98 protein-coding genes, 1 tRNA gene and 1 riboswitch (1 of these 100 only partly in view) are annotated in these 94,451 nt (G+C 68.6%); of the genes, 59 read left to right on the forward strand and 40 right to left on the reverse strand.

From position 1 onward, the window contains the following. From ACYSUO_RS25705 to ACYSUO_RS25720, 4 genes are all read right to left on the reverse strand, one after another. Positions 1 to 665, reverse strand: partial view of a hypothetical protein gene (locus tag ACYSUO_RS25705; RefSeq protein WP_461778605.1) — the 5' portion only. 340 nt of this gene lie to the left of the window's left edge; 665 of the gene's 1,005 nt are visible here — the first part of the coding sequence; its start codon is at positions 663 to 665; the stop codon falls past the left edge of the window. A gap of 1,790 nt (positions 666 to 2,455) precedes the next feature. Then, positions 2,456 to 2,956, reverse strand: coding sequence for a hypothetical protein (locus tag ACYSUO_RS25710; RefSeq protein WP_461778606.1), 501 nt, complete (start codon positions 2,954 to 2,956; stop codon positions 2,456 to 2,458). Positions 2,957 to 3,278: 322 nt separating this feature from the next. Beyond that, positions 3,279 to 3,470 (reverse strand): hypothetical protein, encoded by a 192-nt coding sequence (locus ACYSUO_RS25715; RefSeq protein ID WP_461778607.1) that lies wholly within the window; start codon positions 3,468 to 3,470, stop codon positions 3,279 to 3,281. Beyond that, positions 3,467 to 3,637: a hypothetical protein gene (locus ACYSUO_RS25720; RefSeq protein WP_461778608.1), complete on the reverse strand. Its 171-nt coding sequence runs from the start codon at positions 3,635 to 3,637 to the stop codon at positions 3,467 to 3,469. Before ACYSUO_RS25720 ends, ACYSUO_RS25715 begins: the two co-directional genes overlap by 4 nt. A 192-nt stretch (positions 3,638 to 3,829) precedes the next feature. Between ACYSUO_RS25720 and ACYSUO_RS25725 the strand changes: the two genes are divergently transcribed. After that, positions 3,830 to 4,333, forward strand: a complete 504-nt coding sequence (locus ACYSUO_RS25725; protein WP_461778609.1) for a hypothetical protein — start codon at positions 3,830 to 3,832, stop codon at positions 4,331 to 4,333. Positions 4,334 to 5,120: 787 nt separating this feature from the next. Here the strand turns inward: ACYSUO_RS25725 and ACYSUO_RS25730 are convergent. Next, positions 5,121 to 6,605, reverse strand: a complete 1,485-nt coding sequence (locus tag ACYSUO_RS25730) for a recombinase family protein (RefSeq protein WP_461778610.1) — start codon at positions 6,603 to 6,605, stop codon at positions 5,121 to 5,123. A 64-nt stretch (positions 6,606 to 6,669) separates the two neighbouring features. Here ACYSUO_RS25730 and ACYSUO_RS25735 point away from each other — a divergent pair, with 64 nt between their 5' ends. The 4 genes from ACYSUO_RS25735 (at position 6,670) to ACYSUO_RS25750 (ending at position 11,746) form a co-directional block, all read left to right on the forward strand. Continuing rightward, positions 6,670 to 7,923 (forward strand): MFS transporter, encoded by a 1,254-nt coding sequence (locus tag ACYSUO_RS25735; RefSeq protein WP_461778611.1) that lies wholly within the window; start codon positions 6,670 to 6,672, stop codon positions 7,921 to 7,923. Positions 7,924 to 8,119: 196 nt separating this feature from the next. Then, positions 8,120 to 9,922, forward strand: a complete 1,803-nt coding sequence (locus ACYSUO_RS25740; RefSeq protein ID WP_461778612.1) for a DEAD/DEAH box helicase — start codon at positions 8,120 to 8,122, stop codon at positions 9,920 to 9,922. Positions 9,923 to 10,204: 282 nt separating this feature from the next. Then, the gene (locus ACYSUO_RS25745) at positions 10,205 to 10,846 is read left to right on the forward strand and encodes an IclR family transcriptional regulator (protein ID WP_266710835.1); all 642 of its coding nucleotides are present in this window, start codon (positions 10,205 to 10,207) and stop codon (positions 10,844 to 10,846) included. A gap of 108 nt (positions 10,847 to 10,954) precedes the next feature. Further along, a complete protein-coding gene (locus ACYSUO_RS25750; protein ID WP_461778613.1) occupies positions 10,955 to 11,746 on the forward strand; it encodes a YlbL family protein in 792 nt (263 codons plus the stop codon). A gap of 9 nt (positions 11,747 to 11,755) precedes the next feature. On the opposite strand, the gene ACYSUO_RS25755 is transcribed toward ACYSUO_RS25750, so the two are convergent. Genes ACYSUO_RS25755 through ACYSUO_RS25775 form a run of 5 tightly spaced genes read right to left on the reverse strand, consistent with a single transcriptional unit; the run spans position 11,756 to position 16,069 of the window. Beyond that, positions 11,756 to 12,724: a glycine betaine ABC transporter substrate-binding protein gene (locus ACYSUO_RS25755; RefSeq protein WP_461778683.1), complete on the reverse strand. Its 969-nt coding sequence runs from the start codon at positions 12,722 to 12,724 to the stop codon at positions 11,756 to 11,758. Between the two features lie 23 nt (positions 12,725 to 12,747). Then, entirely contained in the window at positions 12,748 to 13,626 is an 879-nt protein-coding gene (locus ACYSUO_RS25760) for an ABC transporter permease (protein ID WP_461778614.1), read from the reverse strand. Beyond that, the gene (locus ACYSUO_RS25765) at positions 13,623 to 14,882 is read right to left on the reverse strand and encodes a betaine/proline/choline family ABC transporter ATP-binding protein (protein WP_461778684.1); all 1,260 of its coding nucleotides are present in this window, start codon (positions 14,880 to 14,882) and stop codon (positions 13,623 to 13,625) included. Before ACYSUO_RS25765 ends, ACYSUO_RS25760 begins: the two co-directional genes overlap by 4 nt. Before the next feature lie 34 nt (positions 14,883 to 14,916). Next, the gene (locus tag ACYSUO_RS25770) at positions 14,917 to 15,564 is read right to left on the reverse strand and encodes an ABC transporter permease (RefSeq protein ID WP_266710829.1); all 648 of its coding nucleotides are present in this window, start codon (positions 15,562 to 15,564) and stop codon (positions 14,917 to 14,919) included. A gap of 34 nt (positions 15,565 to 15,598) precedes the next feature. Then, positions 15,599 to 16,069, reverse strand: coding sequence for an Lrp/AsnC family transcriptional regulator (locus ACYSUO_RS25775; protein WP_266710827.1), 471 nt, complete (start codon positions 16,067 to 16,069; stop codon positions 15,599 to 15,601). A 122-nt stretch (positions 16,070 to 16,191) separates the two neighbouring features. Here ACYSUO_RS25775 and hppD point away from each other — a divergent pair, with 122 nt between their 5' ends. The 6 genes from hppD (at position 16,192) to ACYSUO_RS25805 (ending at position 20,315) form a co-directional block, all read left to right on the forward strand. Continuing rightward, positions 16,192 to 17,337 (forward strand): 4-hydroxyphenylpyruvate dioxygenase, encoded by a 1,146-nt coding sequence (gene hppD, locus ACYSUO_RS25780; protein WP_461778615.1) that lies wholly within the window; start codon positions 16,192 to 16,194, stop codon positions 17,335 to 17,337. A 22-nt stretch (positions 17,338 to 17,359) separates the two neighbouring features. Then, positions 17,360 to 17,644 carry a hypothetical protein gene (locus ACYSUO_RS25785; RefSeq protein ID WP_461778616.1) on the forward strand — a complete coding sequence of 95 codons (285 nt, stop codon included), beginning with the start codon at positions 17,360 to 17,362 and terminating at the stop codon, positions 17,642 to 17,644. Further along, positions 17,637 to 17,945 carry an SH3-like domain-containing protein gene (locus tag ACYSUO_RS25790; RefSeq protein ID WP_461778617.1) on the forward strand — a complete coding sequence of 103 codons (309 nt, stop codon included), beginning with the start codon at positions 17,637 to 17,639 and terminating at the stop codon, positions 17,943 to 17,945. The genes ACYSUO_RS25785 and ACYSUO_RS25790 overlap by 8 nt, the downstream gene beginning before the upstream one ends. Further along, complete coding sequence (nthA, locus tag ACYSUO_RS25795; protein ID WP_461778618.1) at positions 17,935 to 18,522, forward strand: nitrile hydratase subunit alpha; 588 nt, start codon at positions 17,935 to 17,937, stop codon at positions 18,520 to 18,522. Before ACYSUO_RS25790 ends, nthA begins: the two co-directional genes overlap by 11 nt. Positions 18,523 to 18,575: 53 nt before the next feature. Further along, positions 18,576 to 19,946, forward strand: a complete 1,371-nt coding sequence (locus ACYSUO_RS25800) for an FAD-binding oxidoreductase (protein WP_461778619.1) — start codon at positions 18,576 to 18,578, stop codon at positions 19,944 to 19,946. A gap of 174 nt (positions 19,947 to 20,120) precedes the next feature. Further along, on the forward strand, positions 20,121 to 20,315 hold the full coding sequence (locus ACYSUO_RS25805; RefSeq protein ID WP_461778620.1) for a hypothetical protein: 195 nt from the start codon (positions 20,121 to 20,123) through the stop codon (positions 20,313 to 20,315). Between the two features lie 22 nt (positions 20,316 to 20,337). Here the strand turns inward: ACYSUO_RS25805 and ACYSUO_RS25810 are convergent, their stop codons facing one another. Then, entirely contained in the window at positions 20,338 to 20,817 is a 480-nt protein-coding gene (locus ACYSUO_RS25810; RefSeq protein WP_461778621.1) for an SsgA family sporulation/cell division regulator, read from the reverse strand. Positions 20,818 to 21,050: 233 nt separating this feature from the next. Between ACYSUO_RS25810 and ACYSUO_RS25815 the strand changes: the two genes are divergently transcribed. Further along, on the forward strand, positions 21,051 to 22,478 hold the full coding sequence (locus ACYSUO_RS25815; RefSeq protein WP_461778622.1) for an RDD family protein: 1,428 nt from the start codon (positions 21,051 to 21,053) through the stop codon (positions 22,476 to 22,478). A gap of 88 nt (positions 22,479 to 22,566) precedes the next feature. Continuing rightward, complete coding sequence (locus tag ACYSUO_RS25820) at positions 22,567 to 23,220, forward strand: RDD family protein (RefSeq protein ID WP_461778623.1); 654 nt, start codon at positions 22,567 to 22,569, stop codon at positions 23,218 to 23,220. A gap of 36 nt (positions 23,221 to 23,256) precedes the next feature. Here the strand turns inward: ACYSUO_RS25820 and ACYSUO_RS25825 are convergent, their stop codons facing one another. Then, a complete protein-coding gene (locus ACYSUO_RS25825; protein WP_461778624.1) occupies positions 23,257 to 23,553 on the reverse strand; it encodes a hypothetical protein in 297 nt (98 codons plus the stop codon). Between the two features lie 314 nt (positions 23,554 to 23,867). Here ACYSUO_RS25825 and ACYSUO_RS25830 point away from each other — a divergent pair, with 314 nt between their 5' ends. Then, positions 23,868 to 26,279: an immune inhibitor A domain-containing protein gene (locus ACYSUO_RS25830; protein ID WP_461778625.1), complete on the forward strand. Its 2,412-nt coding sequence runs from the start codon at positions 23,868 to 23,870 to the stop codon at positions 26,277 to 26,279. A gap of 121 nt (positions 26,280 to 26,400) precedes the next feature. Then, positions 26,401 to 26,727 (forward strand): hypothetical protein, encoded by a 327-nt coding sequence (locus ACYSUO_RS25835; protein ID WP_426903363.1) that lies wholly within the window; start codon positions 26,401 to 26,403, stop codon positions 26,725 to 26,727. A 108-nt stretch (positions 26,728 to 26,835) separates the two neighbouring features. Here the strand turns inward: ACYSUO_RS25835 and ACYSUO_RS25840 are convergent, their stop codons facing one another. Both ACYSUO_RS25840 and ACYSUO_RS25845 read right to left on the reverse strand, forming a co-directional pair. Further along, the gene (locus tag ACYSUO_RS25840; RefSeq protein WP_461778626.1) at positions 26,836 to 27,426 is read right to left on the reverse strand and encodes an isochorismatase family protein; all 591 of its coding nucleotides are present in this window, start codon (positions 27,424 to 27,426) and stop codon (positions 26,836 to 26,838) included. A 128-nt stretch (positions 27,427 to 27,554) separates the two neighbouring features. After that, positions 27,555 to 28,883 (reverse strand): nicotinate phosphoribosyltransferase, encoded by a 1,329-nt coding sequence (locus ACYSUO_RS25845; protein WP_461778627.1) that lies wholly within the window; start codon positions 28,881 to 28,883, stop codon positions 27,555 to 27,557. Between the two features lie 80 nt (positions 28,884 to 28,963). On the opposite strand from ACYSUO_RS25845, the gene clpS reads away from it, so the two are divergent. The 7 genes from clpS (at position 28,964) to ACYSUO_RS25880 (ending at position 33,760) form a co-directional block, all read left to right on the forward strand. Then, complete coding sequence (gene clpS, locus ACYSUO_RS25850; protein WP_461778628.1) at positions 28,964 to 29,281, forward strand: ATP-dependent Clp protease adapter ClpS; 318 nt, start codon at positions 28,964 to 28,966, stop codon at positions 29,279 to 29,281. A gap of 10 nt (positions 29,282 to 29,291) precedes the next feature. Then, a complete protein-coding gene (locus ACYSUO_RS25855) occupies positions 29,292 to 29,897 on the forward strand; it encodes a DUF2017 domain-containing protein (protein WP_461778629.1) in 606 nt (201 codons plus the stop codon). Between the two features lie 333 nt (positions 29,898 to 30,230). Continuing rightward, positions 30,231 to 31,667 carry an amino acid permease gene (locus tag ACYSUO_RS25860; protein ID WP_461778630.1) on the forward strand — a complete coding sequence of 479 codons (1,437 nt, stop codon included), beginning with the start codon at positions 30,231 to 30,233 and terminating at the stop codon, positions 31,665 to 31,667. Between the two features lie 97 nt (positions 31,668 to 31,764). Next, positions 31,765 to 32,181 (forward strand): M67 family metallopeptidase, encoded by a 417-nt coding sequence (locus ACYSUO_RS25865; protein WP_426903368.1) that lies wholly within the window; start codon positions 31,765 to 31,767, stop codon positions 32,179 to 32,181. A gap of 122 nt (positions 32,182 to 32,303) precedes the next feature. After that, on the forward strand, positions 32,304 to 32,405 hold the full coding sequence (locus tag ACYSUO_RS25870) for a putative leader peptide (RefSeq protein ID WP_323179532.1): 102 nt from the start codon (positions 32,304 to 32,306) through the stop codon (positions 32,403 to 32,405). A gap of 117 nt (positions 32,406 to 32,522) precedes the next feature. Continuing rightward, on the forward strand, positions 32,523 to 32,801 hold the full coding sequence (locus tag ACYSUO_RS25875) for a MoaD/ThiS family protein (protein WP_426903369.1): 279 nt from the start codon (positions 32,523 to 32,525) through the stop codon (positions 32,799 to 32,801). A gap of 8 nt (positions 32,802 to 32,809) precedes the next feature. Further along, positions 32,810 to 33,760, forward strand: a complete 951-nt coding sequence (locus ACYSUO_RS25880; protein ID WP_385760289.1) for a PLP-dependent cysteine synthase family protein — start codon at positions 32,810 to 32,812, stop codon at positions 33,758 to 33,760. Between the two features lie 79 nt (positions 33,761 to 33,839). Here the strand turns inward: ACYSUO_RS25880 and ACYSUO_RS25885 are convergent, their stop codons facing one another. Further along, positions 33,840 to 34,283: a type II toxin-antitoxin system PemK/MazF family toxin gene (locus ACYSUO_RS25885; protein WP_461778631.1), complete on the reverse strand. Its 444-nt coding sequence runs from the start codon at positions 34,281 to 34,283 to the stop codon at positions 33,840 to 33,842. A 222-nt stretch (positions 34,284 to 34,505) separates the two neighbouring features. Here ACYSUO_RS25885 and ACYSUO_RS25890 point away from each other — a divergent pair, with 222 nt between their 5' ends. After that, complete coding sequence (locus ACYSUO_RS25890) at positions 34,506 to 35,258, forward strand: MBL fold metallo-hydrolase (RefSeq protein ID WP_266710785.1); 753 nt, start codon at positions 34,506 to 34,508, stop codon at positions 35,256 to 35,258. Positions 35,259 to 35,333: 75 nt separating this feature from the next. Here the strand turns inward: ACYSUO_RS25890 and ACYSUO_RS25895 are convergent, their stop codons facing one another. After that, positions 35,334 to 36,584, reverse strand: a complete 1,251-nt coding sequence (locus ACYSUO_RS25895) for a PTS transporter subunit EIIC (protein ID WP_461778632.1) — start codon at positions 36,582 to 36,584, stop codon at positions 35,334 to 35,336. A 154-nt stretch (positions 36,585 to 36,738) separates the two neighbouring features. Further along, positions 36,739 to 38,022 (reverse strand): PTS transporter subunit EIIC, encoded by a 1,284-nt coding sequence (locus ACYSUO_RS25900; protein WP_461778633.1) that lies wholly within the window; start codon positions 38,020 to 38,022, stop codon positions 36,739 to 36,741. Between the two features lie 200 nt (positions 38,023 to 38,222). Here ACYSUO_RS25900 and ACYSUO_RS25905 point away from each other — a divergent pair, with 200 nt between their 5' ends. The 4 genes from ACYSUO_RS25905 (at position 38,223) to rdgB (ending at position 40,466) form a co-directional block, all read left to right on the forward strand. Further along, positions 38,223 to 38,456, forward strand: coding sequence for a glucose PTS transporter subunit EIIB (locus ACYSUO_RS25905; protein ID WP_461778634.1), 234 nt, complete (start codon positions 38,223 to 38,225; stop codon positions 38,454 to 38,456). 85 nt (positions 38,457 to 38,541) lie between these two features. Next, a complete protein-coding gene (rph, locus tag ACYSUO_RS25910; protein WP_461778635.1) occupies positions 38,542 to 39,276 on the forward strand; it encodes a ribonuclease PH in 735 nt (244 codons plus the stop codon). Between the two features lie 144 nt (positions 39,277 to 39,420). Further along, positions 39,421 to 39,813 (forward strand): hypothetical protein, encoded by a 393-nt coding sequence (locus ACYSUO_RS25915; protein ID WP_461778636.1) that lies wholly within the window; start codon positions 39,421 to 39,423, stop codon positions 39,811 to 39,813. A gap of 47 nt (positions 39,814 to 39,860) precedes the next feature. Next, on the forward strand, positions 39,861 to 40,466 hold the full coding sequence (gene rdgB, locus ACYSUO_RS25920) for an RdgB/HAM1 family non-canonical purine NTP pyrophosphatase (RefSeq protein ID WP_461778637.1): 606 nt from the start codon (positions 39,861 to 39,863) through the stop codon (positions 40,464 to 40,466). Positions 40,467 to 40,793: 327 nt separating this feature from the next. Here the strand turns inward: rdgB and ACYSUO_RS25925 are convergent, their stop codons facing one another. The 4 genes from ACYSUO_RS25925 to ACYSUO_RS25940 are packed head-to-tail and all read right to left on the reverse strand — an operon-like array spanning position 40,794 to position 44,167. After that, positions 40,794 to 41,534, reverse strand: a complete 741-nt coding sequence (locus ACYSUO_RS25925) for a DUF1707 SHOCT-like domain-containing protein (protein ID WP_461778638.1) — start codon at positions 41,532 to 41,534, stop codon at positions 40,794 to 40,796. Between the two features lie 26 nt (positions 41,535 to 41,560). Further along, positions 41,561 to 42,538, reverse strand: coding sequence for an ABC transporter ATP-binding protein (locus ACYSUO_RS25930; protein WP_461778639.1), 978 nt, complete (start codon positions 42,536 to 42,538; stop codon positions 41,561 to 41,563). A gap of 17 nt (positions 42,539 to 42,555) precedes the next feature. Beyond that, entirely contained in the window at positions 42,556 to 43,320 is a 765-nt protein-coding gene (locus ACYSUO_RS25935) for an ABC transporter permease (RefSeq protein WP_461778685.1), read from the reverse strand. Positions 43,321 to 43,372: 52 nt separating this feature from the next. Beyond that, a complete protein-coding gene (locus ACYSUO_RS25940) occupies positions 43,373 to 44,167 on the reverse strand; it encodes an ABC transporter permease (protein WP_461778686.1) in 795 nt (264 codons plus the stop codon). Positions 44,168 to 44,330: 163 nt separating this feature from the next. Between ACYSUO_RS25940 and ACYSUO_RS25945 the strand changes: the two genes are divergently transcribed. Continuing rightward, on the forward strand, positions 44,331 to 46,601 hold the full coding sequence (locus tag ACYSUO_RS25945; RefSeq protein WP_461778640.1) for a transglycosylase domain-containing protein: 2,271 nt from the start codon (positions 44,331 to 44,333) through the stop codon (positions 46,599 to 46,601). Here ACYSUO_RS25945 and ACYSUO_RS25950 read toward each other — a convergent pair. The 3 genes from ACYSUO_RS25950 to ACYSUO_RS25960 form a co-directional block, all read right to left on the reverse strand. Then, positions 46,579 to 46,899, reverse strand: a complete 321-nt coding sequence (locus tag ACYSUO_RS25950) for a DMT family transporter (protein WP_266710764.1) — start codon at positions 46,897 to 46,899, stop codon at positions 46,579 to 46,581. The two genes, ACYSUO_RS25945 and ACYSUO_RS25950, sit on opposite strands and share 23 nt — an antisense overlap. A gap of 32 nt (positions 46,900 to 46,931) precedes the next feature. Further along, positions 46,932 to 47,011, reverse strand: a riboswitch (guanidine-III (ykkC-III) riboswitch). Positions 47,012 to 47,068: 57 nt separating this feature from the next. Next, positions 47,069 to 47,371 (reverse strand): GroES family chaperonin, encoded by a 303-nt coding sequence (locus ACYSUO_RS25955; protein ID WP_266718636.1) that lies wholly within the window; start codon positions 47,369 to 47,371, stop codon positions 47,069 to 47,071. A gap of 146 nt (positions 47,372 to 47,517) precedes the next feature. Continuing rightward, on the reverse strand, positions 47,518 to 47,865 hold the full coding sequence (locus ACYSUO_RS25960; RefSeq protein WP_461778641.1) for a DUF3618 domain-containing protein: 348 nt from the start codon (positions 47,863 to 47,865) through the stop codon (positions 47,518 to 47,520). 136 nt (positions 47,866 to 48,001) lie between these two features. Between ACYSUO_RS25960 and bcp the strand changes: the two genes are divergently transcribed. From bcp to ACYSUO_RS25985, 5 genes are all read left to right on the forward strand, one after another. Beyond that, positions 48,002 to 48,469, forward strand: a complete 468-nt coding sequence (gene bcp / locus ACYSUO_RS25965; RefSeq protein WP_266710760.1) for a thioredoxin-dependent thiol peroxidase — start codon at positions 48,002 to 48,004, stop codon at positions 48,467 to 48,469. A gap of 173 nt (positions 48,470 to 48,642) precedes the next feature. Continuing rightward, on the forward strand, positions 48,643 to 50,145 hold the full coding sequence (proP, locus tag ACYSUO_RS25970; protein ID WP_461778642.1) for a glycine betaine/L-proline transporter ProP: 1,503 nt from the start codon (positions 48,643 to 48,645) through the stop codon (positions 50,143 to 50,145). 165 nt (positions 50,146 to 50,310) lie between these two features. Beyond that, entirely contained in the window at positions 50,311 to 50,934 is a 624-nt protein-coding gene (locus ACYSUO_RS25975) for an HNH endonuclease signature motif containing protein (protein ID WP_461778643.1), read from the forward strand. After that, complete coding sequence (locus tag ACYSUO_RS25980; protein ID WP_461778644.1) at positions 50,931 to 51,767, forward strand: HNH endonuclease; 837 nt, start codon at positions 50,931 to 50,933, stop codon at positions 51,765 to 51,767. Before ACYSUO_RS25975 ends, ACYSUO_RS25980 begins: the two co-directional genes overlap by 4 nt. Before the next feature lie 12 nt (positions 51,768 to 51,779). Beyond that, a tRNA-Leu gene (locus tag ACYSUO_RS25985) sits at positions 51,780 to 51,855 on the forward strand. 67 nt (positions 51,856 to 51,922) lie between these two features. Here the strand turns inward: ACYSUO_RS25985 and ACYSUO_RS25990 are convergent. Continuing rightward, positions 51,923 to 53,242, reverse strand: coding sequence for an SGNH/GDSL hydrolase family protein (locus ACYSUO_RS25990; protein ID WP_461778645.1), 1,320 nt, complete (start codon positions 53,240 to 53,242; stop codon positions 51,923 to 51,925). Positions 53,243 to 53,603: 361 nt separating this feature from the next. Between ACYSUO_RS25990 and ACYSUO_RS25995 the strand changes: the two genes are divergently transcribed. Continuing rightward, complete coding sequence (locus tag ACYSUO_RS25995; protein WP_461778646.1) at positions 53,604 to 54,947, forward strand: DUF445 domain-containing protein; 1,344 nt, start codon at positions 53,604 to 53,606, stop codon at positions 54,945 to 54,947. 17 nt (positions 54,948 to 54,964) lie between these two features. On the opposite strand, the gene ACYSUO_RS26000 is transcribed toward ACYSUO_RS25995, so the two are convergent. Beyond that, positions 54,965 to 55,471: a GNAT family N-acetyltransferase gene (locus tag ACYSUO_RS26000; RefSeq protein ID WP_461778647.1), complete on the reverse strand. Its 507-nt coding sequence runs from the start codon at positions 55,469 to 55,471 to the stop codon at positions 54,965 to 54,967. A gap of 107 nt (positions 55,472 to 55,578) precedes the next feature. On the opposite strand from ACYSUO_RS26000, the gene ACYSUO_RS26005 reads away from it, so the two are divergent. After that, positions 55,579 to 56,613 (forward strand): GlxA family transcriptional regulator, encoded by a 1,035-nt coding sequence (locus ACYSUO_RS26005; RefSeq protein WP_461778648.1) that lies wholly within the window; start codon positions 55,579 to 55,581, stop codon positions 56,611 to 56,613. Positions 56,614 to 56,618: 5 nt separating this feature from the next. Beyond that, on the forward strand, positions 56,619 to 57,008 hold the full coding sequence (locus ACYSUO_RS26010) for a VOC family protein (protein WP_461778649.1): 390 nt from the start codon (positions 56,619 to 56,621) through the stop codon (positions 57,006 to 57,008). An 11-nt stretch (positions 57,009 to 57,019) separates the two neighbouring features. Here the strand turns inward: ACYSUO_RS26010 and ACYSUO_RS26015 are convergent, their stop codons facing one another. Further along, the gene (locus tag ACYSUO_RS26015) at positions 57,020 to 57,328 is read right to left on the reverse strand and encodes a hypothetical protein (RefSeq protein WP_461778650.1); all 309 of its coding nucleotides are present in this window, start codon (positions 57,326 to 57,328) and stop codon (positions 57,020 to 57,022) included. A gap of 139 nt (positions 57,329 to 57,467) precedes the next feature. Continuing rightward, positions 57,468 to 57,941, reverse strand: a complete 474-nt coding sequence (locus tag ACYSUO_RS26020; RefSeq protein WP_461778651.1) for a carboxymuconolactone decarboxylase family protein — start codon at positions 57,939 to 57,941, stop codon at positions 57,468 to 57,470. A 340-nt stretch (positions 57,942 to 58,281) separates the two neighbouring features. Here ACYSUO_RS26020 and ACYSUO_RS26025 point away from each other — a divergent pair, with 340 nt between their 5' ends. Further along, a complete protein-coding gene (locus ACYSUO_RS26025; protein ID WP_461778652.1) occupies positions 58,282 to 59,337 on the forward strand; it encodes a hypothetical protein in 1,056 nt (351 codons plus the stop codon). Here the strand turns inward: ACYSUO_RS26025 and ACYSUO_RS26030 are convergent. Both ACYSUO_RS26030 and ACYSUO_RS26035 read right to left on the reverse strand, forming a co-directional pair. Continuing rightward, complete coding sequence (locus ACYSUO_RS26030; RefSeq protein ID WP_461778653.1) at positions 59,252 to 59,482, reverse strand: DUF397 domain-containing protein; 231 nt, start codon at positions 59,480 to 59,482, stop codon at positions 59,252 to 59,254. The genes ACYSUO_RS26025 and ACYSUO_RS26030 overlap by 86 nt on opposite strands. Then, positions 59,482 to 60,327 carry a helix-turn-helix domain-containing protein gene (locus ACYSUO_RS26035; protein WP_461778654.1) on the reverse strand — a complete coding sequence of 282 codons (846 nt, stop codon included), beginning with the start codon at positions 60,325 to 60,327 and terminating at the stop codon, positions 59,482 to 59,484. The genes ACYSUO_RS26030 and ACYSUO_RS26035 overlap by 1 nt, the downstream gene beginning before the upstream one ends. Positions 60,328 to 60,543: 216 nt before the next feature. On the opposite strand from ACYSUO_RS26035, the gene ACYSUO_RS26040 reads away from it, so the two are divergent. Beyond that, a complete protein-coding gene (locus ACYSUO_RS26040; RefSeq protein ID WP_461778655.1) occupies positions 60,544 to 61,173 on the forward strand; it encodes an ATP-binding protein in 630 nt (209 codons plus the stop codon). Positions 61,174 to 61,547: 374 nt separating this feature from the next. Here the strand turns inward: ACYSUO_RS26040 and ACYSUO_RS26045 are convergent, their stop codons facing one another. Beyond that, complete coding sequence (locus ACYSUO_RS26045; RefSeq protein WP_461778656.1) at positions 61,548 to 62,882, reverse strand: DNA cytosine methyltransferase; 1,335 nt, start codon at positions 62,880 to 62,882, stop codon at positions 61,548 to 61,550. Positions 62,883 to 63,123: 241 nt separating this feature from the next. Next, positions 63,124 to 63,807 (reverse strand): hypothetical protein, encoded by a 684-nt coding sequence (locus ACYSUO_RS26050; protein WP_461778657.1) that lies wholly within the window; start codon positions 63,805 to 63,807, stop codon positions 63,124 to 63,126. Between the two features lie 101 nt (positions 63,808 to 63,908). Here ACYSUO_RS26050 and ACYSUO_RS26055 point away from each other — a divergent pair, with 101 nt between their 5' ends. From ACYSUO_RS26055 to ACYSUO_RS26065, 3 genes are read left to right on the forward strand one after another with little or no spacing between them, the layout of a single operon-like run. Next, positions 63,909 to 65,363 carry a ParB N-terminal domain-containing protein gene (locus ACYSUO_RS26055; RefSeq protein ID WP_461778658.1) on the forward strand — a complete coding sequence of 485 codons (1,455 nt, stop codon included), beginning with the start codon at positions 63,909 to 63,911 and terminating at the stop codon, positions 65,361 to 65,363. Positions 65,364 to 65,389: 26 nt separating this feature from the next. Beyond that, positions 65,390 to 67,195 carry a DEAD/DEAH box helicase gene (locus tag ACYSUO_RS26060; RefSeq protein WP_461778659.1) on the forward strand — a complete coding sequence of 602 codons (1,806 nt, stop codon included), beginning with the start codon at positions 65,390 to 65,392 and terminating at the stop codon, positions 67,193 to 67,195. Further along, the gene (locus tag ACYSUO_RS26065) at positions 67,179 to 68,015 is read left to right on the forward strand and encodes a protein NO VEIN domain-containing protein (protein WP_461778660.1); all 837 of its coding nucleotides are present in this window, start codon (positions 67,179 to 67,181) and stop codon (positions 68,013 to 68,015) included. Before ACYSUO_RS26060 ends, ACYSUO_RS26065 begins: the two co-directional genes overlap by 17 nt. 140 nt (positions 68,016 to 68,155) lie before the next feature. On the opposite strand, the gene ACYSUO_RS26070 is transcribed toward ACYSUO_RS26065, so the two are convergent. The 3 genes from ACYSUO_RS26070 to ACYSUO_RS26080 form a co-directional block, all read right to left on the reverse strand. Beyond that, complete coding sequence (locus ACYSUO_RS26070) at positions 68,156 to 70,165, reverse strand: GmrSD restriction endonuclease domain-containing protein (protein WP_461778661.1); 2,010 nt, start codon at positions 70,163 to 70,165, stop codon at positions 68,156 to 68,158. A gap of 156 nt (positions 70,166 to 70,321) precedes the next feature. Then, entirely contained in the window at positions 70,322 to 70,786 is a 465-nt protein-coding gene (locus ACYSUO_RS26075) for a very short patch repair endonuclease (RefSeq protein ID WP_461778662.1), read from the reverse strand. A 494-nt stretch (positions 70,787 to 71,280) separates the two neighbouring features. Further along, on the reverse strand, positions 71,281 to 72,324 hold the full coding sequence (locus ACYSUO_RS26080) for a hypothetical protein (protein ID WP_461778663.1): 1,044 nt from the start codon (positions 72,322 to 72,324) through the stop codon (positions 71,281 to 71,283). A gap of 253 nt (positions 72,325 to 72,577) precedes the next feature. Here ACYSUO_RS26080 and ACYSUO_RS26085 point away from each other — a divergent pair, with 253 nt between their 5' ends. From ACYSUO_RS26085 to ACYSUO_RS26095, 3 genes are read left to right on the forward strand one after another with little or no spacing between them, the layout of a single operon-like run. Further along, the gene (locus ACYSUO_RS26085; RefSeq protein ID WP_461778687.1) at positions 72,578 to 73,381 is read left to right on the forward strand and encodes a class E sortase; all 804 of its coding nucleotides are present in this window, start codon (positions 72,578 to 72,580) and stop codon (positions 73,379 to 73,381) included. A gap of 30 nt (positions 73,382 to 73,411) precedes the next feature. Next, on the forward strand, positions 73,412 to 73,615 hold the full coding sequence (locus ACYSUO_RS26090) for a DUF3311 domain-containing protein (RefSeq protein ID WP_426903408.1): 204 nt from the start codon (positions 73,412 to 73,414) through the stop codon (positions 73,613 to 73,615). Continuing rightward, positions 73,612 to 75,135, forward strand: coding sequence for a sodium:solute symporter family protein (locus ACYSUO_RS26095; RefSeq protein ID WP_461778664.1), 1,524 nt, complete (start codon positions 73,612 to 73,614; stop codon positions 75,133 to 75,135). The genes ACYSUO_RS26090 and ACYSUO_RS26095 overlap by 4 nt, the downstream gene beginning before the upstream one ends. Here ACYSUO_RS26095 and ACYSUO_RS26100 read toward each other — a convergent pair. Then, entirely contained in the window at positions 75,101 to 76,504 is a 1,404-nt protein-coding gene (locus ACYSUO_RS26100) for an MFS transporter (RefSeq protein ID WP_461778665.1), read from the reverse strand. The two genes, ACYSUO_RS26095 and ACYSUO_RS26100, sit on opposite strands and share 35 nt — an antisense overlap. A gap of 121 nt (positions 76,505 to 76,625) precedes the next feature. Between ACYSUO_RS26100 and ACYSUO_RS26105 the strand changes: the two genes are divergently transcribed. The 5 genes from ACYSUO_RS26105 to ACYSUO_RS26125 all read left to right on the forward strand — a co-directional run bounded on the left by ACYSUO_RS26105 (position 76,626) and on the right by ACYSUO_RS26125 (position 81,009). Beyond that, entirely contained in the window at positions 76,626 to 77,153 is a 528-nt protein-coding gene (locus ACYSUO_RS26105; protein WP_461778666.1) for a winged helix-turn-helix transcriptional regulator, read from the forward strand. A gap of 47 nt (positions 77,154 to 77,200) precedes the next feature. Then, the gene (locus ACYSUO_RS26110; RefSeq protein ID WP_461778667.1) at positions 77,201 to 77,527 is read left to right on the forward strand and encodes a DUF6412 domain-containing protein; all 327 of its coding nucleotides are present in this window, start codon (positions 77,201 to 77,203) and stop codon (positions 77,525 to 77,527) included. Between the two features lie 94 nt (positions 77,528 to 77,621). Then, entirely contained in the window at positions 77,622 to 78,392 is a 771-nt protein-coding gene (locus ACYSUO_RS26115; RefSeq protein ID WP_461778668.1) for a YidC/Oxa1 family membrane protein insertase, read from the forward strand. A 141-nt stretch (positions 78,393 to 78,533) separates the two neighbouring features. Next, entirely contained in the window at positions 78,534 to 79,391 is an 858-nt protein-coding gene (locus tag ACYSUO_RS26120) for a fumarylacetoacetate hydrolase family protein (RefSeq protein ID WP_461778669.1), read from the forward strand. Between the two features lie 178 nt (positions 79,392 to 79,569). Then, on the forward strand, positions 79,570 to 81,009 hold the full coding sequence (locus ACYSUO_RS26125) for a choice-of-anchor A family protein (RefSeq protein ID WP_461778670.1): 1,440 nt from the start codon (positions 79,570 to 79,572) through the stop codon (positions 81,007 to 81,009). A 13-nt stretch (positions 81,010 to 81,022) separates the two neighbouring features. On the opposite strand, the gene ACYSUO_RS26130 is transcribed toward ACYSUO_RS26125, so the two are convergent. Both ACYSUO_RS26130 and ACYSUO_RS26135 read right to left on the reverse strand, forming a co-directional pair. Beyond that, complete coding sequence (locus ACYSUO_RS26130) at positions 81,023 to 81,508, reverse strand: heme-degrading domain-containing protein (RefSeq protein WP_461778671.1); 486 nt, start codon at positions 81,506 to 81,508, stop codon at positions 81,023 to 81,025. After that, positions 81,508 to 82,590 (reverse strand): Gfo/Idh/MocA family protein, encoded by a 1,083-nt coding sequence (locus tag ACYSUO_RS26135; protein ID WP_461778672.1) that lies wholly within the window; start codon positions 82,588 to 82,590, stop codon positions 81,508 to 81,510. Before ACYSUO_RS26135 ends, ACYSUO_RS26130 begins: the two co-directional genes overlap by 1 nt. A gap of 111 nt (positions 82,591 to 82,701) precedes the next feature. Between ACYSUO_RS26135 and ACYSUO_RS26140 the strand changes: the two genes are divergently transcribed. From ACYSUO_RS26140 to ACYSUO_RS26170, 7 genes are all read left to right on the forward strand, one after another. Continuing rightward, positions 82,702 to 83,829, forward strand: a complete 1,128-nt coding sequence (locus tag ACYSUO_RS26140; RefSeq protein ID WP_461778673.1) for an ROK family transcriptional regulator — start codon at positions 82,702 to 82,704, stop codon at positions 83,827 to 83,829. Positions 83,830 to 84,333: 504 nt separating this feature from the next. Beyond that, positions 84,334 to 85,041, forward strand: coding sequence for a hypothetical protein (locus tag ACYSUO_RS26145; protein WP_461778674.1), 708 nt, complete (start codon positions 84,334 to 84,336; stop codon positions 85,039 to 85,041). Positions 85,042 to 85,173: 132 nt separating this feature from the next. Next, positions 85,174 to 85,956, forward strand: coding sequence for a GntR family transcriptional regulator (locus ACYSUO_RS26150; protein WP_461778675.1), 783 nt, complete (start codon positions 85,174 to 85,176; stop codon positions 85,954 to 85,956). A 141-nt stretch (positions 85,957 to 86,097) separates the two neighbouring features. Further along, complete coding sequence (locus ACYSUO_RS26155) at positions 86,098 to 87,165, forward strand: ABC transporter ATP-binding protein (RefSeq protein ID WP_461778688.1); 1,068 nt, start codon at positions 86,098 to 86,100, stop codon at positions 87,163 to 87,165. Next, positions 87,158 to 88,030 (forward strand): 2-aminoethylphosphonate ABC transporter permease subunit, encoded by an 873-nt coding sequence (locus ACYSUO_RS26160; protein WP_461778676.1) that lies wholly within the window; start codon positions 87,158 to 87,160, stop codon positions 88,028 to 88,030. Before ACYSUO_RS26155 ends, ACYSUO_RS26160 begins: the two co-directional genes overlap by 8 nt. Beyond that, entirely contained in the window at positions 88,017 to 88,814 is a 798-nt protein-coding gene (locus ACYSUO_RS26165; RefSeq protein WP_461778677.1) for an ABC transporter permease, read from the forward strand. Before ACYSUO_RS26160 ends, ACYSUO_RS26165 begins: the two co-directional genes overlap by 14 nt. A gap of 34 nt (positions 88,815 to 88,848) precedes the next feature. Beyond that, positions 88,849 to 89,910 (forward strand): 2-aminoethylphosphonate ABC transporter substrate-binding protein, encoded by a 1,062-nt coding sequence (locus ACYSUO_RS26170; protein ID WP_461778678.1) that lies wholly within the window; start codon positions 88,849 to 88,851, stop codon positions 89,908 to 89,910. A gap of 38 nt (positions 89,911 to 89,948) precedes the next feature. Here ACYSUO_RS26170 and ACYSUO_RS26175 read toward each other — a convergent pair whose 3' ends face one another. Next, positions 89,949 to 90,728: an HAD-IIA family hydrolase gene (locus tag ACYSUO_RS26175; RefSeq protein ID WP_266710698.1), complete on the reverse strand. Its 780-nt coding sequence runs from the start codon at positions 90,726 to 90,728 to the stop codon at positions 89,949 to 89,951. A 138-nt stretch (positions 90,729 to 90,866) separates the two neighbouring features. On the opposite strand from ACYSUO_RS26175, the gene ACYSUO_RS26180 reads away from it, so the two are divergent. Together ACYSUO_RS26180 and ACYSUO_RS26185 are read left to right on the forward strand one after the other, a co-directional pair. Next, positions 90,867 to 91,454 carry a hypothetical protein gene (locus ACYSUO_RS26180; protein ID WP_461778679.1) on the forward strand — a complete coding sequence of 196 codons (588 nt, stop codon included), beginning with the start codon at positions 90,867 to 90,869 and terminating at the stop codon, positions 91,452 to 91,454. Between the two features lie 7 nt (positions 91,455 to 91,461). Continuing rightward, positions 91,462 to 92,133, forward strand: a complete 672-nt coding sequence (locus tag ACYSUO_RS26185; protein WP_461778680.1) for a class F sortase — start codon at positions 91,462 to 91,464, stop codon at positions 92,131 to 92,133. 213 nt (positions 92,134 to 92,346) lie between these two features. On the opposite strand, the gene ACYSUO_RS26190 is transcribed toward ACYSUO_RS26185, so the two are convergent. Further along, positions 92,347 to 93,087: a GAF and ANTAR domain-containing protein gene (locus ACYSUO_RS26190; protein ID WP_461778681.1), complete on the reverse strand. Its 741-nt coding sequence runs from the start codon at positions 93,085 to 93,087 to the stop codon at positions 92,347 to 92,349. A gap of 160 nt (positions 93,088 to 93,247) precedes the next feature. Here ACYSUO_RS26190 and ACYSUO_RS26195 point away from each other — a divergent pair, with 160 nt between their 5' ends. Further along, positions 93,248 to 94,252: a glycoside hydrolase family 6 protein gene (locus ACYSUO_RS26195; RefSeq protein ID WP_461778682.1), complete on the forward strand. Its 1,005-nt coding sequence runs from the start codon at positions 93,248 to 93,250 to the stop codon at positions 94,250 to 94,252. The last annotated feature ends 199 nt before the right edge of the window (positions 94,253 to 94,451 follow it).

Raw genomic sequence — 94,451 nt, forward strand, 5'->3', positions numbered from 1 at the left:
AAAGCGTCAGGGAGCTTGCCCACCACTGCATCACGAGCATTCAGAGCGTCGCGGAGAAGCCCCAGTGCCTTAACGGCGTCCTTCGTGCGCTGCTCCATTTCCTTCTCCGCCCAGGTACGGTAAACGGCGCTGGAGTAGAGATCCTGGTAAGCCTGATCAAGCTTGGCGCGACTCTCGTGGGCGACGGTGGTACCGACCGTAATGGCATTCTCAAGCTTGTTCAGCTCCTTATGGAGCGGAGCCAAATCCTCATGCTCTATCGGCTCGGGAACTTCCTCCCCGGCCTCGATTGCGGCCTTAAGTCGAGACTGGTAATCGGTCTCATCCTGCTTCCGTCGAGAAATGGTCTCCTGGAATGCAACAGACTGAACCTGCCACTCAGCCTCGCTGCGACTCACGTACTCCAGTCGCTTATTCAGCTCCTGGCCAAGAGTCTTAACGTCCTTGGAATCGGTCTCGTGCTCCTGGTAGCCGTAAGGAGGGGCCGGAGTAAGGAAACCCTTTCGGTAAGTCGGGTCCTTGAGCTGCTTAATCTCATTCTCGAACTTTTCACGCTCCACCTGGATATGCCCCATGGAGGCAGGCTGCGCGTTGGGGTGCAGGTCCGGGAGGTCGTCGTATCGCTTCGGCATAACCGGCATACCCGTCTGGCTGTGGTAAGTCATAGTCAGTTCTCCTTTTGATTCAGGATCTCGGCCGCAATCACAGCGGCCTCTTCGTTCTTCTTCAGTTCTGCTCGTTCAGCCTGGGCCCGTTTACGGGCCTCTCGTTCAAGCTGGAATCGCCTAAACCAGCCTCGGGGGCCTCGCTCAACGAGACCCATGAACGAGCTATCGGGGCCGCTGTAGACCCGTGTGGCTCCATCTGGGCACGACACCAGGGAGAAGCCCACCGGCATCCCGTTAGCGGCCCCTGGAGATGCAGGGATCACGTGGTGCAGCACCGGGGCTGAGTAGGTAAGTCGGATCGGTATCCGATCCTCGCTCTTCTCCAGTCCCGGACTCACATAGAAAACGGCCCGCGCCCCTTTGGGCTCCAGGAGTCGGGGAGTTGGGTTAGCCGTCATAGTCTTCCCCGTTCTCTGCGTTCATCTGCTCAACGAGTCGGATGGTGTCGGCATAGGTGCTCATGGTCTTCACTCGCCGTCCGGTGTCCCCGGCATTCAGGCAACCATGCTCATGGTTGCGCCATGGGAAAGCTCGGTTGTAACGCTGATCCCCGGATGGGATACATCGGGGATTACACGAGATGCTCATGCGGTCTCCCTTCGGAAGACGTGTCGGGTGTTCTTTCGGGACCAGCTTTCAAACCACTCCCTCTTGCACTGGCGACACCAGGGCTGCACTCCCGCCCGGTGGCTGCTGGACTTATTGAAGGAGTCCAGGTCCTTCTCCCGCTCACAACGGGAACATGTCTTCTTTTCCTTCATCTCTCTTCTCCCTCTCTACTGATCTGCCAGATCAGTTTGACCACAAGAGAAAGGGCCGCCCGGTAATCGAGCGGCCCCTACTCCTGGGAATGAACAACGACGCTAAGAAACAGAACCTAGACCCTTTTCAACCCGAGGAAGGATCAATCCTCGCTGTGCCTGTTTCGGAGACCGGTCGACACAGTTACCAGCAACCCCTGACTGTCGGCAGGGGGAAGTTTTAGCCGCCGTTCCGCTGCTGGTGAATGCGGGCCAGACTCGGTACGGCGTGAGGGTTACCGGGTACTAGGCGGCTTGTCCCGACTGGACTGGAGCGAGGGGTTATCCAGCCGGAAGTAGAAGGAGAGGGAGGAAGGCTGACGAGACCGAAGACCCTCTCCATAAGTAATGGAAAGAACGGACACTCTTGCGGTGTCCTACTGGTGATCACTAGGCCGCTATTTGGCGGCCATATCTACTTACTCTGTATCGCCGCTCTTAAGGCGGCTCTAGATACTCAGAAGAGAAACGGATAGTAGATAAGGTCCCCCTACCCCCAAACTATTAAAGCTCAGGAGTAGGAGTACTCATCCTGGTATCTCTCAGATGGAGTATCCGGTGAGCCACCATGCGAACCGGTTGGTTCTCGACTTGTGAATAAGGCCAGCACCGTAGTGCTCGACAGAGGCACACCGCCGAGTGTGCTTGTCCCCAGAGGATCACTCCTCCATAGATCATGGAAAGAACGGACAGAGCCAGGACTCTTCCCCCATGCGATTTGCGACTATGTCCCAGCCGGCTGGAGCGTAGCCCCAGCTCAGAGCGCGTGATGCTCATTCTCTGAAGCCCTATCAAGTTGCTCTCGGGAACAGTCTTGGTTGATGTCTCCGACTCCTCAGGGCAGGAAAGCCCTGTACGGCCCTCTAGGGCCCTCTCCGCCTTCCGATGGGAGCAGGTACCAGGGTCGGGCTCTCAGGCCCGGAGAAGGGCACTTGGGCGCAAATAAAGCCCCCGGCATCCAAAGACACCGGGGGCGGGTTACTGCTGTCAGAGAATCATCGTGAAGGGTTCCATCCGGGCGAGAGGCTGCACGGAACCCATGCGGGGAAGGTTGGCGAGATACCAGGGCTTCATAGAGCCGATCACATGCTTCGACCACTGGCCCTTGGATACCTCAGCTCCACTAGGGCCGGGAATACCGGTGTACTCCTGGGACGGCATTTCGTGTGCCGACAGCCAAGCCTTGACCTCTGCCTGCTTCTCCTTGGGGAAGTACCGAAAGCGTTCCCAGTCATTGGACGTGCGGTCGGCGTAGTCGTCCATACAAGCTCGACCATCAACGCCCTGATGATTCAAGAGTTCCCGTACTGACAAGACCTCATCCTCATCGAAACCATCCGGGTCTTCCGAGTAGGCGTCATTGCCACGGGCCGACTTCCATTCGATAAGGCCTTCCGTAGCTCCCTGAAGAGCCTCCCGCTCTCTCTCGGTAATCCCGGAAGGCTTGGGCAACTTCCACCCCTCTCGCGAGCGCTCAGCCTCGCTCACACCCTCGGCCCTAGCCTGCGCTCGACGAGAAGCACGCTTGCGGTTGTCCCTCTTGGTCTTGCACTGGGGGTGCGCCGGATTGGTTCGGGGGTTCTGCCCCCGCTTCCCCTTGGGCTTCTCGTAAATCCAAGGATCTCCGCAGTCACACACCAGCGGTACCGAAACAGTCTCAATAGCAGTAGCCATAGGTCTCTCCTTCTAAGGCAATAGAAAGGGGTCCGGCTGAATGCCGAACCCCTGGGTGTGGGATAATGGATATAGAAGGACCCGCCTAAATTTGGATTAGGCGGGTCCTTCGTTTATCTGGTGAATATCTCCTCTACTAGAGGGGTACACCTTCGAGCTTGGCAGCCAGGTACGCGGCGGCATAGGTAGCGCCCGCATGGTCCACGTTGAACAGCTTCACTCCGTCGTGAATCACAGTCGGGGTCCCTTCCGGGAACTCCTCCCCCTCCACAGGAGCCCAGGTGTTTCCGTCGGCATCGGTGTACCAGCCGTCATCGTCGAGAGTCACTTGACCCCCTCCAGGGTCTCTCGGATCTTCTGGGCTACGTATTCCGGTGTTACGGGTGTCGGGTTTCCTTCAATGAGATCAGCCGCGTATTCGAGCAAAACGCTCACTCCCCCCTGCCACTTCCACATTTCCCGCAACTCCTCGTAATGAGTACTGGCGATTTCCATGCCTCCCCCTTGCTCCTGTGTGTCGTCATTCGTCGGACCGGGTGTCAGGGAGAGCTGTGCTCGGAATCCCTCTTGCCCCCTGCCGCTCAGCAGCCCTTGGGGCTGGTGCGGCGTCCTGTATCCATCATGACACGAGTGATACGTATCGATCAACTCTGAACGTATCGATACGTAGCGAGGTAGTCTGGCGGTATGGACGAGATGACCTACCGGCGGGGGCCGGTGACCGTAGCTGCCAAGTGGGATGACGGCAGGCTCGTGGACCTGCACATCACTGCTGACAAGGGGGATGGCATCGGTCACGGCGACCTACAGCGGGCCCTGATGCACATCGAGGCAGACCTACGAGCCGACCGGGGCGGGAGGCCCGTGCCTGCTCCGCCGACCCCTGAGGAGCGGGAGGCTCGGAAGGAGCGCCGCAAGGAGTGGGATGCCGTGGCAACCGTCTTGGCGGAGGCGTTCCAGAGGGGCGGCAAGTCCAGTGACATCTACCTGGCAACCCTGGCTAGGGCTTATGAGGTGCTGGCTAAGGTCAAGAATGCCGACACTGTGAAGTGGCAGGCAATCGGTACGGCTATCGATCGGTCCCCGAATACGGCAAAGATGCACCTGGTAGAAGCGAGGAGATCAGGTTTCCTTTCCGAGTTTGGGGAGATGACCAGTAAGGCGAAAGCGGTATTCGCTAAGAAGGGGTAGGGGGGGAGGGGCCCTCTCTCGATTCCAATTGAATAAGCCGGTACGGCAATGAAAAAGACCCCCGGTCGCTCGGGGGTCTTTCTGTGTCCGGGGCCTGTTGCTGGCTCCCTACCAGGCCAGCCGTGCCCCACGTTCTCCGAGACCTCTGGGTCTAGCGCTAGCTCTAGTCGGCACGGCCGACGAGACCTCCCCCGTCGTCAGGGATCTCTGTTATGGCGAACGAGCCGTGGCCGTACGCCTCAGGTCATCTGGACGGTAGGGCTGCACCCCCTGCCTCTCGGTCGCACTGTGGTTTGCGGTGTCGAGCCAAGTCACAGTGAGCGCGCAGTACGGCTTGGTTGTCTGCGTTGCTGTACGGCTTTCTGTGAGGCGAACAATCAAGCTCAAGTGTCAGTGGTTATGCGACTTGTGATCGACGCTCAGAGAAGCGTTGAGAACGTTTGTGATGCGTTGTCTTCATCGTGTTCATTGTGTCGAGATTCGTTCGCGCATTTCTTGTTGCGCTTGGATGTATGGACGCGCGTAGGGGAGGGGGGTGGACCCGCATGCGGGCGTTATTTTGATCGGGACGTCATAGCAGCCGCCATCTTGTACGGGTTCCCGTGGATTGAGTAGGGCCCAGATGGGGCCCATTTCGCGGCTGTGACCACAATCACGTGCCCTTGGTATTGCTGGACAAGGGGTTCTTTTGGGGCTGAGTGTCCAAATGGTGGATTTCTTAATCTGTGGTGTGACAACAGAAAAGCCCCGGTCTCTCGACCGGGGCCCTCTCTGAGTCGGGGTGTCGCTAGCTCCTGTCCTCGGTCAAGGCCGAGTACAGGGAATCGTCATTCCCCTGTGTGAGTCTGATAGAAAGCCGCCCCGCCTGAACGTGCATCCTCCTGAGGTTCTGTTCTTCTTCCTCGGTCTCCGGAACGGGTTCAGCGGCGACGACCACTTGTACGCCGTTGTTCCTCATTTCCTCTCCGCGCTGCCAGTCACTCCATGAAGACCAGACCTCGTCCACCGTTTCGCCGGTCGGCACAAGCTCTGTCCAGTCCTCCTGTACCGGCGTGGCTGACAGTTGGTCGAGTCGAGTCCTCAGGGCGTCCATGCGGGCCCGGTAACCCTCCCGGTCGTCATCCCAGTCCCCTTCTTCGTCCTGCCGCCTCAGGCGGGAAATGCGGGCCCTCAGTTCCTCGATCTCTGCCGAGTGGTCCACTCCGTAGTGCTGAACCTTCTTGTACCGGGGCTCTCCTTCAAACCAGGAGAAGATTTGCCGAGTCAGGTACCAGGCGATGACCGGTTCACCGACGGACTTGTTGTTGCAGTGTGGATTCCGGCAGAGGTAGAACGGGGTGGTTCCTCGGCTGGAAATCTGCCGGTACATGTTCTTGTCGCAGGGCCCACACACGACGACTCGGAGATACGGCGTTGAGTTGGACCGTGGCCTACGCTCCGGGGCTTTCCGCTCGGCTGCCACCTTCTTGATCCTCTGCCATTCGCTCAGCGAGATAAGCGGCTCGGCCCTTTCGAGGGGTAGGCCGAACTCGTCCAGGATCTCTTCCCCCTTGTGGACTGCTCGACCAACGATGTTCGGGGAAGTCAGCATTCGCTGTACGGCCATGTTGCCCCAGGTGTTCGCACCCTTGGGGGTCGGGATGCCGCACTCTTCGAGCTTCCGGGCAATGGCTACGAAAGCCAGCCCATCTTCGAGAAGGAGCTTCACCATCCACCGGACAATCCAGGAGTCCATTTCGTCGACGACGAGACGGAAGTTCCCCTTGGTCCCCTCGACCCGGTAGCCGAACGGGATTGCGTGGCCGCCGTGCCACCTACCGGCCGCCCGCGCCCTCTCGTGGCTCTGCTCGTTGCGCTCCTGGATTGCCTCCCACTCCCAGGAGCCGACCATGCCCATCAGCTCTGCGTACCGCTTGCCGGAAGCGGTGCGGGTGTCGATCGAATCGACGTGAGTCACAAGGAACTTGTCGTGTTCCTTGAGCCATTCCAGGAAGAGATACAGGTCTACGGGGCGGCGGGTGAGCCGATCCATCTTCTGTGCCGCGATGCCGTCGTACAGGTCTGGGGTCTTGAGCCACTCCCCAAGTTCCGGTCGCTGGAAGAGCCGCACCTCTCGTCCGGACACGTCCCGGTCACGAGTGAGGTGGACTAGGTCCCCCTCCTTATAGTCGGCCAGCCTCCGTACGTCGTTCTCCTGGCCCTCGAAGGAGTCGGAGTGCTCACGTAGCTTCGACTCTCTGAGCGCTCCCAGTAGCCGCAGCTTGTTACCCATGCTCGTCCGTTCCTTGCACCCTTGCGCCCCCACCGAGAGTACGGCGGCGACTGGCGGTGTTGTAGTGGGGAATGCCGCCTGCGCGTTCTCAGGCTTCTTCACGACCAGCCTGTTCGGGATGGTGTTCGCCGGGCAGTGGGCCGACCGGAGCGGGCCGCTGGGCCCCGTCACGGCCGGGATCGGGGCCTTCGCCGCGGGGCTGCTGCTCGCCGGGACCGCGGGCACCATGTGGATGTTCATCGCCGGGCGGGCCGTGCAGGGGCTCGGCGGCGGCCTGGTGATCGTCGGGCTCTACGTCGTCGTCAGCCGGGCCTACCCGGAGCGACTGCGGCCCGCGATCATGGCGGCGTTCGCGGCGAGCTGGGTCGTGCCGTCGATCGTCGGGCCGCTGGCGTCCGGGGCCGTGACCGAGCACATCGGCTGGCGGTGGGTGTTCCTCGGGATCCCCGCGCTCGTCGTGCTGCCGCTCGCGCTCGCGCTTCCCGAGGTGCGGCGGCGGGCCGGCGGGCCGCCCGAGGGGACGGCGCCCGCGCGCTTCGACCGACGGCGCATCCGCCTCGCCCTCGGGATCTCGCTCGGCGCGGGCCTCCTCCAGTACGCCGCCCAGGACCTGCGGCCGCTGTCCCTGCTGCCCGCCGCCGTCGGTGTCGCCCTCCTCGTGCCGTCCGTGCTCGGGCTGCTGCCGAAGGGCACGTACCGGGCCGCACGCGGGCTGCCGTCCGTGGTGCTGCTGCGCGGGATCTCGGCGGGGTCGTTCATCGCGGCCGAGTCGTTCGTGCCGCTGATGCTGGTGACGCAGCGGGGGCTCAGCCCCACCCTCGCCGGGTTCTCGCTCGCCGCGGGCGGCGGGACCTGGGCGTTCGGCTCGTGGCTGCAGTCCCGGCCGCGGGTCGAGCCGTACCGGGAGCGGCTCGTCGCCGGAGGCATGGTGCTGGTCGCCGCGGCCGTCGCGGTCGCGCCGAGCGTGCTGATCCCGGCCGTGCCCGTGTGGACGGTGGCGGTCGCCTGGGCCTTCGGCTGCCTGGGGATGGGGCTCGTGATCTCGTCCACGTCCGTACTGCTGCTCCAGCTGTCCGCGCCCGAGGAGGCCGGGACGAACTCCGCCGCGCTCCAGATCTCCGACGGCCTCTCCAACGCGCTGCTGCTCGCCGTGGGCGGCGCCGCCTTCGCGGCGCTCGGCGGGGGAGCGGTGGGCCACGGCGCCGTACAGGGGGCCGGGGGCTCGCATCCGGCCGCGTTCGTCGCGGTGTTCCTGCCGATGGCGGCCGTCGCGCTCGTGGGCGTATGGGTGGCCTCCCGGCTGCGTGCACACCGGTGACGTAGCCCTGACTCCGCGTAGAAGCGACGTGGAAGTGACGTGGAAGTCGACGCTCCGGGCCGCCAGTTGATCTGTGACACACGTCCCAACCACGCCGTCCCCGGCCTCGCCCAGCGCGCCCGTCAACCTCGGCACCGGTAGGGTGGCCCGGTTGTCATACGTAGCCGTGCCGTCCAGCTTTGAGTATCCGGAGACCGTGACTACTACATCCACCACTCCTTCTGCCTCGTCCGCCCACCTGTCACCCGCCTTCCCCGGCCGCGCCCCCTGGGGCACCGCCAACAAGCTGCGTGCCTGGCAGCAGGGTGCGATGGACAGGTACATCCAGGAGCAGCCGCGCGACTTCCTCGCGGTCGCCACCCCGGGCGCCGGCAAGACCACGTTCGCGCTCACCCTCGCGTCCTGGATGCTGCACCACCACGTCGTGCAGCAGGTGACCGTGGTCGCGCCGACCGAGCACCTGAAGAAGCAGTGGGCCGAGGCCGCCGCCCGCATAGGGATCAAGCTGGACCCCGAGTACAGCGCGGGCCCGCTCAGCAAGGAGTACCAGGGCGTCGCCGTCACGTACGCGGGTGTGGGCGTGCGCCCGATGCTGCACCGCAACCGCAGCGAGCAGCGCAAGACGCTCGTGATCCTCGACGAGATCCACCACGCCGGTGACTCGAAGTCGTGGGGCGAGGCCTGCCTGGAGGCCTTCGAGCCGGCCACCCGCCGCCTCGCGCTCACCGGTACGCCGTTCCGCTCCGACACCAACCCGATCCCCTTCGTCCAGTACGAGGAGGGCAGGGACGGCATCCGGCGCTCGTCCGCCGACTACACGTACGGCTACGGCCAGGCGCTCGCCGACAACGTCGTGCGGCCGGTCATCTTCCTCTCGTACAGCGGCAACATGCGCTGGCGCACGAAGGCCGGCGACGAGATCGCGGCCCGGCTCGGCGAGCCGATGACCAAGGACGCCATCAGCCAGGCCTGGCGCACCGCCCTCGACCCGCGCGGCGAGTGGATGCCGAGCGTGCTGCGCGCCGCCGACGCCCGCCTCACCGAGGTCCGTAAGGGCATCCCGGACGCGGGCGGCCTCGTCATCGCCTCCGACCAGGACTCGGCCCGCGCGTACGCGAAGCTGATCCGTGAGATCACGGGCAGCAAGGCCACCGTCGTGCTCTCCGACGACACCGGCGCCTCGAAGCGGATCGACGACTTCGCGGCGAGCGATGACCGGTGGATGGTCGCCGTCCGCATGGTGTCCGAAGGCGTCGACGTCCCGCGCCTCGCGGTCGGCGTCTACGCCACGACGATCTCGACCCCGCTCTTCTTCGCGCAGGCCGTGGGCCGCTTCGTGCGATCCCGGCGCCGCGGCGAGACGGCCTCCGTCTTCCTGCCCACCGTCCCCGACCTGCTCGGCTTCGCCAACGAGATGGAGGTCGAGCGCGACCACGTCCTCGACAAGCCGAAGAAGGACGAGGAGGAGGACCCCTACGCCGAGTCCGAGAAGGAGATGGACGAGGCGAACAAGGAGCAGGACGAGGACACCGGCGAGCAGGAGCAGTTCTCCTTCGAGGCCCTGGAGTCCGAGGCCACCTTCGACCGGGTCATGTACAACGGCGCCGAGTTCGGCATGCAGGCGCACCCCGGCAGCGAGGAGGAGCAGGACTACCTCGGCATCCCCGGCCTCCTCGAACCCGACCAGGTGCAGCTGCTCCTCCAGAAGCGCCAGGCCCGCCAGATCTCGCACAGCAAGAAGAAGCCGGACAGCGAGGCCGACCTCCTCGAACTGCCCGCGGACCGCCGCCCCGTCGTCTCCCACAAGGAGCTGATGGAGCTGCGCAAGAAGCTCAACACCATCGTCGGCGCGTACGTGCATCAGAGCGGGAAGCCGCACGGTGTCGTCCACACCGAGCTGCGCCGGGTGTGCGGCGGGCCGCCGAGCGCGGAGGCGACCGGCGGACAGCTGCGCCAGCGCATCGCCAAGGTGCAGGAATGGGCCACCCGCATGAAGTGACATGGGGATCAAGTGCGGGCAATCGCGCACATCTCCGGCCGTTGGCTGCCCGGATTCTGGACGGAGTCTTCCGCTCAGCGGGACGACCTCGCTACATTCCGGGCAACGCACACGCCCCGTGGCAGAGCCGCCGCGGAGCGCAGCCGGTGCGTCCAATGACAGCCGTAAGCAGCCCAGCGCCTGATCACCGACCGGCGGCCTCTGACGCGCGTCGCCCACGGGACAGGTGACGCGACCCCCGCGCAGGAGACCGCCGTCCCTCACCACTAAGGAGTGGGCGTCGTGACCGCGGAGACCTCCCAGACGCTCGACCGGGGACTGCGCGTCCTCAAACTGCTCGCAGACACCGACCACGGCCTGACCGTCACCGAGCTCTCCAACAAGCTCGGGGTCAACCGCACGGTCGTCTACCGCCTGCTGGCCACCCTCGAACAGCACGCCCTCGTCCGCCGCGACCTGGGCGGCCGCGCCCGCGTCGGGCTCGGCGTGCTACGCCTCGGCCGCCAGGTCCACCCCTTGGTGCGCGAGGCCGCGCTGCCGGCCCTGCGCTCCCTCGCCGAGGACATCGGGGCGACGGCCCACCTCACCCTCGTGGACGGTACGGAGGCCCTCGCCGTGGCCGTCGTCGAGCCGACCTGGACCGACTACCACGTGGCGTACCGCACGGGCTTCCGCCACCCGCTCGACCGGGGCGCCGCGGGCCGCGCCATCCTCGGCGCCCGCCAGGGCGTGCTCCCCGAGTCCGGCTACACCCTCACCCACGGCGAACTGGAGGCGGGCGCGAGCGGCGCGGCGGCACCGCTCCTCGGGGTGACCGGCCTGGAGGGCAGCGTGGGCGTGGTGATGCTCTCCGACTCCGTCCCGGAACGGGTGGGCCCCAGGGTCCTGGACGCGGCCCGCGAGGTCTCGGACGCGCTCCGGTAGGTGTTTTCAGCCCCGCCTTTCGAACGAGAGCCCGCGGGGTCCGGGGCAGCGCCCCGCGACCGCAACGCCGTCGCCGGTGATCAACGACGACCACGTTAGAGTCACCCCGTGCTCAATCGCCTCAGCCGCCCCACCGCCCTGGCCCTCTGCGCCGCCCCGGTCGTCGCCCTGCTCGCGGTCGCGGGCTTCGCGCCCCTGCCGTTCTCGGTGGCGCAGCCGGGCCCGACGACGAACGTCCTGGGCACGTCGGACGGCAAACCCGTCATCGACATCAGCGGCGCGCCCACCCGCCCCACGGAGGGCAAGCTGCGCGCGGTGACCATCGTGGCGACGGGCCCCGACGCCTCCGTGCACCTCAGCGACGTACTCGACGGCTGGTTCGCCGAGAACCGCGCGGTCATGCCGCGCGACGCGGTGTACCCGTCGGGCGACTCGACGAAGGAGGTCGAGCAGCACAACCAGCAGGAGATGAAGGGCTCGCAGGACGCCGCCACCGAGGCCGCCCTGGCCTACCTCGGCAAGTCCTCGAAGGACGTCGAGGTCGACCTCCAGCTCGGCGACGTCGGCGGCCCGAGCGCAGGGCTGCTCTTCTCCCTCGGCATCATCGACAAGCTGGACGGCGACGGCAGCGGCGGCGACCTCACCGGCGGGAAGTCCATCGCCGGCACCGGCACCATCGACGCCGAGGGCAAGGTCGGCCCGGTCGGCGGCGTCTCGCTGAAGGTGCAGGCCGCCGACCGCGACGGCGCCACGGTCTTCCTCGTACCGAAGGCGGAGTGCTCGGACGCGAAGGCCTCCGCACCGGATTCGATGAAGCTGATCTCGGTGAGCACGCTCAAGGGCACGATGACCGCGCTGACGAACATGGAGAAGGGCTCGGGCACGGTCCCCACCTGCTGAGCAGGAGGCTCACTCCTTGACGAAGCCCTCCTTCACCAGCCAGTCCTTCGCCACGGCGTGCGGGTCCTCCCCGTCGACGTCGACCTTCGAGTTGAGGTCCTGGGCGACCGTGTTGTTGAGCTTCTTCGTGATCGGCTCCAGGATGTCCGCCATCGCCGGGTACTTCTTGAGCGCCTTGGTGTTGATCGAGGGCGCCGCGTTGTAGTTCGGGAAGAACTTCTTGTCGTCCTCCATGACGTTCAGGTGCATCGCCTTGATCCGGCCGTCGGTCGTGTAGACCTCGCCGTAGGTGCAACTGCCCTTGGACGCCTGGGTGTAGATGATGCCGCTGTCCATCTGCGTGATGTTGGCGCGCGGCACGTTCATCCCGTACGCCTTCTGCATGCCGGGCAGACCGTCGGCCCGGTTGGCGAACTCGCTCTCCACGCACAGCGTGACGGCCTTCGGGTCCTTCTTGGCGAGCGCGGCGACGTCGGAGAGCGTCTTGGTGCCGTACTTCTTGAAGTTGGCGTTGTTCATGGCGAGCGCGTAGGTGTTGTTGAGCTCGGCCTGCGGCAGCCACGTGATGCCGTTCTTCTTGTCGGCCTTGGCCACGGCCTCGTACTGCTTCTGCGGATCGGTGATCGGGTCCGAGTTGCCGAGGTACGTGATCCAGGCCGTGCCCGTGTACTCGTACATGGCGTCGGCGTCACCGGACTTGATGGCCTCGCGGGCGCCGATGGAGCCCTGGATGCCGGTCCGGTCGAGGACGTCCGCGCCGGCCGCCTTGAACGCGATGCCCATGATCGCGCCGAGCACCAGCTGCTCGGTGAACTCCTTGGACGTCACGGTGATGTCGGCGCCCTCCAGGGGCTTGCCCTTGCCGATGGAGCCGGGCTGCACGTCGTCGACCAGCGGGCTGCCACTGGTCAGTCCGCAGCCGGCCAGGAGCGCGATCCCGCAGCCCGCCGCCACGGCCACACGTACGCGGTACTTCATGGGCTTCACGGGGTTGAAGGACCTCATGAGCGCACCTCCAACCCGCGCGGGCGCAGCAGCAGTTCGGCCAGCGAGGCCAGCCAGTCGACGAGCAGGGCCAGCGCGATCGTCAGGATCGAGCCGAGCATCAGGACCGGCATGCGCTGGTTGGTGATCCCGGTGGTGATGAGGACGCCGAGGCCGCCGCCACCGCCGAAGGTCGCCAGCGTCGCCGTACCGACGTTGAGGACGAGCGCCGTGCGCACGCCCGCGAGGATCAGCGGGACGGCGAGGGGGAGTTCGACCTTGCTGAGCACCCCCATCGGCGACATCCCGATGCCCTTCGCCGCTTCGAGGAGCGTCGGATCGTTGGCCTTCAGGCCCGCGATGGTGTTGGAGAGCACCGGCAGGATCGCGTAGATGATGATGCCGATGAGGGCCGACTTCTCGCCGATGCCCAGCCAGATGACGAGCAGGGCGAGCAGGCCGATGGCCGGGGTGGCCTGGCCCATGTTGGCGATGGCCAGGGCGACCGGGGTCGCTTTGCGGAACATCTTGCGGGTCAGCAGGATCCCCAGCGGGATCGCGATGATCAGCACGAAGAACGTCGAGATCACCGTCAGGCTGATGTGCTGGCGGACCGCCTTGCCCACCGCGCCGCCCGAGATCGCGTTCTCGGAGATCGTGTCGAGGTCGGCGTTGCGGAACCAGAGCCAGGTGATCAGCAGGACGAGGACCAGGAACACCGGAAGGAACGTCAGCTTCTTCCAGGTGATGCGGGACGGTTCCTTCCGGGCGGGCGTGACGGGCGGCGGTGCCTCCTGCTCGCCCTGGCCCTCGTCGCGGAACGCGAGGCCCTTGACCTCGTGCTCGCCCTCGGGGCGCGCGCCCTTCGGGGGCGATTTTCGGGACGGTGTGCTCACGCCTTCGCCTCCCCGCCGGCGCCCTGGGAGCCCTCCTGCTCGAGGTGCGTCTGCTCGGCGCGCTTCTCCTCCAGCTCGTGCTGGTGCTCGACCGCTTCGAGGCGGTCGGCCTCCAGGAGTTCGTGCACGGAGTTCATCAGCGTCTCCATGTCGACGACGCCCTCGTACGCGCCCCGCCGCCCGGTCACCGCGACGCGGCCCGCGTTGTCGGTGAGGACCGCTTCGAGGGCGTCGCGCAGGGTGGCGTCGCGGGTGACGGTGTCGTGCACGAGGGTGCCCGCGCGGGCGAGGGAGCCCTTGGCGCGCATCAGGTCGCCGCGGCGCAGCCACTTGTAGGGCCGGCCGCGCTTGTCGAGGAGCAGCAGCTCGTTCGTGCCGGCCGCCCGCAGCTTGTTGAAGATGTCCTGCAGCGGGTCGTCGACGCCCACCGTCGGATAGTCGGTGACCTCCACGTCGCGTACGCGGGTGAGGTTGAGGCGCTTCAGCGCGGCCCCGGCGCCGACGAACCCGGAGACGAAGTCGTCCGCCGGGTTGGTGAGGATCGCCTCCGGGGTGTCGAACTGCGCGATGTGCGACTTCTCGCGGAGCACCGCGATCCGGTCGCCGAGCTTGATCGCCTCGTCGAAGTCGTGGGTGACGAAGACGATCGTCTTGTGCAGCTCGTGCTGGAGCCGGATCAGCTCGTCCTGGAGGTGGTCGCGGGTGATCGGGTCGACGGCGCCGAACGGCTCGTCCATCAGCAGGACGGGCGGGTCGGCCGCCAACGCCCGGGCCACGCCGACGCGTTGCTGCTGGCCGCCGGAGAGCTGGCGCGGGTAGCGACCGTGGTACTCGGCGGCGTCGAGGCCGACCAGGTCGAGCATTTCCTCGACCCGCGCCTTGATCTTCGACTTGGACCAGCCGATCATCTTCGGCACGAGCGCGATGTTCTGGGCGACCGTCATGTGCGGGAAGAGCCCGGAGGACTGGATCGCGTACCCGACCTTGCGGCGCAGCTTCACCGGGTCCATGTCGGTGACGTCCTCGCCGCCGATGCGGATGCGCCCGGCGGTCGGCTCGATCAGCCGGTTGATCATCTTCAGCGTCGTGGACTTTCCACAGCCGGACGGGCCGACGAAGATGATCAGCTCGCCCGCCTTGATCTCCATGTTGACGCTGTCCACGGCGGGGTCGGTGGAGCCCGGGTAGCGCTTGGTGAGGTTCTCCAGCTCGATGCTGGCCCCGGAGGCCTGCGTCGTCCCGGACGCCTCCGTGATCCCGGACGGCTCGGGCGTCGCGGTCGTCGTGGTGTCAGGCACGGATCCCCCTCGGGATGGTCAGCCGTCCGATGAGGACGTACGCGGCGTCGAAGAGCAGGGCGAGGATGATGATGCCGAGCGTTCCGGCGAGCACCTGGTTGAGCGCGTTGGCGCTGCCCAGGGAGGCGATGCCGCGGAAGATCTCGTTGCCGAGCCCGGGGCCGGAGGCGAACGCCGCGATGGCGGCGATGCCCATCAGCATCTGCGTGGAGACCCGGATCCCGGTGAGGATCGGCGGCCAGGCGAGCGGCAGTTCCACCTTGAACAGGCGGGCGGTGCGGGACATCCCGATGCCCTTCGCCGCGTCGATGAGCGCCGGGTCGACGCCGCGCAGGCCCACGATCGCGTTCCGCACGATCGGCAGCAGCCCGTACAGGGTCAGCGCGATGACGGTGGGCGCGACGCCGAGGCCCACGATCGGGATCAGCAGACCGATCATGGCGAGCGAGGGGATGGTCAGAATGGTCGAGGTGGCGGTCGTCGCCAGGTTCCCCGCCCATTCGCTGCGGTACGAGACGATGCCGATGACGATGCCGATCAAGGTCGCGAGGACCATGCACTGGAAGACGGCGCTCGCGTGCTGGTAGGCGTCGGCGAGCAGCTGCTGGTGCCGGGCGCCCAGGTAGTCCCAGAAGTTCATCGCACCTCACTCCCGGGCGGTGCTCGGATAGCCGTCAGGAATCTCCTGACGCCTGCTCCACGAGCGGGATGATCCGCAGCGGAACAGGATTTTCCATGACAATCGCCGTGGAAGCCCGGACGATGCCATCAAAGCCGACAACCCGGTCGATCACACGTTGAAGATCCGCGTTCGAGCGGGCCACGAGGCGGCACAGCATGTCCCCGCTGCCGGTCGTCGTGTGCAGTTCCAGGACCTCGGGGACGCCGTCCAAATGGGTCCTGACATCGGCTCCTTGGCCCTGTCTGATCTGCAGCGTCGCGAACGCGGTGACCGGGTAGCCGAGGGCCGCCGGGTCCACCTGGGGGCCGAAGCCGCGGATGACTCCGTTCGAGGTAAGCCGGTCGAGGCGGGCCTGTACGGTGCCGCGCGCGACGCCGAGCCGGCGGGACATCTCGAGCACCCCGATCCGCGGTTCGCGCGCGAGCAGCACGATGAGCCGGCCGTCCAGATCGTCGATCGCCATGCCTGCCTCCGGGGTGGTCATCCTGTACAAGCAGCCCGCAGAAACGGACGCACCACTGGTCAGATTGCCCAGCGAAAACGCAAACTATTGCGCACCTTGCGGACCGGCGGGAGTCTCACGGTATGACGCAGACCACACAGCACACCCCCGACACCGCACGGCAGGCCGATCCCTTCCCGGTCAAGGGGATGGACGCGGTCGTCTTCGCCGTGGGCAACGCCAAGCAGGCCGCGCACTACTACTCGACCGCCTTCGGCATGAAGCTCGTCGCCTACTCCGGACCGGAGAACGGCAGCCGCGAGACGGCCTCCTACGTCCTCACCAACGGCTCGGCCCGCTTCGTCCTCACGTCCGTCATCAAGGCCTCCACCGACTGGGGCCACTTCCTCGCCGACCACGTCGCGGCGCACGGCGACGGCGTCGTCGACCTCGCCATCGAGGTCCCGGACGCGCGCGCCGCGTACAAGTACGCCACCGAGCACGGCGCCCGTGGCATCGAGGAGCCGTACGAGACGAAGGACGAGCACGGCACCGTCGTGCGCGCCGCCATCGCCACGTACGGCAAGACCCGCCACACCCTGGTCGAGCGCTCCGGCTACGACGGCCCCTACCTGCCCGGCTTCGCGGCCGCGGCCCCGATCGTCGAGCCCCCGGCCAAGCGCACCTTCCAGGCCATCGACCACTGCGTGGGCAACGTCGAGCTCGGCAGGATGAACGAGTGGGTCGCGTTCTACAACAAGGTCATGGGCTTCACGAACATGAAGGAGTTCGTGGGCGACGACATCGCGACCGAGTACAGCGCGCTGATGTCGAAGGTGGTCGCGGACGGCACCCTCAAGGTGAAGTTCCCGATCAACGAACCGGCCATCGCCAAGAAGAAGTCGCAGATCGACGAGTACCTGGAGTTCTACGGCGGCGCGGGCGTCCAGCACCTCGCGCTCGCCACGAACGACATCGTCGCGTCCGTGAAGGCCATGCGGGCGGCGGGAGTTCAGTTCCTGGACACCCCGGACTCGTACTACGACACTCTCGGCGAGTGGGCGGGCGAGACCCGCGTGCCCGTCGAGACGCTGCGCGAGTTGAAGATCCTCGTCGACCGCGACGAGGACGGCTACCTGCTGCAGATCTTCACCAAGCCGGTCCAGGACAAGCCGACCGTCTTCTTCGAGATGATCGAGCGGCACGGCTCCATGGGCTTCGGAAAGGGCAACTTCAAGGCGCTCTTCGAGGCGATCGAGCGCGAGCAGGAGAAGCGCGGAAATCTCTGACCGGCACTCGTAGGCTGGCCTCATGGCCAGGATGAACGATGTAGGCGGAACGACGGGGTTCGGCGCCATCGACACCAGCGATGACGCCGAACCCTTCCACGCGGACTGGGAGGCGCGGGTCTTCGCGCTCCAGCGCGCGCTGCTCGTCCAGAAGGTCTTCAACCTCGACGAGTTCCGGGACGCCGTCGAGACGATGCCGCCCCAGGAGTACCTCGCGGCCTCGTACTACGAGCGCTGGTTCCACGCGATCCGGACGCTCCTCGAACGCAAGGGCGTCATCGAGGAGGGGGCGCTCGACCGTGTCTGAGTCCGGGCAACCCGCTTACGTCGCCGGGGACTTGGTCCGTACGTACCGGCACGACCCGCCGCACCACACCCGGCTGCCGCGTTACGCCCGCGGCAAGCTCGGCGTCGTCGTCGAGCCGGAGGGCCGGGCGCCGCTCGCCGACGTGCGCGCGCAGGGGCGTGGGGACGCGCCCGTCGAGATGGTCTACGCGGTGCGGTTCGCGGCGCGCGAGCTGTGGGGCGAGGGCGAGCACGACGTCGTCCTCGACCTGTCCGAGAGCTATCTGAAGCCTTTCGAGGAGGTCGACGGCGATGTCCGGTAACCACGACGACGCGGTGATCTCCCGCCAAGTACGGCTCCTGGAGAGCCTGTTGGAGGAGAAAGGCATCGTTGGTGGCGAGACGGTCGACGAGGTCATCGACGGCTTCCTCGCGGGGGCCTCGCCGGTCAACGGGGCGAAGGTGGTGGCCCGCGCCTGGACCGACCCGGTGTTCAAGGAGCAGCTGCTGGCGGACGGCTCGGCGGCCGTGGCCGAACTGGGCTTCTCCAGCGGGGGAGTTCAGCCCCAGAGGCTGCGCGTCACCGAGAACACCGCCGACGTGCACAACATGATCGTGTGCACGCTCTGCTCCTGCTACCCGCTGCGGCTCCTCGGCCCGTCTCCCGGCTGGTACAAGAGCGAGGCGTACCGCTCGCGGGTGGTGCGTGAACCCCGGTCGGTACTGGGCGAGTTCGGCGTGACCCTCCCGGACGACGTCAAGATCACCGTCTGGGACTCCAGCGCGGAGACCCGCTACATGGTCCTGCCACGGCGTCCCGCCGGAACGGATGGGCTGAGCGAATCGGACCTGGCATCCCTGATCACCCGCAACGGCCTGATCGGCACGGCGCTGGTGTAACCCCGTTTCAGTAAGGGGTTCACACGATCGGCACGGAGTGCGAGGGTGTGATCATGAGCCGCACACTCATGGAAGAGCTCCGCACGGGCCTGCCCGCGGAAGCCGTCATCGTCGACGCCGACGTCACCGCCTCCTACGCCCACGACATGGCGAGCTTCTGCGACGCCGGCACCCCGGCCGTCGTCGTCCTGCCGCGCACCGTCGAAGAGGTCCAGCACGTGATGCGCACGGCGACCGCGCTGCGCGTCCCGGTCGTCCCGCAGGGCGCCCGTACGGGCCTGTCGGGCGCGGCCAACGCGAGCGAGGGCTGCATCGTCCTCTCGCTCGTCAAGATGGACCGCATCCTGGAGATCAACCCGGTCGACCGGATCGCCGTCGTCGAACCGGGCGTCATCAACGCCACGATCTCCCGCGCGGTGAACGAGCACGGGCTCTACTACCCGCCGGACCCCTCCAGCTGGGAAATGTGCACCATCGGCGGCAACATCGGCACGGCCTCCGGCGGCCTGTGCTGCGTGAAGTACGGGGTGACGGCGGAGTACGTGCTCGGGCTCGACGTCGTCCTCGCCGACGGGCGGCTGCTCCAGACGGGCAGGCGCACCGCGAAGGGCGTCGCAGGCTACGACCTGACGCGGCTCTTCGTCGGCTCCGAGGGCAGCCTCGGTATCGTCGTGAAGGCGACGCTCGCGCTGAAGCCGCAGCCGCCCCAACAGCTCGTTCTCGCGGCCGAGTTCGCCTCTGCGGAGGCCGCCTGCGACGCGGTCTGCCGGATCATGGAGGGCGGACACGTCCCGTCCCTGCTCGAACTCATGGACCGTACGACGGTGAAGGCCGTCAACGACATGGCCAACATGGGCCTGCCGGAGACCACGGAGGCGCTGCTCCTCGCCGCCTTCGACACCCCGGACCCGACCGAGGACCTCGCGGCCGTCGGCGCGCTGTGCGAGGCCGCGGGCGCCACCCAGGTCGTGCCCGCCGAGGACGCCGCGGAGTCCGAACTGCTGCTCCAGGCGCGGCGGTTGTCGCTCACCGCCCTCGAAGCGGTCAAGGGCACCACGATGATCGACGACGTGTGCGTGCCCCGCTCCAGGCTCGGCGAGCTGCTCGAAGGCGTCGAGCGGATCGCCGAGAAGTACGACCTCACCATCGGGGTGTGCGCGCACGCGGGCGACGGCAACACGCACCCCACCGTCTGCTTCGACGCGCAGGACGCCGACGAGGGGCGCCGCGCCCGCGAGTCCTTCGACGAGATCATGGCGCTCGGCCTCGAACTCGGCGGCACCATCACCGGCGAGCACGGCGTCGGCGTGCTGAAGAAGGAGTGGCTCGCCCGCGAGCTGGGCCCGGTCGGGGTCGAGATGCAGCAGGCGGTGAAGGCGGCCTTCGACCCGCTGGGCCTGCTCAACCCGGGCAAGCTGTTCTGATCCCTGCCCCGTTGACCGTCCTGATCGCGGGGAGTGCGGGCCCGGTCACGTACGGCCCGCATAAAGGACGAAAGCCTCATGTGGCGGGGTGTCGTCCGGCGGGACCCTGGAGGGGTCGCACGGCCGGCCGTCAGGGCGTCGGCCGGCATCCCGCAGCCCGATGAGGTCCCGCCCATGAGCACCAGCAACGCCGGCCGTAACCACGACAAGTCCGCCCGCCGCCGCAGGACGACCGCCGCCGTACTGGTCGGCGCCATCGCGCTCTCCTCCGTCGGCCTCGCGGTCGGCACCGCCGTCGCGGACCCGGGCCCCGCCCCGGCGGGCGTCACGCTCACCGGCACGTTGGACCCGGGCGCACCTTCCGAGTGATCCGGCCCCCGTGCCGGGCCCCTCACAGGTCGTCGGAGGACGACTCGTCCCCCGGCCACGGGTCGCACAGGTACAGGTCGTCGGCGGCCGGGGCCGTGGTGAGCAGCTCGGCCAGGGCGTCGTCGATGCCGAGCTGCTCCGTCTCCGTCCCGGGCGGCACCGCCCGCAGCGTCCGCTCCAGCCAGGCCGAGACCTGCGTGGTCGGCATCTCCAGCAACGCGTCCCCGTCCGGCGAACTCAGCGCCACCAGCACCACGCTGCGCCCGTCCACCTTCGTCGGCCACACCCGCACGTCCCCGTGCCCGCACGGCCGGAACACCCCCTCCACGAGCAGCTCGCGGGCGAACGTCCAATTGACCGGGTGGGTCGAGCCGATGTGGAACGTGATGTGGACGGCGTAGGGGTCGTCGGTTCGGTAGGACAGTCGGGCCGGGACGGGGATGCTCCGCTCCGGCGAGAGCACCAGCTTCAGTTCCAGTTCGCGTTCCACCACGGTGTGCATGTCGTGCGTTTCCTCTCCGTCGTACGGGTCCGGAGCGGGCCCGTTGGAAGGTGAGAGCGCGATCTGCCGGGAGCATTACGCGAGTTCGACGAAGATATTTCTCCGGTCTTCGACAAGGGGCGTCAGGTTCCCCGAAAAGTGGTCCGTAACGGCGGAGCGGCGCGGGCGGACGCGGCGGTCTGATAGATGTGGAACCCACAACAAGACCCCCGAGCAGATACGGGACGACGGACATGAGTGCGCCAACCCCGGCCCCCGGTGACGACAGGCCCCGCGAAGGCTACTACCCCGATCCGTCCATTCCCGGATATGTCCGGTACTGGAACGGGGCTGCGTGGGTACCGGGCACCAGCCGCCCCGCCCCCTCCGACGGAGAAACCCTTCCGGCCCCGCCCGGTGGCGGCGCCGCCCCCGCCGCCACGTCGGTGTCCGAGCCCCCTCCCGCGGAGGAGACCGGACCCGTCTTCCTCGACGAGGAGCCCTCCGTGCGTACGGAGATGGGGCCCGCGGACCACGCCGCACCCACGGCCCCCGAGCCCGCGTCCGCCTGGGGGGCCAACACCGCCCGGCAGACGGGCTTCGGCACCGAGCAGGCGAACCGGGTGTCCTGGGGCGCGGCCCCGGGCTCCGAGACCCCCGAGCAGGCCTCCCCGCAGGCGTCCCCGCCGCCGGACCGCACGGACGGCACGGTCAAGCTCCGCGCCATGCAGCAGCCGGGAGGCGGGCAGCAGGCCCCCGCCGACGGCACGATGGCGTTCCGGGCGCTGCCGAAGCAGGACGGGCAGGGCGGCGGGGCCGCCACTCCGGGCCAGTCCCAGGCGCAGGCCCGCGCGGGGCTGAACCCGCAGCCGGCTCCGCAGACCCCGGCCGCCCCGGCCCAGCCGAACGTCCCGCAACAGCAGCCGCAGCAGCACCAGCCCCAGCAGCCGCAACAGCAGCAGCCGCCCCAGGCGCAGGCGCATCTCCAGAGCCCCATGACGCAGGGGCCGGGCGGTGGCTCCCCTTCGTGGCCGCAGCAGGTGCACCAGCTGGCGGGCCAGGGGCAGGGTCAGGGCCAGGTTCAAGGACCGGCCCAGGGGCAGGCGCCCGCCCCCGCGGCGGACCCGAACGGTCCGGTGACGCCGTTCAAGCCGGTCTCCACCGACCCGTTCCTCGCCGCGGCGCAGGCCGCCGCTGCCGCCCGCCCGGCAAGCCTCGGCAAGCGGTTCGCGGCCCGGCTCATCGACTCGGTCGTCGTCGGCGCGGTCACCGCGACCGTCGCCGTGCCGCTCGGCACCAAGGCCGCCGACCACATCAACGGCAAGATCGACGAGGCGAAGGCCTCGGGGCACCAGGTCACGGTCTGGCTGCTCGACGGCACGACCGGCACGTACCTGGGCATCGTGCTCGCGGTGCTGCTCGTGGTCGGCACGCTCTACGAGGCGCTGCCGACCTCGAAGTGGGGCTACACCCTCGGCAAGAAGCTGCTCGGCCTGACGGTCCGTGACATCGAGGAGCACGAGTCCCCGACGTTCGTCTCGGCCCTCAAGCGCTGGATCGCGTACAGCGTGCCCGGCGTCCTCGTCGTGGGCGTCCTCGGCGTCCTGTGGGGCGCCTTCGACCGCCCCTGGCGCCAGTGCCTGCACGACAAGGCGGCGCGCACGTTCGTGGCGGCGGACTGACGGCAGCGTCATCCGACTGACGGCCGGATCTCATCCGGACGGCGGCCCGCCCATTGCAGGGCGGCGGGGTTAGCGGTCCACTCGGGCCATGAGCACCGAACCGCCGCCCTCCGGGTCCGGCCAGCCGCCGGACGACGACCCGTTCCGTAAGCCGCCGCCCACCGATCAGGGCGGCGGCTCGCCGTACGACAACCCCCAGAACCCCTATGGCTCGGCGCCCCCGCCTCCGCCACCGCCCCCGTACGGCGGTGATCCCTACGGTGGCGGCTACGGCGCCGCCGACCCGCTCGCGGGGATGCCGCCGCTGGCCGACAGCGGCAAGCGCGTCCTCGCGCGGATCATCGACATCATCCTCATCACGATCGTCGTGGGCCTGCTGTCCTGGATCTTCGGGGTCGGCCAGTACGACATCGACACCGACGAGATGGACGCGGGCAAGCGGCTCGCCCAGTCGCTGATCGGAGCCATCCTCTACGTCGGCTACGACACGATCATGACGGCGAGGACCGGGCAGACGCTCGGCAAGAAGTGGCTGAAGCTGCGCGTCGCCAACCTGAGCGACGGCGCGACGCCCAGCATGCAGACCAACCTGTTGCGCGCGGTCGTCCTGTGGGTGCCCGCGGTGTTCTGCTGCGCCTGCATCTGGACAGCGATCTGCGGCGGCTGGAGCTTCTTCGACAAGCCCTACAAGCAGGGCCTGCACGACAAGGCGGCGAAGACGGTGGTGGTCAGCGCCGCCTGACCGAAGTCCACACCGAAGAACCGGCGGGTCCGTGTCTCACGGGCCCGCCGGTTCGCGTGCGCGCGAGGCCTCGGACGAGGCCGAGGGGGAGGGGACCGTGGTGCTGAGGCGCTGCGCCGGCACCCGTTCCTCCGCGGTGGCCGACCCTGCGGCGGTCTCCCGCTTGCGGGTCGGAACCGACATCGCCACGAACAGGCCCAGGATGAGCGCCGAGACGGCGATCACCGGGATGCCGGGGCCCGATTCGGTCTGGGACAGCAGAACCATGGCGATGGTGGAGCAGACGACGGTGGCCGAACCGTAGGCGAGCTGTGCGACAGTCGGGCGAGGCATGGTGAGATCCGTCCTCGTGACATCGGGGGACTATTCGGACCTGTGCCCGAGCAGGGCACCCGGTAAGCATGCCCTAAGCCTTGCTGCCGGAGCATGGGGGGCGCACGGAGTCACCAGGTCCACCAAGTGGACGGTAGGGCGCGCCTGTTGCTCGTGTGGCGGCCTCGATCGATGCGTTCGCATTCCGAACCGGTCGCTCTGCATAGTGCAAAGGGAATGTCTCAGTCAAGGTCTATTATTTCTTCTCTACCTCCGGTCAAATGACGTCACTTGTGACGCGTGGCGCTCACGCCACGGAGGAGGGGACCACTCAAGTGACCACCAAGAGACGGGCGTTGAGATCGGTCGCCGTGCTCGCGACCCTCGCCGCCACCGCGGCCACGGGCTCGCTCGCGGCGACCACCGCTCAGGCCGACACCCCGGCCAGGACGAGCGCGACCGCCGACGGAAAGACGTACGGGGGCAAGGGCCACGTCTTCGACGGCCCGTTCAGCAAGCAGCAGGAGAAGCAGCGGCAGGCGGCGCTGCAGCAGGTCCTCCAGGGCGACTCGAAGGTCCAGGAGAAGCACGGCTCGAAGGTCGTGGAGCTGTCGAAGGGCAAGTACGTCGAGCTGGGCCGCGAGCGCACGGACAAGATCTTCACGATCCTGACCGAGTTCGGCGACAAGGTCGACAACACCACCCTGGTCGACCGCGCGGACGACGACACGGACGAGCTGAAGCCCAAGTACGGCGGCACGCCCGGCCCGTTGCACAACCAGATAGCCGAGCCGGACCGTGCGAAGGACAACAGCACGGCCTGGCAGAAGGACTACAACTCCCAGCACTACAAGGACCTTTACTTCGGCGACGGCAAGACCGCCTCCGGCAAGGGCTCCGAGTCCCTCAAGACCTATTACGAGAAGACCTCCTCGGGCCGCTACTCGGTCGAGGGCGAGGTCTCCGACTGGGTCAAGGTCGAGTACAACGAGGCCCGTTACGGCTCCAACTACTGCGGCGCCGACAACTGCCCGAACGTCGAGGACCTGGTCCGCGACGGCATCAACGCCTGGGTCGCGCAGCAGAAGGCGGCCGGCAAGTCGGACGCCGACATCAAGGCCGACATGGCCCAGTACGACCAGTGGGACCGCACGGACCACGACAACGACGGCAACTTCAACGAGCCCGACGGCTACATCGACCACTTCCAGATCGTCCACGCGGGCGAGGACGGCTCGGCCGGCGGCGGCGCGCAGGGCGGCGACTCCCTCTGGGCGCACCGCGGTTACGCCTTCTCCCGTGACGACGGCGACACGGGCCCGTCCGGCTTCAAGGCGGGCGGCACCCCGGTCGGCGACACCGGCATCTGGGTCGGTGACTACACGATGCAGCCGGAGAACGGCGGCCTCGGCGTCTTCGCCCACGAGTACGGCCACGACCTGGGCCTGCCGGACCTGTACGACACGACGTACACCGGCGAGAACTCGGTCGGCTTCTGGTCGCTGATGTCGGCGGGCTCCTGGCTCGGCACCGGCAAGGACTCGATCGGCGACATGCCGGGCGACATGACGGCCTGGGACAAGCTCCAGCTCGGCTGGCTGAACTACGACAAGGCCAAGGCGGCCACCAAGTCGACGCACAAGCTGGGTGTCTCGGAGTACAACACCAAGCTCAAGCAGGCGCTCGTCGTCGAACTGCCGAAGAAGAACGTCACCACGGACATCGTGAAGCCCGCCGAGGGCACGAAGCAGTGGTGGTCGGACTACGGCGACGACCTCGACAACACGCTCAGCCGCACCGTGGACCTGACCGGCAAGACGTCCGGCTCCCTCGAACTCGACGGCTGGTACGACATCGAGAAGGACTACGACTACCTCTACACGCAGGTGTCGACCGACGGCGGCGCGAGCTGGAAGACCATCGACGGCACCGCCGACGGCCAGCCCCTCCCGCGCGACGGCGGCGACAAGCCGGCCCTCACCGGCACCAACGGCAAGTTCCAGCACCTGAGTTACCCGCTGGACGCCTACGCCGGTCAGAAGATCGACGTCCGCTTCCGCTACAAGACCGACGGCGGAGTGGCCCAAATGGGCTTCGCCTTCGACAACTTCACGGTCAAGGCGGACGGCGCGACGCTCTTCTCCGACAACGCCGAGACGGAGCAGGCCGGTTGGACCACGCGCGGCTTCTCCCGCGTCGGCGCCTCGATCTCCGGCGACTACCCGCAGTTCTACCTCGCCGAGAACCGTCAGTACGTGAGTTACGACAAGACCCTCAAGTCCGGCCCGTACAACTTCGGTTGGCGTGACGGCGGCGCCAAGCAGAACTGGGTGGAGCACTACTCCTACCGCCCCGGCCTCATGGTCTGGCAGTGGGACACCTCGCAGCGCAACAACAACGTCGGCCAGCACCCCGGCAAGGGTCTGATCCTCCCGGTCGACGCGCACGCGAAGCCGCTGAAGTGGTCCGACGGCAAGCTGATCACCAACAAGATCACGCCGTACGACGCCGCCTTCGGCCGCTACCCGGTCCCCGGCATGACGCTCCACAAGCTGGGCGTCGAGACCAAGATCCCGGCGCAGGCCGGCGTCCCCGTCTTCGACGATCACAAGGGCACGTACTGGTACGAGGAGAACCCCACGGGAAGCGTGCGCACAACTGACACCAACACCAAGATCAGTATCGTGAAGCAGCCGCTCGACGGCTCCTCGATGACGATCAAGGTGGGCCCCTCGGTCAAGAAGTAAGGCAAAACCGCAGGTCAGAAACGTATCGGCCGCGACCCTCTAGCGGGGTCGCGGCCGGTCGTGTTTAGGTGCGTCCTGTGAGTTCCTTATTGACACTACGTCTCACGGGGGTGTGACAGTCATGTCCGCAGGAGGGTTCTGCAAGCTGCCGGGAGGCACGGTGGTGGTCGCTCTGACGCTGCCCGCGCCGGGCCCCGGCGAGGGCGCCGTACGGTTCCTGGTGCACGCCGCGAACCGGGCCCGCGCCCTGACCCGCCTGCGCAATCTGGGCCTGCGCGCGGTCTACCTCAGAGGCAACGCCCAGCCACCGACCCCGGACGAAATAACCGCGGTCCTCCACCACCCGGACGGCCTGATCTGGCGCACGGCTCCGGACGCGCGATCAGGCGAACTCTGGCACCCGATACGCAGCCTCTTGCCGGGCAGAGTGAGCCCGTCGGGCGTCTGAGCCCATCCAGCCCCTCCGGCGATTGAGGAGCGGGGTCCGGGGCAGAGCCCCGATCTTTTCAGCCCCTGCGGCGATTGAGCAGCGGGGCCCGGGGCGGAGCCCCGCGACCTAGGCCACGACGGGCTTACCCGTGAGCTCCACGCCGGCCGAGCGCAGCTCCTCAAGCGCCGCCTCCGTGGTGGCGGCCGCCACCCCCGCGGTCAGGTCGAGCAACACCTTCGTCCGAAACCCGGCCCGCGCCGCATCGAGCCCGGTGGCCCGCACGCAGTGATCCGTGGCGATCCCGACCACATCCACCTCGGACACCTCCCGCCGCCGCAACCACTCCTCCAGCGGCACCCCGTTCTCGTCCGCCCCCTCGAACCCGCTGTAGGCGGCCGAGTACGCCCCCTTGTCGAACACCGCATCGATCGCGCCGGAGGCCACCGCAGGGGCGAAGTTCGGATGGAACCCGACCCCCTCGGTCCCCGCGACGCAGTGCCGCGGCCAGCTGTGCACGAAGTCCGGCGCCTCCGAGAAGTGGTCACCGGGATCAACGTGATGATCACGCGTGGCGACGACGTGCTGGTAGCAACCACCGCCCGCCTGCCCGACGAGATCGGTGATCGCGGCAGCGACATCGGCACCCCCCGCCACCGCGAGGCTGCCGCCCTCGCAGAAGTCGTTCTGCACATCCACGACGATCAGGGCGCGACGCATGATTGCTGTCCTTCTGCTTGGAGACTTAAGAGCGTAGAAGCTTCAAGTGCGTTGCGGGAGAGGGCGTGGGGGACGGCCGAGGGGAGGCCGGCCCCGGACGCCCCCGACCGGCCTCCAGGCGTACTCGGTCAGACGTACTCGGTCGGGATGACCGGCTCGCCCCTGGACAGCTGCGTGGCCGACAGCGGCAGCCCGTCGCGCGCCGCGATGTGCCGCTCGCGCACCGCGTCCAGCGGCTCACGGGCCACGACCTCGCCGCCCTTGACCAGCTCGACGAGGAGCTGCCGGTCGGCCAGCTCCTCGGGGACGGCCCCCGTGCCGACGACCTCGGCCTCCGCGACCCCGTCCGCGTCCGGCCGGCGCGCGGCCCACTTGCGGCCGCCGACGGAGGTCTTCCCGCCCGCCGACTTCTTCGCCACGGGCACCAGCGGCGCCTTCGGGTCGGCGGACTCGGCGCGCGCGACCAGCTTGTAGACCATGGAGCAGGTGGGGTGCCCGGAGCCGGTCACCAGCTGCGTACCCACCCCGTACGCGTCCACGGGCGAGGCGGCGAGCGAGGCGATGGCGTACTCGTCGAGGTCGGAGGTGACGACGATCTTGGTGTTCTCCGCGCCCAGCTCGTCCAGCTGCTGGCGCACCCGGTGCGCGACGAGCAGCAGGTCGCCGGAGTCGATCCGGACGGCGCCCAGCTCGGGCCCCGCGATCTCGACGGCCATCTTGACCGCCTCCTGCACGTCGTACGTGTCCACGAGCAGCGTCGTCCCCTTGCCCAGGGAGTCGACCTGGGCCCGGAAGGCGTCCCGCTCGGTGTCGTGGATCAGCGTGAAGGCGTGCGCGCTGGTGCCGACGGTCGGGATCCCGTACCGGAATCCGGCCGCCAGGTCCGAGGTCGTCGCGAAGCCGCCCACGTACGCGGCGCGCGAGGCGGCCACGGCGGCCAGCTCGTGCGTACGGCGCGCGCCCATCTCGATCAGCGGCCGGTCACCGGCGGCCGAGGACATCCGGGACGCGGCGGCGGCGATCGCCGAGTCGTGGTTGAGGATCGAGAGGATCACCGTCTCCAGGAGCACGCACTCGGCGAAGGAGCCCTCGACGCGCAGCACGGGGGAGCCGGGGAAGTAGACCTCGCCCTCGGGGTAGCCCCAGATGTCGCCGGAGAACCGGTAGTCCGCGAGCCACTGGAGCGTCGGCTCGTCGACGACCTTGCGCTCGCGCAGGAAGTCGAGCACGCCCGCGTCGAACCGGAAGTTCTCGACGGCGTCCAGGACGCGCCCGGTGCCCGCGACGACGCCGTAGCGGCGGCCCTCGGGCAGTCGCCGGGTGAAGACCTCGAAGACCGAGTGCCGGTCGGCGGTGCCCCCGCGCAGGGCCGCCTGCAGCATCGTCAGCTCATAGTGGTCGGTGAAGAGCGCCGTCGACGGAACGTCCACCGGCAGGCCCAGGTCCGCTGTGTTCATAGGATGGATGCTACCCCCGATTAGCGTCAGGGTGACGATTTCTGCGTCCGTTTGTGCGTGGGGCGGGTGGTGGTGGCAGCATGGGCTCTGTGACGGCTCCAGCACCCATTGAGATCGAAAGGCCCGAGACGACGGAGGACGCGTCCGTCGTCCCCGAGCCGGACGTCCCTTGGATCACGCTCGTCCACAACGATCCGGTGAACCTCATGAGTTACGTGACGTATGTCTTCCAGACGTACTTCGGGTACTCCAAGGACAAGGCCACCAAACTCATGATGGACGTGCACCAGAAGGGCCGGGCCGTCGTCTCGACCGGCTCCCGCGAGGAGATGGAACGCGACGTGCAGGCGATGCACGGATACGGCCTGTGGGCCACGCTTCAACAGGATCGGAAGTAGCAGCATCCCGATGCCAGGACATTTCGAACCGATCCCCGGTGGCGGCGCGGCCGTCGCCCTCGACGACGTCGAGATCTCCATCATCCGCTCGCTGGCGGTCCAGCTCCTTGAGCTGATCGGGCCTGGTCCCGGCGGCGAGGTGAGCGACGACCCGCTCGCGGAACTCTTCGCCGAAGGGCCGAGCGAACCGCCCTCCGACGCGGTGCTGCGCCGCCTCTTCCCCGACGCGTACGGCGGCCCGGGCGGCGAGGGCGAGAACCCCGAGGAGGCCGAAGAGCTGCGCGCCCACTCCTCGGAGTTCCGCCGCTTCACCGAGAACGATCTGCGGGCCGGCAAGCGCGAGGACGCCCTCGCGGTGATCCGCACGCTGGACACGCTGAGCCCGGCGGGCGACGGGGGAGCGGTCCTCAAGCTGTCCCAGGGCGAGTCCATCCAGTGGATGCGCGCGCTCAACGATCTGCGCCTCGCGATCGGCACCCGCCTCGACATCACCGACGAGGAGGACACGGACCTCCTCTATCGGCTCCCGGACGACGACGCGCGCAAGCCGATGGTGATGGCATATCTGTGGCTCGGCGGGCTCCAGGAGACCCTCGTCGAGACCCTGACGGCCTGACCTTCGGTCAGGTTGTGCTGTTCGCTCAGCGGGTCCTCAAATCCGTATAACGATCCCGTCACCGCACCCACCCACATTGCGGCGCGGTGATTTGTTTTGTCCCCTTTTGCTGGTGGCGTACGCCACACGCGCCTCGGCCGACCCCGATGAACGCCGTGATAAATCTTCACGACCACCTGACGGACGCCACCCCTGTCCTGTCAGAGGGCGCCCCGACCGGCCGACCGCCGGTAGGCACAAGCTCCATCCATCCAGGGGCCCAGACCCCAAAGGATCGTCACAGTCGATCCGAGCCGAGTACGGCACGGATCGGCATGGAGAAAGGCGCACATCATGACCTCAGTGCAGGTCGACGAGCAGCACGACGGCAATGAGGCCGCGCAGGCCGAGACCGACGAGGGCTACAAGCGGGGTCTCGGGGCCCGGCAGATCCAGATGATCGCCATCGGCGGTGCCATCGGAACCGGCCTCTTTCTCGGCGCGGGCAAGGGCATCTCCAAGGCGGGGCCCAGCCTGATCCTGGCGTACGCGGTCGCCGGCGTGGTCATCTTCTGCATCATGCGGGCTCTCGGCGAGCTCCTCATGTACCGACCCGTGTCCGGCTCCTTCTCGGAGTACGCGCGCGAGTTCATCGGCCCCTTCGCGGGCTTCGCGACCGGCTGGACGTACTGGCTGTTCTGGGTCATCACCGGAATGACCGAGGTCACCGCGGCGGCCACCTATATGACGTACTGGTGGGCCATCCCGCAATGGGTGTCCGCACTCGTCTTCACGATCATCCTCTACGGCGCCAACCTGATCTCCGTGAAGCTCTTCGGCGAGCTGGAGTTCTGGTTCTCCACCGTCAAGGTCACCGCCATCATCGGCATGATCCTGATCTGCGCCGGCATCCTCACGATCGGCTTCTCCGACGCCGGTGACACGGCCTCCATCACGCACCTGTGGGACGTCGGCGGCTTCTTCGCCGGCGAGAACGGCATCGGCTCGACGCTGATGACCCTCCAGATGGTGATGTTCGCGTTCCTCGCGGTCGAGCTCGTCGGCGTCACCGCCGGCGAGGCCAAGGACGCCAAGAAGGTCCTGCCGAAGGCGATCAACACCGTGCCGTGGCGCATCGCCGTCTTCTACGTCGGCGCCCTGATCATGATCCTCTCGGTCGTGCCGTGGACGTCCTTCAAGGCCGGCGAGAGCCCGTTCGTCCACGCCTTCGACAAGATGGGCCTGGGCATCGGCGCCGCCATCGTCAACTTCGTCGTGCTGACCGCCGCGCTGTCCTCCTGCAACTCGGGCATGTACTCCACCGGCCGCATGCTGCGCGACCTCGCGCAGAACGGCCAGGGCCCGAACTTCTTCACCAAGCTGAGCAAGAACGGCCTGCCGGTCATCGGCACCACGTTCTCCGCCGCGATGATGCTGGTCGGCGTCTGGATCAACTACCAGTGGCCGGGCGAGGCGTTCAACTACGTCGTCTCCTTCGCCACCATCTCCGGCATGTGGGCCTGGATCGTCATCCTGATCTGCCAGATCCGCTACCGCCTCAAGTCCGACCGCGGTGAACTCCCGAAGTCCGAGTTCCGCGCTCCGTGGGGCGTCTGGGTCAGCGGCCTCGCGCTGGCGTTCATCTTCCTCGTCATCGTCCTCATGGGCGTCGACCCGGACGCGCGCGTCTCCCTGTACGCCGCTCCGGTCTGGGCCGCGATCCTGGGTGTCTCGTACTTCTTCCTGAAGAAGCGCAACCCCGAGGGTGCCGCCTTCGCGAAGCGCAACTAAGCGCTACTGACGCACTGGGCAACACCCGCGTCTCACCAGGTGGGCCCCTCTGTACCGCACTCCGGTACAGAGGGGCCCACTTGCTTATGCTGGCCGCATGTTGAAGATTTCCCAGTCCCTGGTCGACCAGATCGTCGAGCACGCCCGCAAGGACCACCCCGACGAGGCCTGCGGCGTCATCGCGGGTCCGGTCGGCGAGGGCCGCCCCGAGCGCTTCATCCCGATGCTGAACGCCGCCCGCTCGCCCACGTTCTACGAGTTCGACTCCGGTGACCTGCTGAAGCTCTACCGCGAGATGGACGACCGCGACGAGGAGCCGGTCGTCATCTACCACTCGCACACGGCCACCGAGGCGTACCCCTCGCGCACCGACGTCACGTACGCGAACGAGCCGAACGCCCACTACGTGCTGGTCTCCACCGCGGACACCGACGACGCGGGCCCCTTCCAGTTCCGCTCGTACCGCATCGTCGAGGGCGAGATCACCGAGGAAGACGTCGAGATCACCGCCTGAGTGCCGCCCGAGCACCGCCAGAGCACCGCTCCGACCATGCAGTTCTCAACTGCCGGACGCATTTCGACCGCATGGTGAGATCACATTCCGGGATCCGGACCGGGAATCGATACGATGAGCCCATGGTTTCCCACGACGTGAGCGAAAAGACGCCGGGCATGCTGCTCGTGGCGCGGCTGCACGTCGACCTGTGCCGCCTCGCCAGCGCCATCTGTCCGCGCTGAGCCGGATCGCCGTACCCGCCGAGGGCCCGCGGCTCCCGCCACCCGCGCACCTGACCGGAAACGCCCGCGCCCAGGCGCGCTCACCCACAGACTTCCGACTCCCGACAGGAGCCCAGCATGGCCATCGAGGTCCGCATCCCGACCATCCTCCGCACCTACACCGACGGCGCGAAGGCCGTCGAAGGCAGCGGTGACAACCTCGGCGCGCTCTTCGCCGACCTGGACACCCGGCACGCGGGCATCGCCGAGCGCATCGTGGACGACGGGAAGCTGCGCCGCTTCGTGAACGTCTACCTGAACGACGAGGACGTCCGCTTCCTCGACGGCATCGACACCAAGCTCAGCGACGGCGACAACGTCACGATCCTGCCGGCCGTGGCCGGCGGAATGCGCTGAGCGGGCTCATGCGCTACGACAGCCCGCTGGCCGCGGTGGGCAACACCCCCCTGGTGCGCCTGCCGCGGCTCTCGCTCTCCGACGACGTGCGGATCTGGGCGAAGCTGGAGGACCGCAACCCGACCGGCTCGATCAAGGACCGCCCCGCGCTCCACATGATCGAACAGGCCGAGAAGGAAGGCCGGATCAAGGCCGGGGACACCATCCTCGAACCCACCTCCGGCAACACCGGCATCTCGCTCGCGATGGCCGCCCGCCTCAAGGGCTACAAGATCGTCTGCGTCATGCCGGAGAACACCTCGCAGGAGCGCCGCGACCTGCTCGCCATGTGGGGTGCGGAGATCATTCCCTCCCCGGCCGCGGGCGGCTCCAACACGGCGGTCCGCATCGCCAAGGAGCTGGCCGAGCAGCACCCGGACTGGGTGATGCTCTACCAGTACGGCAACCCGGACAACGCGGGCGCGCACTACGCGACGACCGGCCCGGAGATCCTCACCGACCTCCCGTCCGTCACGCACTTCGTCGCGGGGCTCGGCACCACCGGCACGCTCATGGGCGTCGGCCGGTATCTGCGTGAGCACAAGCCCGACGTCAAGATCGTCGCCGCGGAGCCGCGCTACGACGACCTCGTCTACGGGCTGCGGAACCTCGACGAGGGGTTCGTGCCCGAGCTGTACGACGCGTCGGTGCTCACGACCCGGTTCTCCGTCGGCTCGGCCGACGCGGTGACCCGTACGCGTGACCTCCTCCAGCAGGAGGGCATCTTCGCGGGTGTCTCCACGGGGGCGGCGCTGCATGCGGCGATCGGCGTGGGCAAGAAGGCGGTGAAGGCGGGGGAGTCCGCCGACATCGTGTTCGTCGTGGCCGACGGCGGGTGGAAGTACCTGTCGACGGGCGTCTACACGGCCGCGACGACGGAAGAAGCGATCGAGGTGTTGCACGGCCAGTTGTGGGCGTAGGACGACTCTTAGGCCTCTCTGTGGTTGAGGACGCGGGGCTCTGCCCCGGACCCCGCTCCTCAATCGCCGGAGGGGCTTTTCAGTGCCCCAGGTGCCGCACCTGATCCCACAACCCCGGATCGATCACCCCGGCCGGCCGCCGGAAGTCACTCACCGGCACCGAGCGGAGCTCATCCGTCTCCAGGAAGCTCGCCCGCCCCCGCGCATCCCCCACGGTCCCCGGCGGCAACGCGATGACTCCCGGCCGCTCGTCGTGATACCGGCTGGTGATCTTGGCGACCGTGGCCACCCCCCGCCGCACCGACAGGACCAGGCACGGCCGGTCCTTCCCGCCGGGCCCGTCCTCGTACGGCACCATCGCCCACCAGATGTCACCCGGCTCGGGCCCCCGGCCGTGCCGCTCCCGCGGAACGTGCCGTTCACGGCGGCGGTGACGCGTGCCGCGCCCCCACCCGTCGACCAGCGTCGCGACGAGCGCGAGCAGTACGACGGCAGCGAGCGCGAGCCACCAGGACGTGTCCATAGGCATGACGGTACCGGTGGGACACGCGGGGTGCTCCCGCGGCCCCGAAGCCCTCCGAACCGGTGACAGCGCAGGTGAGTTCGCCCACAACAGCGGGTGACGGAGGAGCCACCCGCCCTTTTGCGCCTTACGCTCGACTGACCCCTTCGGCACAGGCCCCGGCCCTCGGCCCGTGGCTCCACCCCGCATTTCCGACCGCCAGCGCGGAGGTTGAAAGCTCTTATGAAGCTCACCGTCGTCGGCTGCTCGGGGTCGTTCCCGTCCGCGGATTCGGCCTGCTCGAGCTACCTCGTCGAGGCCGACGGCTACCGGCTGCTCCTCGACATGGGCAATGGCGCCCTGGGCGAGTTGCAGCGCCACGTCGGTCTCTACGACCTCGACGCGATCTTCCTTTCGCATCTGCACGCGGACCACTGCATCGACATGTGCGCGTACTTCGTCGTGCGCTACTACCGCCACGACGGCGGCCGTTGCGCCCCCATGCCCGTCTACGGACCCGAGGGCACCGAGCAGCGCCTGACCACCGCGCACGCCGACACGCCCTCGGCCTCCGCGTTCAGCGAGGTCTTCGACTTCCACACCGTGAAGCCGGGTTCGTACGAGATCGGGCCGTTCTCCGTCCGCATGGAGAAGGTGTGCCACCCCGTGGAGTCGTACGCGATCCGGGTCGAGCACGGCGGGCGCTCCCTGACGTACTCCGGGGACACCGGGCCGTGCGCCGCGCTGGACGAACTGGCGGAGGACAGCGACCTGTTCCTGTGCGAGGCCGCGTTCACGCACGGCAAGGAGAACATCCCGGCGCTGCACCTCAACGGCCGGGAGGCGGGGGAGGCGGCGCAGCGCTCCCGCACCCGCAAGCTCGTCCTGACGCACATCCCGCCGTGGACCGATCCGCAGGTGAACCTCGCGGACGCGCGCGCGGTGTACGACGGCCCGGTCGAGCTGGCCGCGCCCGGAGTGACGTACACGGTCTGAGAGCCGTACGAGGAAGGCCCCGGAACCACACGGTTCCGGGGCCTTCCTCGTCGTACGGTCACGCGGGGGAGGGGCTCACGCCTTCGTGAGGTCCTCGACCTCCTCCTCGGGCTCGCGGCCCGGGGTGGTGAGGTTGAACTTGATGATCGCGAACCGGAAGGTCACGTAGTAGATCGCCGCGAAGACCAGGCCGATCGGGATGATCATCCAGGGCTTGGTGGCATGGGTCCAGTTCAGCGCGTAGTCGATGAACCCGGCCGAGAAGTTGAAGCCCGCGTGCACCCCGAGGGCCCAGGTGACCGCCATGGACACGGCGGTGAGCACCGCGTGCAGCACGTACAGGACCGGCGCGATGAACATGAACGAGAACTCGATCGGCTCGGTGACACCGGTGACGAACGAGGTCAGCGCCAGCGAGACCATCATGCCCATCACGGCCTTGCGGCGCTCGGGCCGCGCGCAGTGCGCCATCGCGATCGCGGCGGCCGGCAGGCCGAACATCATGATCGGGAAGAAGCCGGACTGGAACATGCCGGCCGAGGGGTCACCGGCCAGGAAGCGCGGGATGTCGCCGTGCACGACGTCGCCCGCGGCGTTGGTGAAGTCGCCGAGCTGGAACCAGGCGACGGTGTTCACGAACTGGTGCATGCCGATCGGGATCAGCGCGCGGTTCACGGCGCCGAACAGGCCCGCGCCACCGGCGCCGAGGCCGGTCATCCACTCGCCGAAGCTGGAGATGCCGCTGCCGATGGGCTCCCAGACCAGGCCGAAGAAGACGCCGACGACGATGCCGACGAAGGCCATGATGATCGGGACGAGCCGGCGGCCGTTGAAGAAGCCGAGCCAGTCCACCAGCTTGGTGCGGTAGAAGCGCTGCCACAGGACGGCCGCGAGCAGACCCATGATGATGCCGCCGAGGACACCCGGGTCGTTGTACGTCGCCGCGACGTCCTCGCCCTTCTTGACCACCGCCTCGGTGACCGGGAAGGCCTCGAGGACCTTGCTGTAGACGAGGAAGCCGACGACGGCGGCGAGCGCCGTCGAGCCATCGGACTTCTTCGCGAAGCCGATGGCCACGCCTATGCAGAACAGGATCGGGAGGCTGCCGGTCAGGGCGCCGCCCGCGTTGTTGAAGACCGCGGCGACCTTGTCCCAGCCGAGGCCGTCCTTGCCGAAGATGTCGTCCTGGCCGAGCCGCACCATGATGCCGGCGGCAGGAAGCACCGCGATCGGCAACTGCAGGCTGCGGCCCACCTTTTGGAGGCCCTGGAAAAGGCCGGAACCCCGCTTCTTTGCGGGGGCCGCCGTAGCGCTGGCGGTGCTCATCAACTTCCTCCATGAAAAGCAGATGGTCTACACCACTCAGTGGTGTAGACCTGTTGTAGCACGGTGAAGGCGGGATAAGGAACCCTCGATTCCCACGGCGATGGGCCCCCGGACCGAGTGGTCCGGGGGCCCATCGCGAAGGAGCCGAAAAGCGTTATGCCTTGGTGATGTCCTCGACTTCTTCCTCGGGCTCACGACCCGGTGTCTTGATGTCCCACTTCGTGATCGCGAAACGGAAGATCACGTAATAGAGGACGGCGAAGGCGAGGCCGATCGGAATGATCATCCATGGCTTGGTCGCCAGGTTCCAGTTGATCAGGTAGTCGATCAGACCCGCGGAGAAACTGAAGCCGTCCTTGACGCCGAGCGCCCAGGTCACCGCCATCGAGACACCGGTCAGCACCGCGTGTACCGCGTACAGCGCCGGCGCGATGAAGACGAAGGAGTACTCGATCGGCTCGGTGATACCCGTGACGAACGAGGTCAGCGCGAGCGACAGCATCATGCCGCCGACCACCTTGCGCCGCTCCGGCCGTGCGCAGTGGACGATCGCGAGGCAGGCCGCCGGGAGGGCGAACATCATGATCGGGAAGAAGCCCGACTGGTAGATGCCCGCGGTCGGGTCGCCGCTCAGGAACATGTTGATGTCGCCGTGCACGGTCGTGCCGTCGGGCTTGGTGTACGAGCCGAACTGGAACCACAGCGGCACGTTGAGGAACTGGTGCAGGCCGATCACGAGCAGCGCGCGGTTGGCGACACCGAAGATGCCGGATCCGACGGCGCCCAGGCTCTCCAGCCAGTTCGAGAAGCTCTCCAGCGCGTCACCGATCGCGGGCCAGACCCACAGGCACAGCGCCGCGAAGACGATGCCGACGAAGGCCATGATGATCGGGACGAGCCGGCGGCCGTTGAAGAAGCCGAGCCAGGAGACCAGCTTCGTGCGGTGGTAGCGGACCCAGAAGAACGACGCCAGGAAGCCCATGATGATGCCGCCGAACACCCCGGGGTTCTGGAACGTCGCGGCGGTCACCGCCTCGTCCGCCAGGCAGCCCGTCGCCACCTGCTTCGACCCGGACGGGCAGTCGATCGGGAACTGGTGCAGCACGCCCCGGTAGACGAGGAAGCCCGCCACCGCCGCCAGAGCCGTCGAACCGTCCGCCTTCTTGGCCATGCCGATCGCGACACCGATGCAGAAGAGCAGCGGCAGACCGAGGTCGGCGTCGAGCAGCGCGCCGCCCGCGCCCGAGAAGACCTTGGCGACATTCGTCCAGCCGAGACCGTCGTCGCCGAAGACGTCGGGCTGGCCGAGCCGGTTGACGATGCCCGCCGCCGGCAGCACGGCGATGGGCAGTTGAAGGCTGCGCCCCATCTTCTGGAGCCCCTGGAAGAAGTTGCTCCAGGGGCTCGGTCGTGGTGCGGCGGCCGCGTTGGAGCTCATGGGGCATCCTCCCGGGACAAGCCACGTTGGGCGGGCGTCGGATACTCTGGCTACTGGTGTAGACCAGTTGCGGGGACGGGTCGGTCCGTGATCGTCATCTTTCGTCACGGGTGGGATTACCGCCCGCGAAGATGGGCCAACCGTGGGTTACCGTGACAAAGCGGCCCAGAGGCGGGCCCGGAGAACACAGGGAGAACGAAATGGCCACGAAGGCTGAGAAGATCGTCGCCGGCCTCGGCGGACTCGACAACATCGAAGAGGTCGAGGGCTGCATCACCCGCCTGCGTACCGAGGTCGTCAACCCGGACCTGGTCGACGAGGCCGCGCTCAAGGCCGCCGGCGCCCACGGCGTCGTCAAGATGGGCACCGCGATCCAGGTCGTCATCGGCACCGACGCGGACCCCATCGCCGCCGACATCGAAGACATGATGTGACCTCGACCCACTGAGGCCGCACGCGCGAAGGCCCCACCCCCACGCAAGGGGTGGGGCCTTCGGCGCACCCGATACGCTCCTCCCTATGTCTCGCATCGACGGCCGCACCCCCGAACAGCTCCGCCCGATCACCATCGAACGCGGCTGGAGCAAGCACGCCGAAGGCTCCGTCCTCGTCTCCTTCGGAGACACCAAGGTCTTCTGCACCGCCTCCTTCACCGAGGGCGTCCCGCGCTGGCGCAAGGGCAGCGGAGAGGGCTGGGTCACCGCCGAGTACTCGATGCTGCCGCGCTCCACGAACACCCGCGGCGACCGCGAGGCCGTCCGCGGCAAGATCGGCGGGCGTACGCACGAGATCAGCCGCCTCATCGGCCGCTCGCTGCGCGCCGTCATCGACTACAAGGCCCTCGGCGAGAACACGATCGTCCTCGACTGCGACGTCCTCCAGGCCGACGGCGGCACCCGCACGGCCGCCATCACCGGCGCGTACGTGGCGCTCGCCGACGCCATCTCCTGGGCCCAGGGCAAGAAGCTGATCAAGGCAGGGCGCAAGCCGCTGACCGGCTCCGTGAGCGCCGTCTCCGTCGGCATCATCGACGGCGTCCCGATGCTCGACCTCCCGTACGAGGAGGATGTGCGGGCCGACACCGACATGAACGTCGTCTGCACCGGCGACGGCCGCTTCGTCGAGATCCAGGGCACCGCCGAGGCCGAGCCCTTCGCGCGCGACGAGCTCAACGCGCTGCTGGACCTGGCCGTCGGGGGCTGCGACGAACTCGCGGCGATCCAGCGCAAGGCGCTGGAGGAGACCCTCTCCTAAGGCGTCACCTGGGTAAAGAACTCCCCAAGTAGGGTGGCCGGGCACAGCAACCGCACAGCCATCGACTGCGTCACTACGGGTGGGTGGACGGTGCACGACACCAACTGCCGTCCAGCCGTCCGTACTTCAGGGGAGGACCCTTCCATGCCCGCGCGCCACCGCCGTCTCGCCATACTGGCCGCCACCGCGGCACTCGTCGCGATTCCGGTCACCGTCGGGTGCTCGGCCGTCGACAAGGCACTCGACTGTGCCCGCACCGCCGACGCCATCGCCGACAGCGTGACCGACCTCCAGCAGGCCGTGGAGAACGCGTCCAACGACCCGACGCAGGCCGGGGAGTCCCTCGACAAGATCGACAAGAACCTCGACGACATCGGTGACAAGACCGACAACGCGGATGTCTCGAAGGCCGTCGACGACCTCAACAAGGCGGTGGACAACGTCCGTACGTCGATCAAGAACGGCGACGCGGCGCCGGACGTCACCCCGGTCACCGACTCCGCGGGCGAGCTGACGAAGGTCTGCACCTCGTCGTGAGGTCGCGGGGCGTGCGGGTGGCCGGACAGGGGCTGGATACTGGGGGCATGACCCGCCTCATCCTCGCCACCCGTAACAACGGCAAGATCGTCGAGCTGCGCTCCATCCTCGCTGACGCCGGCCTGCCCCATGAGCTGGTCGGCGCCGACGCGTATCCCGAGGTCCCGGACGTCCGGGAGACCGGGGTGACGTTCGCCGAGAACGCCCTCCTCAAGGCCCATGCCCTCGCCCGGGCCACCGGGTTGCCCGCCGTCGCCGACGACTCCGGCCTCTGCGTCGATGTCCTGGGCGGCGCCCCCGGGATCTTCTCGGCGCGCTGGGCCGGGAAGCACGGCGACGACAAGGCGAACCTGGACCTGTTGCTGGCGCAGCTCGGTGACATCGACGAGGACGTCCACCGCGGCGCCCACTTCGCGTGTGCGGCGGCGCTTGCGCTTCCGGACGGGACGGAGCGGGTGGTGGAGGGCCGGCTCCGTGGCGTCCTGCGGCACGCCCCGGCGGGCTCGGGTGGCTTCGGCTACGACCCGATCCTCCAGGTCGAGGGCGACACCCGCACGTGCGCCGAACTGACGTCGGACGAAAAGAACGCGATCTCCCACCGGGGCAAGGCATTCCGGGCCCTGGTCCCGGCGGTCCGCGACCTCTTGGGCTGAGCCCCCGCTGGGCCACGGGGCCGAACCGGCGCCACGGCCACGGGGCTCCGCCCCGGCCCCCGCGCCTCAATCGCCGGCGGGGCTAAATTTGCCCACCCGCCACGGTCGGCCGCAACCGCCTTGGGCAATCTGCCGCCTGGGGCGGCAGGGTGGGCAAGGCGGCCCCCGGTGCCGCGTGCCGTTCACGGGAGGCGCCGACTCCGGCATTGTGGTGGTCGACCGGTCTCACGCCTCGGGGCTCCGCCCCGGCCCCCGCTGCTCAATCGCCGCAGGGGCTTGATTTGCCCACCCGCCCCCGGTGCCGCGTGCCGTTCGACCCCGGTTCAGCTAGTGGTCGTCACCCGTCCCCCGGTCGAGCCCCCGCTGGTCCGACTTGCGGTCCAACTTCTCCTGCCGCCGCGCCGCCTTGAGGCGTTGGCGTTCTGCGCGGGTGACCTTGCGTTCCACGCCGACGCCGCCCCAGAACGCGAACCCGGTGATCATCACGCGCGGCGCACCCGCGTCGCCCGGCACACCCTCCTCGCTGTGGTCGAAGCCGCCCATGATGCCGATGCCACGCACCACGACCTCCACGCCCGGCGGCACGACCACGTTCATGCCGCCCATCACGGCGACACAGTTGATGACGATCTCGCGTGCCTCGAAGTCCGCCTCACGCAGATCGATCTCGCCGCCGCCCCAGAACGCGAAACAGTTGAACCGCCGCGGCGCCGTCCATCGCCCCTTGCGCTGGAACCCGGACATGACCCCGACGCCCCACGTGGAACTCGCCTCGCCCCGGATCCGCGAAGCCCAGTCGACGGCCCCCTCCGGCAGCGGCTCCTTCACGAAACTCACCGCCCCCGAAGCACCCGCCCCGACCGGCAGGTCCTTCGTCAGCGGCGCCAACTCCCCGTACGTACGCGCCTGATACGCCGCGTCGAGCCGCTCGCCGAACTCCTCCATGTCGAGCCGCCCCTCCGCGAGCGCGTCCCGCAGCCGCTCGGCGACGAGCTCGCGGTCGGCGTCGGACGCGCGCAGTTCGGGAGTGGCAGCGGAGGGCCTCGGGCGGCCGGATTCGTCCGTCATAGGGGTCAGCGTACGGAGGAGGGACATCAAGGCGCTACGGACGTGTCCCGCGCATACATCCGCGCGATGACCGCCTCGATGTCCGGCTCGCGCACCGACAGGTCGACCATCGGATACCGCTCGGCGATCCGCGCCACGAGCGGCGCCGCAGACTGACCGGCCGGGAACGCCAGCCACTGCCGCGCCCCCTCCACCTTCACCACCCGCGCGAACTCGACCTCCAGCGGCGGCAGTTCACGCTCCAGGTCGACCACGAGCGTTCGCTCCGCCGCCGCCCCGCCCGTCGCGTGCAGGCCCTCCAGCTCACCGTCGTACATGAGCTTTCCGTGGTCGATGACCATCACGCGGCGGCACAGCTGCTCGATGTCGGTGAGGTCGTGTGTCGTGAGCAGGACCGTCGTGCCGCGTTGAGTGTTCAAGTCCCTGAGGAAACCGCGTACTTTGACCTTTGACACGACGTCGAGGCCGATCGTCGGCTCGTCCAGGTACAGCACCTCGGGATCGTGCAACAGCGCCGCCGCGATGTCGCCGCGCATCCGCTGGCCGAGCGAGAGTTGGCGTACGGGCGCGTCCAACAGGTCGCCCAGGTCCAGGAGTTCGACGAGGCGGGCGAGGTTCTCCTCGTAGCGGCTCTCCTCGATCCGGTACATCCGGCGCATCAGGCGGTACGAGTCGATCAGCGGCAGGTCCCACCACAGCGTCGTCCGCTGGCCGAAGACCACGCCCATGCGGCTTGCCAGGCGCGCCCGCTCCCGAGAAGGGTCGATGCCGGCGACCCGGAGCCGGCCCGCGCTCGGCGTGAGGATCCCCGTCAGCATTTTGATCGTCGTCGACTTGCCCGCGCCGTTCGGGCCGATGTAGCCGACCATCTCGCCGCGCCGCACGCTGAAGCTCAGCGAGTCCACGGCCCGCACCTCGCGCCGCTCCCGCCGCATGAAGCCCGTCTTGCGGCGTACGTCGAAGACCTTCTCCACCTCGTCGAGGCGAATGAACTCGTCTCCCATGGGGCCCCTTTCCACCATCAACTCCCCGTGCTGCGGTACGTACGAAGCGCCGCCCGCCAGGCGGACAGCGCGAGGGCCAGACAGACGGCCGCCACCAGCGGCGGCGCGAACGCCACCCACTGCGGCAGGTCGAGCGGATAGGGGCGGCCCAGGATGTAGAGGCCGGGCAGCCAGTTCACGAAGGCCAGGGGCAGAACGAACGTGACGCTTCTCAGCAAGGTGTCACCGAAAACCGTGGGCGGATAGCTGAGCATGGCGTTGCCGCCGAACGTCGCCGCGTTCTGCACCTCGGAGGCGTCCTGCGCGACGATCTGGAAGGCCCCACCCGCGATGAACACGGCCGTGAAGATGGCACCGCCGCTGACCACAAGCACCGGGACCAGCAGCACCTTCAGCGGCGTCCACGTCACGTCGATCGCCGTGAGCCCGTAGCCGAGCACCACCACGCCCTGCGTGAGTCGCCCCAGCCTGCGCAGCGCGAACCGGTCCGCCGCCACCTGCGCGAGCACCGGCGCGGGCCGCACCAGGAACGTGTCGAGCGTGCCGTCCCGCACCCGCTGCCCGAGCCGCCCCACCGACCCGAACGCCAGATCCGCCAACCCGAAGGACGCGCCCGCCGCCCCGTAAAGGAAGGCGATCTCGGGCAGCCCGTACCCGCCGAGCCGGTCCACCTGCGAGAACATCAGCAGGATCCCGACGAACTCAAGGCCCGTCACCGCGAAGTTCCCGAAGACCGTCATCAGGAACGACGCCCGGTACGTCATCGTGGACCGGATCCACATCCCGCCCACCAGCCGGTACGTCCGCAGCGACTCACCCAGCACCGAGCCCCGCTCAGCCACCCTGCACCACCACCCTCCGTGTCGCGGCGGACTGCAGCAGCCGCCCCGCGCCGAGCAGCACCACCGCCCACACCCCCTGGAACAGCAGCGCCCCGGCCACGCCCCGCTCGCCGAGCAGCACATCCGCCGGCACCTGGAGCAGCGCCGACCACGGCAGCGCGCGGGCGAACTCGCCGAAGGCCCCCGGGAACACGTTCAGCGGCAGCAGCATCCCCGACAGGAACGTCGACACGAGGCCCGACATCTGCACGATCCCGCTGCCGTCCATCAGCCAGAACGCCGACAGCGCCACCAGATAGCGGATCGCGAAACTCACCGTCGCCCCGCCGAGCAGCGTCAGCAGGAACGCCACCCACCTCAACGGGTCGGCTGGCAGCGCGAGTTGGAAGATCAGCGCCCCCACCGCCATCGGCACGACACCGCGCCCAAGGAACTGAAAGGCCGCCCGGCCGAGGTCCTGCGCCAGCCACCAGCACTGCAGATCCACCGGCCGGTACAGGTCGACCGCGATGTCCCCGCTGCGGATCCGCTCCATCAGATCGGTCTCGAAACCGCCACCGATCTGCAGCACCATCACCGCGAACATCGCCTGCCCGACCCACACGAACGTCAGCGCCTGCGCCTGGTCGTACCCGCCGAGATGCGGCCGCTCGTCCCACAGCGCGATATAGGTGCAGGCGATGATCAGGCCGAACACGGTGTTCGTGAAGACCCCGGCGAGAGTCGCCCCGCGATAGGTGGCGTATCTGCGGAACCCTCCGGCCGCGACCGTCGCGTACAGCCGCACTGCTCCCACCCGTCCCCCTCGCGAAATAGGCCGAAGCGCAGGAGCCTAGTCACAGAGCGCGTCGCCTGCCACGGATTTTCCGTGGGATGTAGCAGTCTTAGAGGTCTTATGTGCCATACGAGGCGTACGTGACGTACGACGCGGATCAGGAGTTCCACAGGACATGAGCAGCGACGAGCCGGAGCAGCCCGAGCAGCCGACGGAGCCCCAGGAACCGGGCGGGCCCGGCACGGGCGCCACGCCCGCCGCCGCGGGCAAGGGCAAGCGGCCCAAGCGCACCGGCTGGCGGCGCCTGATCCCCACATGGCGGATGGTGCTCGGCGCCTTCGTCGGCTTCATCCTGCTGTGCGTCGGCCTGTTCGCCCTCGGCTACGCCCTCGTGGACATCCCCGCCGCCAACTCGGCGGCGACCGCGCAGAGCAACGTGTACCTGTACGCCGACGGCAGCCAGATCGCCCGCGACGGCGAGGTCAACCGCGAGAACGTGAGCCTCACCCAGATCCCCAAATCCGTGCAGCACGCCGTGCTCGCCGCCGAGGACCGCGACTTCTACTCCGAATCCGCCGTCGACCCCCAGGCCATGCTGCGCGCCGCCTGGTACACGATCACCGGCAAGGGCAAACAGTCCGGCTCCACGATCACCCAGCAGTACGTGAAGAACTACTACCTGGGCCAGGAGCAGACCGTCTCCCGGAAGGTGAAGGAGTTCTTCATCTCCATCAAGCTGGACCGCGAGAAATCCAAGGACGACATCCTCGAGGGCTACCTCAACACCAGCTACTTCGGGCGCAACGCGTACGGCATCCAGGCCGCCGCCCAGGCGTACTACGGCGAGGACGTCCAGGACCTGTCGGCCGCCCAGGGCGCCTACCTCGCGGCCCTGGTGAACGCCCCGAGCGCGTACGACGTGGCCGCCCACCCCGAGAACAAGGAAGCGGCCACCGCCCGCTGGAACTACGTGCTCGACGGCATGGTCAAGGAGGGCTGGCTCGACGCCTCCGACCGCAAGAACATGAAGTTCCCCGTGCCCGACCAGGCGAAGGCGCCCTCAGGCCTGTCCGGGCAGCGCGGCTACCTCGTGCAGGCCGTGAAGGACTACATCACCGACAACAAGATCCTCGACGAGGACACCCTCGCGGGCGGCGGCTACCGCATCACCACCACGCTCCAGAAGAAGAAGCAGGACGCCTTCCAAAAGGCGGTCGACGACCAACTGATGTCGAAGCTCGACAAGAACGCCCGGGACATCGACAAGAACGTCCGCGCGGGCGGCGCCGCCATCGACCCGTCGAACGGCAAGGTGCGCGCCATGTACGGCGGCGTCGACTACACGAAGCAGTACGTCAACAACGCCACCCGCCGCGACTACCAGGTCGGCTCCACGTTCAAGCCGTTCGTGTTCACGTCCGCCGTCGAGAACGCCTCGACCACGCAGGACGGCCGCCGCATCACCCCCAGCACCATCTACGACGGCACCAACAAGCGCCCCGTACAAGGCTGGGACGGCGGCCACTACGCCCCCGCCAACGAGGACGACCGCTCCTACGGCAACATCACCGTCTCCACCGCCACCGACAAGTCCGTCAACGCGGTGTACGCACAGATGGCCGTCGACGTCGGCTCCGACAAGGTCAAGCAGACCGCCCTCGACCTCGGCATCCCCTCGGACACCCCGGACCTGACGGCCTCGCCCTCGATCGCGCTCGGCCCGTCCACCGCGTCCGTCCTCGACATGACCGAGGCGTACGCGACGCTCGCCAACCACGGCGAGCACGGCCGGTACACGCTGCTCGACTCGATCACCAAGAACGGCGAGGACATCACGCTCCCCAAGAAGGAGACCCGGCAGGCCGTCCCGCGCGCGGCCGCCGACACCACGACGTCGATCCTCAAATCGGTCGTCGACGGCGGCACCGGCACCGCCGCCAAGGCCGCCGGCCGCCCCGCCGCCGGCAAGACCGGCACCGCGGAGGAGGACAAGGCGGCCTGGTTCGCGGGCTACACCCCGGACCTCGCGACCGTCGTCTCCGTGATGGGCCAGGACCCGACCTCAGGCGCGCAGACCCCGCTGTACGGGGCGACCGGCCTCGACCGGATCAACGGCGGCGGGTACCCGGCGCAGATCTGGGCCCAGTTCACACAGGCGGCACTCTCCGGAACCCCGGCGAACGACTTCGACCTGGACCTCCAGAGCGGCGCCGAACAGGAACCGCTGCCCTCGGCCCCGGAATCCGCATCGGAATCGGAATCGGCGACCGAATCCCCCTCGGACACCGCCTCAGCGACACCCTCCGACGAGGACACCCCGTCCGACGAACCGTCGAGCGAGACACCCCCGTCCGAGGACCCGACAGGCGGCGAGGAAGAACCCACCGATTCCCCCAGCCCCGACGACACGGGCCTGAACCCACTCAGTGCCCAGAAGTCACCTTGAGCCCCACGATCGCCACAAGCAGCAGCGCAATGAAGCCGATTCGGGCCGCGGACACGGGCTCGCCGAGGGCGACCATTCCGACGATCGCGGCTCCCGCGGCCCCGATCCCCACCCACACGCCGTACGCGGTACCGATGGGCAGGGACTTGGCGGCGTAGGACAGGAGCACCATGCTCGCGACGATTCCGGCGCCGGTGAAGACGCTCGGCCAAAGGCGGGTGAAGCCCTCGGTGTACTTCATACCGATCGACCAGGCGACTTCGAGAAGTCCGGCAACAGCGATCAGGATCCAGGCCATGACTGGCACCTCCGTCAGTGGTTCTCAACAGGGGTGCGTCGTCTTTGCGAAGTAGTGCTCAGCCCGGTACGGCGCGTCTCGTCGGGGTCCCTCAAAGGTAGCAAAGGACAGATAAAAAGGGCTGGTGACGATGGTCACCAGCCCTCTCCGCATGTAGAAGGGCGGACGGCTACAGGTACAGGCCCGTCGAGTCCTCGGAACCCTCGAACCGGTCGGCCGCCACCGCGTGCAGATCCCGCTCGCGCATCAGCACGTACGCGACACCCCGCACCTCGACCTCCGCCCGGTCCTCCGGATCGAACAGCACCCGGTCACCCGGCTCCACGGCCCGCACGTTCTGCCCGACCGCTACAACCTCGGCCCAGGCAAGACGCTTGCCGACGGCCGCCGTCGCGGGAATCAGAATGCCGCCACCGCTGCGCCGCTCACCCTCGGAGGAGTCCTGCCGCACGAGTACGCGGTCGTGCAGCATCCGGATGGGCAGCTTGTCGTCATGGTGGGTGCTGTGCTTATCGGGATTGGCGCTCACGCCGACGAATTTACCTGCCCCACGCGCACTTGTACGCCGCCGGGTCGCCCCTTGGTACGCGGCACGGCAGCTCCGACGACGCCCCCGGGTCAGCGCTTGCGACGCCGAGACCCCACCGCGAAGAGCCCCACGACACCCACCACGACGACCGCGACCGGCACGATCCGCTCCAGGCGCGGCGCGCCCTCCTCCGAGACGAACTGCCCCTTCACCTCGGAGACCAGCCGGTTCGCACCGACATAGGCCCGACCGAGCGTGTGGTCGACCTGCGAGGCGACCTTGGCCTTCGCGTCCCCGACGATCGTCTTCGGGTGGACCCGGACACCGATCTCGTCGAGCGTCTCGGCCAGGGTCTCGCGACGGCGCTTGATGTCCGCCTCGATCTGGGCCGGGGTCCGCGTGTCCGGGGTATCCGGCGTACTGGACGTGTGCGACACCGCGCTGCCTCCAAGGTCGCTGCTCTCACTGCGTCTGAGTAATGGACAGTCTGTCAGCTCGCCGCCTCCACCACCCCCCGGCACCCCCATTACGCTCAACGACGTCCACATCTCACGACGCCCCAGGAGGCCACCCATGAGCGAGCGACTGCAGCCCGGCGACACCGCGCCCGCCTTCACCCTGCCCGACGCCGACGGCAACGAGGTCTCCCTCGCCGACCACAAGGGCCGCAAGACGATCGTCTACTTCTACCCCGCAGCGCTTACCCCCGGCTGCACCAAGCAGGCCTGCGACTTCACCGACAACCTCGATGTACTCGCCGAGGCCGGCTACGACGTCATCGGCGTCTCCCCGGACAAGCCGGAGAAGCTCGCCAAGTTCCGGGAGAAGGAGAACCTCAAGGTCACCCTGGTGGGCGACCCCGAGAAGAAGGTCCTCGAGGCCTACGGCGCCTTCGGCGAGAAGAAGCTGTACGGAAAGGTCGTCACCGGAGTCATCCGCTCCACGGTCGTCGTCGACGAAGAAGGAAAGGTCGAGCGCGCCCTCTACAACGTGAAGGCCACCGGCCACGTAGCAAAGATCATCAAGGATCTCGGCATCTGAGAAACCCCGCACCTTGTGGGGGAATCCCACGTGCGAAAGTCCGGGCATTGACGGAAGTTAGGGACGAAAGGTTGTGACGAAGGTCCCGAAAGCAGGGGACTTTCGTTTGCAACCAACGTCTGCGAGCAGGTGGAACCTGGAAGCGCTTTGCAGTCAGAGAAGGGATCCACCCCATGACCACCGACACCGAGGAAGGGCTGGTGCCCGACCCGGAGGCGGTCAAGCGTCACCGCGCCTTGTTCCGCGCCGTCAAGCGGCGCAAGAACCCGCCGCTGCGCCGCACCGACATCACCGTCACCGACGACAGCGCGGTGAAGCGCGCGGTCAAGGCGGCATCGCTCGGTAACGCCATGGAATGGTTCGACTTCGGGATCTACTCGTACCTGGCCGTCACCATCGGCCACGTCTTCTTCCCCTCCGGGAACGACACGGTCCAGCTGATCTCATCGTTCGCGACCTTCGCGGTCTCGTTCCTCGTGCGCCCGATCGGCGGCATGGTCTTCGGCCCCATGGGCGACAAGGTCGGCCGCAAGAAGGTCCTCGCGCTGACCATGATCCTCATGGCCATCGGCACCTTCGCGATCGGCCTGATCCCGTCCTACGCGACGATCGGCTTCTGGGCGCCGGTCCTGCTGATCCTCTTCCGCCTCGTCCAGGGCTTCTCCACCGGCGGCGAGTACGGCGGCGCCTCCACCTTCATCGCCGAGTACGCCCCCGACAAGAAGCGCGGATTCTTCGGCAGCTTCCTCGAATTCGGCACGCTCGCCGGCTACGTCGGCGCGGCAGGCCTCGTCACGATCCTGACGGCGTGGCTCGGCAGCGACGGCATGGAGTCCTGGGGCTGGCGCATCCCGTTCCTGGTCGCAGGGCCCATCGGCCTCGTCGGCCTCTACCTCCGACTGCGCCTCGACGAGACCCCCGCCTTCCAGAAGCTGGAGGACGAGTCCTCGCACCGCGCGACCGACGCCGCCTCCTCCGTGGAGACGACCGCCAAGGGCGACCTCGCGAAGATCTTCCGCGACTACTGGCCCACGCTGATCCTCTGCATCTGCCTCGTCGGCGCCTACAACATCACCGACTACATGCTCCTCTCGTACATGCCGACGTACCTGTCGGACGAGATGGGCTACTCGGAGACGCACGGCCTGCTGATCCTGATCGTCACGATGATCGTCCTGATGTGCATCATCAACCAGGTCGGCAAGCTCTCCGACCGCTTCGGCCGCAAGCCGCTCCTCATGGCGGGCATGATCGGCTTCTTCGTCCTCTCGGTCCCGTCCTTCCTCCTGGTGAAGAACGGCGCCCTGTGGGCCGTCTCGCTCGGCATGCTGCTGCTCGGCCTCTCCCTGGTCTGCCTCCTCGGCACCATGTCGGCGGCCCTCCCGGCGCTCTTCCCGACGCAGGTCCGCTACGGCTCCCTCTCGGTCGGCTACAACCTCTCGGCCTCGATCTTCGGCGGCACGACCCCCCTGGTCATCACCGCCCTGATCGGCCTGACCGGCTCCGACATGATGCCCGCGTACTACTCGATGGCCGCGGCGCTCATCGGCGTCATCGCGGTGGCCTGCATGAAGGAAACGGCCCAGAAGCCCCTGGCCGGCTCCCCGCCCTCGGTGGAGACGGACGAGGAGGCGGCGGAAATGGTCGAATCCCAGGCCCCTACGCCGAGGTTCTGACACCCCTCACACCCCTCCTTTGCTCCTTGTGTGGGCGGGCCACACCCGCCATATGTGGCCCGCCCACACAGTTCGGACCGTTCCGCATTCCGTGCGTGACGGTCCGATTTTCGTTTCGTTGCCCTGTACGAGGCCACGAACGCGTGGCCGAAGGGAGGGGGCCATATGGCGGGGCAGCGGTACACGCGGGAGCTGCTGGAGGCGGCGGCACGGAACGCGGGATCGTGGGACGAGGCGGTTCGGTATTGCGGGGGTGAGCCGACGGCGGGCCGTCGGGCCTATCTCCAGAAACGGATGACCGAGGAAGGTATCGATACGTCGCACTTTCCTCGGTACTGGTCACGGCATACGGAGGAGAAGCTGCGCCTGGTGGTCGCGGAGGCCGGCAGTTTCAAGGATGTTGTGCGCCGCCTTGGCATCAGTGCCGTGGGCGGCAACCAGGCTCACATCAGTCGACGGATCGCGGCGCTCGGGATCGACACGTCACACTTCGTGCGTGCGGAGCAGAGGCCCAAGGGGGCGCTCGGCAATCCCCTGACCCTGCGTTCCCCAGAGGACGGGCGGGTACCGGGGCGACGTCTCCGGCGCGAGTTGCTGCGACTCGGCGTCGCCGAGCAGTGCTCGATGTGCGGGACCGGTACGGAGTGGAACAAGCGGCCGCTGCGGCTGGAGGTCGACCACATCAACGGGCAGTGGTGGGACAACCGCCGCGAGAACCTGCGCCTGCTGTGTCCCAACTGCCACTCCGTGACCGACACTTACCGCGGCCGGAAGGGGGCGTCGGCATGAGCAAGTACTCCCGAGAGCTCTTGGAGGAGACCGCGGCGGCCTCCTCCAGCCTGGTCGACCTCATGCGCCGCGTCGACGCTCCAATGGGCAGTAAGCCACGCAGATATCTGCGCATGCGGCTCGCCCACTACGGCATCGACACGTCTCACTTCCAAGACGAACCGCTGCCTGAACGGCCGAAGCGGTCGTACTCCAAAGAAGTTCTGGCCGAAGCTGCGGCGCGTTCTACCAGCATCCGCGGGATGTTCCTCGTGATGGGCATCCCGCCAGAAGACGGCCCGTACGAGCACGTGAAGCGCCGACTCAAGCTGTTCGGCATCGACACCAGTCACTTCGCGCCGCCACGATCGGGCATCGGCAGTGGTCTCTTCCCCGAGGAGGAATTCGCGCGAGCCGTCGCCGCATCCCATGGCCTGGCGGACCTGATGCGTCGACTTGGGCTGCCGCCGTTCAACGGGGCGGCCCGTGCCAAGGCGCGCCGAAGCATCGACGAGTACGGTCTCTCGACCGAGCACTTCACGGGGCAGGGTCACTACGTCGGCGTCCCCTCGCCAAGGCGTAGGACTGCCCAGGAGATCCTTGTGCGCCGCCCGGACGGTGCACAGCGGACTCGGACGACCCTGCTGCGTAGGGCTCTCGACGAAGTCGGCGTCCCGCACGGCTGTGCCGAGTGCGGCCTGGGTGATGCGTGGCAGGGTAAGCGGCTGATCCTTGAGATCGACCACATCAACGGGGACAGGCTCGACAATCGCCGGAACAACCTCCGCTACCTCTGCCCCTCATGCCATAGCCAGACCGAAACCTTCTCGAACCACGATCGGCTCACCCAGTAGAGTGGCCCAGACGGGTCCGTACCCCAGCTGGCCAAGAGGGCGCCGGTTTAGGTCCGGTGTGTCGTGGGTTCGAGTCCCACCGGGCCCACATCGCGAAGGGCGCTCCCATCCGGGAGCGCCCTTCGTCGTACGTCGTCCGGCCCAGCCGGTACCGGCTAGAGCTCCGCCCCGGTCGACCCCCGCAGGGACGACAGGTCGAGGGATTCCGCCATCTTGCGGTAGCCCGCGTCGCTGGGGTGGAGGTGGTCGCCGGAGTCGTACTGGTCGAGGAGGCGGCGCGGGTTGTACGGGTCGCGCAGGGCGCGGTCGAAGTCGACGTAGCTGTCGAAGACCTTGCCGGCGCGGATCCGCTCGTTGATGGACTGGCGGACGGCTTCCAGGTCCGGGCGGTAGCCGGGGTGGCCCTGGAACGGCATGAGCGTCGCACCGACGACCCGCAGGCCGCGCGCGTGCGCCTGCCGGGTCAGCTCGCGCAGACCGTCGACGATCTTCGCGGGATCGGTCTGCTGCGGCGTACGCAGGATGTCGTTGATGCCGAGGTCGATGATGACCGCGCGGACGCCGGAGCGGCTGAGCGCGTCACGCTCGAAGCGGGACAGGCCGCTCGGGTTGTTGGCGGGGCGGCCGAAGCCGTCGGCCAGTATCCGGTTTCCGCTGATGCCCTGGTTCACGACGCCGTAGCGCGGGGCACCCGACTCCGTGCGCAGCCGCTCGGCGAGTACGTCCGTCCACCGGCGGTTGGCGCCCATCGTGGAGGTGATGCCGTCGGTGAGGGAGTCGCCGATGACGACGACGGTGCCCTGCGCCTCGTTGCTGAGCACGTCGAGGGCGCTGAGGTAGCGCCAGTACGGGCTCTGCTGGTTGTAGAGCGTGCCGCTGGGCTCCTCGGTGCGGTCGCCCCGGGCGACGTACGACATCTGGCGGGCCTGCGGGTGGTACGTGACCGGTCCGGACGGAGTCGGCGAGTACGTGGTGACCAGCATGTCCGAGTCGCTCGGCACGGTGATCCGCAGCGCGTCGCTGACGGCCTGCTGGCCGGGCTGGATGACGACCGAGGAGTTTCCGGAGAACGTCAGGCGCCGCATCGTGTCGGACAGGGCCGTCGGGTTGTTGGGCGCCGAGGCCACGGCGATCGAGGCGTGCGTGATGCGCAGGGGCGACTGCCCGTACAGGTTTGAGAGGGTGATGCGCGCGGCGTTGCCGCCGACGCTGGTGTGCACGATGTTGCGGATGGAGTGGCCGAAGAATCCGTTGGTCTCCGTGCCGGGTTCCCCGCCGGCGGGGGAGGCGGACCAGCTGCCGGTCCACGTTCCGGTGGAGGCGGGGGCGGCGGAGCTGCGCGGGTGCGCGCCGCCGGCCTGTATGTCGTCGTCGCCGCCGAAGACTCCTGAGAAGCCCACGTAGATGGCGGCAGAGATCATCACGACGACCGCGACGAGCGCGGTCAACAAGGCATAACCGTGACGCTTGGTCATGCGGTGTGTGTCTCCTCGGGCAGGGGGAGCCCGAGGCTCCGATGTGATGAACCCATGATGCGTCATGGGGCGGGCGGGAGCCGACACTGGCCCCCCTCCGGACAGGTAGACGCCGGGAACCTTTGGTTCGTTCCGGGAGTAGGTCAGGAAGGGACAATGTGTGAGGCGAATGACAGTCGAGTCGAAGTCGACAGGTCGGGCCGATGACCGATGCGGAGTGGGCTGAGTGGACGGCGACGTGAAGCGCGGGGCGCAGGGGTCCCAGGGGTCCCAGGGTGCGTACGACACAGCGGACAAAGCACTTGAAACGACTGAAGCGACTGAAACGACTGAAGCGGCTGAAACGACCGAAGGGCCCGAAGTGGCCGAATCGGACAATGGTCAGTATTCCCACGCCACATCGGGCCAATCCCGACCCTCCCGTCCCGCCGCCCGCCGTTTCGTCGCCGAGTTCACCGCGGCCGACGAGGAGAAGCGGCGTGGCGTACGCCGGATGAAGTTGATGGCGGTCGGGCTGCTCGTCTTCGTGGCGCTCGTCTATGTAGGGGCCACGTGGGCGGAGCACGCGGGTGCGGGTGCCTGGACCGGCTACGTCGCGGCGGCCGCGGAGGCCGGCATGGTCGGTGCGCTGGCCGACTGGTTCGCGGTGACGGCTCTGTTCCGCCACCCGTTGGGCCTGCGTATTCCGCATACGGCGATCATCCCGACCAAGAAGGATCAGCTGGGCGTCTCGCTCGGCGAGTTCGTGGGCGAGAACTTCCTGTCGGGCGAGGTCGTACGGGACCGGTTGCGCGCCGTCGGTATCGGCAGCCGCCTGGGTTCGTGGCTCGCGGAGCCGGAGCACGCCGATCGGGTGACGGCGGAGCTGGCGACGGCGCTGCGGGGCGCCCTGACGGTGCTGCGCGATTCGGATGTGCAGGCGATCGTCGGCGAGGCCATCACGCGCCGGGCGGACAACGCGGAGATCGCGCCGGGCCTCGGCAAGATGCTGGAGAAGGTGGTGGCGGACGGTGGCCACAAGCGGATCGTCGACCTGGTGTGCGCCCGCGCCCACGACTGGCTGGTGCTGCACTCCGATTCGGTGATGGACGCGGTGGAGGGCGGCGCCCCCGGCTGGACGCCCCGTTTCGTCGACAAGCGGGTCGGCGAGCGTGTCTACAAGGAGCTGCTGCGGTTCGTCACGGAGATGCGGGACATGCCGGGGCACCCGGCGCGCGGCGCGCTCGACCGCTTTCTCGCCGACTTCGCGACCGATCTGCAGGGCGACTCGGACACCCGGGACCGGGTGGAGCGTCTGAAGTCGGAGATCCTCGGCCGTTCCGAGGTGCAGGACATCATCGCCTCGGCCTGGTCCGCGGTCCGCGGCATGATCGTCGCGGCGGCCGAGGACGAGCGCAGCGAGCTGCGTCTTCGGGTACGGGCCTCGCTGCTGTCGCTGGGCCGTCGGATGGCGACGGAGCCGGATGTCAGCTCGAAGGTCGACGGCTGGGTGGAGGGCGCGGCGGTGTACGTCGTGACGACGTACCGCGCGGAGATCACGTCCCTCATCACGGACACGGTGGCGGGCTGGGACGCCGAGCACACGACCCGCAAGATCGAGGCGCACATCGGCCGCGACCTGCAGTTCATCCGGATCAACGGCACGGTGGTGGGTTCGCTGGCGGGCCTGTTGATCTTTACGGTGTCGCGGGCGTTGGGGGCGTAGCGGGGCGCTTTACGGTTCTACGGGGCGGGGTGGCGCTCCGGCGTGGTGATGGCGGGTCGGGCGGGCCGGCGATCCGGCGCGGTGGTGGCCGGTCGGCGTGCCATGAACACGTCCACCGGGTCCTCGCTCTCGACGGTGAACCCGTGCCGTTCGTAGAGGCTGCGGGCGGGGCTGCCCCGCAGCACGTTCAGGCGGACCGGGGCGCGCTCCTGGTCGCACCGCTCCAGGAGTTCGCGGAGGACGGCGCCGCCGACGCCCCGGCCGTGCAGTTCCGGGTCCAGGAAGAAGTGCTCCAGCCAGTACGCGGCCCCGTCCGGGCGCAGCGCCACGCACCCGGCGAAGGCCCCGGCCACCTCGATCACCCAGGCGTGCGCGGGCTCGTACGCGTCGCGGAACCGCTGCCGTACGCGCCGCTCGTCGTACCGTCCGAGCCGTTCGAGGTCGGGCCGCATCACGACGGCCCGCAGCTCGGCGATCGGCTCCACGTCGGCGGCGGTGGCCGCGCGCAGCGTCCAGTCGGCCATGTCGTCCCACCCGGTCATTCGTGCGGGGCGCCCCGCTCGGCCAGCAATGTTCGGGAGAGTACGCCCGCGCGCCTGGCCAGATAGTCGCAACCTGAAAGAATCTGGCCATGAGCCCTCGCCGCACGAAAGGCCCAACGTCGCCCCCGCCCCCACCCCCGCCTCCGACCTCGGTGGCGGTCCTCGTACGGGACGGTGTCCTGCCCATGGAGCTGGGCCTGGTCCACCAGCTCTTCGGTACGGCCCGCGATCCGGCCACGGGGGAGCGCCTCTACAAGGTGACGACGTGCGCGCCCCGCCCCGGCCGCATCCGTACGGACGCCGACTTCCCGATCTACGCGGAGCACGGCCTGGAGGCGGTCGCGGCGGCGGACACGGTACTGGTCCCGGCTTCGCACGAGACGGACGAGACCCTCCAACCAGGCTCCCTGGCAGGGGAGTTGATGGAGTCGCTGGCCGATGTCATCGGCGGCTCCCGCCGCCGCGGCCGGGTGGCATCGATCTGCACAGGTTCGTTCGTCCTGGCGGCGGCGGGCCTCCTGGACGGCCGCCGGGCGACGACGCACTGGATGTCCTCGGCCCACTTCGCCCGCACGTTCCCGTCGGTGACGGTCGACGCGGATGTCCTCTATGTGGACGAGGGGCGGGTGTTGACCTCGGCGGGGGAGGCGGCGGGCATCGACCTGTGCCTGCACATGATCCGCGAGGACCACGGCGCCGCGGTGGCGGCGGAGTTGGTGCGCCGCACGGTGGTGCCCCCGCACCGGGAGGGCGGCCAGGCGCAGTACATCCAACGCCCGGTTCCGACCGAGGAGTTGGGGTCGGCATCGACGTCGGCCTCGCGGGAGTGGGCGCTGGGACGGCTGGCGGAACCCTTGTCGCTGGGGCAGTTGGCGGCCCGCGACGCCATGTCGATCCGCACGTACAACCGCCGCTTCCGCGAGGAGACGGGCCTGACCCCGATGACCTGGCTGAACCGCCAACGGGTCGACCGGGCAAGGGAGTTGCTGGAACAGACCGACCACACGGTGGACCGGGTGGCGGCGGAGACGGGCTTCGGCTCCGGAACCTCTCTGCGGCAGCACTTCCAGGCGGTGCTGGGGGTGTCGCCGGGGGCGTACAGGGCTACGTTCCGGGGACGATGACGTCCATGGCGACCGATGAGAACGAGACGCACACCCACATCCGCAGAGCGGTCCCGAACGTGCGGGTGGCCGACGAGGCGGCCATGACGGCGAACCGCGACTTCTACGGGGCGCTGGGCTTCCGCGAGGCGATGAACATGGGCTGGATCATGACGATGGTCTCGCCGTCCGACCCCACCGCCCAGATCCAGTTCTTCACGCACGAGGCGACGGGCCCGATGGTGCCGGACATCAGCGTGGAGGTGGACGACGTCGACGCGGTGTACGCGGCGATGCGCGCGGCGGGCGCCGAGATCGTCCACGACCTGCGGGACGAGGAGTGGGGCGTGCGCCGCTTCTTCGTACGGGACCCGCAGGGGAAGATCGTGAACGTCCTGACGCACGCCCGGCCGTAGGGCCTCGGGCGTCAGCCGGCCTTGCGGTCCACGAGGACGTACGAGGCGGCGGCGACGACCCCGGCGACGCCGAACACCGCGGGCCAGGCCCCCACCTTCTTGGCCAGCGGGTGCGACCCGGCGAACGCGGCGACGTACGCGCCGGTCAGCGCCCCCGCGACCTTCCCGCCCCGCGTCTTCGTCCACTGCGTCGCGGCGGCGGCCCCGGCCACGGCGAGCACGGCCCCACCCAGCGGCCGCTTCTTGGTGAAGCGGGCGGTGGCGTAACCCCCGACGAGTCCGGCGGCGGCTATCGGGGCGGTGGGGAGGGCGCGGGCCATGGGGTGAACCTCCGGTGTGTGGCGCCTTGGGTGTCCAGGGCGCCCAGGGCGTCTTGGGGTGCGTCTCTTTTGTGAGGTTACGCCCGGCGGTCCGGGCGCGGCCCTCGGGGGTGAGGGCCGCGCCCGCGTGACCGGCGGCTCAGCCGAACTGGCCGGGCTGGTAGGAACCGGCGGGCATCTGCACCATGACGTTCACGCGGTTGTAGAGGTTGATGATGGCGATCAGCGAGACGAGGGCGGTGAGCTGCTCCTCGTCGTAGTGCTTCGCGGCGTTCGCCCACACCTCGTCCGGGACGCCGCCGGCCGCGTCGGCGATCCGCGTGCCCTGCTCGGTCAGCTCGAGCGCGGCGCGCTCGGCGTCGGTGAACACGGTGGCCTCGCGCCAGGCCGCGACGAGGTGCAGCCGCTGCACGGTCTCGCCGGCGTGCGCGGCGTCCTTGGTGTGCATGTCGGTGCAGAACCCGCAGCCGTTGATCTGGCTGGCCCGGATCTTCACGAGCTCCTGCGTCGCGGCGGGGAGCGTGGAGTCGGAGACGACCTTCCCGGCGGAGTTGATGTGCTTGATGACCTTCCCCGCGATGGGGCTGGCGAAGGGATTGATGCGGGCTTCCATGGTGGGCTCCTGTGTCCGTGTGTCCGTGTATCTGTGTGTCTGTGTGTCTTGGGTCGATCGGTTCGGCGCCGTTTGCGCGGCTACGTAGATGTGACGGAGTGGGGCGCGGGGATGTGACACGGAGTGGGGTGTGACGTGGGTCACGTGGGGGTGGGGTCTCCCGGCTGGTGGGTCTGTGACGCGAAACCACGAAGGGATCGTGGCTGGGCGTCACAGTCCCTCCACTCGCCGCTGTAGACCGACTACGGAGGGTGAGAGTGGGCGCGGGAAGGGGAGGAGGAAGTGCGTGAACCAGCCCCTTACGAACCACCCTTCCGCTGCCCCATCCACCGCCCCCTCCATGGCGGCCCTGACACGCCACCCCCTGGCCCTCACCCAGGACCAACTCCTCACCCGCGCCCAACTGGTGGCGCTGGGCTGCGCGGACTCGACGACCAGCCACCGTTGCCGCCCCGGCGGTCCGTGGCAGCGCGTGCTGCCGCGCGTCCACGTCCTCCACTCCGGTACGCCGACCCCGCGCCAACGCATGCGCGCGGCGCTCCTGTACGCGGGTGAGCGCGCGCTGCTGACCGGGCTCGCGGCACTGTCCCTGCACAACTTCCGGTCGGCGCCGCGCCCGGAGCGGCTGCGCCACATCGACGTACTCGTGCCGTACGGGGGTGGGGGCGCGCGTGGCGCGTCGTTCGTGAGGGTGCATCGGACGCGCCGTATGCCGGAGAACTTCCCGTTGGCGGGCGTGGGGGTCGCGGAGATCGCGCGGGCGGTGGCGGACGCGGTTCCCGGCCTCAGCTGCGAACGCGATGTGACGGCGCTCCTGGCGGAGGCGGTGCAGCGCGGCTTCTGCACACCGGAGGCGCTCCTGGCCGAACTCGGCGCGTCCCATCGCCGCTACGCCCCGTACGTCGCGAGGGCGACGGCGCACGTGGCGGCGGGGGTGCACTCACCGCTGGAGGCGGACGCCCGCGCGCTGATCCACGCGTACGCCCTCCCGGAACCCCTCTGGAACCCAAACCTCCACGACCCGCGTACGGGTACCTTCCTGGCCCGCCCGGACGCGTACTGGCCGGCGGAGGGCCTGGCCCTGGAGGTCGACTCCCGCGAGTACCACCTGGACCCGGCCTCCTGGCGCCGCACCTTGTCCCAGCGCAACCGCCTCGCCGCCGCGGGCCTCCCGGTCCTGTCCGTCACGGCGGAGGATCTGCGGGGGCGGGCGGAGGGGGTGGCGGGGGAGATTCGGGTGGCGTTGGCGTCGGCCCGGTGCCGCCCGGCACCTTCCTTCCTCGTCAACCCGCCACGGCGGAAAGCGAGTTCTACCTCACGCTCTGCGGTCCGCGGGGCCGGCCGGAGCCCCGAAGGGAGAGCAGGAAGTCACCCCAGGGGCGGGCGCCGAAGGTAGCCACGTTCCCTTCGGGGGCCTTGGAGTCACGTATCGCCATTCCGCCGGTGACGGGGCAGGCTTCCACGCACTCAGTCGTATTGGCGCCGCTGTACGACGACTTGAACCATGTCCGAGCCGCTGGAAGCGCGGGCCCACCTTGCATTACAACTCCTTGCGTACGTTCTGGATCACGGCGGCGGATGCCTCCATGTCCAACGCTTGTGCGCGAAGGTATTCGAACGCAAGCCGGTAGCGCGTGAGTTCCTCCTCCTTTTCCAGGAAGAGCGAGCCGGTGTGGATGTCCACGTACACGACGTCGAGGGCAGACTCCGCAGCTCCCAGGATGACGAAGCTCCCCAGGGCCGCCCCGTGCGCCCCTTTGGCGAACGGCAAGATCTGCAGCGTGATGTTCGCCGACTCGCCCGCTTCGAGGAGCCGATCGAGCTGCGCTTTCATGATTGCGGGAGACCCGACGACACGGCGGATCACGGACTCGTCCAGGACAGCCCACAGGTGCGGAGGGGTGGGGCGGTCGAGGATGGCCTGCCGCTTCATACGGATGTCCACGAGGCGCTCGATCTCCGGCTGGGCGAGCCGCACTTCGTTGGCCTTCTGGAGGGCGGTGCTGTACTCACGGGTCTGGAGCAGCCCAGGGACGTAGACCGAGCAGAAGTGGTCTTCGCGTACGGCCTCGTCCTCCAGGGTGAGCAGCAGGTTCATGCTCTCCGGGATGGAGTCGGTGAAGGAGCTCCACCAGCCCTGCTGTTTCGCATCCTTGGCGATCGCGACGATTGCCTGACGCTCGGAGTCCGTTGCGTCGTACTCCCGGCACAATGCATCCACTACCAGCCACTTCACAGGGCCAGCCTGAGTCTCGTATCGGCTGACGGTTGCTTTCGATACGCCGACCAGGTTCCCGGCCTCCTCAAGGGTGAGCCCCTTGCGGGCGCGCAGCTTCCGCATCATCGCGCCGAGCTGTCGGCGGCGCGTGGTGGTCCGGACGGACATGGGGTTCCCTCCCCGTATGAGCCCGGGGGGCCCCGGAGATCTCAATCAGGCTAGGCATGCGGGGAGTTGGCGTACCAGCGGATTCACTCGATCGATGCTCGTGAGAAGTTACACGGCGAGACTTCTCTGTGCCATGCTCGTGAACGTACCGCTACGCAGCGCAGTCGCATGGATGCGGCGGGCGCAGCGCTGTGTGGCCTGGGAGGGAGTACGGCTATGGCCGACTACAACGTCTCTTCTGAACCCCAACTCCGTTATGTGCTGCCCTTCGAGGCGGCCCCACTGGAAATGCGACGCCTGCGCCAGGAGGTAGCCGGCCTGCTTGAACGCTGGGCGCTAATGCCCTTCGTGGAGGAGGTCCAGCTCATCGTGACGGAACTCGCGACGAACGTCCTGCACCACGTGGGAGCGGGCGTCGCGGCCACGCTGCTCCTTGCGCTACGGGACGACCGTCTCCGTATTGAGGTCCACGACCAGAGCCATGCGGTTCCGCTGGTTACGGGGGCTGAGTGCGGCGCGGAATGCGGCCGAGGGCTCCATCTGATCGCCGCGCTCGTCGCGGAATGGGGCACACTGCTCACGGCATCGGGCAAGGTGGTTTGGTGCGAACTGGGGCTTCCTGGAGACCAGTTCACCTCCGGCATCCGGCGCGCCAACGACGCCCTTCAGGCGTACCAGGACCGCCGGGGCCGCCCGCTCCTGTTCGCGGTGAAGGCCCCAACCGGCCTCGCCCAGCCCGCCGTCGAGCTGATCGCCGACCTCCTGCACTGGGCAGTGGCCCGGGGGTGCGACCCGGACGACCTGCTGGATCAGGCGGTGGTGCGGTACGAGGGAGAGGCGGCGTGAGGGGCGGGGCCCAGGCGCTTGTCCGGCGTCTTTGGGCACTGGTCGGGCCAGCGACCGGGCGCCGACGAGCGGGGTGCGGTGGAGCGCTGGGCCCCGCGGAGGTCTTGGCGGCGACGCCGGAAGTGGCCACGGAGCTGCTGCCCCTGCCAGCACACCGTTCCCCATACGGTCTGGATTCACCGATCAGTGGTGACGAGAACTCGCTGGTGCGGCCGTATCTGGCTGCGGTCGAGGACCGGTGCCGACGGGAAGCGCAGGCGTACCGGCGGTTGGCGTTGGTCTTGGCTGCCGACTTTGGCGTGGATCTGGATGAGTGTGCGGCGGTTTGACTGAAGGCCGTGGGACCTGTGCGCCTACGGCCTTCGCTGCGAAGGTCAGCTGATCTTCGAGCGGTGTTGGGCGAACAAGTCGTGCCGCTTGTGGCCTTGTTGGCCTACGAATGCCTTGAACTCACCAAGGCTGTAGGCGAGCACGCCATTGGACCGCTCAGTCGTTTCGATTTCGAAGTCGTGGGTGAGGTGGTTTAGGCGCCTCTCAACCTCCGACTCGTCCATCACCTTTCCCTGCGTCTTGGCGACCTTCGTAATGATCTGGTCGATGCTGACTGGGCGTGGAGTCTCCCGGAGCAGCTTGTAGACGGGGTCCAAGACCGAGTCAGTGTTCTCCAGAAGTTCGCGCGGTTCACCGATCTTCAGGAGTGCTTTGCGGATTGCGGTGCCGACTGCCTTGGCGACCGGCGGAGGAAACGCGTTGCCGATCTGACGGTAGACAGAGGTCTTCTTGCCCTCGAAGTCCCAAGCGAACTCGCCGCCGGTCCAGCCCTGGATCCGGGCGACCATCTTGGTAGTCAACTTTGGGCCAGGGACGTTCTCGGGCGGCTCCCAGCCCTCGCGCGGCGCGTCGTTCGCCACGCCCATGGCGTCGACTCCCAGGGCGGCCCAGGCGCGCTTGGCGCGGGTCGGTCCGAGGTCCGCGCCACCGTGCTTCTTCGAACCTCCGACGATGGTGGGTGCGATGTCGTTCGCCTGCTTGGCCCACGCTTCGACCTTCTCGGTCTCCCAGCCCTTCTCGCTCATAAGGCCCTTAAGCAGCTCGCCCACGCTCAGCGGTGGCTCCGGGTCCGGCTCGGGCCAGTAGAAATACGGAGCGAAGTCCTTCTGGAGCGCCACGAGGACGAACCGAGGGCGCAACTGAGAGACGCCGAAGTTGTTGGCGTGAAGGAGTTTCCATTCCCCGATATAGCCGAGCTTGTCGAGTCTGTCGAGCACGTGCTGGCGATACGCCGAGAACCGGTTGGCGCTGAGCCCTCGGACGTTCTCTAGCATGAGGGCCTTGGGCTGCACAGTGCCGCACAACTCGATGGCCCACGCGAAAAGGTCGCGCTCATCGGTGGCCCCGAGTTGCTTGCCGGCGATGCTGAACGGAGGGCACGGAACTCCTCCAGCAAGCAGATCTACATTGCGGTGGGCGGCTGGGTCCCAGCACTGCGTATCCGCTACGTCGCCTACCACGACTGTTCTGTCGGCCTCGTCCTGGCCGTAACCGAGATTAGATACGAGATTGCTACGCAGCGTGGCAGCCGCGTTCGCATCTAGTTCGACTGCCAGCCGGTGCCGGAACCCGGCCCGCTCCAGTCCGAGGGACTGCCCGCCAGCGCCAGCACAGATCTCCACGACCTCGAGCTGCTCTGAGAGCGGCGATGTGGACATGGTGATCTCCTTCCAAGCGTGCCGGGCCATCCGGCGCGAGGTGACCCAGCTGCGCTGGAACCCCTGCAGCCAAACGGTGTCCGGAACCTGCTGGCACCGCGTGCATCACGATATCCGCAGACCCGAGGCCATAGACGGCCGTTCCGTTCGGTGAAGCGGGGTAAGAGTGTGAAGTCTACGGTGACCCTCTCGTACTTCTGGTCACCGCCAGCATCACCGCTTGTTGTGTTCTCGAGCAGGGCTACGGCTCGATGCAGGCTCTCACTTCGCCCCGAGCCTCGGCGGGCAGACGCCTGTAGGCGTTCCACGCCCGCTCCAGCGGAGTGGACCCTCGTCGGCCACGCTCGACCCACCGTGCGAGGCGACGCCGGTCGTCGGATTCGAGTGCCTCTATTTCAGCCAGCACTTCGTCGGCCCGCACGGCCACACCCTTAGACCCGGTGTGACAACGCTTGCACTCGGTGACTGCCTGGCTTTCGGTCCTCCCACCAGGAAGGACGGTCTCACGCCTGATGACAGAGAGGACCGCTGACTGGTTGGAGTCATCGAGGTACGTTTCGCCGCCGGTGATGCCACACACGGTGCACATGTAGTCATCCCGAGCCATGACGGCTTGCTTTTCCTTGGCCGACATTCCTTTTTGGGGGGAGGCGGCGCGGCGGGCCACTGGGTCCCACACGGCTACCCCCGCCTTCTCGAAGCGCTGATCCTCTTGCATGAGCGAGGCGTCTTCGGAACTGGTGAGAATGACCCAGCCGTAGTCCCTCAGGTCGCGGAACCGGCGGTCGGCCTGTGCGACGCCAGGGAACGCGTCCCGGACCTGCCCCTTGGTGAACGTATTGCCTTCGCCGACCACTTGAACGAGCCAAAGGGCACCCCTGACCATGGTTCCCGCCTTGAGGTCCGGGTCGTTCCAAGCTGGCATGGGCACGGGGGTCTCCGTTCTCCGGTTGAGGCGGCAGCGGCCTTCGTGGCCCCGATTTAATGATCATCGAGACGTGTCGTAAGCGGCTCCTGTAATCATGCATGGAGAAGCGAGTTGCAGATGGTGTTTTGGAGGCGCAGACCATGGCCGTGAACTTTGGTGTCCCCCCGGAGGGCGAGAAGATCCGCACGCTCGTGGAGGAGCGGCTGCGACAAGCCATGGCCGAAGAAGGAGCCAAGATCACGGTCGAGTGGCGAGGCGAGCAGAAGCATCTGCACGTCATCTCGATGCCGGTCGACATGCTCTACTTCAACCCGGACACCCACCGGATCCGCGCTCAGATGACTCTTGATCCCGAGCGCTACCGAGTCCTCGTGGAAGAGCCGTGGAGCGAGGGCGGGCAGGATTACCTGCGGTACCTCCTCAGCCGGCGTCCCGCCAATCCGGACCAGGTAGACCCCGATTACACCGCGCTCATGGACGAGCTTGACGACTTCGGGCAGAAGGAGCCCGGCATCATCAGCCCGAACGGGATTCTCGTGGACGGGAACACTCGCTGTGCTGCGATGCGCGAGATCGGTATCAAGAACATCCGAGTGGGGGTCCTGCCTCCTGACACCTCGCGTCGGGACATCAACACTGTCGAGCTGTCGCTCCAGCTGCGCCGGGACAAGCGGCGTGACTACTCGTACATCAACCGCCTCATCGCGATCGAGGAGGAGCTGGCGAGTGGTCGGCGAGAAGAAGACGTAGCCCGTGACTTCAACATCAAGACGACAACGCTCCATCAGGACCGATGGGTCTACCAGTTGATCAATGACGCCATCGAGCGGAGCAGTACCGCTCAAGGGGTAGGGCTGCGGCTGGTGGACTTCGAGGACCATCAGGAGAAGCTGCGTGAACTGCATCGCGACTTCACCAAGCTGGCCAAGTCCGATCCGAATGCCGCAGAGCGGCTGAAGGAGTCCCGGCTGGCGATGGTGGTTCTGAACTACCCCAAGACTACTGTCCGCCTCGCGGAGGCTGACTTCCACGCCCGGTACCTCGATGAACGGCTTCCCCGTGAACTCAAGCCTGCTGCGCAGGAATCGGCGTCGGTGGCCATCCCCGGCCTCCCCGGCGTGGCGGTACCGGATGCAAGCGCCGAGGTAAAGACGGCCCGGGCGCTTACCGACGCACTGCTTCAAGCGAAGGCGACAGCGCAGGGGGGAGACACACTCACTGCCGCGGAGACGGCCGCGGCAGACGGGCTCCTCAAGGCGGCACGCGGTACGTTCGACCAGGCTGTGAAGATGGCCGGCCAGAACGCTCAACTGCAGAAACGCCAGATCGCTGTACCTGAGCGCCTCACCGATGCGGCGGACTACGTGAACCAGTGCGCCGCAGAGTTCGCCGACGCTAAGCAGAAACGTGCCCTCGACGAGGATGCGTTCGACGACGCTCTCCTTACGCTGCGCGGCAGCTTGATGCGTCTTGCCAAGCAGGCAGGCCGTACCTTCAGCACTCCCGGAGACGGCGTGAACTGGCTGCTCGACGCCACACGGGAGACCTCGTGACGGCGCCTGGAGCAGCGCAGCCGAGCTTGGAGATCGGATTCGGGGACACCGTGACGCAGGCCCGGCTCAGGGCCGCAGTCGGACACGAGGACGATCTGCGGCGTCTCGCGTTGAGGTTTCGGAGCAGCGTCCAGCGTTCAACGACGGCAACGGACGTGGAGATTGACGACCTCCTTACGAACCTGGCTGTGCTCGGGACCTGGCCTGAGCCCGCGACCGTGACCTGGGACCAGTCCCTCGCTGCGCTTGCCACTGACTCGGCGATGGACGCCCAGGTCGTTGCGAAGAGGCTCGATCCTTCAGCAGATGAGTCAGGGGAGGTGGATCCCGGCGAGATCGATGAGCTGCTGGGCCCTGACTGGACGGCTGAACTGACCGCGTTCCAGCGCAGGGACATCGCCAAGCTGCTGTCTCTCCGGCATGGCGCGAATTTCTCAGTCCCCGGCGCAGGAAAGACACGCGTGGGCTTGGCTATCTTCCAAGCTCTACGCCGAGACCGGGGCGCTGAGCGGCTGTTGATCGTCGGCCCGAAATCCTGCTACGAATCGTGGCTGTACGAGAACGAGCAGTGCTTCGCACACCCTCTGCGGATGGACGTCTTCTCGCGCGACGTAGACCCCTCCGCCGATGTCCTGATCGTGAACTATGAACGATTGGAAGCATCCGCCGACCGGTTCGGCAAGTGGCTCGCCGCCCGCCCGTCGATGCTGCTTCTGGACGAGGCACACAGGATGAAGCTGGGGGCAGAGGGGAAGTACGGTGCTGCCTGCCTCGCTCTGGGGCCCCGTGCGCGCCACCGTCTGATCCTCACTGGGACACCCGCGCCGAACGGTGTCAAAGATCTTGAGAACCTCTTCGGGTTCGTCTGGCCCGGACATGGCCGACAGCAGGTAACCCAGGCGGTGGCAGGAGGCGATCTCGCCAAGGCCAGTCAGGTCCTCCGTCCCCTCTTCACCCGCACCACTAAGGGTGAGCTCGGCCTGCCTCCCGTAACGACCACACTGCGCCCCGTGCCCTTGCCTCCGCTTCACAAGGAGGTCTATGACGCGCTTGTCGGGCGTTTTTCCGCACGCGCTGCAGGGGCAGAGGGGGACTTCCAGGCACTCGGAAAGATCATCGTCTACATGCTCATGGCCGCGACCAGCCCAGCGCTCCTCGCGGTCGGCACCACGCGCCACGAGCCGCTTGCCTACCAGGTTCCGCCTTTGGCGGTTCCTCCGGATTCTCCGCTGTTCGAGCTGATGGCCGACCTGCCGAGCTATGAGCTGTCGCCCAAATATCAGGAGACGCTCGCCATCGTCGCGGAGAACGCGGCGAAGGGCCGGAAGACCCTGGTCTGGTCGACGTTCATCCGCAGTCTCAACACCTTGCAGCGCATGCTGGGCAGATTCTCGCCGAGCGTGGTCCACGGGGGGACGGAGGACAGGGAGGAACAGATCAACCGGTTCCGCAATGACCCTGATTGCATGGTGCTCCTTTCGAACCCGGCAACCTTGGGCGAAGGCATCAGCCTTCATCACCACTGCCACGACGCGGTCTACGTCGACCGGGATTTCGCCGCCGGGCGTTTCCTCCAGAGTCTCGACCGAATCCACCGACTGGGCCTGGCCCCGGACACTGAGACACGTATTACGGTGCTCGCTTCGGAGGGGACCATCGACGAGGTCGTAGAGCAACGGCTCAGTGACAAGCTGCAGTTCATGGGGCGCATCCTTGATGACACCGCAGTCCAGGAACTCGCGGACCTCGACGAAGAGCCTGCCATTGGCGGAGGCCTCGACCTGCGTGATCTCCAGGCGCTCATGGGGCATCTCCGTGCCACTGCCGCCTGAACCTGTTCTCCGCGCAGCTGCCCGCTGGCTGGAGCGTCTGCCGCGCTCCGGCGCAGCGCGCTGCCGAGCGCTGTTCACAAGCCACCAGGATTTCAGTGACATAACTCCGACGCAGTACGAGGCGGCGTACAGCTGGCTGGGTTCTGTTGGCCTCCTTGAGGATCTGCGTAGCGGCTCCGCTTCAGCACACCGCCGCATCTTCAAAGCGGCAGTCTCGGAGAGCACCACTGCGTGGTTTGCAGATGCGGACCTTTTGGTGCGGGATCCGGATGAGCTTCCTGATGATGCCCTTCGGGCGGCGTCTGCCTTGGGCCTGGAGGACGACGAGGCGTTCGCAGAGATCAGGGCTGTGTGGGGAAAGGTTGACACGGCACGCCGCGAGGAGATCGGTGCCGCAGGCGAAGCAGCACTCGTTGAGTGGCTTACGGCCTCAGTGGACGGAACTGTAGAGCACGTTGCGGCGGTCTCGGACGGCTACGGATACGACATTGGGGTGCACGCAGGGAACTGCTCGGTGCATATTGAAGCCAAGGCCACAGTGAAGCGTAACCGTCGGACGATCTACCTGTCCCGCAATGAATTCGAGACAATGCGTCGGGATCCGGAATGGGAATTGGTGGTTGTGCTCCTCGGTCCGGACCTTGAAATGGAGCAGATGGCCACGGTGCTGAAGTCTTGGATAGCTTCGGTCGCACCCAGTGATCGTTCTCGATTGGGGCGTTGGGAGTCGACTCGCCTTGAGGTGCCAGAGGAGGCTCTGGAGATCGGGGTGCCGCGATTGGCTCCTATTCTCAAGGCTGATATTGCACAGAAGTGCTGACAGGCCGGGTGGGCTCCGCCCGACACCCTGTTTCACAATTGGGCGGGTGTCGTCAGACTCGGTATTTGGCCTGGAGGCCGGGCGGCAACATGCTCACACATGGCTCACCCGGCCTCCGGTAGAAGTATTCGCGGCGAAGCTCAGGCCGATAGGATGCTGATCTCTGACAAAAAGAAATCCTCGGCTTCGCCAGGCCACACCGCGGCATCGAACTCTGGGCACTCATCGGCCGGTTGTGGGTCCTCGAATGCGTTCTTCAGGGTAGCGCGCCACTGGTCGAGAGCCCCTCGTATAAGGAATGGGCCGACCAGCACAGTCACACCCTCCTCGTCCACCATTACGGGTGCGGCTTCGCCCGCTACTGTGACGTCGCTGTCGAGCCCCATGCCGGCGGCGTCAAGTGCAGCGCCCAGTTCGACTGGGTCGATTAGCCCGGTCCATGTGCGGTTCTCAAGGGTTGCCTCAGCAACTAGGTGCGCGCGGTTTCCTGTTGTGTATCCAGCGAGCTTGAGTGAGCGCTGGTCGCCGCGGGAGGCGTCGGCCCCGTTCTCAGACGACGATAGGGACGCAGGGCGAAAATGACGGAGCAAGGACATGATCTGCCCCGCCAGCAGCGCTCGGCGGGCGGAAAGGAACTCGCGGTAGCCGTCCGCCTCCAGGGTCACGGGGTCGGCTGGGACAGCATGTGCGGCGAGATCACCCTGGGATACGTGGCGAACGTAGGCAGCCGGGGCGCGATTGCCAATCATGTTCTTCTCTGTGATCTTCGAGACGAAGACGATGTTGGCTAGGTCGTTGATCTCAGAGGCGCTGTACCGATTGCGATGGCTGCGCAGCTTTGAGGCTGGATGGAGGTTGCTGTACTGGAGTTTGTCGGACCTAGCAGTGGCATCTGCAAGGCTGCTCCCATCCCACCAGTCGCAGGCTCCGGCGTGGGCCGCAGCCAGGTACGAGAGCATCAGATAGGGACTCTGGACGCTGCGGTCGACGAGGTCCTTGGCTGTCACAGTCAGGCCTGATTCGTCCAGTCGCAGGTTTGCCAGGAGCGCACGCACAGGGTCCTCGTGGTCCAGGGCGTTGATGTCCTGGGTCAGGTTTGTATCGGTGGCACCGGTGTAGCGGTTACGAGCCATTGCCGCCAGAAACCAGTACAGCAGACCGTTTCCCACGTCTTTAGGCACGGTCTCGTGGGGCATTCGCCGTCCGTAGAAGACGATCAAGGGATGCAAGGCGCTGATAGATGTGATCAGTGACGTGCTGGGCAGCAGTAGCGTCTCCTGCAGAAGTGGGACTACGCGGTCCAGGCCCCGTTTTACACGCTCCCACCCTTCGGCCACGGACTCCTTGCTGGCTGTCGTCAGCTTGGCGACGGACGATGTGCGGCGGCCTGAGATGGAGAGACTCAGGGTAAGGGCCTTAATGAGGAAGTTGACATCGACTGCACGGTATCCGCGAACTACCCAACGTGCTGACTCCTCCTCCAGTTGCCCCAGGAACCCGGGTGACCTGGCCGACAGCGTTGCCATGGCAAGGTCTGTGGTTTTCAGGGCGCGCCCACCGCTGTTGACGCGTACAAAGATGTCGCTGACTTGCTCGTATGAGAAGTCATGGAGGATTTCCATGTGGAAGTCACGCTGCGCGGTCTTCGCGAGCGCGGTGATCCTGCGTCCGATCTCCGGGCCGTCGATGGAGAGGCCAGCCGAGCGCAGGTCAGCCTGGATCGCGAATGTGTCAGCGTCCGGGCCGACTACGTCGAATACCTTGACCCACTTCTTACTCTGTCGCGTAGTGCTGCTCTGGTTCTGGAACGTCTCCGTCTCGACGTTAAAGACGATCTGAGTGGAAGGGTGGTCGGTGAACACCCGGTACAGAGACGTGAGCCGCTGCTGTCCGTCAAGGAGGTAGAGCGGTATGACGTTTGGGGTTTCCTGCGTCGCCCCGATGGCTGCGGGGCGCGTTTCGGCGGCCTCGTCTGTTTTCCACAACAGGAGTGATCCAGCAGGATAGCCGCGGTACAGAGATTCCATGAGTTTGGCTACTTGCGAAGCCTTCCAAACGTAGCCCCGCTGGATCTCAGGGAGCATGATCTCCCCGGCTGTGATCTGGGCTATGAGGGTCTGGATATCGCGGTTCGTGCGCTCTACCGACATGCCGTTGGTGCCTCCACCCCTTCTGCAGGCTGGACGTCAGCCATGGTCCTATGCAGAGCGCATGGGCCAACCCGCTTGAGCGAGGCGGGACTTCTGTGCTCTTGGGGAACCAGAGTAAGCGACATGTGGGAGGGGTGGGATGGGAATGCCGATGCGCTATTTGTCGCCTGAGGGTTTCAGTGACCGCACTACTTCGCAGACCTTGCGCGCGCAATCGTCGGCTGCTTCGTGTTCCCAGAACCGGAGTACGGTCCAACCGGCTGCCCGGAGCTGCTGGTCCGTGTCCCGATCCCTGGAGACATTTCCAGCCACCTTGCTAGACCAGTAACCCTCATTGGTCTTGGGTCGTACGTAATGCTCCGGGCACCCATGCCAGTAGCAGCCATCGATGAACACGGCCACTTTCACCGGCCTGAACACCATGTCCGCTGTTCGCCGGAGGTCTGGGAGAGGGCGGGCCGAGACGCGGTAGCGAAGGCCTTGCGCGTGCACGAGTCGCCGGATGGCCTGTTCCGGCTTGGTGTCCCGGCTTCGGATCGCCTGCATGTTGCGGCGCCGGGCAGCAGAAGACGCCCAAGAACCCTCTGGGGGCTCCCAGCCGGGGTCCAGCGATGGGCTCATGGTCCGTCTTCCGCTGAGTGAGATTTCGGCGGCCTAGGCCGTACAGTCCACGATCGCGACCATGGGTAGGCCGAGCGTCCTTGAGGCGGAAGCGTACAAGTTGCCGGATTGAGTTGCTCGCGCTGGCAAATTCGACGCTGAGTCGGGCCGCTCCGTCGTGGGGAGGCGGGGGCGCCAGGAGGTCTCTTCCCGTGAAAGGCCGCCTGATTACTGGCTGCGATCATCCCGCCGCGGCGCCAGGCCTTCAGTGTCGCTGGGGCGGCGAAGTGCTCCTTGACCCGCTCGGCGTCGGAGCGAAACAGGACGACTAGCTCGTTGGCGTCGTCCATGTTCCGGGGATAGGTAAGCGTTCGAGGCCAGGGGGCGTCCCTCGCAGAGGGAATCGCGCCCCCTGCGCTACTTGAGGTGCCCAGCAGACTGTTGGTGGGTCGGCAGTAAGAGGGCACAGAAGTGACGGCGAACGGGAGCTAGCGGCTCTAACAGGCTTCCTGGACTTAGGAGTTATGCCCCTTCCCATGGCACTCCCCATAGGCCGCCCCCGACCCACACCAGCACCCCGCCCCACTCGCCGGAGGCCACGCGACCGCGCGGCCCCGGGCTGCCAGGGTTGTCGCGTACTGGGGGAGGAGGGAGACGTCTTCCGGGGAGGAGCCCTCCGAGGCTGCGAAGGCCTCGTAGGAGGGGACTGTGCCTGTGACGATGCCGACGTTGGCCGTGCCCGATGCCGTCAGTTCCCTCAGGGATTCCTCCGTCGACGACAAGTGGGCCTCGTAGGAGGGGTATTCGGAGGTCAGGGTCGGGTACGCCGACAGGAGTTCGGTGTATTCCGGTGATGGCCAGTGCAAGACCGCTACCGGGAAGGGGCGGGACAGTGCCTCCCTGTACGAGCCCAACTCCGCTCGGATGCGGGAGATTTCGGCCTGGAGTTCCGCCGGGTTCTCCGAGCCGAGCGCCCAGGTGCGCTTCGGGTCGTGGAGTTCGTCGAGGGAGACCGGCGTGCGGTTGGCCTGGTCGGCGAGGGCGTCCCACGTGTCGTGCTCCACCCCGAGCATGCGGCGCACACGGTGGCGGCCGAGGAGCAAGGGGTGCTTCGCCAGTGGGACTCCCGCTTCGCGTTCCGAGTCCGGGACCAGGAGGTCGAGGGCCTCTGTGAACGTCTCGTGGGCCTGCTCGAGTTCGTCGTGGGCTTCTAGGGACTCCGCCACGATTACCCAGGGCGCCGGGTCGCGCGGCGCCGCCGTGCGGATTCCCGTGATGATCGCCTGGGCCTCGGCCTCGTGGCCGTACTCCCAGAGGTTCGCTGCCTTGAGTGCGCGGATCAGGGCGGGGGACTGGGGGGCCTCGGCGGACAGCAGGTTGTCGTAGAGGGTCGTCGCGCGGTCGCGGGCCTCGGCCAGTTCGTAGTGGGCCGCGGCCTGGAGGAGCAGGTGCTCCGCGTCCTCCGGGTACATCGCCGCCGTGCGCTCCAGGCGCTCGGCTTCCGCGACATGGTTCGCACGGTCGGTCTCGGCGGGCGTGGCAGGGGTGTCGGGGCGCATGGGCAACACCGTACTGCCGGATCCCTGGCCGGGGACCCGCCCGATCGGGTCTCGCCCACCCACGGGTCCCGAGCACCCGCGGGTTCCGAGCAGCCACGGCTTCCGCCCGCAGCTCCCCGCCCTATGGGGCTCGCACACCCGTGGCTCCCACCCGATGGGTCTCGCCCACCCGCGACGCCCACCCACGCCCCCCGACCTACCCCTGGCGACTTCACGCCCCGCGATCTATCTTGCGCGCGTGCTGCTGCAACGTATGCAACGTCTGCGTACCGATAGGCGGCCTGCTGTCGTCGCCCAAGGGCGGTACCGCAGGTCCACCGCCCGCCGTGTCCTGTGGAACGGTGCCGAGGTCGCCGTCACCCTCGGGCTCGTCGTGCTGCTGCTCGTCGTGCACCAGTTGTGGTGGACGAATCGGCAGGCCAGGGCCGGCGCCGATCGGCAGGTGCAGGCTCTTGAGCGGCAGTGGGGGACGCCCTCGGACGGGAGCGCCGATCGGACAGAGCCCGCCGCCGGGACCGTCGAGCCCAGCGACACCCCCAGCGACGACCCCTCCGTCACCCCGGACGACAACCGCGCCAAGCCCGCGCCGCCGCCCCAGCCGAACTGGGACCAGGCCTACGCCATCCTCGGCATCCCCCGCCTCGGCCTCCGCGCCCCCGTCGCCCAGGGCATCAGCAAGGCGAACGTCCTCAATCACGGCTACGTCGGCCACTACCCCGGCACCGCCCAGCCCGGCCGCCCCGGGAACTTCGCGCTCGCCGGGCACCGGAACACGCACGGCGAACCGTTCCGCTACATCAACCGGCTGCGGCGCGGCGACACCCTCACCGTCCGGACGAAGACCGCCTCGTACACGTACGTCGTCGACAAGACGCTCGCCCAGACCTCGGCCGGCGACGGGGGAGTGATCAACCCCGTGCCGCGCAGTGGCGTCGTTCCGGGGGCCGGGTACGGCGACCCCGGGTACTACATCACCCTCACCACCTGTACGCCCGAATTCACCTCCAAGTACCGACTTGTGGTGTGGGGGAAGCTCAGCGCCATGCGTCCCCGTTAGAACCAGACACCCCCGATAGGCTGCCGTTTCGTGATCAAACGGCCCCACCTGCTCTGGCTCCTCGTCCCCTTCGTGCTCTACATCGGCGCGCTGCCCTTCGTGAACCGCGTCGAACCCGTCGTGTTCGGGCTGCCGTTCCTGTTCGTGTGGCTGCTGGGGGCCACGCTCGTCACCCCGTTCGCCGCCTGGCTCACCTGGCGCGGCGACCAGCGGCTCAAGCGGGGCCGGTCATGAGCAACGCCGCCGTCGCCACCACCCTCTTCGGCGTCTTCATGGTCGCCACCGTCGCCCTCGGGCTGCTCGCCGTACGTGGAAAGGGCGGCGGAGGCGGGCTCGCCGAGTGGTCCGTGGGCGGGCGGTCGCTCGGGGCCGTGTTCGTGTGGGTGCTGATGGCGGGCGAGGGGTACACGAGCTTCTCGTATCTCGGCGCCGCCGGGTGGGGGTACAACTACGGCGCCCCTGTTCTGTATGTCGTCGCCTACATGTCCTGCGGGTACGCCATCGGGTACGTCGTCGGGCCGTTGTTGTGGTCCTACGCGCGGCAGCACGGGCTCGTGAGCATCACCGACATGGTCGCCCACCGGTACCGCAGGCCCTGGCTCGGCGCCGCCGTCGCCGTCCTCGTCACCGTGTTCCTGCTCCCGTACATCCAGTTGCAGATCACCGGGATGGGCGTCGTCGTCTCGACGATCTCGTACGGTGCCGTCAGCCTCAACTGGGCCTATTTCATCGGCTTCGCCGTCACCACGGTCTTCGTGGTGGTGAGTGGGCTGCGGGGGAGTGCCTGGGTTTCCGTCCTGAAGGACCTCCTCGTCATCGTCACGCTCGCCTTCCTCGCCATCTACGTACCTCTTCATTACTTCGACGGGTACGGGCCCTTCCTCGATCGGCTCGTTGAGGAGAAGAGCGCCTGGCTGACGTTGCCGGGGAGCGGGGGATCGCCTTACGGGGAAGGGTGGTTCGCCACCACGACCTTCCTGAACGCCCTCACCGTCGTCATCTTCCCGACCACCGTCGCCGGATATCTCGGCGCCCGGAACGCCGACGCGCTGCGGCGCAATGCCATGTGGCTGCCCGCGTACAACGTCCTGCTGTTCGTCCCGATGCTGCTCGGGATGGCGGCTCTGTTCGTCGTTCCGGGACTCACCGGGGCCGACTCGAATCTCGCGCTCTTCAAGCTCGTCGTCGATTCGCTTCCCGCGTGGGTCGTGGGGATCGTCGGGGTCGCGGCGGCGTTGTCGTCGATCGTGCCGATGGCCGTGTTCATGCTGGTCATCGGGACGATGTGGGGGAGCAGTGTGATGTCCCTCGTGCCGCGGTGGCGGGGGGCCTCGGAGGCCGCGTCGCGGGCGCAGAAGGCCGGGTCGCAGGTCGTGGTCGTCGTCGCCGGGTCGGTCGCGCTCGTGCTGACGTACGCCGCGCCCAACACGCTCGTACGGCTCTCCCTCATCTCGTACGAGGGGATGGCGCAGCTCGTCCCGATGCTGCTCGTCGGCCTGGTGTGGCGGCGGTTGAGTCTGGTGGGTGCGCTGAGTGGGCTCGTGGTGGGGGTCGGGGTCGTGTGCGGGCTCGTGTTCAGCGGGCACGATCCGGTGTTCGGGGTGAACGCCGGGATCGTCGCGCTCGCCGCCAATCTCGCCGTGACGCTGGTGGTGACGTACGCGTTCCCGGCGGACCGGGACGAGCGGCCGGACGAGGACGTGCTGGCCCGGGATCCGATCAGTGAGGAGCGGGCTTCCGTTCCCGCAGGATGAGCAGCAGGCCCGCCGCTACGAGGGCCAGCACACCGGAGGCGATCAGCGCCGCGTTCGTGCCGCCGGCCAGCGCGTGCGTCGACGTCCCCGTGGACGTGGACACCGCGATCATCAGCGCCACCCCCGCCGCCGAACCGATGTACCGCGCCGTGTTGTTGGCGCCCGAGCCCATCGCCGCGCGGCCGGCCGGGACCGACTCGACGGCGAGGAGGGGGAGCGCGGCGTTGAGGAGGCCGCTGCCGATGCCGGAGACGACGAGGCCGGGCAGCAGCCGCGTCCAGTGGCCGGAGCCCGCCGCGCCCAGCATCGTGGCGACGGCCAGCGCGTGCAGGGCGAAGCCGACGGCCAGTTGGTGGCGCGGGGAGACCCGGCCCGCCAGGCGCCGCGCCTGAAGGGCGACGAGGAACGATGTGCCGGACCAGACCACGAACAGTCCGGCCGTGCCCATCGGGGACACGCCCATCGTGTGCTGGACGAGCGTCGGGATGTAGCTGAAGAGCGCGATGACCGACAGTCCGGTGAACAGGCCGCCCGCCGTGGCGGCGAGGAAGAGAGGGCGCCGAAGGAGCGACAGGTCCAGCATGGGGCTCGTGCTGCGGCGCTCGATCGTCACAAATGCCGTCAGGAGTGCGGCAGTTGCTGCCATGAGTACGCCGATGGGGGCGCGGAGCCAGCCGTCGCGGCCGAGTGTGAGCGCGGCGAGGAGGGCGACCAGGGCGAGGCCGAGCGTGAGGGCGCCGGGCAGGTCGGGGCGGCCGGCGCGGGGTGAGCGGGACTCGGTCAGGGCGCGGGGTGCGAGGGCCGCGACGAGGAGCGCGGCCGCGCCCAGGACCGCGTACGACCAGCGCCAGTCGGCGAGCCCGGCCACCCAGCCCGCGACCACCGGGCCGAGCGCGATGCCGCCGCTGACGAACGCGCCCCACACGCCGGTCGCCCTGATGCGGCCCGCTGGGGTCGGGAACGCGTGCACCAGCAGGCCCAGGCTCGCGGCGATGATCGCGGCCGAGGCGGCGCCCTGCGCGACCCGGGCGAGGGTGAACAGGAGGGTGGTGGGGGCCAGTGCGCCCAGGATTGTCGTGAGGCCGAGGGCGAAGGTGCCGAGGAGGAAGGCGCGGCGGCGGCCGTAGTCGTCGGCGAGGCTGCCCGCGACCAGGAGCAGCGCGGCGAGGCCGAGCGGGGTGCCGTTCAGCAGCCAGGCCTGGGACGAGAGGCCCGTGTGCAGGGACGCGGCAGTGTCGGCGAGCGTGATCGACGGCGCCGCGTACGTCATCAGCGCCACCGCCGTCGCCGCGCTCGTGACGGCGAGGGTGGCGGCGGGCCGGGCGGGGGCAGAGGTCTGCGGGGGCTGCACGAGTACTTGCTGCGGCATGGGTGGCATGGGTGGACTCATCCAGTCATGGGTTCAGTGAATGAACTTACCGGCCTCATGAACGTAGCACGGTAGGTTCGGTCACTGAACCTTGAACGGGAAAAGTGGCTACAGTGGGGTCATGGCTCTCGGCAAGGACTACGCGACGCAGCAGTGCTCGGCCGCCCGCGCGCTGGAGGTCGTCGGCGAACGCTGGACGCTCCTCGTCGTGCGCGACGCCCTCTACGGCGTGCGGCGCTACAACGACTTCCTCGTCCACCTCGGCATCCCGCGCGCCGTCCTCGCCTCCCGGCTCCAGGCGCTCACCGCGGCCGGGGTCCTGGAGAAGCGCCGCTACCAGGAGTCGCCGCCGCGCGACGAGTACGTCGTGACCGCGCACGGACGTGGGCTGTGGCCGGTACTCCTCTCGCTCAGCGCGTGGGGGCGGACGATCCCGGGGACCCTGCCGGCGCGTGAGTTCCGGCACGCCGCGTGCGGCACCGCGCTCGGCGTCATGGGGGAGTGCCCGGCCTGCGGGGGCTTCGTACCACCGGAGGAAGTCGAGATGCTGCCCGGCGCCGCGCTCGACCCGGACCCCGCCGATCCGGTGAGCCGGGCGCTGCTCGAACCGCGACGCCTCCTCCAGCCGGTCGTGACCGAGCCTGTATAACTGGCAGGACGCGTACGCACGCACGAGCGGCGGGAGGAGGCAGGCGCATGGCACGCACGACCAGCGGGTCCGTCGGGTCCATGACGCTGCGGCCCGTCGCCCTGCTGCTCTTCGTCCTCCTCGGTTCGGCGCTCGCCGACACCGGCAGCCTCGCCGGCGCCGTCGCGCTCGCCGCGACCGCCGCCGCGGGCTCCGCGCTCGCCGCCTGCGCCGTCCTGGCCGCACGCTCCGCGCCCGCCGTGGCGCGCACCCGCGTCCGCACCGCCATCCGCGACCGCGAGCGGCGCACCGCGTTCCTGCCGCAGCGCGATCCCGACGCCTCGGGCCGCCCCAGGCCCCGAGCACCCGGACGCCTCGTCCCGACGGCCTGCTGAACCTTTCGAACTCTTCGAACCTTCCGGTTCAGCGGTCCGTCACGCCGTTTCGCTCACCGATTCAGGCACGACGAGACCCCCGGAGGGCTCACCCATGTCGTCGTTCATGTCCGTTTTCGCCAGTCTGGTCGAGCATCTCGCCGACCTCCTCCAGCCGCTGTTGGGTGCCTCGGCCACGGCCGCGGCGATCGTCCTGTTCACCGCGTTCGTACGCCTCCTCGTCCACCCCCTGTCGCGGGCCGCGGCCCGTGGGCAGCGGGAACGGGCCAAGCTCCAGCCGCGCATCGCCGAGCTGCGCAAGAAGCACAAGAGCAGCCCCGAGGCGATGCAGAAGGCGATCATGGAGCTGCACCGCGAGGAGAAGGTCTCCCCGCTGACCGGCTGTCTGCCGATGCTCTTCCAGATGCCGGCGTTCTTCCTGCTCTACCACCTGTTCTCCAACCGGAGCATCGGCGGCGAGCCCAACGCGCTGCTCGGCCACACCCTCGGCGCGGCGCCGCTCGGCGGCCGGTTCCACGACGCGCTCGCGCACGGCGGGCTGTTCGGGGAGCAGGGGCTCGTCTACGTGGCGTTGTTCGCGCTCGTCGCCACCGTCGCGAGCTTCAATTACCGGCGGACGAAGCGGCAGATGGCGCAGGCGCAGCAGAACAAGCCGGACGGCGATCAGCAGCAGGTGCCGGGCATGGCGGCGATGGGCAAGTTCATGCCGCTGATGTCCTTCTTCACCCTCTTCACCGTCGCCTTCGTGCCGCTCGCCGCCGCGCTGTACGTCGTCACGTCGACGACGTGGAGCTCGATCGAGCGGGCCGTGCTCTACCGGGACATGCCGTACGCGGGTGGGGCGGCGGCCGCGCCGGCGCTCTGAACGCTCGGCGATGGCCCGGGTCCAGTCCGTGAACGGGGTATTGCGGACTGGACGTTCTCCTTGGAGGATCGACCAGTCCTCCGATGGCTGCACGCCGCACCGGGCCGTGGAGGCTCCTCCTACTGCAGAGGGAGTTACACCATGAAGCTGCTGCGAGTCGGTCCCGCCGGAGCCGAGCGCCCCGCGCTGCTCGACGCCGAGGGAACCCTGCGCGACCTGTCGGAACTCGTCACGGACGTCGACGGGGCGCTGCTCGCCGACGACGCCGCGATCGAGCGCGTACGGGCCGCTGCCGCGGCCGGGGAGCTGCCCGTCCTCGACGCGTCGGGGCTGCGGATCGGCCCGCCGGTGGCCCGTATCGGCAAGGTCGTGTGCATCGGGCTGAACTACCACGACCACGCGGCGGAGACCGGCGCCGAGCCGCCCGCCGAGCCGGTCGTGTTCTTCAAGGCGGCCGACACGGTCGTCGGGCCCGACGACACGGTGCTCGTGCCGCGCGGCTCGGTCAAGACCGACTGGGAGGTCGAGCTGGCCATCGTCATCGGCCGCACGGCCCGCTACGTCGAGTCCCACGAGGCGGCCCTCGCGTGCGTCGCCGGGTACGCGGTCGCGCACGACGTGTCCGAGCGCGAGTTCCAGATCGAGCGCGGCGGCACCTGGGACAAGGGCAAGAACTGCGAGACGTTCAACCCGCTCGGCCCGTGGCTCGTGACCGCCGACGAGGTCCCGGACCCGCAGGCGCTGGGGCTGCGGCTCTGGGTGAACGGCGAGCTGAAGCAGAACGGCACGACGGCCGACCAGATCTTCCCGGTGGCCGAAGTGGTGCGCTACGTAAGCCAGTTCATGACGCTGTACCCCGGCGACGTCATCAACACCGGCACACCGGCGGGCGTCGCCATGGGCCAGCCCGAACCGAAGCCGTATCTGCGGGCGGGCGACGTGGTGGAGCTGGAGATCGACGGGCTCGGGCGACAGCGACAGGAGCTGAAGGGGGCGTAGGCCCTCTCCGGCGGGCGTTCGCCCGGTGACGTTGACCGGGGCCGGGTGACGCGGGCTGGGGCACCTACCGGTCGGGGCACCCCCGATCGGGGTGCCCTCGGCAGCCCTGGGCGCGTGTCTCCCGGGAGGGCGGGAAGGCCGTTCCCATAGTTCGGCCATGGGAACAATTCGTACTGTCATGTCAAAGTCCCGGCTCCCGGCCGGGGCCCTCGCCTCCGCGGTCCTCCTCGTGGGGACCGCCGTCGGGCCCGCGTACGCCGATCCGCTGCCGGACGGGCTCGGGCCCTGCCTGGGCCCCGACTGCCCGGGCGCGTACCCGGACACGAACAACGACACCCCCACCGGCCGTGACAACAACATCAACGTCTACGTCGGAGGGGACTTCCTCGTCCGCCGTGGCTCCGCGGAGGCGGAGGGCAAGGTCGTCGTCCTCGGCGATTACGACCAGGACAAGGACCCCGGCGTCTCGGGGCTCTACAACGTGGGCGTCGCCGGCGTGGGATCGCGCGTGCCGCCCGCGGACGGCACCGACTTCCTCACCGTCGGCGGTGATCTGACGGTCGCCCCGGGGGAGCGCGTCGCGGTGGAGGCCGATGGGGCCACCGGTGTCGCGCGGTACGGGGGCACCCTCGACGGCACCGTGGAGAGCCGGTCCGTTCACGACCCCGACGCCGCCGCGCCCTACCAGGGCATCCGGCAGGACCTCACCGACGCCAGCCACTGCTACGCGTACGACCGCGGTGTACGCCGCGCCCCGACCGGCACCGCCGTCAACAACGGCAACGCCACGGTCTTCACCGGCGACGGCAGCTCCCCGATCCAGGTCTTCGACGTCGACGCCGACATGGTCTCCGCCGGCGGCGGCGCCTCGGGTTTCCGGTTCGACGGCATCCCGTCGGGGGCCACCGTGCTGGTGAACCTCTACGGGAGCGCGCGGAAGATCAACACGTACGAGACGATGCTCCCGGCCGAGCTGCGCGACCGGCTGCTGTGGAACTTCCCCGACGCGACGAGCGTGGAGCTCGCGGGCGGCACCCAGTTCTCGGGGAGCGTCCTCGTCGGCAACCAGTCGAGCATGACGACCGTGAGCATGTCCGGCACCAACGGCCGCCTCTACACGGCCGGTTCACTCACCCACGGGTCCCCGACGGCGTCCGGCGGCGGGGGCGAGGAGTTCCACGCCTACCCGTTCGTCGGCGACCTGCCGGTGTGCTCCGACCCGTACAACCCCACGCCCACCCCCACGCCCACCCCCACGCCCACCCCCACGCCCACGCCGACGCCGACGCCGACGCCGACCGGCGTCACGCCGACCCCGACCCCCACTCCGACGGAGACGACCACGCCCACTCCCACGCCCAGCGAGACCACGCCCACACCCACTCCCTCCCCGAGTGACACCACCCCCGCACCTCCGTCCGGCGGTGGTGACAACGGCGGGGCGTCCGGCGGCGGAGGTACCGGAGGAGGTACGGGTGGTGGCGGGGGCCATCTCGCCGACACCGGTACGCCGTCCCTCGGCGCCACGGTGCTCGGCTCGATCGCGGCAGGCCTCGCGGTGACGGGCGCGGGCGCCGTCTTCCTGGCGCGCAGGCGGCGGACCGGAGTCCGTGGCTGAGGCTCACGCCGCACTAGCCCATGAACCGCTCCAGCGCCGCAACCACCAGCTTGTGGTCCTCGATCTGCGGGAGGCCCGATACCACCACGGCGCCCACAACTCCCGCTCCCCGTACGGAGATCGGGAAGGCGCCGCCGTGGGCCGCGTACGTGTCCGGGTCGAGGCGCGAGGCGTCCTCGAACGTCGTGCCCTTGGCCCGGAAGCGGCTGCCGACCAGGTAGGACGAGGCGTGATAGCGCTCCACGACGCGGCGCTTGCGGGCGATCCACGCGTCGTTGTCCGGGGCCGAGCCCGGCAGCGCCGCGTGGAACAGCTGCTGGCCGCCGCGCGTGATGTCGATCGCGACCGGCGCCTGCCGCTCGCGTGCGAGGTCCACGAGCAGGTTCCCGAGGGCCCAGGCGTCGTCGTACGTGAAGGAGTCCAGGACGAGGCGGCGCTCCTGCTCCTCCAACTCGGGGATCTGCGGGGCGTTTTCGGGGTTCGCGTTCTGAGTGCTCATCAGAGGGTCACCGTCACTCCGTCGCGTGCGGAGACGCGGGCCGCCTCCAGGACGTCGAGCGCGTCGGCGGCCTGCGTGGCGGGCACCGGGTTCGGGGTGCCGTCGCGCAGTGCCGCGGCGACGGCGGCGTAGTACGCGGGGTAGTCGCCGTCGACCGTCGCGAGCGGGCGGCCGCCACCGGTCAGCGGGGATTCGCCGGAGCCGACGCGGCCCCACAGCGACTCGCCCTCGACACCCCACGGCTCACCGGCCGTCGGGCGCTTGCCGTCACGGAGGGCCGCTTCCTGCGGGTCCAGGCCGTACTTCACGTAACCGGCCTGCGAGCCCAATACGCGGAAGCGCGGGCCGAGTTGGGCGGTGGTGGCGGAGACGTACAGGTGCGAGCGCACCCCGTTCGCGTGGGTGATCGCGATGAACGTGTCGTCGTCGGCCTCGGCGCCGGGACGGCGCACGTCCGACTCGGCGTAGACGGAGACGGCCGGGCCGAACAGGACCAGGGCCTGGTCGACGACATGGCTGCCGAGGTCGTACAGGAGGCCGCCGATCTCCTCCGGGTTGCCGGACTCGCGCCAGCCGCCCTTGGGCTGCGGGCGCCAGCGCTCGAAGCGCGACTCGAAGCGCCAGATGTCGCCCAACTCGCCGTCCGCGAGCAGCTTTTGGAGGGTCAGGAAGTCGTTGTCCCAACGGCGGTTCTGGAAGACCGACAGCAGGACGCCCTGCTTCTCGGCCAGCTCCGCGAGCTCGCGGGCCTCGGCGGCGGTGCCCGCGACCGGCTTGTCCACGACGACCGGGAGGCCCGCGGCGATGGCGGCCTTCGCGAGCGGCACATGCGTCTTGTTCGGCGACGCGATGACGATCAGGTCGAGCTCGTCCGCGTGCTCCCACAGGTCGTCCGGGGACGCGACGAAGCGCAGCCCCTCACCGTGCTCGGCGCGCGCCTGGGCCTGTCGCTCGGGGTTCGAGGTGACGACCGTGTCCAGGGTCAGGCCCTCGGTGGCGGCGATCAGCGGGGCGTGGAAGACGGAGCCCGCCAGGCCGTAGCCGACCAGGCCCACGCGCAGGGGAGCACTCGTACCGGTCATGGGTTCCATACCTTCCGTACCTTCCATACCTTCCGTACCTGCCATACGATCCATGCGTTCCACTTAAGCAACGGTGTTGCCAAAGTGCAAGCGCGGGGGACAATGGACGTGATGAACAGGCACGTGAGGAGGACCATGGCGGCCACGGTGGGCGCGAACCTGAGCGCCCTGCGCGGGCACAACGCCGCGCTCGTGCTCGATCTGCTGCGTACGGCAGGGGAGGCCGGGATAAGCCGTCTGGAGCTCGCCGAGCGCACGGGGCTCACCCCGCAGGCCGTCAGCAAGATCACGGCGCGGCTCCGGGGGGACGGTCTCGCCGTCGAGGCCGGCCGCCGGGCCTCCACCGGGGGCAAGCCGCGCACCGTCCTCCGGCTGCTCGCGGGCGCCGCGCACGCGGTCGGTCTGCACCTGGACCGCGACGAGCTGCGCACCGTACTCACCGATCTGTCCGGCGCGGTCGTCGCGGCGCGGCGTGCCTCCCTCGACCTCGGTGCGGGCTCCGACGCGGTGCTCGCGGCGGCCGCCTGTGAGGTCGACGCGCTGCTCGAAGCGGACGGGGGCCAGACGGTCCTCGGCGTCGGCGTCGCCGTGCCGGGGCCGCTCGACCACACCGACGGGGTGCTGCACCGGGTCACCGGGTTCCCGCAGTGGGACGGCTTCCCGCTGCGCGACGCGCTCGCCGAGCGGCTCGGTCTGCCGGTCGTCGTGGACAAGGACACGAACGCGGCGGCGCTCGGGCTGGCCCTTGAGGGTGAGGGGGAGCGCTCGTTCGCCTACCTCCACCTCGGTACGGGACTGGGTGCCGGGCTCGTCCTCGACGGCGCGCTCTACCGTGGTGCGCGCACCGGGGCGGGCGAGTTCGGTCACCAGGTGATCCAGCTGGACGGTCCGCGGTGCGGTTGCGGCAACCGGGGGTGCATCGAGGCGCTCTGCCTCGCGGCGGTTGCCTCCGGCGGGGACGGGGGGTTGGACGAGGCGGCGCGGGTGCTGGGGGAGGGGGCGGCGAATCTGGTGAGCCTGCTCGACATCGACGCGGTGGTGCTTGGGGGGCGGACGGTAGCAGCGCACGAGAAGCGTTTCGTACGTGGGGTGGAGCGGGTCGTCGCGGCCCGCGCCCGTCGTGAGGGCGGCGGCCCGGCGATACCCGTTCGGGCGGCTCCCGGGGGCGACACCCAAGCGGTGGAGGGCGCGGCCCACATGATCCTGGCCCCTCTCTTCGGGCGAGCGGCTCCGTCGTAACGGTTCCGTGGCCGGGGCCTGACGCGGGTGCGGCCGGCACCGGGGTGCCGCCTTGCCCACCCTGCCGCCCCAGGCGGCAGATTGCCCAAGGCGGTGGCGGCTGACCGCACCGGGTGGGGAGCCGTGGTCGGCGGCACCCCGTGAGGCCGACGCCCCTGGAGGGGGCGGGTGGGTGGGAGATAGGCGGGAGGGAAGGGGCAGCAGGGCCAACGTCGGCGACGGCTTGCGCGGGCCGTAACGCCGGTTCGGCAATTCAAGCCCCGCCGGCGTTTGAGGCGCGGGGTCCGGGGCGGAGCCCCGAGGCCGTAACGACGGTTCCGGTAAATCAAGCCCCGTGGGCCCCGCGGGCAGGCGCAACCACGGTGCCGTCAACACGTCGTCCCGCTGGGCCGATCGGGCGAATCCCCCGCGTGCCGCAACCCCAGAACCCGAACCCCGCCGGACGGCACTGGCAAGGTTCTGGCCCACGACTGTCGTCAACTCCGCGACCAGTGAAGGGCCTTCATGCGACCGCGCCGCCCGCTCGCCCTCGCCGCCACCGCCATGGCCACCTTCGCCCTCACCGCCCTCGGCCCCACCCACGAGGCGGCCGCCGACACCGGCACCAGGGCCTGCGCCGCCGACAAGCGCGGCGACTTCCCGATCGACACCCGTATCGACGAGGGCCCCGCCACCTACCACCCCGGCGACGCCCCCCGGCACTTCTCGCTCGACCTGACCAACACCACCGCCACCCGCTGCGCCGACCTCCACCCCGTCCTCGTACTGGTCGACGAGGCGCGGAAACTGACGCCGAAGCGCATCACGCTGGAGTTCCGCGACGCGGGCCGCTGGCGCCCGGTGGCGGTCGAGCGGACCGGCCGGGACGAGAACATCGGCGTCTTCGACGGCTTCCCCGGCTTCTCGGTCGGCGCTGGCGACACGGTCACCGTCGACGTCCGCCTCGCGTTCGCCGACGACACCCGCCCCGACCGGGTCGTCGCCACCGCCGCGCTCGTCCGGCGCAAGGACGACGACGGCGACTGGGTGGGCGAGTCGGACGACTACCCGTTCACCATCGAAGAGGCCGCGGGCAGCCCGCCCCTCGCGGACGAACTCGCCCGTACGGGCCCACGCGCCCTGCTCGGACTGGGGGTCGCGGCCGGCACCCTCCTCCTCGCCGGCACGACCCTCGTGGTGGGAGCCCGGCGGCTCCGCGTCGGCGGACGCTGAGCCCCGGCCCACCACCGGCCCGGCCGCCGCCCCAGCCGAACAAGCGCGGCGGCCGGGCCCAAGGGGCGTAAGGCAGACGCGAGGAAGACAGGCCTCAGACACCTGTTCACCCCCATCTGCGACCATCCCCGCGTGGACTACCCGAACGACCAGGCCCCCGGCGCCCCCGTGCGCGACGGCATCCCCGAGCACGGACGCATCCCGAAGTACTACGCCGTGAAGGCCCAAATCGCCGCGCTCGTCGACGAGTTGACCGAAGGTGAGACCCTCCCCGCCGAGCGTGAACTCGCCCTGCGCTACGAGGTCGCGCGCGAGACCGTGCGGCAGGCGCTGCGCGAGCTGCTGCTCGAAGGGCGGCTGCGACGGCACGGCAGGGGCACCGTCGTCGCGGGCCCGAAGCTGGCGCAGCCGCTCTCCCTCGCCTCGTACACGGAAGGGGTGCGCAGGCAGGGCCGACGCCCCGGACGCACCCTCATCGGCCTCGAACGCTTCCCGTGCCCGCCCGCGCTCGCCGCCGAGATCGGCCTCGAACGCGGCGAACCCGTCTGGCACATGGAGCGCGTCCTGCTTGCCGACGACGAGCGCATCGGCCTGGAGTCGACCTACGTGCCCGTGTCCCGCGTGCCGCGCCTGGACGCCGAGTTCGACCCCGACTCCTCGTTCTACTCCTACGTCCACGACCGCCTCGGCATCGAGTTCGGCTCGGCCGACGAGCGCATCGAGACGGTGCTCGCGACCCCGCGCGAGGCCCTGCTCATCGGCACCCCGCCCGCGCTCCCGATGCTGCTCATCCACCGGATCTCGTACGACACCGGGCGCCGGGCCACGGAGCGGGTGCGGACGCTTTACCGCGGGGACCGCTTCTCGTTCACCGCCCGTTTGGGAGCGGACGGCTGGCAACCAGCCTCCTCCTAGAGCGAGTTGGCCTTCCACACCCCGTCCGCATAACAGGAAGATAACGGGTCTGGTCCAAGCTTGGGTGCCCGTTCACCGTCCCGTTGCCGCGCCGCTCCGCGCGGGACACCCGCCGCCACGAGCGTGGCCGCCGTGAGAGACATCGACCAGAAGCTGAGCGGCATCCGGTTCGACCGGGTGTCGGTCGCGTACGGCGGCACCACCGTTCTCGACTCCCTCGACCTGACCGTGGAGCCCGGCGAGGTGATGGCCCTCCTCGGCCCCTCGGGCTCGGGGAAGACCACCGCGCTGCGCGCCGTCGCCGGGTTCGTGCGACCCGCGTCCGGGAGGGTGTTCCTCGGCGGGCGCGACGTCACCGACCTGCCGCCGCACCGGCGCGGCATCGGCATGGTCGTGCAGCAGTACGCGCTCTTCCCGCACCTGCGCGTCGAGGACAACGTGGCCTTCGGGATGCGGGCGCAGAAGGTGCCGAAGGGCGAGATCCCGGCCCGCGTCGCCGAAGCCCTCGAACTGACCGGCATGGCCGCCTACGCCAAGCGCTACCCGCGCGAACTCTCCGGCGGTCAGCAGCAGCGCGTCGCCATCGCGCGCGCCCTCGCCGTCCGGCCCGGTGTGTTGCTGCTCGACGAGCCGCTGTCCGCGCTCGACGCGACGCTCCGCTCCGGGATGCTCGCGGAACTGGCCAGGCTGCACCGCGAGTTGCCCGACGTCTCGATCCTGTACGTCACGCACGACCAGGTCGAGGCGCTCACCCTCGCCGACCGGATCGCCGTCATGGACAAGGCCCGCCTCCAGGACGTCGGCACCCCGCAGGACCTGTACCGGCGGCCCCGAACCGAGTTCACCGCCTCCTTCGTCGGCAACGCCAACCTGCTCCCCGTACAGGTCGGCACGGGAACCGTCTCCTTCGGTTCGACCGAACTGAAGGTCCCGACGCGGGACGAGGTGGCGGCGGGATCCACCGCCACGCTCTGCGTCCGCCCGCACCTCGTCGGCCTCGGCGAAGGACCCAACTCCCTTACGGGGAAGGTCTCCGAGGTCCAGTGGCGCGGCTCGACCCACCGCCTCTACGTCGACATCGACGGCCACCGCGTCAAGGCCGACCTGCGCGAACTGCGCGAGCCGCCGGCGCTGGGGGAGCAGGTCACCGTGCACTTCGCGCCGGAGGACGGCATATTGCTCGCCGCGGAGGTGGGCAAGGATGGCTAGCGCCACGCTCGCCGCGCCTCGTCAGGGCGCCACCAAGTCCCGTAAGAAGAGCGTCGGTTGGATATGGGCCCTGCCGCCCGTCGCCGCCCTCGCCGTCGTCTTCCTCTACCCGCTCTTCCTCGTCGTCCAGCAGTCGCTCACCCCCGACACCGGCGGCACCTCCCTTGAGCCGTACGCCGACGTCTTCGCGTCGTCCGCGTTCCGTGAGGCGCTCGGTACAACGGTGTGGCTCGCCGTCGGGTCCACGGCCGGCTGTCTCGTCCTCGGCTTCGCGCTCGCGCTGATAGTCGCGTTCGTGCCGTTCCCCGGCGCCAAGGCCGTCGCCCGCTTCATCGACGTGTTCCTGTCCTTCCCCTCCTTCCTGATCACGCTCGCGCTGCTCTTCGTGTACGGGCAGGTGGGCATGGCCAACGGGCTGTGGACGGACGCGACGGGCGCCGCCACCGGGCCCTTCCAGTTCCTGGCCACGCCGTGGGGCGTGCTGCTCGCGGAGATCACCTACTTCACGCCGTTCGTGATGCGCCCGCTGCTCGCCGCGTTCTCACAGGTCGACACGGCGCAGCTGGAGGTCGCCGCGTCGCTCGGGGCGCGGCCCGCCCGGATCGTGCGGCAGGTGATCCTGCCGGAGGCGCTGCCCGCGCTCGCGGCCGGCGGCAGCCTCGTCCTCGTCCTGTGCCTCAACGAGTTCGGGATCGTCCTCTTCACCGGCGCCAAGGGCGTCACGACGCTGCCGACGCTCGTCTACAGCAAGGCGATCCTCGAGTCCGACTATCCGGGCGCATGTGTCGTCGCGGTCGTCAACGTCCTTGTGTCCGTGAGCCTTTACGGCCTGTACCGGGTGGTGAGCCGCCGTGCTCGTACATAGCAAGGCCGGCAAGTGGGCGTCCTGGGCCTTCTTCTTCGTCCTCTTCCTGCCCCTGTTCGCCCTTCCGCTGCTCGTCGTCCTCGCCGCGTCCTTCGCCACGAACTGGTCCGGCGCCCTGCCCTCCGGCTTCACCGGCGGCCACTACGAGGCCGCCACCAGCGGCGACTCGCTCACCGCCCTCACCACCAGCCTGGTCACGGCCGTCACCGCGAGCGTGCTCGCGCTGGTCGTCGGCGGGTGGGCCGCGCTCGCCGCCGCCGCGCTGAAGAAGCGCGGGCGCCGCGTGTTGGACGCCCTGTTCATGCTGCCGGTCGCCGTGCCGTCCGTGGTCGTCGGCCTCGCCGTCCTCGTGGCGTTCAGCCGGCCGCCGATGCTGCTCAACGGCACCCGCTGGATCGTGATCATCGCCCACACGATCCTGGTCACGGCGTTCGCCTACCAGTCCGTCTCGGCCGCCCTCCAGCGCCTCGACCCGGTCTACGAACAGGCCGCGGCCTCCCTCGGCGCCCGCCCCGCGTACGTCCTGTGGAAGGTGAAGCTGCCGCTGCTCCTGCCCTCCCTGAACGCCGCCGCGGGCCTCTGCTTCGCCCTGTCCATGGGTGAGTTGAGCGCCACGATGATGCTCTACCCGCCGGACTGGATGCCGCTCCCGGTGCAGATCTACGCGACCACCGACCGCGGCTCCCTCTTCACCGGCTCCGCGATCGCGGTGGTGCTGATGGCCGCCACGCTGCTCGTCCTGCTGGCCGTCTCGCGGATCCGCACCAAGGCCTCGTACCGCTGAAAAACCCTGACTTGATACGGGAGTTCACCACGCCATGCGCAAGAACACGCTCACCACCGTCGTCGCCGCCACCGGCGCTCTCGCCCTCGCCGCGACCCTGACCGGCTGCGGCGGCAGCTCCGCCGCCTCCGACGACAAGGTCGTCACCGTCTACAGCGCCGACGGCCTCAAGGGCGAGAACGGCGACGGCTGGTACGACAAGGTCTTCAAGGACTTCACCAAGAAGACCGGCATCAAGGTCAACTACGTGGAGGGCGGCTCCGGCGAGATGGTGCAGCGCGCCGTCCGCGAGAAGGTCAACACCCAGGCCGACGTCCTTGTCACGCTGCCGCCGTTCATTCAACAGGCCGACAGCAAGGGCCTGTTGGCGAAGTACGCGCCCAAGGGCTCCGGCCAGGTCGACGGCGCAGACAAGGCGGCGAACGGCACCTGGACGTCCGTCGTGAACAACTACTTCGGCTTCGTCCACAACACGAAGGAGCTGAAGACCCCGCCCACCACCTGGGAGCAGCTCCTCGACGCGAAGTACAAGAACAAGCTCCAGTACTCGACGCCCGGCATCGCGGGCGACGGCACCGCCCTGCTGGTCAAGGCCATGCACGACTTCGGCGGCAAGGAACAGGCCATGGCCTACCTGAAGAAGCTCCAGGCCAACAACGTCGGCCCGTCCGCCTCCACCGGCAAGCTCTCGCCCAAGGTCGACAAGGGCGAACTCCTCGTCGCCAACGGGGACGTGCAGATGAACTACGCCCAGTCCAAGGACATGCCGAACCTCGGCATCTGGTTCCCGAAGAAGGCCGGTGGCAAGCCGACCTCCTTCGCCCTGCCGTACGCGGGCGGCCTCGTGAAGAACGCCCCGCACACCGCCAACGGCAAGAAGCTGCTCGACTTCATGCTCGACGCGAAGCAGCAGAAGGAGGTCAGCTCCATCGGCGGTGGCTTCTCACCGCGCGCCGACGTGAAGGCCACCGACGACAACGCCGTCGAACTCGCCAAGATCATGGATGGCGTGCAGATCTTCGAGCCGGACTGGAACGACGTCGCCAAGAACCTCCAGACGTACGTGGACGACTGGAAGACGGCGACCGGCAGCTGACTCGCAGCCGGACCGGCCGCCGTACGGAATCCGGCGGATCAGACCAGGTCGACGAGGTCCGCGATCGAGTCGACCACCTTGGTCGGCCGGAACGGGAAGCGGTCGATGTCCGAGGTGCTGGTGAGCCCGGTGAGGACGAGATACGTCGTCATCCCGGCCTCCAGTCCCGCCAGCACGTCCGTGTCCATCCGGTCGCCGATCATGGCGCTGGACTCCGAGTGCGCCCCGATGGCGTTGAGCCCGGTCCGCATCATCAGCGGATTCGGCTTCCCGACGAAGTACGGGTCCTTGCCGGTCGCCTTGGTGATCAGCGCCGCCACCGAGCCCGTCGCGGGCAGCACGCCCTCCGTGGAGGGGCCGGTGTTGTCGGGGTTGGTGGCGATGAACCGGGCCCCGCCGTTGATCAGCCGGATCGCCTTGGTGAGCGCCTCGAACGAGTACGTACGGGTCTCGCCGAGGATCACGAAGTCGGGGTCCGAGTCGCTGAGGATGTACCCCTCCTCGTGCAGCGCCGTCGTCAGACCGGCCTCGCCGATCACGTACGCCGTGCCGTTCGGCCGCTGGCTGTCGACGAAGCGGGCGGTCGCGAGGGCGGAGGTCCAGATGTTCTCGACCGGGACCTCCAGGCCGATCCGGTTCAGGCGGGCGTGCAGGTCACGGGCCGTGTACATGGAATTGTTCGTCAGGACGAGGAACGGCTTGCCGGAGTCCCGCAGCTTCTTGATGAACGCGTCCGCGCCCGGGATCGGCACCCCCTCGTGCATGAGGACCCCGTCCATGTCGGTCAGCCACGATTGGATGGGCTTGGGCTCTGCCATGTGTGCGGACTCCTCGGCTCAGGATCGACTGACTGCTGCCATCGTATTCACCCGTCTCTACAGGTGTGACGTGCCGCGGGAGCCTCTCGGGATGCGGAACGCGGCCCGAAGCGTGACTCTGCCTAGAGGAGGTTCACGATGCGTACAGGACTGCTTGCTGTCGGTGTCGCGGGGGCGGCCGTCCTGGTGACCGCACCGGCCACCGCGGCCCAGGCGGCCGACGGCGGCGCGGCGATCACCGTCACCCCGCAGGCCGCGCCCGCGGGCACCGAGGTCGACCTGCGGGTGACCGGCTGCGACGGCGCCGCGGGCAGCGCCAGTTCCGCGGCCTTCGTGTCCCCGGCCCGGCTCGCGCCCTCCGCCGACGACCCCACCCTGTTCGCCGAAGCCCGCGTGAAGTCCTCCGCGGCGCCCGACGCCTACCCGGTCTCGGTGACCTGCGACGGAGTCGAAGGCAAGGTCACCGGCACCCTCCGGGTCCTCGACGGATCCGCCGCGGGCGCCACGCCCTCCCCGTCCCCGACCGCCCTCGTGCACGCGGGTGGCGGCGGCACCGCCGAGCGGCAGGCGCTCGCCGTCCACCGGGCCCCGTCGGCCGCCCCCAGCGAGGGCCCCGGCACCCGGCACGCCCTCATCGGCCTGGGACTCGCCGCGATCGCCGCCGTCGCCGTGGCCGTCCGCAGCACGCGCCGCCGCAGGTCACCCGGTTCGTCGTCGAGGCACTGAGCCCGCCATGAGTGACCGGTCGCAAGGCGCCGGGCGGCTTCTTACGGGAGTCGCCTGGGTGGTGCTGCTGCTCGGCCTGTGGCTGTGGGGCCACGGCGCCACCGATCTGAACCTGTCCTCGCCGACGACCGGGGACGCGGCCGCCGTCGGCCGCCCCTCTGACGTCCGCCTGCCGGCCGCCCACGAGCCGGTCGCGGGCGCGGACCCGCGGCGCGTCGACATCGCGGCACTGCGCGTCCAGGCACCCGTCGTGGCCCGCGGCCTGGACGCGGGCGGCGCCATCGACCCGCCGCCGTACGCGCGGGCCGGCGTCGTCGGCTGGTACGGCGACGGGGTGCGGCCGGGGGAGCGCGGCACCGCGCTGTTCGTCGGGCACGTCGACACCGAGAGCAGGCCCGCCGTCTTCTACCACCTCAGCGAGGCCGAGCCCGGCGACACGGTGCGGGTGACGCGGGCCGACGGCTCCGTCGCCGAGTTCACCGTCGACGACGTCCGGGTGTTCTCCCGCGAGAACTTCGACCCGGCCAAGGCGTACGGGCCGCACCGCTCCGAGCGCGCGGAGCTCCGCCTGATCACCTGCGGCGGCAACTTCGACAAGGCCTCGGGCACGTACTCGGCGAACGTCGTCGTGTCCGCGTATCTGTCGGACGTGAACAGCGCTCCCCAGAAGGCGGGTTGAGGGCGCGAGCAACCTGGTCCGGCCGGCAGCCCACTCCCCCGGGAACCGCCGGCCGGACCGGTCCTCGACCGCGCGGGCGGCGGGCTGCGGGAGGGCCCGGCCTCGGCACGGGAGGCTTTGATGGTCCGTCGGTTCAAACCGGCCGAGGACTGGGGCCACTCATCACCAACCCTAGAGCGGTTGGATGGATCGGCACAGAGTGTGGCCGAGGGTTCACGCCGGGTCGGGCCGCACCCGGTCGTCGGGCAGGGTGCGGCTGATCACCGAGCACGCGACCTGGTCGAGCGGCAGCCGGTTCGAGCGCGCGTACCGCCGCAGCGCCGTGAACGCGGCGTCCGGAGCGGTCGCCCAGCGCTCGGCGAGCATGCCCTTCGCCTGCTCGATCCGCACCCGGCTGCCGAGCGCCACGCCCAACTGCTCGGTCAGATCCTGGTAGCGGGCGTGCGCACGGTGGTTGTGCAGCCCGGTGGTGGCCGCGTCGGCGAGCACCTGCGCGATCGCGAACTCGCCCTCGCGCGCCGCCTCTTCCGTCTGGAAGACGGCGAGCGCCCCCTCCAGGTCCTCGGCCCCGCGCAGCGGAACCGCGTAGGCGCAGGCGATGCCGCGGCGCCGCGCGATCGCCGTGAACGCGGGCCAGCGCGCCGTGCTCGTCACGGATCCCAGGTTCACGGGGGCCACCGCCCGGCCGGTGCGCAGGGTGTCGTGCGCCGGGCCCACCGGACTGTCCGGCGCCACCAACTCCCGTACGACCTCGGGATGTTCACGCCAGTGGCTGGCCGGAGTGGGGCTGTACGGCCGGGCGAGGAGCACGCCCGCGCCCAGGGCGCCGAGCAGATCCACGCAGTGGTCGGTCAGGCGGCGCAGATAGCGCGGCGGGTCAAAGGTGTCGCGGAAGATCTCCGCGTACTCCAGAAGGGCAACTGCCAGGCGCAGTTCACTCGTCTCACTGGACAAGTCACGCCCCCTTTCACCCCGCGCATCGGAGTGTTACTGGACGCGCCTACCCGAGCCGCGGACGCTGTAACAGGTCCTTGACAAGCGGCGTACGCGCTCGTGGCACGACAGGGGCGTATGCCAGGATTGAGAGCCAGACAGTGCACCCAAGGGGGAGTGGATGTACCGGAAACTGAGGGCTGGAGCGGTTGCCGTGGGGGCGGCGCTGCTCGTTACGGCCTGTTCATCCGGCGGCGGGGACAACAACGAGGGGGACGGGTCGACGGGGCCGGTGAAGCAGCAGCCCAAGGGCGCCGACCCGTTCTGGGTGAACCCCGACAGCAAGGCGGCGAAGGCGGCCGCGGCTCTCGCGAAGGACGGCAAGGACGACGAGGCCGCGAAGGTCCGCAAGATCGCCGAACAGCCCAGCGGGGAGTGGCTGTTGCCGGAGAACGCGACGGAGCAGGCGCGCGGCTACACCGAGGCCGCCCAGAAGGCGGACCGGGACGCGCTGCTGGTCGTCTACAACATCCCGCACCGTGACTGCGGCCAGTACTCGGGCGGCGGCGCGGCGGACGGCAATGCGTACCGGGAGTTCATCGACCAGGTCGCCGCGGGCATCGGGGACCGTCCCGCGACGGTGATCCTGGAGCCCGACGCGGTGCAGCACATGGTGGACAACTGCACGCCGGAGCAGTTCCACGAGGAGCGCTACGACCTGCTCAACGGCGCCATCGCGAAGTTCAAGTCCCTTAAGGACACGAAGGTCTACCTCGACGCGGGCAACGCGGGCTGGGGCAAGCCGGACCAGATCTACGAGCCGCTGAAGTGGTCGGGCATCGACCAGGCCGACGGCTTCTCGGTCAACGTGTCGAACTTCTACACCACCGAGGAGTCGGTCAAGTACGGCAAGGAGCTCTCGGCGAAGGTCGGGAACAAGCCGTTCGTGGTCGACACGAGCCGCAACGGCAACGGGCCGTACACGGGCGGCGACGCGGACGAGCGCTGGTGCAACCCGCCGGGCCGCGCCCTCGGCGAGACGCCGACCACCAAGACCGGCGACCCCCAGGTGAAGGCCTACCTGTGGGTCAAACGCCCCGGCGAGTCCGACGGCACCTGCAAGGGCGGCCCGAAGGCGGGCGAATGGTGGGGCGAGTACGCGGTGAAGCTGGCCGGAGCCAACTGACACGGGCACGACGTGCGAGAGGGCGGGGAGGGCCCCCCCCCCCCCCCCCCCCCCGCCCGGGGGGCCCCCCCCCCCCCGGGCCCCCCCCCCCGGGCGGGGGGGGCCCCCCCCCCCCCCCACCCCAACCCCCCCCCCCCCCCCCGGGGCCGGGGCCCCCCGGCCCCGGGGGGGGGCGGCGAGCCGGGGGGCGGGGGGCCGC

The sequence above is a fragment of the Streptomyces sp. UC4497 genome (assembly GCF_054871485.1).

Excerpts from the sequence above, each read along its gene's own strand:
- ACYSUO_RS25720 (WP_461778608.1), bottom strand. The coding sequence starts at position 3,637 with ATGGAAATCGCCAGTACTCATTACGAGGAGTTGCGGGAAATGTGGAAG.
- ACYSUO_RS25725 (WP_461778609.1), top strand. The coding sequence starts at position 3,830 with ATGGACGAGATGACCTACCGGCGGGGGCCGGTGACCGTAGCTGCCAAG.
- ACYSUO_RS25730 (WP_461778610.1), bottom strand. The coding sequence starts at position 6,605 with ATGGGTAACAAGCTGCGGCTACTGGGAGCGCTCAGAGAGTCGAAGCTA.
- ACYSUO_RS25755 (WP_461778683.1), bottom strand. The coding sequence starts at position 12,724 with ATGAAGTACCGCGTACGTGTGGCCGTGGCGGCGGGCTGCGGGATCGCG.
- ACYSUO_RS25770 (WP_266710829.1), bottom strand. The coding sequence starts at position 15,564 with ATGAACTTCTGGGACTACCTGGGCGCCCGGCACCAGCAGCTGCTCGCC.
- ACYSUO_RS25775 (WP_266710827.1), bottom strand. The coding sequence starts at position 16,069 with ATGGCGATCGACGATCTGGACGGCCGGCTCATCGTGCTGCTCGCGCGC.
- hppD (WP_461778615.1), top strand. The coding sequence starts at position 16,192 with ATGACGCAGACCACACAGCACACCCCCGACACCGCACGGCAGGCCGAT.
- ACYSUO_RS25785 (WP_461778616.1), top strand. The coding sequence starts at position 17,360 with ATGGCCAGGATGAACGATGTAGGCGGAACGACGGGGTTCGGCGCCATC.
- nthA (WP_461778618.1), top strand. The coding sequence starts at position 17,935 with ATGTCCGGTAACCACGACGACGCGGTGATCTCCCGCCAAGTACGGCTC.
- ACYSUO_RS25800 (WP_461778619.1), top strand. The coding sequence starts at position 18,576 with ATGAGCCGCACACTCATGGAAGAGCTCCGCACGGGCCTGCCCGCGGAA.
- ACYSUO_RS25805 (WP_461778620.1), top strand. The coding sequence starts at position 20,121 with ATGAGCACCAGCAACGCCGGCCGTAACCACGACAAGTCCGCCCGCCGC.
- ACYSUO_RS25810 (WP_461778621.1), bottom strand. The coding sequence starts at position 20,817 with ATGCACACCGTGGTGGAACGCGAACTGGAACTGAAGCTGGTGCTCTCG.
- ACYSUO_RS25815 (WP_461778622.1), top strand. The coding sequence starts at position 21,051 with ATGAGTGCGCCAACCCCGGCCCCCGGTGACGACAGGCCCCGCGAAGGC.
- ACYSUO_RS25820 (WP_461778623.1), top strand. The coding sequence starts at position 22,567 with ATGAGCACCGAACCGCCGCCCTCCGGGTCCGGCCAGCCGCCGGACGAC.
- ACYSUO_RS25825 (WP_461778624.1), bottom strand. The coding sequence starts at position 23,553 with ATGCCTCGCCCGACTGTCGCACAGCTCGCCTACGGTTCGGCCACCGTC.
- ACYSUO_RS25835 (WP_426903363.1), top strand. The coding sequence starts at position 26,401 with ATGTCCGCAGGAGGGTTCTGCAAGCTGCCGGGAGGCACGGTGGTGGTC.
- ACYSUO_RS25840 (WP_461778626.1), bottom strand. The coding sequence starts at position 27,426 with ATGCGTCGCGCCCTGATCGTCGTGGATGTGCAGAACGACTTCTGCGAG.
- ACYSUO_RS25845 (WP_461778627.1), bottom strand. The coding sequence starts at position 28,883 with ATGAACACAGCGGACCTGGGCCTGCCGGTGGACGTTCCGTCGACGGCG.
- clpS (WP_461778628.1), top strand. The coding sequence starts at position 28,964 with ATGGGCTCTGTGACGGCTCCAGCACCCATTGAGATCGAAAGGCCCGAG.
- ACYSUO_RS25855 (WP_461778629.1), top strand. The coding sequence starts at position 29,292 with ATGCCAGGACATTTCGAACCGATCCCCGGTGGCGGCGCGGCCGTCGCC.
- ACYSUO_RS25860 (WP_461778630.1), top strand. The coding sequence starts at position 30,231 with ATGACCTCAGTGCAGGTCGACGAGCAGCACGACGGCAATGAGGCCGCG.
- ACYSUO_RS25865 (WP_426903368.1), top strand. The coding sequence starts at position 31,765 with ATGTTGAAGATTTCCCAGTCCCTGGTCGACCAGATCGTCGAGCACGCC.
- ACYSUO_RS25870 (WP_323179532.1), top strand. The coding sequence starts at position 32,304 with ATGGTTTCCCACGACGTGAGCGAAAAGACGCCGGGCATGCTGCTCGTG.
- ACYSUO_RS25875 (WP_426903369.1), top strand. The coding sequence starts at position 32,523 with ATGGCCATCGAGGTCCGCATCCCGACCATCCTCCGCACCTACACCGAC.
- ACYSUO_RS25880 (WP_385760289.1), top strand. The coding sequence starts at position 32,810 with ATGCGCTACGACAGCCCGCTGGCCGCGGTGGGCAACACCCCCCTGGTG.
- ACYSUO_RS25885 (WP_461778631.1), bottom strand. The coding sequence starts at position 34,283 with ATGGACACGTCCTGGTGGCTCGCGCTCGCTGCCGTCGTACTGCTCGCG.
- ACYSUO_RS25890 (WP_266710785.1), top strand. The coding sequence starts at position 34,506 with ATGAAGCTCACCGTCGTCGGCTGCTCGGGGTCGTTCCCGTCCGCGGAT.
- ACYSUO_RS25895 (WP_461778632.1), bottom strand. The coding sequence starts at position 36,584 with ATGAGCACCGCCAGCGCTACGGCGGCCCCCGCAAAGAAGCGGGGTTCC.
- ACYSUO_RS25900 (WP_461778633.1), bottom strand. The coding sequence starts at position 38,022 with ATGAGCTCCAACGCGGCCGCCGCACCACGACCGAGCCCCTGGAGCAAC.
- ACYSUO_RS25905 (WP_461778634.1), top strand. The coding sequence starts at position 38,223 with ATGGCCACGAAGGCTGAGAAGATCGTCGCCGGCCTCGGCGGACTCGAC.
- rph (WP_461778635.1), top strand. The coding sequence starts at position 38,542 with ATGTCTCGCATCGACGGCCGCACCCCCGAACAGCTCCGCCCGATCACC.
- ACYSUO_RS25915 (WP_461778636.1), top strand. The coding sequence starts at position 39,421 with ATGCCCGCGCGCCACCGCCGTCTCGCCATACTGGCCGCCACCGCGGCA.
- rdgB (WP_461778637.1), top strand. The coding sequence starts at position 39,861 with ATGACCCGCCTCATCCTCGCCACCCGTAACAACGGCAAGATCGTCGAG.
- ACYSUO_RS25925 (WP_461778638.1), bottom strand. The coding sequence starts at position 41,534 with ATGACGGACGAATCCGGCCGCCCGAGGCCCTCCGCTGCCACTCCCGAA.
- ACYSUO_RS25930 (WP_461778639.1), bottom strand. The coding sequence starts at position 42,538 with ATGGGAGACGAGTTCATTCGCCTCGACGAGGTGGAGAAGGTCTTCGAC.
- ACYSUO_RS25935 (WP_461778685.1), bottom strand. The coding sequence starts at position 43,320 with ATGTGGATCCGGTCCACGATGACGTACCGGGCGTCGTTCCTGATGACG.
- ACYSUO_RS25945 (WP_461778640.1), top strand. The coding sequence starts at position 44,331 with ATGAGCAGCGACGAGCCGGAGCAGCCCGAGCAGCCGACGGAGCCCCAG.
- ACYSUO_RS25950 (WP_266710764.1), bottom strand. The coding sequence starts at position 46,899 with ATGGCCTGGATCCTGATCGCTGTTGCCGGACTTCTCGAAGTCGCCTGG.
- ACYSUO_RS25955 (WP_266718636.1), bottom strand. The coding sequence starts at position 47,371 with ATGCTGCACGACCGCGTACTCGTGCGGCAGGACTCCTCCGAGGGTGAG.
- bcp (WP_266710760.1), top strand. The coding sequence starts at position 48,002 with ATGAGCGAGCGACTGCAGCCCGGCGACACCGCGCCCGCCTTCACCCTG.
- proP (WP_461778642.1), top strand. The coding sequence starts at position 48,643 with ATGACCACCGACACCGAGGAAGGGCTGGTGCCCGACCCGGAGGCGGTC.
- ACYSUO_RS25975 (WP_461778643.1), top strand. The coding sequence starts at position 50,311 with ATGGCGGGGCAGCGGTACACGCGGGAGCTGCTGGAGGCGGCGGCACGG.
- ACYSUO_RS25980 (WP_461778644.1), top strand. The coding sequence starts at position 50,931 with ATGAGCAAGTACTCCCGAGAGCTCTTGGAGGAGACCGCGGCGGCCTCC.
- ACYSUO_RS25990 (WP_461778645.1), bottom strand. The coding sequence starts at position 53,242 with ATGACCAAGCGTCACGGTTATGCCTTGTTGACCGCGCTCGTCGCGGTC.
- ACYSUO_RS26000 (WP_461778647.1), bottom strand. The coding sequence starts at position 55,471 with ATGGCCGACTGGACGCTGCGCGCGGCCACCGCCGCCGACGTGGAGCCG.
- ACYSUO_RS26005 (WP_461778648.1), top strand. The coding sequence starts at position 55,579 with ATGAGCCCTCGCCGCACGAAAGGCCCAACGTCGCCCCCGCCCCCACCC.
- ACYSUO_RS26010 (WP_461778649.1), top strand. The coding sequence starts at position 56,619 with ATGGCGACCGATGAGAACGAGACGCACACCCACATCCGCAGAGCGGTC.
- ACYSUO_RS26015 (WP_461778650.1), bottom strand. The coding sequence starts at position 57,328 with ATGGCCCGCGCCCTCCCCACCGCCCCGATAGCCGCCGCCGGACTCGTC.
- ACYSUO_RS26020 (WP_461778651.1), bottom strand. The coding sequence starts at position 57,941 with ATGGAAGCCCGCATCAATCCCTTCGCCAGCCCCATCGCGGGGAAGGTC.
- ACYSUO_RS26025 (WP_461778652.1), top strand. The coding sequence starts at position 58,282 with ATGGCGGCCCTGACACGCCACCCCCTGGCCCTCACCCAGGACCAACTC.
- ACYSUO_RS26030 (WP_461778653.1), bottom strand. The coding sequence starts at position 59,482 with ATGCAAGGTGGGCCCGCGCTTCCAGCGGCTCGGACATGGTTCAAGTCG.
- ACYSUO_RS26035 (WP_461778654.1), bottom strand. The coding sequence starts at position 60,327 with ATGTCCGTCCGGACCACCACGCGCCGCCGACAGCTCGGCGCGATGATG.
- ACYSUO_RS26040 (WP_461778655.1), top strand. The coding sequence starts at position 60,544 with ATGGCCGACTACAACGTCTCTTCTGAACCCCAACTCCGTTATGTGCTG.
- ACYSUO_RS26045 (WP_461778656.1), bottom strand. The coding sequence starts at position 62,882 with ATGTCCACATCGCCGCTCTCAGAGCAGCTCGAGGTCGTGGAGATCTGT.
- ACYSUO_RS26050 (WP_461778657.1), bottom strand. The coding sequence starts at position 63,807 with ATGCCAGCTTGGAACGACCCGGACCTCAAGGCGGGAACCATGGTCAGG.
- ACYSUO_RS26055 (WP_461778658.1), top strand. The coding sequence starts at position 63,909 with ATGGAGAAGCGAGTTGCAGATGGTGTTTTGGAGGCGCAGACCATGGCC.
- ACYSUO_RS26070 (WP_461778661.1), bottom strand. The coding sequence starts at position 70,165 with ATGTCGGTAGAGCGCACGAACCGCGATATCCAGACCCTCATAGCCCAG.
- ACYSUO_RS26075 (WP_461778662.1), bottom strand. The coding sequence starts at position 70,786 with ATGAGCCCATCGCTGGACCCCGGCTGGGAGCCCCCAGAGGGTTCTTGG.
- ACYSUO_RS26080 (WP_461778663.1), bottom strand. The coding sequence starts at position 72,324 with ATGCGCCCCGACACCCCTGCCACGCCCGCCGAGACCGACCGTGCGAAC.
- ACYSUO_RS26085 (WP_461778687.1), top strand. The coding sequence starts at position 72,578 with ATGCAACGTCTGCGTACCGATAGGCGGCCTGCTGTCGTCGCCCAAGGG.
- ACYSUO_RS26095 (WP_461778664.1), top strand. The coding sequence starts at position 73,612 with ATGAGCAACGCCGCCGTCGCCACCACCCTCTTCGGCGTCTTCATGGTC.
- ACYSUO_RS26100 (WP_461778665.1), bottom strand. The coding sequence starts at position 76,504 with ATGCCGCAGCAAGTACTCGTGCAGCCCCCGCAGACCTCTGCCCCCGCC.
- ACYSUO_RS26105 (WP_461778666.1), top strand. The coding sequence starts at position 76,626 with ATGGCTCTCGGCAAGGACTACGCGACGCAGCAGTGCTCGGCCGCCCGC.
- ACYSUO_RS26110 (WP_461778667.1), top strand. The coding sequence starts at position 77,201 with ATGGCACGCACGACCAGCGGGTCCGTCGGGTCCATGACGCTGCGGCCC.
- ACYSUO_RS26115 (WP_461778668.1), top strand. The coding sequence starts at position 77,622 with ATGTCGTCGTTCATGTCCGTTTTCGCCAGTCTGGTCGAGCATCTCGCC.
- ACYSUO_RS26120 (WP_461778669.1), top strand. The coding sequence starts at position 78,534 with ATGAAGCTGCTGCGAGTCGGTCCCGCCGGAGCCGAGCGCCCCGCGCTG.
- ACYSUO_RS26125 (WP_461778670.1), top strand. The coding sequence starts at position 79,570 with ATGTCAAAGTCCCGGCTCCCGGCCGGGGCCCTCGCCTCCGCGGTCCTC.
- ACYSUO_RS26130 (WP_461778671.1), bottom strand. The coding sequence starts at position 81,508 with ATGAGCACTCAGAACGCGAACCCCGAAAACGCCCCGCAGATCCCCGAG.
- ACYSUO_RS26135 (WP_461778672.1), bottom strand. The coding sequence starts at position 82,590 with ATGACCGGTACGAGTGCTCCCCTGCGCGTGGGCCTGGTCGGCTACGGC.
- ACYSUO_RS26140 (WP_461778673.1), top strand. The coding sequence starts at position 82,702 with ATGAACAGGCACGTGAGGAGGACCATGGCGGCCACGGTGGGCGCGAAC.
- ACYSUO_RS26145 (WP_461778674.1), top strand. The coding sequence starts at position 84,334 with ATGCGACCGCGCCGCCCGCTCGCCCTCGCCGCCACCGCCATGGCCACC.
- ACYSUO_RS26160 (WP_461778676.1), top strand. The coding sequence starts at position 87,158 with ATGGCTAGCGCCACGCTCGCCGCGCCTCGTCAGGGCGCCACCAAGTCC.
- ACYSUO_RS26170 (WP_461778678.1), top strand. The coding sequence starts at position 88,849 with ATGCGCAAGAACACGCTCACCACCGTCGTCGCCGCCACCGGCGCTCTC.
- ACYSUO_RS26175 (WP_266710698.1), bottom strand. The coding sequence starts at position 90,728 with ATGGCAGAGCCCAAGCCCATCCAATCGTGGCTGACCGACATGGACGGG.
- ACYSUO_RS26180 (WP_461778679.1), top strand. The coding sequence starts at position 90,867 with ATGCGTACAGGACTGCTTGCTGTCGGTGTCGCGGGGGCGGCCGTCCTG.
- ACYSUO_RS26185 (WP_461778680.1), top strand. The coding sequence starts at position 91,462 with ATGAGTGACCGGTCGCAAGGCGCCGGGCGGCTTCTTACGGGAGTCGCC.
- ACYSUO_RS26195 (WP_461778682.1), top strand. The coding sequence starts at position 93,248 with ATGTACCGGAAACTGAGGGCTGGAGCGGTTGCCGTGGGGGCGGCGCTG.